Origin of the sequence: Aeromonas sp. S19(2024), assembly GCF_041402625.1 — a bacterium.
In the GTDB taxonomy this organism is placed as follows: domain Bacteria; phylum Pseudomonadota; class Gammaproteobacteria; order Enterobacterales; family Aeromonadaceae; genus Aeromonas; species Aeromonas caviae.
Genome location: NZ_JBGLQU010000001.1, coordinates 115343 through 229109 on the forward strand (window position 1 = coordinate 115343; position 113767 = coordinate 229109).

Here is a 113767-nt window from a genome sequence, read left to right on the forward strand (position 1 = left end):
CAAGGATATCCGCATCCCGGTCTACGTGATGATTATCGCGGCCCTGGTGACCAGCGTGCAGCTGTTGATGAACGCCTACACCTACGGCCTCTATCAGGCGCTCGGCATCTTCATCGCCCTCATCGTCACCAACTGCGTCATCATCGGCCGCGCCGAAGCCTATGCCTCCAAGAACCCGCCCCTGCTTGCCGCCCTCGACGGCTTCATGATGGGGCTGGGCTTTACCCTGGTGCTGCTGGTACTGGGGGGCCTTCGCGAGATCATCGGCATGGGCACCCTGTTTGACGGTGCCGAGCTGCTGCTGGGTGACTGGGCCAAGTCATTGCGCGTCGAGCTGTTCCACGCCGACGCCAGCCTGCTGCTGGCGATCCTGCCCCCCGGCGGCTTCATCGGCCTCGGTTTGATGATCGCCGGCAAAAACGCCATCAACGACTGGATGGGCCGCAAGCAGAGTGCCGAGAAGGCCCACTGCACCGTGCCGGCGGCGGGCGCCCGCACGACCCAGCTCTGAGACAAGAGAGAGCCATGAACAACCAGAAACGCAGGCTGATCCTGGAGCGGTTGCGCGATGACAACCCCCATCCCACCACAGAGCTCAACTTCACCACGCCCTTCGAGCTGCTCATCGCCGTGCTGCTTTCGGCCCAGGCCACCGACGTGAGCGTCAACAAGGCCACCGACAAGCTCTATCCGGTGGCCAACACCCCCCAGGCCATGCTGGATCTGGGGGTGGACGGGGTCAAGGAGTACATCAAGACCATCGGCCTGTTCAACACCAAGGCCGAGAACGTCATCAAGACCTGCGCCATTCTGCTGGAGCGCCACGGCGGCGAGGTGCCGGAGAATCGCGAGGCCCTCGAGGCCCTGCCCGGCGTCGGCCGCAAGACGGCCAACGTGGTGCTCAACACCGCCTTCGGCTGGCCCACCATCGCCGTCGACACCCATATCTTCCGGGTCTCCAACCGCACCGGCTTTGCAGTGGGCAAGAACGTCGATCAGGTGGAGGAGAAGCTGCTCAAGGTGGTCCCCGCGGAGTTCAAGCTGGACGTGCACCACTGGCTCATCCTGCACGGGCGTTACACCTGTCTCGCCCGCAAGCCCCGCTGCGGCTCCTGCATCATCGAAGATTTGTGCGAATACAAAGAGAAGGTCTATCCCGAGAGTTGATCTGCAGGCCTCTGCGGATCCGGTCTCGGGCCATGGATTCAAGGCAGTACCAATCCACCAACCCGGAGAATTGAGCAATGAGAATTCTGCATACCATGTTGCGCGTCGGCGATCTGCAACGTTCCATCGACTTCTACACCCGAGTGCTGGGCATGACACTGCTGCGCAAGAGCGAGAACAGCGAATACAAGTACACCCTGGCCTTCGTCGGCTACGGCGACGAGAAGGATGAAGCCGTCATCGAGCTCACCTACAACTGGGGCGTGAGCGAGTACGAGCTCGGTTCCGCCTATGGTCACATCGCCCTGGAAGCGGACGACATCTATGCCACCTGCGAGGCGCTGCGCGCCGCCGGCGCCAAGATCACCCGCGAACCGGGCCCGGTGAAGGGCGGCACCACCGTCATCGCCTTCGTGGAAGACCCGGACGGCTACAAGATTGAGCTGATTGCCAAGAAAGACGCCGGTACCGGCCTGGGCGCCTGAGCCCACGCCGCCTGGCGGTGAGAAAAACAACGGGGCCCAGGGCCCCGTTTTCATTGGCTGCAACCACCGTCAGGCCAGACGGAAGCGCCCCATGCTCTGGCGCAGACCCGCCGCCAGCTGGCTCAGCTCCAGACAGGCTTTGGCGGTGTGATCCGCGCCGGTCGCGACCTCGTTGGAGGAGTCGTTGATGCGCGCCACGTTGCGGCCCAGCTCATCGGAGACCGCATCCTGCTCGCCACAGGCACTGGCAATCTGGATCGCCATGTCGGCTATCTGGGCCACCGCCTCTTCAATCTGACGAATGCCCGCACTGGTGCGTTCGCTCTGGCTCACGCACTGGCGGATCATCTCGCAGCTCTGGCCGGTCACCGACTTCGCCCGATTGGCACGGGCCTGCAGGGTCTCGATGATGGCGACGATTTCGCCGGTGGAGGCCTGGGTACGCCCCGCCAGGGTGCGCACCTCGTCGGCCACTACCGCAAAGCCGCGCCCCTGCTCACCGGCACGGGCCGCCTCGATGGCGGCATTGAGTGCCAGCAGGTTGGTCTGGTCGGCAATGCCGCGAATGACATCCACCACCAGGTTGATCTGGGCAGACTCTTTCTCCAGTTCACTCACCAGGTTGCCCGCCTGCTCCATCTCACCGGCCACCCGGGTGATGGCATCCAGTGCCCCCTGCACATCCTGACTGCCGCGACGAGCCAGGGCATTGGCGGAGCTTGCCGACTCCGAGGCCACCTCGGTGTTGCCCGCCACATCCGCTACCGTCGCCTTCATCTGGGCCATGGCGGTGGCGACCTGGGCTATCTCCTGCTGCTGGCTCTGGATCCCCTGGGATGATTGCTCGGAGACCGCGCTCACCTCCTCGATGGCGGCCCCCAGCTGGGTCACGGCGGCGGCCACCTCCTCGATGAGCCCACGCAGGTTGTCCTGCATCTTGAGGGAGGCGCTGGCCAGCATCCCCAGTTCGTCCTGCCCGATGTGCTGGCGATCCAGCCGATGGGTCAGATCCCCCAGGGCGATGGCATTGGCCTGGGCCACCACGGCTTGCAGGGGCAGGCAGATCTGGCGGGTGAGGAACCAGGTCATGACCCCCATGAAGATCAGCAGGGTCGCGATGCTCACCACGGCAAAGGTCATCACCATGGTGACGCTGCCAAGCAGGCTGCCACGGTTCTCTTCCACAAAGCCAAGATTCACCTTCACCAGGGCACGCACCGCCAGCTCCAGCTCGGTGTAGAGCCCGTTCGAGCGAAACAGCGCCTCCCTGGCCTCATCCCTGCTGCCCTGGAACAACAGGGCATCCACCTGGTTGACGGCCCCCAGATATTGCAGCCACTGCTGCTTGACGCGGTTGAAGGCCTGGCGTTCATGCTCGGCCCCCACGGTTGCCTCGTAGGCATCCATGACCTGCTGCACCTTGCCCAGGCTCTCCTGGATGCGGGCGCGGCGAACCTGCCTGTCGACGGCATCTTCCACCATCAGCAGGGCAAACTGGGCACGGCGCACATAGGAGACGTCGTAGAGCAAGTTGTCCACCGAGAGCACGCTTGGCAGGGTGGAGTCGGTGAAGTTCAATACCCGATCCCGAATGTCCCGCAGTTCGGTGGCGAGAAATAGGCCGAAGACGGCGTTGATGACAGCAATGACCGCAAAGACGGCGGCAATTTTCTTGCCGATGGAGAGATGCTTGTAAGACATGTTGGCTGGTGATCCTCGACTGCAGATGTGCAGTGACACAATGATCACATCCGTGTAAGCGGTGACCCGAGACTCCTGACGGGAAATGACGATGGGAGCGAAGAGAGGGGATCCCTTGCTTCCCGCTCGCCCCACGCCGGGCCTTGTGCCCGCCACGAGGCTGCCAGCACAGGAGCGACCAGCTCGACGCAAAACTTGAGCCGATTGCCACAATCGGTCCGCCGTCATGGACAAAGCAGGGGCCAGGTTATGTAATGGCCGCTCGTCTCTCCCCATTCCTGTCTTCAGAGGCCCCATGGACAACGTATCGACCCTCTCCCCTTCCTGGTCTGTCCAACTGCGCGAGCAGATAGCGGATCGCCCCCTCATCGCCCTGGGGCTGCTGCTCGCCCTGGTCGCCGTGCTGCTGCTCCTGGTGCAGAGTCTCGTCATGCTGGCCGCAGGGGAGATAACGCCCGGGGTACGCTATGGCCTCATCGGCGGCGCTGCGGGTTTTGCCGCCACGGCGCTGGGCGCCCTGCCTGCCCTGTTCCTGCGCGCCGTTCCCCAACGGGTGGAGGATGCCATGCTGGGGTTCGCCGCCGGCATGATGCTGGCGGCGAGCGCCTTCTCCCTGCTGCTGCCGGGGCTCGAGGCCGCCGAGGGGATCACGGGTGACGGCTTCCTCGCCGCCGCCGTGGTGGTGGCCGGCATGACCCTCGGGGTGCTGCTGATGCTGGGACTGGATCAATTCACCCCTCACGAGCACGACAAGACCGGCCCCTGTGGTCCCGGCCATGAGAGCTGCTCACGGGTCTGGCTGTTCGTCTTCGCCATCGCCCTGCACAACCTGCCCGAAGGCATGGCCATCGGGGTCAGCTTCTCCCAGGGAGACATGACGGTGGGACTGCCCCTCACGACCGCCATTGCCCTGCAGGACATTCCCGAAGGGCTGGCGGTGGCGCTGGCCATGTGCGCAGCCGGTTTTCGCCCGCTGGTGGCCGTGCTGGTCGCCATCGGCAGCGGCCTGCTGGAACCGCTCGGCGCCCTGCTCGGGGTCGGACTCGCCAGCGGCATGGCCATCGCCTACCCCATCGGCCTCGGGCTCGCGGCCGGTGCCATGCTGTTTGTTGTCTCCCACGAGGTGATCCCGGAAACCCATCGCAACGGCCACCAGACCCACGCCACCCTGGGGCTCATGGCAGGCTTCGCCCTGATGATGACGCTGGATACAGCCCTGGGATGAAACGCCGATGCCCCATGCAACCCGTGGTCTCCCACGAAGTGATCCCGGAAACCCACCGCAACGGCCACCAGACCCACGCCACCCTGGGCCTGATGGCAGGCTTCGCTCTGATGATGACCCTCGACACCGCACTCGGCTGATCACCCCCCTCAAGCCCCGTGCGCCTAGTGACGACAGCGCGAACCCCTTGAAATAAGAGGGGGAAATCGCCTAATGTTGAGCCCCCGGCGCCCTTTGACTGGTTGATGTACGGCGCCTGAATCCCATCGGAAGCCTGCCCGGATGACCCTCAGGATAATCCTGCTGCTGTGTCTGCTTGTCCTCACCGCCAGGGCCATTGGCGCCACCGAGGTCTTTCATACGGCTGCGCAGCAGGCGTCGTCCCCCAAGTACGTGACGCTCCCCGACGGGCATGTCGGCGGGATCTGCGTCGATCTCTTCCGGCTCATGGAAGCAAGGGAGCCTGCCCTTCGCATTGAGGGAGATCAGCGCTTCCTGCCGCTGCGACGGCTGGAAAAGAAGGTGCAGCACGGCCAGCTGGACTTCATCTGCGGCGTGGGGGAGAGCCCGGCCAGGCGGGATCACTTCATCGTCCTGACCCCCGCCATCTTCACGGTGCGCTACCACCTGGCGGTGCGCCGTGACGATCCCGTCGAGATACGCAGCTGGCAGGATGTCAGGGCCCTCGGCCAGGCGGGCATCATCCTCATCAACCATGGCAGCGGTGCCATCGCCCGGCTCCAGGACATCGGCGGCCTCATCATCGACAGCGGCGGGATCAGCAACCAGGCCAACTACGAGAAGTTGTTGATGAAGCGCGGCCGTTTCGTCTACTACCGCTCCCCGGGGTTTGAGTCCGACTTGCGCGAACAGGGGCTGGCCGACAAGATCCGCATCCTCCCCACCGTGATGGAAGAGACTCCCTTCTACATCCTGTTCCATCGCCACAGTGCCCCCGAGCGCCTGACCCTGTTCGCCAACACCCTGCAACGGCTCGCAGACAGTGGTGAACTGGCCGCCCTGGCCAGACGCTACCCCTGACCCCCCATCCGCGCCATCGCAATGCTCGGCGCCACCGCCAAGTTTTGCTATCATCCACGCCAACTTTTTCGGCCCAGCGGCCATCGAGACGAGGTAGATGATGAAAGTAGGTATTATCGGCGCCATGGAGCAGGAAGTGGCCCTCCTGCGCAGCCAGCTGAGCGAGCCCACCACCCTGCAACTGGGCGGCTGCGAGTTCTATCAGGGCAAGCTGGCCGGTAAAGAGGTGATCCTGACCCGCTCCGGCATCGGCAAGGTCGCCGCCAGCGTCGCCACCAGCCTGCTGCTGGAGAAGTTCGCTCCCGATTGCGTCATCAACACCGGTTCCGCCGGCGGCTTCGCCCAGGATCTGCACATCGGTGACGTGGTCATCGCGAGCGAGATGCGCTTCCACGACGTGGACGTGACCGCCTTCGGTTACGAAATGGGCCAGATGGCCCAGCAGCCCGCCGCCTTCCCCTGCGACGAAAAACTCATCGCCCTGGCACAGGCCTGCATTGCCGAGCAAGGCAAGCACCAGACCAAGGTCGGGCTCATCTGCACCGGCGATCAGTTCATGTGCAAGCCGGACGCCATCGCGAAAGCCCGTGCCGACTTCCCGCAGATGCTGGCGGTGGAGATGGAAGGGGCCGCCATCGGCCAGGTGTGCCACATGTTCAAGGTGCCCTATCTGGTGGTACGGGCCATGTCGGACATCGCCGGCAAGGAGCAGGTGGAATCCTTCGATGCCTTCATCGAGGTGGCGGGTCAACACTCCGCCGAAGTGATCATCGCGCTGCTCGGCAAGCTGTGATCGACGCCCCCTCCTGGGATGTCCTGATGACCGCCCTCGCCTCCACGATGGCGGCCATCATGGTGGGGGCCGCCCTGCTGGAGGCCCTGCTGCCCTGGCCCGCACGCTTTCGACCCGGCGCAGCAGTGCCTCTGCTCACCCGCCTCGGCCAGAAGGTCTATCGCCCCGACGGCACACCACGCCAGCAGAGCCAGGCCGGGCTCCTTGCCCTGCTGGTGGTCTGGGTGCCCTGCGCTGCCGGTCTCTGGGCGGTGCGCAATCTCTCCCTGTCCGAGCCCCTGTTCGACCTCCTGTTCCTGCTGCTGATGCTCGAATCCCGCCCCTTGCGGGAACTCGCCCGAGGGAGCCGCGCTCTGGCAACCCAGGAGACGCTGGCCGTGGCGAGGCTGCAGGTCGCCCCCTGGCTCAAGCGGGAAACCGGCAAGCTCTCGGTGATGGGGTTGAACAAGGCGGTGAGCGAGACCTGCGTACTGCGCCTCGTCGGTCAGTGGGCCGCCCCCCTGCTGGGTTTTGCTCTGGCCGGGGTACAGGGTGCCCTGCTGGTGCGGCTCGCCCAGTTGACCCATCTGGCGTGGAACCCCAAGCAGAACGCGTTCGTCCACTTCGGCCGCCCGGCTGCGGCGCTCTATCAGGGTTTCTGCGCCCCTGCCATCCTGCTGCTGGCGCTCCCCCTGTGCCTGACCCAGGTGCGCGGGCTGGGCAACAGAGTGCGGCCTGCGCTGCATTGGCCCCATCCCGCCATGGGGGTCCTGCTCGCGCAGCTGGCCCGGGCGACGGGCAGCCGACTCGGCGGCCCCCGCTACTATCAGGGCCAGCTGGTGCGCTTTCCGGTATTTGATGAAGGGAGCGAACCCGATGCCAACCTGCCCCTGCGCCTGCTGCAGCGTCTGCAACTGACCGGCTGGGGCTGGCTCGGGCTCTCGCTGCTCCTGACATGGATGGCGCTAAATCATGGCTGATCGCGTTTCCCTTCGTGCCCTGGGCCTGCTTGTCTGCATGCTGGGCACCTCACTGTGCGCCATGGCCACCCCGCCGCAGCGCATCGTGAGCCTCACTCCCCATCTGACGGAACTGCTGTTCGATATCGGCGCTGGGGATCGCGTGGTCGCCACCGACGATGCCTCCGATTACCCCGCCGAGGTGGCCAACCTCCCCAGGGTGGCCAACTATCGCAGCATCAACCTCGAGGCGCTGCTGGCCCAGAAGCCGGATCTGGTAGTGGCCTGGCGCTCCGCCCAGGCCCGCATGCTGAGCCCGGTCGAGCGCCTCGGCATCCCCGTCTTCTACTCGGAGCCCACCGACTTTGCCTCCCTGGCCACCGAGATGCGCAGCCTGGGGCACCTGCTCGGGCTCACGCCCAGAGCCGACGAGCAAGCCCGCGCCTATCTGACCCGGCTCGACGCCCTGGCTGCGCGCTACGGCGAGCCCAAACCCCTGTCGGTCTTCTATCAGCTCTGGTACCCGCCGCTCACCAGCGTCAATAATTCGACCTGGCCGGGGCAGGCCATCACCCTCTGCGGCGGACGCAACATCATGGCGACGGCGGGAGCAGCCTACCCCCAGGCCGGGCTGGAGCAGGTGATCAAGGCCAATCCCGGGCTTATCCTGGCTGGCGGCCAGGATCCTTCCGTGCTGGATCACTGGCGGCAGTGGCCCATGCTGGACGCCGTCAAACACCAACGGCTCGCCCTCATCAACGCCGATGAACTGCACCGCTTCACCCCCCGCGCCCTCAACGCGGTGGAGCAGATATGCGAGGCGATCGAGATTAAAGGCATCAGAGACCTCCAACAGCATCCCCAAAAAGACCTGATATTTAAACCGCAGGACAGACGCTCTAAAGAAACAGAAACAAAGCACCATCTTGGTCAGTGACAGGTGATTACTGTATTACTAAAGCGGTTTAAACGCTTTTGCAGACGACACTTTATTTTTTGAATAGTACAATAACTTCATTGTCTATCATATCGACACTATCGAGAGCTCTTGGATACATTTTTTTTGCTTCAGCTAAAAACTCTAGCCATAAGTCAATTGCTGGCTTCATAAGATGTAGAGCTTTGTCTTCGTCTTCAATCGAATAAAGAATTGTACTAAGTAAGGTAAACACATAATTCATAGAGCCGATCATGACTTGTGATATGTGCCGCTGATTGGTAGAGGAAATTTGCGAAAGATAATTAAAATTGCGCAACATCAATTGATTTATTTGATTGCGGGACGAGAATACTTCTTGCCACTCCCCCATCATTTTATCTACAAAATAGTTAAAATAGTCAACATCTATAAGAGGTTCAAAATTTTGTTTTGACAACGGGATGGGGGAAAACAATCTAGTTATTTCATCAAGTATGATGTGTTTATTAATAGGATGAAATAATTTCACCTCACTGGCTGGCAATGCTTTAGCCCCTTCAATTTTCACACCGTCACTACAGTTGAAACATTGTACATTTTCATTTGTAGAAAGAACCTGTTCGACAACCCTACGAGAGGTATCAAACATAATATTACTAATTATCTCACCACCAAAATTCCCCTCACGAGACCACTGTTTATCACTATACATTAGATTACCAAGAGCCTTAGCATTATCTTCATTGTTATAGTATGAACTATATCTAGAATGATGATGCCCTTTATTTTTATAACCATTATCTAAACCAAACAGATAAAGGTTTGTAAAACCAAGATAAATTGGCGCACTAACTCCAATATTTCCTACCAGAGGATTCACTCCACCAATTACAGCGTAGTGAGGTAATGTAGGGAAATTGGTTTGATAGACAGAAGACCCGGGCTCACCGGCTTTAAAAATCAAAGCCGATTGCTTAAACAAGGTAGAGCAATCTGGATGAATAACATCAGTACTCAAGAAAATAATATCATGAAGATATTCTGGGTCGTTTAGATTAAGTAAAAAGTCATAAACTATCTTTGTGCGCTCTGTCGCAACATATATATCTGGCTTTATACCTATTTTGTGTAAAGCTGATATTGCACTACCACAAGCGACCAATATGGCATTATCTTTGTGTTCCTTTATTACATCCAATGCCTCATCTAAAGAAGGTCCATTTCCAATAACAAAGACAGGGGCCCTCTGATATTTCGAGGAGATCTTCTCTCCTTTTCGTAAGAAAGGAACCGAACGCTCAATATTGGTAATGCTATGGGATAAGGCTATCAGGTTATCATCAAAAAAACCCCAGCCCATCACCAATAAATAATACTCTTGTTGTACTTTTTCGATCAAAGCCCTTATCTTGTCATTTTGGTAGCCCCACATAATAAAGGAGTTGGCTGCCAAAAATGATCCTCGTCTATGAATCGCTGACGAAAAATCCTTCACTATTGTTTGTTCATCCTGCCCCAATAGAATATGAACACCTAGGTTTTCTTGATGCAGGTAATCAAGTAAAGGCGCCCAATCGAAGCAATATAATGAGGCGTAAAATAGGTCCAGGTCCGGCTCGAAGAGGAACAGAGTCCCAATCTTGCACCTTTCATAGAGATAACCAAGGTGGTATCCGAGACCAACGCCAAACACGAGGGCACTGGGGACCTCACTGGGGACATACCCAAGCAACGTCTCATTTTCACATATCTCGTCAAGATAAATATTCAATTTATTTAGATACTCAACGTGCATAAAGCCAAGAGGATTTGTCTCTTGGCTAAATGACAACTTTGATAGAGCACCCTTTTCTATAAACTCCTTCACCAACGTTTCACAAATAAGATAGGGTTCAGCACCATAAACGGCAACACTCTCATCAACCCACATCAGGTTGGGTTGACCATTTTCAGTACAAAATATTTTGAAAGGACGGGTAGGCTGATAAGCCTCATAGATGTCTGCAATATTGGGGATATATTGACGAAAGGCCCCCATATTCTGTTCAAAGCGCAATGGTAGTGCTATCGCCATGGCAGCTTCCTGCTCAGCTTGCTGTTGCAGTCGCTGCGCATCATGCTCGGCTTTACTCAAAGCTACATCTATATTGAGTGACATCAGTACTCCTTGCTATTCACACGATAGGCTTGGCCAGCTTTACTGGCTCTTCCAAACAGGGCCAATTGTTCGAAAATGGCATGATGATGAGTGGCGGCCAAGTTTCTCATGGCCTCTTCCTGAACGGACAATCTGACGGCCATAACTGCAGCAGCCTGTTGCTGTGCATCATCGCTACTAGCCAGCACAACCAGCTTCTCAATCAAGACAAGCCTGTCATCCATACATTGCAAGGCATCATCATATTGCTGCTGCTGCAACAACATTTCTATGAGACCGGCATTCTCGTTCAGTGCATTTTCGAGCTCGGCAAGCCTAGTGCTCATAGCTCACCCAACTGCTGTCTCATCTGATAGCCTTGGTTTTTTTCGGTCTCAGGCAGTTGATCCCAGCCTGACTTGATGGTCAGCATGAGTGTCATCACCTCTTCAAGAGGCTCCGTATCCCGATTCAAGCTGGCATCCCAGACACGTTCATCCATATAGGCATAAAGCCCATACAGATCCTCCGCCATGCGTCCCTGGCTCATGTCCAACGCATCCTGCAAACCATGAAGCAACCCTTGAGCCTTGGAAATTGCGATGGATTTGGCCTCCATATCGTTGCGCTCTATAGCACCCTTGGCTTGGGCCAAACGTTCCAAGCAGCCCTGCATCATTAGCTGAATAACGCGATGGGGGTCTGCAGTGGCCAGATCGGCCGCCAAATTACCCGCTGTATATGCTTTGATATTGCGCTTGTACATAATTTAACACTCTCGATCTATCAAGACTTCTGATAACTCGTCTGCAATGTTGCCAATGCAGAAGCAGAACTGTTCATCTTGACCAACAAGGCATCTAGACTGCCGTACTGGGCGCGCAATGCCGCTTCATACTTCGTCAACTGGGCATTGGCCGTCGCCGTTTTTTGGGTCAGCGCACGCAAATCCGAATTCAGGACATCTTCTCGTTGCGCAAGCATGCCGCCGCTCTTGGTATATTCTTTCAGGCCGGAATTAAGGGTAGATGCCAGCCCCTTCTCTCCCCCAAACAGGGCCACCACCTGATCGAAGTTCTTGTCGACAGCTTCCCCGAACTTCGTCTTGTCGAGGGACAGTTTTCCCTTGTTGTCCATCTTGATGCCAATCTCAAAGACGGTGGAATAAGTACCGCTGTTCTGAGAAGGGCTGACCAGCAGGTTGCTCATGAAAGACTCGATCGCTCGGGTGGTGGAATCCCCGGCCAGAGCCCCGCCATCGTCCTGCTTCACACCACCCACGAAGGTGTTGCGTTTGCCCAGGGAATTCATCTTGTCTTGCAGAGTGTTGTAACCATCCACGAACTGCTGGACAAGCTCCTGAATGGAGGTCTTATCGGTCGTGATATCGACCTTGTTTGCCTTGAGATCCCCCGCACTGTCTTTATCCGACACGCGAAGTACCGTCACCTTGAGATCCTGAATGGAATCATCAAAGGTGTTTGTATCACTCTTGAGGACGTTGCCATCCACGTTAATCTCGGCACTGCTGGCTGCCCGGGTCTGGCTCATCACACCGCCACCGGCTTCGAAGACCCCTAGCTCGGCGTTATCGCCGGTGATGGTCAAATCCTTGCCGTCTCCCGAGATACCGGAGTCGATCACCAGCTTGGCCTTGCCATCAGCCGTGTTTACGATGTTGACACTCAGGCCGAAGTTATCGCCATTGCTGTTGATGCTTTTACGGATATCTTGCAGGGTGTCCCCAGCCTTCACATCAACCTTGAACGTCTTGTCACCCGCCTTGAAGGTCAGTTGCCCATCCTGAGTCGCCAGAGGGGTGGTCGAACTGTCGAAGATCCCCTCCTGGCGGCTCGTTTCCGCCAACTTATTGACGATGATGTTGTATTGACCGTTGGAAGCACCAGACTTGCCCTCCACCTTCAAAATGGGGTCATCTTTGCTCTGGGTGATGTTGATGGCGCGTTTGTTGAACGCACCTGGCGCACTCAATTTATCAAGAATGTCGGTAAAGGCAGAGATGGAGGATTTCAGCTGACCGATGCCGGACAAGGTGATCTGGGTGCTGTTCTGCTTGGTGATGATCGGCTGTTGCAACTGGGCCTTCTTGGCTGACACACTCGCCGAAATCACACTCTCAAGATCGATTCCAGACCCTGCTCCCGCTGAAGTAATTGCCATCACATCCTCCTGTCTATCGACTTAACATATCAGGTCACACTAGGCCATCGAACAACAACCCGGAGAGACTTGGCAAGTTGTTCCCAGCTTGTTCCATTGCCTGCAACCTCTTGTTCATCAAGAGCATTTCTTCACTCGGGATCTGTCGAATAACCTGCTTGGTATCCACATCAATGACCTTGATGACCGGCTGCTCCAGCTCGGGAACCAAGCTGAAGTTGATCGTCCATCCCTTCATCTTGCTCAGGTTGTCCAATCGTTCTTGCAATTCTTGGGCCTGTTTTTCTATATAGGCCTTATCAATGCTCGGCTCGGCTGCCCTGATGTGTGCTAGTGGTTCCTGCGATGCCTTGGCTGCCGACTCGACGCCTTTCTGTTCGACTACATCATGTCCATCCGCAACGGATACGGATGAAGAAGCAGACATGGCGGCCTGAAGGCCGCCATGTTGAGTTAGCGTCGAAGTAACAGAAGGCATGGCTATCATTTCATTGGCCATCTGCTGCTCCTCATATCAATGATGTTGACGTTAAGGCCCGCTTAACCCAGCAGCTGCAGTGCAGACTGGGGACGCTGGTTGGCCTGGGCCAGGATGCTGGAAGCCGCCTGTTGCAGGATGTTCTGCTTGGTCATGTTGGCGGTTTCTGTCGCAAAGTCTGCATCGCGGATACGGGAACGTGCTGCGCTCACGTTTTCCGAGATATTGGCCTGGTTGCGAATGGTTGAGTCCAGACGGTTCTGCACCGCCCCCAGCTCAGCACGCTTGCCATCAACTACTTCCAACATAGCATCAGCTGCGGCCAGAACGGCTTGGGCCTTGCTCTGAGTACTAATACTGATGCCACCTGCACTACCGCTAACGAAGATTAGAGATATACCAGTCGCAGTTGTCACACTACCTGCAGGGCCAGATACGATATCAATCGTAGTCCCCGCAGCTTTTGCAATCCCAGAAATGCTGAACCCTCCGGCTTGAGACAAGCTAAACCCAATGGTCTGATTGGCATCAGCCCCGACTTGGAATTTACCGCTGTAGTTACCATCCAGCAGCTTGGTGCCGGCGAAGGTGGTGTCCTTGGAGATACGGTTGATTTCGGCCCCGAGCTGGTTTACTTCCTTCTGCAATGCAGCTCTGTCCTTATCAGAGTTGGAACCGTTGGCTGATTGTTGTGCCAAGGTACGCATACGCTGCAGCATACCGGTCACTTCATCCATAGCCCCTTCTGCAGTCTGCGCCAGGGAGATACCGTCGTTGGCGTTGCGGTTGCCCTGGTCCAGACCGTTGATTTGGGAGGTCAGACGGTTGGAGATCTGCAAACCCGCGGCATCATCTTTAGCGCTATTGATACGCAGGCCAGAAGCCAGACGAGTGTAGGAAGTATCCATCGACTTGCTGGTATTCATCAAATTACGCTGAGCGTTCAGTGATGAAGTATTGGTATTGATATACATGGCCATAAAAAATTTCTCCTGATGAACAAGAAACTGCGGGCCCTGCAGATGTCATAGACAACTAGGTTCCCACCGTTCAGATGGACAGCTTGAACGAGTCTGCCTCATCTGGCGGGCCCTCTGTTTGAACAGACACAGGACCCGCAGTTGCGCAAATGCTGGATTTCCGAACACCCCTCAATTTGCTTCATACTCTGTAACGGCATTCCCACCAGAAGCTTTAGGAAATTTATTGCCGCCTTCATAGATAAAGAGGCAAGAGCTCTCCGCTTACAAGAAAGTTGCTATAGAACGAAAGAGCATAGCCTCCTTTATGACACTGTTTAGTGCCGTAGCTATGTGTGAAATACCAAAACTGCAGAAAGTTGGCACAACCTGTGCTAAGTATGAAGTGACGTCGCTTCTCTGACGCCCATAAAAAAGGCCGACAATGTCGGCCAAAGAAGAGCTTACGCTCAGGAGAACAACCTCGAGGGTGACAGAGTGAACGATCTGCGCAACACTCGAGGGGTATACCAATAAGAGAACTTCTCTTTCGATAGAACAAGGCGTAAATCCGAACACCCCATTGTTCCATCTTGTTTACCAGGGCGGCCTGAACAACCGCCCTTTTCTTTTTCTCGGCTTCAGAACCTTAGTTCTGCAGCAGGGAGAGCGCAGACTGCGGACGCTGATTGGCCTGGGCCAGGATGCTGGAAGCGGCCTGTTGCAGGATATTCTGCTTGGTCATATTGGCGGTCTCGGTTGCAAAATCTGCATCGCGGATACGAGAACGGGCTGCGCTTACGTTTTCCGAGATATTGGCCTGGTTGCGAATGGTGGAATCCAGACGGTTCTGCACCGCACCCAGTTCTGCTCGCTTGCTATCTACGACTTCCAACATAGCATCAGCAGCAGCCAAAACGGCTTGGGCCTTACTCTGAGTGCTAATACTGATCCCACCTGCACTGCCGCCAGTGAAAATAAGGGAGATACCGGTCGCTGTTGTTACACTCCCTGCTGGACCAGACACAATATCAATCGTAGTTCCTGCAGCTTTTGCGATCCCAGAGATACTAAACCCCCCTGTTTGCGCCAAACTAAACCCGATTGTTTGGTTGGCATCAGCACCTACTTGGAAAGTACCGCTAAATGAACCATCAAGCAGCTTGGTCCCTGCAAAGGTGGTTGCAGTGGAGATACGGTTGATCTCGGCACCCAGCTGATCCACTTCTTTTTGCAGGGCTTCACGATCCTTGGCGGAGTTGGAACCGTTGGCGGATTGTTGAGCCAGGGTACGCATGCGTTGCAGCATACCGGTCACTTCATCCATCGCCCCTTCAGCAGTCTGAGCAAGGGAGATGCCGTCGTTGGCGTTGCGGTTGCCCTGGTCCAGACCGTTGATCTGGGAGGTCAGACGGTTGGAGATCTGCAGACCTGCCGCATCGTCCTTGGCGCTGTTGATGCGCAGGCCTGAGGCCAGACGGGTGTAGGAGGTATCCAGGGATTTGGTGCTGTTCATCATGTTACGCTGAGCGTTGAGCGATGAAACGTTGGTATTGATATACAGACTCATGATTTTTCTCCTAAGCTATTAAAATTTAACTTTAATTCACTCAGGCTTTATTGTGTTTTGTGCCTGATATGTTTAGTTAACGGCGCCTTTTCACAAGACTTTAATTTCTTTTTTCTGCCTTTCTGGCAGTAATCGCCGCCTAACCTATATATCGGCCTCTATTCCTCACCCTTGAGAAAAAAATTGGGATTTTTTGTCACCTGACAGCCCGCCCCCCGGGCCATAGTGGCCACAGCCCGCATCAGACAAGGCGGGAGCGTGATCTTCACCCAGCCTTCAGAAACCGGCGCTGGCTCCCACTTTTGCACGCCAGCATTGCTCATCCCCACACCTTGCCCCTAAAATCGCCGCCCCATCATCTATTGGACGTGAGTTGTTCTCCATGCAGACACTGGTTGAGCAGATTGTTTACATCAGCGACATGTTTGGTACTGCGGTATTCGCGTTTTCGGGCGTACTGGTGGCCGGCCGTCTCAGGATGGATGGTTTCGGTGTCATGGTGCTGGCGGCGGTTACCGCCATCGGGGGTGGCACCATCCGCGACATGATCCTGGGGGCAACCCCGGTCTTCTGGGTACGCGACCCCCTCTATATCTGGGTGGTCATTACCACGGCGCTCATCGGCATGTGGATGGTCAAACTGCCCCGCCGCATGCCCTGGTATGTGCTGCCGGTGGCAGACGCCTTCGGGTTGGCGCTCTTTACCGTGATCGGGGCACAAAAAGCCCTCAACTTTGGTACATCGGGGCTTATCGCCGTATTGATGGGCACCATGACGGGGGTTGCGGGCGGCATGATCCGTGACGTGCTGGCCCGGGAAGTGCCCATGGTGCTGCAAAAGGAGATCTACGCCACCGCCTGCATTCTGGGCGGCATCCTCTATACCCTGTCGCTGGAGGTCGGGGTAGACAGGGTCAGCGCCATGCTCATCAGCATGCTCGGGGTGTTTGGTCTGCGGGTGGCGGCCATCTACTGGCACCTCTCCCTGCCCACCTTCTCGCTGCAGCGCAACTGAGAAGCCTCAGAGTGGGCGAGATCCCATCCCGGCAGGGACAAGATTGAACCAAGCCGGCTTTTCTGTTGTCATACAGGGGTCGTTTCAAGCCGGAAAACCTCATGCAAAAACTTGGGCTCATTACCACGCTTGTTCTGATGATGGTGGCAGCGGCTCATGCGGGGGCACAGGCCCTGTTCGGGCGTCTGGCATCCACCCCGGTGCAGCAGTTCAACCAGCAGATCCGTCAGGCGAGCAGCAGTCAGCAAGGCTGGGTCAACGACTATCGCGAAGTGGCTCGCCGCTTCGTCGGCCATAAAGATGTACCCACCCGTATCCATGCTCAACAGCTGGACAACGATCTGGTGCTCTCGGTGGCCCTTGATGGCCAGCGTAGCGACATGCTCTACATCCTGACCCTGTTTCGCAGCAACAACCTGTGGCAGATGCGTCAGGCCGAGATGGGCTGGCGCTGTCAGGGTCAGGAAACCTTCACCCCGGTCCCCTGCCCCTGAGCATCTACCTTCATCCGAGTGAAATAAAAAATCCGGCGCCTTGGCCGGATTTTTTATACGCGTCTTGCCGTCACATCACGGACGGTAGACCTTGACGTTGGCAAAGCCCTTCTCTTTCAGGTAAAGCGCCTGCAGCTTGCTCATCACGCCGCGATCGCAATAGAGCAGGTAGGTCTTCTCTTTCGGCAGATCACCAAAGGCGGTGGCCAGCTTGAAGAAGGGGATATGCATGATCTCGCGCCCTTCCACCACCAGCGGCTTGTCGTCATGCTCCTCCATGGAGCGAATGTCCAGGATCACCTCGTCGTCACCGCTCTCGGCGGTGGTCTCCACCTCCTGCACCTCGGCGGCGGTCTCTTCACCGATGCGACGAATGTCGAGGTAACGGGCCTCGGCCACCACCTTGTCCAGAATGGCAAAGTCGAAGTTCTCCTCTTCCGCCTCGATGCGGGAGAGCTCGGCCTTCACGGTCGGCTTCTTGGAAATCACGCCGCAATACTCCGGCATGGTCTCCGCGAACTCCAGGGTGCCGATGCGGCGGGCTTCGCTGATGATGTCCGGCTTGTCCCAGGTGATGAGCGGGCGCAGGATCACCTTGTCGGTCACCCGGTCGATGACGTTCAGATTGGTGAGGGTCTGGCTGGAAACCTGGCCAACGCACTCGCCGGTCACCAGGGCCGGGATCTGGAACTCGTCGGCCACCTTGGCAGCGGCACGCATCATCATCCGCTTGAGCACCACCCCCATCTGGCCGTTGTCGATCTTCTCGAGGATCTCGGCCACCACGGGCTCGAAGTCCACCGCGGTGAAGCGCACCCGGTGGGAGGAGCCGAAACGGTTCCACAGGTGATAGGCCACCTGCTTGACGCCAATCTCGTGAGCCGCCCCACCCAGATTGAAGAAGCAGTAGTGCACCCGGCAGCCGCGCTTGATGAACTGGAAGGAGGCGACACCCGAGTCAAACCCGCCGGAGAGCAAGCTCAGCACATCTTCCTGGGTGGCGATGGGCATGCCGCTCAGCCCCTGGTGGATGGCGCTGACGATGAAAAGCTCCTCGCCATCGATCTCGAGGTTGATCTTCACATCCGGGTTCTTGAGGCGCACGCCGTTGCTCACGCAGTGCTGGTTCAAACCACCGCCCACGTAGCGCTCCACTTCGAGGGAGGAGAACTCGTGCTTGCCGTGGCGCTTGGCACGCACGCAGAAGGTCTTGCCCTCGAGCTGATCACCCCAGACGGCCTTCACCTGCTCGAAGATGTCGTGCAGGTCGGTAAACTTGCTGGCCTGCACCTCGAGGAAAGCCTGAATGCCGGGGATGCAGGCCAGAGCTTCGATGGCCTGCTCGCGGAACTGGTCATTGCGGGAACTCACGATCAGCTTGTCCCAATCCATCCGCACCCGGGCATCGTCGTCGAAGCGGCGCAGGACATTGCGGATATTGCCCTGCAGGATCTTGATGAAGCGCTGGCGAACCGACTTGCTCTTGATGGTGATTTCAGGGAACAGCTTGATAATGAACTTCATGGTAATGACTCGGGTGGCCTTGATTTAAGGGCGCGAATTATATCAGAACTTTGTGACCAGCGCCTACTGCATGAGCGGCCGCTCACATTCCCCCACGCAAAGTTTGCCGCATCCGGGCAATCATGCGTATATTCCCACCCCTGCATCTTGGCAACACAGCATCCATGAAAACCCATATCTACTACCCCGGCATGGAGGTACGCGACGAGCTCTGGCTCAAGTTTGCCCTGCTCTATCTGGAGCGGCTCGCCTTCGTCTTCACCGTCAGTGAGAAGAGCGGTCTCACTGCTCTGCTGGAGACCCTGCGCCAGCAAACCGACCTGCTGGCCGAGCCGCCACAACCCGCCTTCTTCGCCCATATCACGCCACAGGTCGAGAGCCAGATTGCCGGCCTGGTCGCCCCCGATTTTGTCCGCCACAAGGTGTTTGGCAACAGGGAGCTGATCGCCCGCTGGCGTTCAGCCCCCAACCACGACTGCTTCTGCCCGGCCCAGGCGGGACTGGAGCGGCTGCACGGGTTTTGTCTGACCCACGGCTTTGCGACGCAGGATGAAGGGGGGATCAGAATGGCGCGCCGCTTTGCCAACCTGCTTTCCATGCGCCTCGCCCGTGAGTGGGCACTCGCCAATGACGGCGCCCTCATCACGGATCACGACTATCTGGATCGGCTGCTCCACCTGCTTGAATCCCGCTACCACAATCGCGGTGGTCAGGATTGCTTCCACCTCGAGATCCCGCTGCAAGTGCCCACTCACCTGGCCGACATCCCGTTTGCAGAGCTCATTGCCCTGCGGGGGCGAAGCGGCTTTCGTCAGCAGCTCGCCGAGTTCCATCAGTCCCTCGATGCCCTGCTCGCCATGCTGGGCAGCGGCTACGCCGAACCCGCCGTGTTGACCCGCTTCGAGCAGGCCCAGCAGGGGTTCACACCCTTGCTGGGACCCGAGACCGTCACCCTGCCGCTCACCACGCTCGTCAGTACTGGCTTACCGGCCATGGCGATGATCCACCACCTCAAGGGGAGTCACCCACAGAGCAACCTGGTGTTTCATCCCATCAAGAAGAGCCACTTCCACCAGCGCAAGAGCCGGCATTTCTTCACCCGGCTGGGGCAGGTCAAGCCCTGACTCCCCGCCTCAGCCGGGGAATCGACAATCAATTGACGGCATCGGGACCATCCCCGATGCCGTCAATATTTTGGCGCTCACCACGCCCTCAGGAGGGGGTTTCCAGCCGAAACTCGATGCGATCGCTGTTTCCCGCCTCATCCACCACCACCAGCTGATAGCGACCCGCCTTGCTCACTACTTGATCCCCGTCCCAGCGCAGCCGCTGGCCGTTGAGAAACCAGGCCGGCTTGCCGACACCGCCGAGCACCCTGGGCTGCAACCGATAGCGCTGACTGCGGATAAGGTTGCCCTCCCCCAGTGCCAGGATGCGGATGGGGGCCTGCTGCTCGGCGCTCTGCCCCTCCCCCGCGCAGCCCCTAGCAAGCAGCGCCTGACGCCGCTCGCCCGGTGAGCGCCACGGCTCCAGCGACAGCGGCCAGAGCGCTCTAAAAGTGGATTGTGCCGCATCGGGGCAGCGGGTCAGCGTCGGCTTGCCGTCGACAGTGAGCGCAACCTGGCGCAGCGGCGAGGGCCAGTCCATGGGATCCGGCAAGGTGGGAGGATCGCGCCCTTCCAGCAGCCAGGCGCTCTGATGCTGCAAACAGGCCTCAGGCAGGGTCGCGCTCCCCTTGCGCCCCAAGGGCCAGCAGATCTCCGCTTCGCTCACCGTGTTGGGTTGTGCTGGCAGGGGACTGTTGTCCGAGAGCCGCGAATAGACAGAGAGCAGCAGTGGCACTGCCGCACTCTGGCCGTAAAAACCGGGCATGGGGGTGCCATCGGGGCGCCCCAGCCAGACGCCGATGGTCCAGCGACCGGAGACCCCCATGGCCCAGCTGTCGCGATAGCCATAGCTGGTGCCGGTCTTCCAGGCCAGTCGGTTGACCCGGCCGGTCGCCTCACTGGCAAAAGGTTGATCTGCCCGTCCCTGGGCACTCAAGATTTGCCAGATGATCCAGGCGGCCCCCGGGCTCAGCAAGGGGCGCGACACCGCCTGCTGCCCCGCCAGCCAGACCGGCATCGCCACCTGCCCCTGCCGGGTCAGCGAGCTGTAGAGCGCCACCAGCTGCTCAAGCCGAATGCCCGCCGCCCCCAGCGCGATGGCCGGATTGGGCTTGTCGGAGAGGGCCAGCCTCACCCCGGCGTTGTCGAGACGGCTGACCAGTTTGTCGGGCCCCAACGCCTCCAGCACCTGCACCGCCGGCACGTTGAGGGATTGCTGCAGCGCCTGGGCAAGGGTCACCGGCCCCTGAAAGGCACCGGAGAAATTGGCGGGGCGATACTCCGAGCCCAGCCTTGGCGCATCGGAGAGCAGAGAGGCCGAGTGCACCAACCCTTCGTCCATGGCCAGACCGTAGATGAAGGGCTTCAGCGTAGAGCCGGGAGAGCGGATCGCCTGCACCATGTCGAGGTAACCGTGGCGGCGCAAATTGCCATACTCGGCGCTGCCCACATAGGCGCGCACCGCCATGGTTTTGTTGTCTACCAGGAGCAACGCCGCTGAGGTCTGTTCGGGGAAGCGACGGATATAGCTCGCCACCCGCCCCTCCAGCCAGCGCTGCAGATCCCCGTCTATGGTGGTGTGCACCAGGGCCCCTGCCTGATTGTCGGCGGCAAGGCGGGCAAAGAGCGGCGCCTCCATCGGCGTGAAGTGACCGCGGGCCAGCACCGGCTCGATACGCCCCTCCAGCCAAACCTGCTCTGGCCAGACGCCCTGCGCCACCAGCCGCTGCATCACCTTGTCACGGGCGGTGCGGGCCCGCTCGGGATGCCGGTCCGGCCGGTTCCGGCTGGGAGCCTGCGGCAGCACCGCCAAGAGCGCAGCCTCGGCATGGGTCAGCTTGGCTGCACTCTTGCCGAGATAGGCAAAACTTGCGGCCTGCACCCCCTCCAGATTGCCGCCAAACGGTGCCCGGTTGAGGTAGACGGTAAGCAAGGTGCGCTTGTCATAGTGCCACTCCAGCTGTAGCGCGCGCGCCATCTGGCGCAGCTTGCCGGGCACGCTTCTGTGGTAGGGCTCGATAAGGCGTGCCACCTGCATGGTGAGGGTCGAGCCCCCCGACACAGCCCGCCCGTAACGCAGCCACTGCCAGACCCCGCGCACCATGGCCACCGGATTGACCCCGGGATGACGCCAGAAGTAGCGATCCTCGTAGCCCAGCAGCGCCTCGATATAGCGAGGGGAGACCTGCTCCAGGGTCACGGGGTAGCACCACACGCCGCTGGTATCGGCAAAGGCGCGCAGCGGTCGCCCCTTCATGTCGAGCACCACCCGTGCGTAGGCAGGGTCGAGTGGCGGCGGCGGGAAGAGTCTATCCAGCGCCAGCAATGACAGCAGCAGTGCGACAACGCCCAGCACCGAGCAACGCAGCCAGCGTGGCAGGCGACCAAGCCAGCGCCAGCAAGCGTGGCCAGTGCGACCCAATTTCAGCCAGCCACGCTGCCAGAAAGTGAGCGGGCGAACCCGCTCAAGGGAGGGTTTGTTACTCAGAGATGATCACCTCGTGGATATCCTCACCCACAGCCCGGATCTCGGGTCGGTACATATCCTCCACCTGGGTCGGCGGCACCTGATAGCGACCCGGCGTCACCGCCCGCATCAGGTAGACCAGTTGCTGGTTGCTCCCGGCGCTCAGATCCAGCGCCGCCGTGTAGCGGTCATCGCGAAACTCCTGATGCTTGAGATAATCGTTCCACTCGCTCTGCCACGCCGGTTTCCCCTCGATGGAGAGCTCTTCGAGCTTGATGCTGTTGCCAAGGGCCGGATTCTCCAGCTCGAAGCCGGCGGGCACCATCTCCACCAGCAGGGCATCGGGCACCGCCGATTCACTGCTGACATTGAGCCGCACCACCACCAGATCGCCGACCTTCACCTTGGTCGGGTCAAAACGCTGACCGTCGCTGTTGAACCAGCTGCGGGTCACGCTTATCCCCTGACTCAATCTGGTAGGAGCCTGTTCGGGGTAGCCGACCAGGGTGCGCTGCACATAGAGGGATCCCTTGCCCTCGTTGGTGACGGTGCTCGCCGCCAGTGCCTCGGGGGTGCCCTGCTGCAGCGGAGCCGAACCGCTCAGGGATCCACTGCCAAGAGAGGAGGTCACCCTGGCCTGCCAGTCGGCGGCCGGATCGACGCGGGCTAGTCGCAGCAGGGCGAGCCGCTCCTGAGTGCTGAGCCACTGACGATGAGCCAGGGTATCTGCCACCTTGGCACTGAGGGCCGGCCAGCGCTCCACGGCCAGCTTGTGCTGGCGCAGCAGGGAGAGTTCAAGGGCCTGATCGCGCAGCGGCGAGCCGTAATCCCCCAGATAGTCGTCCCCGCGCTCGGTCGCCAATGCCCGGCTGAGGGCCTTGGCGGCGTTCTGCTCATCCCCCATGGCCGAGAGGGCCAGGGATAGGTGCAAGAGCGGCAAACCGGAGCGGGCGTGATCGGCCTGCTGCTCCCAGACAAGGCGCAGGGTAGCGAGTGGGGCCTTGCCCACCCGGGCCAGCACATAGGCGCTGTAGGCCTGATAGGCCAGCCGGCTGTGCTCGGGGGCACTGCTCCAGCGCTCGCCGTACTGACTGTCGGTGAGATAGCTTTGCAGCCGGTTCAAAGCCTGATTGAGCATCGCCTCCGGCACGGCGTCGCCCGCTTCCTTGCGCGCCAGCAGGTAGTCGGCGGCATAGGCGGTGAGCCACTGCTCCTCGTCGGAGCGACCATCCCACAGGCCAAAACCGCCACTGGGCAGTTGCAACCGCTGCAGCCGTTGCAGCAGGGCGCGCTGCACATCCGCCTCGCTCGCCGCTTTCTTGCCCTCTGCGAGTTTACTCCAGGAAGCCCGCTCATCGGCCGTGGTCAGCAAGTAAGGCCAGGCTCGGGACAAGGTCTGCTCCAGACAGGCGTAGGGGTAGTCGGCCAGCGCCTGCCACTGGGCTGCCGGATCCCAGGGGGGAGTACCGGAGAGGCTGAGCAGCCCCTGCAGATTGGCGCGATCCAGCCCGGCCAGCTCACTTTGCGCAAAGCTCATCTGCTGGCCGGGGGCCAGCATCTGGTAGCGCTGGCGAGTCTCGGCCGGCCAGGGGGAACGCAGCGGCAAAGTCCAGTCGCGGCTGATGGCAAAATCCTTGCCGCTGGCCGCCAACTGCAGGCTCGCCACACCGCTCGCCCCGGTCACGGTGAGCGGCAGGGTCAGCCACTGCTCTTCGCCATTTTTAAGGGAAAGAGTGCCGGGCAGCTCACCGTTTGCCTTGAGTCCGCCGTTGAGGGTCCAGACAAGGGAGAGGGTCTGATCCTCGCCGCTCATATTGCGCAGCTGCACCAGCGCCCGGGTCTCATCCCCTCTGGCGCCAAAGCGCGGCCAGCCAATTTCGGCCACCAGCGGTGCCACTACCTTGACGGCGCGCTCGGCCTCCCCGACTTGCTGTTCGTTCCAGGCCAGCGCCATCAGCGCCAGTTCGCCGTTGAAGTTGGGCAGATCGAGCGGGATCACCGCCTTGCCCTGCTCGTCAAAACTCACCTCGCCGCTCCACAGTGCGGCTATCTCGACCCGGCTCTCCAGCGCGCCGCCCTTTTTCAGCGGCGCCCGGTCCCCCCCGTAGTTGAGGCGGGCCAGCTTGCCATCCTGTGGCGGGATCACCTGGCCGTAGTTGTCGAACAAATCCTGGGCGAAGCGCTTGCGACCAAAGAAGATCTCGAACGGGTCGAGGGGCTGGTAGTCGCTGATATTGAGCACGCCCCGATCCACCGCCGCCAGCACCACCCGCCCCTGACTGTTGGGGGTAGAGGTCGCGGTCACTTCCAGCCGGGTAAGCGGCACCGCTTTGTCCGGCGCGCTCAGGGTAAGCGGAAGACGGCGCGCTTCCCGATCCAGGGTGAGCGGCACCAGACCGACCGAGCGCAGGCTCTGCACACTCTTTTGGCTCACCGGCTTTGAGTCACTGTCTGGCGCGGCGATCTGGGCCGAGATATGCAGATCATGACGCAGCCACTCGGGGCTGACCGGGATCTCGAACTCGCCTCGGGCATCCTTGACATCGCCGCCGGCGCCCTTGAGCTCGATACGCTGCCACCAGCGCAGGCCGTCGCCATCTTCCACCATCAGCAACCCCTTGCCGGGGCGCGGGGCCACCAGGGTCACTTTGGCCTTGTCACCCGCCTGATAGGCGCGCTTGTCGAGGGTAATGGCAATCTTGTCGGGCCGCGCCTGCTCCCCACCGCCACCCCAGGCGTAACTGCCTATCTCCACCCGCAGGCTCGATTGACGTCCCTGACTGTTCTCCACCTCCAATCGATACCAGCCCGCCGCCAGTTGCAGCGTGAGCGGGGTCGGCCCCTTGCCATCCAGCTGCAGGGTCTGCTCCTGCTCCAGATAGGGCTGGCTGTTGAACTCGTACTTCCACCCCTCCCCATCGGCGTAGTGCCAGTAGTAGTCGCGGTACTCGTTGATGAGGCGCACCTTCACCGCCCCCGCCACCGGCTGGCCTTGCTCATCGAGGTTGAGGATCTGGAAGGGGAGCGGCTTGCCCCCTTCCACCCGCTCCTCCACAAAGTCGGCCTTGAGCGCCGGCCACTGGCTGCCCGCGGGCCAGCCATACTGGGTGCGGCTGCGATTGACGGCGCGGCCACCGGGCTCGGAGAGCGACACCCGATAAGCCACCTCCAGCGGCCCGAGGGCACGCACCCCGTCGAGCTCATCAGCTAACGAAAAAGTCCCCTGCCCCTGCGCATTTAGGGTGAGATTGAGAGGCTCGAGATCCTTGGCCTGCTCGGCAAGCAGCACGTCACCCAGAGTGAACTCCTGCCACTGGGTAAAGGGCATGGTGGCGCGGCTTAACTTCACCTCCGCCTTGGCCTTGGTGGCACTGGCCGGCGCGCCGTAGAGATAGTCCCCCTGCAGTGGCAGAGTGAGGGCCGCGTCCAAATCAGTGACTTCGCCATCCGGCCCCTTGCCAAGCTGCAGTTTCAGCCGCTCCGGCAAGAACTCCTCCACCAGAAAAGGCCACTCGAAGCGACTACCAGCAGCGGTCTTGAGGTTGATGGTCCAGCGCCCGAGCGGCGCATCATCCGGCAAACGCAGACCGTAGTGGGCCGCGCCCAAATTGTCCGGCAGCAGGCGCTTTTGTTCGAGCAGCTGGCCGTCCGGCTGTTTCACCTCCAGCTCCACCGCCATGCCCGGCAGCAGCTGGCCATCCTGCCCCTTGAGCAGGATCTCGCTGTCGAGCCGCTCGCCGGGGCGATAGAGATCGCGCCCGCTGAACAGATAGAGCTGTTGGGCCTGCCAGGGCTGGGTGCCGAGATCGAAGGTGGAGAGATCGAGGGCCGCCCCATCGAGGCGCAGCACCGCCAGATGCTTGCCCTGCTCGGCCAGCAGCAGGCGAGCCCCCTGCACCTGATCGAAGCGGCGATGACCCTGGGGGTCGGTGGTTTGCACCTGCAGCCGGTTGCCCTTCTGGTCGAGCAGGGAGAGCTGCACATCCTTGAGGGGGTCGGCGCTGGCCAGGGAGCTGACGAACACCTCCAGCTCATCGCGGTAACGGCGGGCACTGAGCCCCATGTCGCTCACCGCAAAGTAGGTGGTCTCCTTGCGCCAGTCGTAGTTGCCAAGGGGCGACATCACCGCAAAGTAGACGCCAGCCTCCGCCAGCTGAGGCTCCTTCACATTGATGAGGCGGGTCTCGCGCCGGTTGGCATCGAGCTCCAGCGCATAGCGGCCGCTGAACACCCGCTTGGCCCGCTTGGTGATCTGCTCAAGCTCCCAGTTGCCCATGCCGGCACCGGGGCGATACTCGGCCAGGAAACGGGGCAGATACTCCGCATCGACCCGGAAGAAGTCGATATTGACCTCGTCCACATTGACCGCGCTGATGGGCAGGCGCAGCTCGTCGCGCAGCGGCAACACCATGCCGCTCGCGGTAAACGACGCCCCTGCCTCCAGCGGCCGGGTCTTGAGGGTCCAGCGCTGGGGGGATGGGCCCAGCCCCGCCTTGAGGCTCACCTCGTAGCGTTTGTCGGGTTGCACGTTCGGGAAATAGAGGGTGCGGCCATCGTCGGCGAGGATCCACTCCCCCTGCACCTGCTTGCCCCCTTCACTCACAGAAAGCCAGCTCTGCCAGTTTGCCTTGGGCGCCAATGGGCCGGAGAAGACCAGGGCCAGCGCCGGGGCATCGCGGTATTGGCGTGCATTTGCCTGCACCACGGAGGCGGGCGCTCCCGCCTCCTGCCGGGCCATCGGTTCTATCGTCGGCACCTGGCTGGCAGGCTTGTCGGGGCCGCAACCAGCCAGCAGCAGCGCCGCCAGCCAGGCCACACGGGGAAGACGAGTCACGGGGCAGGAGAGAGAGAGGTGCATGGTGTTCATCCCGGGTTGGATCGCCGCAGCGCAGGAGCCAATAGAATAAAGCGTCACTCCCGGGAACACCAACTGCCATATCGGGCGGCATCGGCCAACAGAGATGGGCGCATCGCCTCGAACGGGAGCACGGCGCCCCGTGAACCGCGAGGTTTATTCGAGACCCTGCATGCGTTCTCCTGTTCCATGAAAGAGGATTGTCGTGATTTTCTGAACCCAGGCTAAACCGGGCACCACTGTTCACTTGTGCGTGATCGGGCCATTCATTATGCTCGGCCCTGCTCAACGCAGGCCTTCCAATCAACGACATATCAAGCAGATAAATATTTTTTAAGCCTTGAACACCTGTGCCATACATAACGTGCAGGTGCGCTCGATGTATGCCTCAACCATTGAAAACAAACTTATTAATTGTCCATCGACCAGAATGCCGACCTTGAGTTCACACAGGGTCAGCGGGGTCATGCATCCATCCCTCTCTGGAGTCATATCAGCATGGAAAATAACGATCTGTCCCTCGTCGAAAAAAGATTGGTTGCCCGATTCCTGGACATGTTCATCAAATTTGGCCTTATTCTGGCGCTAGGCTCGTTCTGCTTCACCGTGTTCTCCCCCTTCATGAACATGATGCTGTGGGCCCTGATCCTGGCGGTCACCCTTTACCCCCTCCATCAGCGCTTTGCCGCCCGACTCGGGGGAAAACAGGGCCAGTCGTCCACCCTGCTGGTCCTGCTGGGCATCCTGCTCATCGTGGCCCCCACCGTGGCCATGCTCGGCTCCCTGGGTGACAGCGTCAGCGCCCTGATAGACAAGGTGAACAACAACACTCTGGTGATTCCGGCACCTTCCGCCGACATCGCCAGCATCCCGCTGATCGGTGCCAAGCTGCACGCCTTATGGACCAAGGCATCCGTGGATCTGCCGAGCCTCCTCATCAGCTACAAGCCGCAGCTCGGCGACATGGCCAAGCAGACTGTCACCATGCTCGCCAGCATGGGGGGCGGCCTGCTGGGCTTCGTCGCCTCTTTCATCGTGGCTGGCATCATCATGGCCTGGGGGGCACCGGGTGCCATCAGCGCCGAGCGCATCGCCATGCGCATCACCGATGAGCGCAAGGGCCTCGCCCTGACCAAGCTGTGCACCAGCACCATCCGGGCCGTGGCCATGGGGGTCATCGGGGTCGCCTTCATCCAGGCCCTGCTGGCTGGCGTCATCATGTCCCTCGCCGGGATCCCGGCGGTCGGGATCTTCTTCGTCCTGGCGCTGATCCTAGGTATCGCTCAGGTCCCCGTCATCCTGATCACGGGACCGGCCATTGCCTTCATGTGGATGGCGGGGGATCACGGCACCCTGCTCAACGTCATCTACTCAGTGCTGCTGGTCGTGGCCGGCATGGCCGACAACGTGCTCAAGCCGCTGCTGCTGGGGCGTGGCGTCGATGCGCCCATGCCGGTAGTGCTGCTGGGGGCCCTCGGCGGCATGGCCACCAATGGCATCCTCGGCATGTTCATCGGTGCCACCCTGCTCTCCATCGGCTATCGCATCTTCATGGCCTGGGTCAACGACGGTCTGGCCAACGCGGAAAAATAACCCCATGGCCGACGCACTTTCTCTCCTTCGCCCCCTGTTTGCAGGGGGCACCTGCCTGCTGCTCGGTGCCTGTACTCTGCTCGGGCCCGATTATCAGGCCCCCGGTGTCGAGGAGATGGCCAACTGGCACAGCGCCAGCGAGGGTCAGCAGGCGGTGACGGTGACCGACTACCGACGATGGTGGGACAACTTGCACGATCCCGTGCTGAGCGCCCTGGTGGAGGAGGCCTTCCTCAAGAATCCGGACGTGCGGATCGCCGGCCTGCGGATCCTCGAGGCCCAGGCCCAGCTTGGCATCGCCGAGAGCCTGCTCGGCCCCCAGGCGACGGTGGGAACGGCAGAATTTCTCCAGGCAGGTCAGACCCGGGGCGGCCACAGCAGCGCCGGCAGCAGCTACGGCGCCGGCTTCAACCTCGGCTGGGAACTCGACTTCTGGGGCAAGTTCCAGCGCGGAGTCGAGGCGGCGGATGCCAGCTATTTCGCGAGCCTGGCCCAGTATGACGACATCCAGGTGTTGATGGCCGCCCAGGTGGCCCAGCTCTATGTGAGCATCCGTACCCTGGAGGCCAGGCTCCAGATCGCCCGGGAGAATGCCCGCATCCAGCGGCGCAGCCTGGAGATCACCGAGCGACTGTTCAAGAGCGGCAACAGCGCCGAGCTGGACGTGCAGCAAGCCAGGACCCAGTACCTGGGCACCCTGTCCGGCATTCCCCAGCTCGAGACCAGCCTGCGCCAAAGCCAGAACGCCCTCTCCACCCTGCTCGCCCGCGCCCCGGGGCCCCTGCCCGAGATGACCACCAACACCGGCAAGATCCCCCAGGGCGAGCTGGCCCTGGTCACCGAGATGCCCGCGGATCTGCTGCGCCGCCGTCCTGACGTGCGGGTGGCCGAGCGTCAGCTGGCCGCCCAGTCGGCCCTCATCGGTGTGGCCGAGAGCGAGCTCTACCCCTCCATCACCCTGCTCGGCACCCTGGGAGTCAATGCCAGCGGCGGGGAAAGTGGCACCTTCTCCTGGGGCGTCGGGCCGTCGCTGAGCTGGAACCTGCTGGATCAGGGACGGCTCGGCAACCAGATCCTGGTGCAGGACGCCCGCTTCCAGCAGCTTCACGAACGCTATCGCGACAGCGTGTTCAAGGCGGCCCGCGAGGTGGATGACGCGGCCGTGGCCTATGCCAACGGCCAGGAGGAGATCGCCCTGCTGACCCAGACCGGCGAAGCCGCCCGCCGCTCCCTCGAAATCGCCAACACCCAGTACCGCGAGGGGATGGCGGACTTCCAGCGGGTGCTCGACTCCCAGCGTGCCCTGTTCAACCAGCAGGAGCGCCTGGTCAACAGCCGCGGTGCCCGGATGCGCGACCTCATCACCCTCTACAAGGCACTGGGTGGCGGTTGGGAACAGGGGCGCGAACGTCCCCTGGTGACCCCCAAGGTGGAGGCTCAACTGCGCACGCGCGCCGACTGGGCCCCCCTGCTCGACGCAGCCCACTCCCCCATGACACAGAAGGCAAACGCCCATGACTGACACAGCCTCTCCCGGTCAGGCCAGCCGCCGCGCCACCCTCGGGCTGCTGGCCGCGATCCTCCTCCTGCTCACCTGGTATCTGCTGGCGGACAGGTTGACCCCCTACAGCTCCCAGGCCCGGGTGCAGGCCTTCGTGGTTCCCGTCGCCGCCGAGGTGGCAGGCCAGATCAAGCGGGTCTATGTCCACGACAATCAGGACGTGGAAGCTGGCGCCCCCCTGTTCGAGATCGATCCCGAGCCTTATGACATCGCCCTGGCCAAGGCCAGATCCGACTACCAGACGGTGCTGAGCGGCGTCAAGGCGAATACCGAAGGGGTCAAGGCGGCCGAGGCTTCCCTGATGGCCATGCGCGCTGCCTACGACAACGCGGCCAAGGATGCCGAGCGCCAGGAGCGGCTCTATCGGGAAGATCCGGGGGCCATTTCGGTGCGTCGCCTGGAGGTGGCCCAGGCCAGCCGCGAGACCGCCAAGAGCCAGGTGGCGGCGGCCGAAGCCGACGTTCGCCGCGCCATCGAGGCCGCCGGGGCGAGCGGCGATGACAACTCCCAGCTGCTCAGTGCCCGCTCGGCGGTGCACAAGGCCGAGCTGGATCGCCAGAACACCCGGGTGGTGGCGCCGGGCCGGGGGCTCATCACCGACCTCAGCACGGATGCGGGCCAGTTTATCGGGGCCGGCGCCCCGGCCATGACCCTGATCGCCATCCACGACGTCTGGGTATCGGCGGATCTGACGGAGAACAACCTCGGCAACATTCGACCAGGGGACAAGGTCGCCATCCTGCTCGACAGCCTGCCTGGACAGCTATTCGAGGGGGAGATCCGCAGCGTCGGCTACGGGGTGGGCGATGGCAAGAACCAGCCCGCCGGTACCCTGCCCACGGTGGACAACAACCGCGACTGGCTGCGCCAGGCCCAGCGTTTCCCGGTCAAGGTCGCCTTCCAGAGCGACGACTTCCCCCCGGTCGAGGCGCTGCGGATCGGTGGCCAGGCCGACGTGCTGGTCTACACCGGCGAGAGCGGGGTGATGCACCTCCTGGGGGCACTCTATATCCGCCTGATGAGCCTCTTCTCCTTCCTCTATTGAGGTACCAGATGCATAACGCCGACAAGGCTGTACTGCGCATTGGCACGGGCATCGGGCTCGCGACGGGGATCTGTTACGGCCTGGCGCTGCCCATGCCCCACCTCGGGGTCATCATGGCCTGGGTGGTGCTGTGCCGACCCGGCGAGCCGCTCAGCCTTGGCAAAGGGTTGCTGGGTGGCGCTCTGCTGCTGGCCGTGATGGTCGGCGGCGTGCTGCTGGTGCCCCTGCTGACCCACTATGCCCTGGCGGCCGTGCTGCTCGTCGCCCTGCTGCTCTACCTGCTGATGCAGCAGGCGATGGCCGGCAAGGGGGCCGCCGCCATGCTGCTCATCATGGCCATTACGGTGATCCCGGTGGCCGGTCTCATCGAGCAGTCCCTTGCCATCGCCCTTGCCCAGATGATGGGACTGGGGATCCTGATAGGCACCCTGGTCAACCGCCTGGCCCACGCACTCTTCCCTCCCCTGCAGGTGGCGGGAGCGGCGGCAAGACCGGTGCCATTGCCCCCCGAACATCCCGAGCGGCTGGCGCTGCGCGCCGTCGCCATGGTACTGCCGATGTGGCTGCTGGCGCTGGGCAATCCGGCGTTCTACATTCCGGCGGTGATGAAGACGGTGACCCTGGCCCAGCAGAGTACCTCCCTCAACGCCAGACAGGCGGGCCAGGAGCTGGTGCTCTCGACCCTGATGGGCGCCCTGCTGGCGTTCGCACTCTGGCTCGGGCTCAGCCTCTGGCCCTCGCTCCTGATGCTGGTGCTGATGCTGGCCCTGATGACCCTCTGGCTGGCGCGGCGCCTGGTGCGGCTGGTGGCGGGGCGTTTCCCGCCATCCTTCTGGAGCAACGCCTGGATCACGGCGCTCATCCTGTTTGGCCCGGCCATCGAGGACAGCGCCACCGGCAAGGATGTGTGGTTGGCGGCCGCCATGCGTTGCGGCCTCTATCTGGTGGTGGCCGGCTATGGCTGGCTCTGTATCTTGCTGCTCGAACAGTGGTGGCCAGTCGGCCGCCCACTGGCAGAAGCCAAGCTAGGAGATTGATATGTTAACGATTTTTTTGGTCGGCATCCCGGTGATCCTGGTCAACATGCTGCTGCAATCCCTGGTATCCGTCTGGTGCATCCGCTTCTACGTCAAGCGATTCAATCGACGCGAGGGGGCCCTGGCCGGCATGCTGGCTTTGTTTGGCATCATCACTCTGGTGATGCTGGGCAACCTGGCCCAGATCGGCGTCTGGGGCGGGCTCTTCCTGTGGCTCGGGGAGTTCGATACCCTGCAGGAGGCCGTCTATCACTCCGGGGTCAACTTCGCCACTCTGGGCTATGGCGACATCGTCATGAGCCCGCAGTGGAAGCTGCTCGGCCCCCTGGAGGCAGTCAACGGTGCCCTGATGATAGGCCTCTCCGGCGCCTCCATGCTCGCGGTCTTGCAGCACCACATTCGCAATCAGCTCGCTGACAGCCCCCCCTGAGAGCGAGGGGGCCACCTGCGGCAACCCCGTGCGGCAACAAAACGGGCCACTCACTGGAGTGGCCCGTTTGCATACAGAGTGATCAATCGGGCCATTTCAGCCACAGGATCTACTCGGCGATCACCGTCTGCCAGGTCTTGAAACCGCCGGAGAGGTTCTTGACCCGAAAACCGTGCTGGCTCAGCAGGCGGCAGGCCACGTGACCGCGCAAACCCACCTGGCAGCTGATGAGCAGCTCTTTATCCCTGGGCAACTCATCAAGACGGCCACGCAGCTCGTCCAGGGGGATGTGCAGCGCCCCCGGAATGCGCCCCAGCTTGTCGAGTTCGGGGCCATTTCGCACATCCACCACCAGCTGATGGGGGTGGCGAGCCTGCACCTCGGCTGCGTGGCAGAGCAGGGTGTCCCCCTTCAGATGGTTGCTCGCCACGAACCCGGCCATGTTGATCACATCCTTGGCCGAGCCAAAGGGCGGCGCATAGGTGAGCTCCAGATCCTGCAGATCAAACACGGTGAGGCCGGCGCGCTGGGCCACCGCCAGCACGTCGATGCGCTTGTCGATGCCATCCTTGCCGATGGCCTGGGCGCCGTAAATCTTGCCATCGGGGGCAAACAGCAGCTTGAGGCTGACCGGGTGGGCGCCGGGATAATAGCCGGCGTGGCTGCCCGGGTGGACATAGACCTTCTCGAACGGCAGCCCCAGCTGCACCAGCCGCTTCTCGTTCAGCCCCGTGCTCGCCACCGCCAGATCGAACAGCTTGCAGATGGCGGTCCCTTGCGTCTTCTTGTAGGTTTCGCTTCGCCCCAGCATGTTGTCGGCAGCGATGCGCCCCTGCCGGTTGGCGGGGCCCGCCAGCGGGATCAGCACGGACTCGCCGGTGACGAAGTCGGTCTCCTCCACCGCGTCCCCCACCGCGAAGATGCAGGGATCCGAGGTGCGCATGCCCGCATCCACCTTGATGCCGCCCCGCGGTCCCAGCACCAGCCCCGCCTTGGCGGCGAGCAGAGTCTCGGGCTTGACGCCGATGGCGAGGATCAACAGGCCGGTGTCGAGATGAGAGCCGTCATTGAGGGTCAGGCGCAGTCCACCCCGCTGGGCGGTCGCCACGGCGGCGGTCTTCTCGGCAGGCACCTCCAGGCTCTCGATGGCAGCGAGGCCGGTACGCAGGCGAAGATCGACCCCCTCCTCCCGGATGCGGGCGTGGAGCAGGTTGGCCATCTCCTTGTCCACCGGCGCCATCACCTGATCGGAGAGCTCCAGCAGGGTGACATCCAGCTTGCGCTGGTGCAGCGCCTCCATCATCTCCAGCCCGATGAAACCGCCCCCCACCACGGTGACGTGGCGGGGCTTGTCGTGCGCCAGCGCCGCCAGGATGCGATCCATGTCGGGAATGCTCCGCAGGGTGTGTACCCCCGGGCTGTCGATGCCGGGGAAGGGAGGCCGGATGGGCGCCGCCCCCGGGCTCAGCAGCAGCACGTCGTAGGCTTCGCGCCGCTCTTCGCCGGTCAGCAGGTTGCGCACCAGCAGGCTCTTGCCGGCCCTGTCTATCTCGATGACGTCGTGAAACACCCGCACATCCACGTTGAAGCGGCGCTTGAAGCTTTGCGGCGTTTGCAGCAGCAGGGCATCCCGATCCGGGATATCCCCCCCGATGTGATAAGGCAGACCGCAGTTGGCGAAGCTCACGAACTCGCCCCGCTCGAACATCACGATCTCCGCCTCTTCGCTCAAACGGCGGGCACGGGCGGCGGCGGACGCCCCCCCGGCCACACCACCCACAATCAGGATCCGTTTCATCTGCAAGACTCCACTCAACAGGAAATGACCAATAAATTAGACTTATCTAATTTAGAATTCAATGAAATTTTGTTTGCCACGGATTTGCAGTATTCTTGCCCTCCGACAATTGCTCAACAGGATAGTGTCAGTTCATGTCGTCTACCGCGCTCAGCCATCTTCCGACCGCCAGCCAGGCGCCCCTGTTTTTCCGCCTGGATACCCGTAGTCAACGGCTGGTCGCCCTGACCGATGTGATGCAGACGCCGCTCTACTGGCTCGACGAGCCCCGCAGTGCCTGGCCGGCCCAATTGCCGGACGCCCTGCGCCAACCCATCGAGCAGCGGCTGGCCAGCGGCAAGGGGGGCAAGCTGGTGCTGCGCTTTGACGCCCTCCTCTGGCACATTTCCCTCTCCCACGAGCAGGACGCCTTCTGGCTCATCTGCCTGCAGACTCAGTCCCAGGAGAGCGCCGCCAGCCTGTCCCTGCAACTGCCGCGCCTGAGCCAGATGGCCAGCCAGCAGCAGTATGACGCCATGCTGGAGAGCCTCAAGGAGTGCCTTGGGGCCGATCGCCTGATCCTCTGGCACTACCAGGCCCATGGCGCCCTTGGCGGCGAGCAGCTGACCCCGGTGTTCACCCTGGGGGTGGACGCGCTCGGTGCCATTCGCGGAGACAGCCGCTACATCCGGGCCCTGCGCGCCCGGGGCGCCCTGAGCTTCTCGGAGGCGGCCCACCAGCCCATGTTGAGCCAGCACTACTATCTGGCCGATGCCAATGTCTGCTCCCGCCTGGACGGCGCCTTGCTGGAGCAGGAGAAGCTCATCGGCGTGCTCAGCCTGGAGTATGCCGAGAGCACCCTCATCAGCGATGACACCCTGCAACTGGTGCGTCATTGCGCCCGTTTGCTCGGCCACTGGCAGCCGGACCCCGTGGCGACCGACACCCCGGACCTCGCGCCTCCCCCGGGGCTGGCCAACCTGACCGGCAACGATTACTGCCGCGCCCTGCTGCGCTGGGCCATGGGCCTGAGTGGTGCCCACAGGGGCTGGATCGGCGAGTTTCAGCCTCGCGGCCAGGATCTCTGGCTCATTCCCCGCTGCGTGGTGGAGGGGGATGCTTTCGCCGTCGTCAAACCCATGCCCATGGACATCGGCCCGGGCCGGGAGATCTTCCAGCACGGGCAGAGTCTCTACGTGGAAGATCTGGCCCTGCGCTATCCCCAGTCCAGCCAGCTGCTGGCCCTCGACGCCAAGGCCTATGTCGGCATCCCCTTCCCGGGGCCAAACGGTCTCCCCCTGGGGCAGCTCACCCTGCTGCTCGCCACCCCTCTGGCCGATCCCGCTCCACTGCTGGACGTCCTCTACGAACAGCGCGAGCGGGCCGCCAGCGAGTTGCAGCGCCTGGCCAATGACGATGCCCTGCGCCTGGCCGAAGTGGCCTTCAACACCCACGACGGCCTGCTGGTGATGGATCACGGGGGCATCATCCTCAAGGTCAATGCCTCCTTCAGCCGCATCACCGGCTTTGCCAGCGAGGAGATGCTGGGCCTGCACATCGACGCCCTGAGGCCCACCTACTATGGCGACACCCTCAAGGAGGAGGTGATCGCGGCGGTCAACCGGCAGGGATACTGGCTCGGGGAGGAACAATGCCTGCACAGGGAAGGACACCTCTTCCCGGTGCGGCTCATGGTGAGCGGGGTCAAGGACGAGGAGGAGGAGATCAGCCACTTCGTCTGCAGCTTCCACGACATCACCCAGGAGAAAGAGACCGCCCGCCACATTGAGCGCCTCGCCTACTACGACGACCTGTGCGATCTCTACAACAGGCGCAGCCTGACCGACATCATGCAGCGCACCCTGCAGGCCCCGAGTGGTCAGTGGGGGGCCCTGCTGCTGCTGGATCTGGACAACTTCAAATCCATCAACGACTCCCTCGGTCACGCCTGCGGCGATCTGCTGCTCCAGGCCGTGGTGGTGCGACTCAAGTCCCTGCCCCAGGAGAACCTGGTGCTCGCCCGCACCTCGGGTGACGAATTTGCCCTGCTCTTCACGGCGCTGGGCCAGGGCTATATCACCGCCAAGATCCTGGCGGAGCACTTTGCCCGGGAGCTGATGGGGATCTTCCGTGCCCCCTTCGACATCGGCGATCACAAGCTGCACTGCAGCGCCTCCGTGGGGATCAGCCTGTTCAGCGATGACGACAAGGATCACCTTGTCCTGATGCAGCAGGCCGATACCGCCGTCCACATGGCCAAGCGCGCGGGCCAGGGCAACCATATCTTCTTCAGTGAAGCCATGGCGGAAAAAGAGAAGAGCAAGCTTTCTCTCAACAACCAGCTGCGCGATGCCCTGCGCAACAACGAGCTGGTGCTGCACTACCAGCCCCAATACCGGGTCGACAACGGCACGCTCTCGGGCATAGAGGCGCTGCTGCGCTGGCAGAAGGCCGACGGCACCATGGTGCCACCCGGGGAGTTCATCCCCATCGCCGAGGAGACCACCCTGATCCAGGAGATAGGTTACTGGGTGATGAAGACCGCCTGCGCCCAGTACAGCTTCTGGCTCAACAACGGTCTCGCCATCCCCCATCTGTCGGTCAACGTCAGCGCCCGCCAGTTCCACACCGCCGGTTTCGTGCAGCAGGTGGAGTACATTCTGCGGGACACCGGGGTGCCCCCGTCGCGCCTGTTGCTGGAGATCACCGAGTCCGTGGTGCTGGAAAACCGGCTGGAGAGTATCGCCAGGATCCGCCAGCTCAAGGCCCTCGGCCTGCTCATCTCCATCGACGACTTCGGCACGGGCTACTCGTCCCTGGCCTATCTACGGGATCTGCCCGCCGACGAAGTGAAGCTCGACAGAAGCTTCATCCAGACCCTGGTCCACAGCGAACAGGACAAGGCCATCGTCAAGGCCATCCTGGATCTCGCCCGGGTGTTTCGTTTCACCGTCACCGCCGAAGGGGTGGAGGAAGAGGAGCAGCTCGCCGTGCTCAAGGCCCTGGGATGCCAGCATTATCAAGGCTTCCTCACCAGCCGGCCGCTCCCCGTCAAGGCACTGGAGAGCCTGCTGGGTGCCACCCCTGCGGGCTAAACTGGTAGGATTTATAGGGCTTTCTGTCATAAAATAACGACCGCTCGAACCTTGTCCGCACCATTGGAGTCGTCTATGTCAGTCATTAACCGGATCCCCGCCGTTGAATCCAAGGGACCTGCCACCCCCGGCACGCAGCGGATCCCGACCGTTGAAGCCAGCGACACCGGCACTACCGACATCATTGGCCGGATCCATTCCGTCGAGACCTGCGGGACCGTCGACGGCCCCGGCATCCGCTTCATCGTGTTCATGCAGGGCTGCCTGATGCGCTGCAAGTATTGTCACAATCGGGACACCTGGGACACCCAGGGCGGCCGCGAGGTCACCGTGCCCGAGCTGATGAAGGATCTCACCAGCTATCGCCACTTCATGAATGCCTCCGGCGGTGGCGTGACCGCCTCCGGCGGCGAGGCCATGCTGCAGCAGGAGTTCATCGCCGAACTGTTCACCGCCTGCAAGGCCCAGGGGATCCACACCTGCCTGGATACCAACGGTTTCGTGCGTCACTACGACGAGTTGCTCGACCGGGTGCTGGACAACACCGATCTGGTGCTGCTCGACATCAAGCAGATCAACGACGAGAAGCACATTCCCCTCACCCACGTCAGCAACAAGTACACCCTGGAGTTCGCCCGCTACCTGGCCTCCCGCGGTCAGACCATGTGGATCCGCTACGTGGTGGTACCCACCTGGTCCGACGATGACGAAAGCGCAGAAGGACTCGGCCAGTTCATCGCCAAGCTGGGGGAGTGCGTCGAGAAGGTGGAGCTGCTGCCCTACCACGAACTTGGCAAGCACAAGTGGGACGTGCTGGGAGATACCTATGATCTGGTCGGCATCAAGCCCCCCAGCAAGGAGACCATGGACAGGGTCCAGGGCATCCTTGGCAAGTATCACCCCAACGTGAAGTATTGAGACAGGAGGCCGCCCGGCAGAGGGCGGCCTCTTTTCATTGCGCCGGCGTTCGCCACGGCGCCATCACCGACAGCCGCATCCGGGGGAACCGCTCATGAGTGAAGGACAAGTTGCCGCCCTCCTGCTCTGGCTGGTGCTGCTCGCCTTCAGTCTGAACGCCTCCCTGCTGCGCACTCTTGGCGCCCACCCGCTCTATCAGCATCTTTGCCTCGGCGGCGCCATCGTGCTGGTACCGCTGTGGACCTTGCGGGCCGGGTTGCACGAGGGGCTCGAGATCCACTTTCTCGGCCTCACCAGCCTGACCCTGCTGCTGGGCTGGCGCCTCGCCCTGCTCGCCCCCTGCCTCACCCTGCTGCTCCTCGCTTACTTCGGGGTCATCCCCCTGGCCGACATCGGCTGGCAGGCCCTCATCGGCGTCGCCCTGCCGGTGGCAACCAGCTGGCTACTGTTTCTGGGGAGCTGGGCCTGGCTGCCTCGCCACCTCTTCGTCTATCTGTTCGTGGCGGCATTTCTCGGGGGGGCGCTGAGCATTTCGGCCAAGGTGATCGCCAGCGCCCTGCTGATGGGGGTGAGCGGCACCTACTCCTGGCACACCATCAGCGCCGACTACCTCTCCATCTGGCCGCTGCTGCTCTTCCCCGAGGCGCTCCTCAACGGCATGACCATGACCCTGCTCGCCGTCTATCGCCCCCACTGGGTCAACACCTTCTTCGACAGGGAGTACCTGGGGCGCTGAGCCTGCCCGTGGTCCATAAAAGAAGCCCGCAGTTGCGGGCTTTTTCTCTGCTGGCAGTCAGACGCTGCGCGGGCGCAGGTGGGCATGCCAGCGGGCTTCCCACTTCTTGAACAACCAGACGATGACGAAGGTGAGCAGCATGTAGAGCAGACCTGCGGTCAGGAACGCCTCGAACGGGCTGTAGTAGCGGGAGTTGATGATCCGCGCCGCCCCCGTCAGATCGACGATGGTGATGATGCCCGCCACCGCCGACCCCTGCAGCATGAAGATCACCTCGTTGCTGTAGGCCGGCAGCGCACGGCGAAACGAGTTGGGCAGGATGATGCGGGTGAGGGTCTGCCAGCGGGTCATGCCGAAGGCGCTTGCCGCTTCTATCTGCCCCTTGGGCATGTTCATCACGGCGCCACGCACTATCTCGGCGGTGTAGGCACCGGTGTTGAGAGTGAACGCCAGCAGGGCACAGAACCAGGCTTCCGAGAAGAGGGACCAGGCCGCACTGTTCTTGAGCCACTCCCACTGGGCGGCACCGTAGTAGATGATGAAGAGCTGCACCAGAAGCGGGGTGCCACGGAAGAAGTAGATATAGGCCCAGATTGGCCCCTTTATCAACCAGTTGCGGCTGTTGCGCAGTATGCCCATGGGCACCGCCAGCATGAGCCCCAGCATGAGCGAGGCGGCCACCAGCCAGATGGTGGTATAGAGCCCCTCCCAGTAGGTGGGCCACTCCTTGAGAATGATCGAGAAATCCATGGCTTACCTCGTCTTGATGGCGTAGTGACGCTCGGCCCACTTGAGCGCCGAGGTAGAGACTGCGGTGAAGACCAGGAAGATCAGCGCCACCGCCATGTAGAAGGTGAAAGGCTGCTGGGTCGAGCCCGCCGCGAGCGACGCCTTTCGCACCATGTCATCGAGCCCGATGATGGAGACCAGGGCCGTGGTTTTCAGCAGCACCAGCCAGTTGTTGCCAAACCCGGGCAGGGCGTGGCGCATCATCTGGGGAAAGAGGATCCGCACAAAGACCTGGCTTGCCCGCATGCCGAAGGCACGGGCCGCCTCGAGCTCCCCCTTGTCCACCGCCAGGATGGCGCCGCGGAAGGTCTCGGTCATGTAGGCGCCGAAGATGAAGCCGATGGTGGCGACCCCGGCCGCAAACGGGCTGATGTCGATGTAATCGGGCAGCAGGGAGACCCACTCCTGGTTCGGGTTGCTCGCCAGCAGGTGGTTGTTGTAGGCCTCGTTGACCCAGGTACAGATCCCGTTGATGAGCACCTGGCCGCCGAAGAAGAGCAGCATCATCAGCACCAGATCCGGGATGCCGCGAATGACGGTGGTGTAGGCCGCCGCGATGCCGCGTGCCCACTTGTAGGGAGAGAGCTTGGCCAGGGCCCCCAGCATGCCGAGCACCAGGGCCAGCAGCAGGGAGGCAAGCGCCACCTCCAGGGTGATCCAGGCCCCCTCCAGCAGAGAGGTTTCGTATCCTTTCAAATCAAACATATGCAATGCAGCTCCATCGCAATCGGGCCCGTCACTCCCAGCGGAAGGCAACGGGCCCGATGACTACTGACGGGATCAACCTGTCGTTGTTCGCCTGACGTCGGCTTACTCGCCGTACACGTCGAAGTCGAAGTACTTGTCGTTGATTTCCTTGTACTTGCCATTGGCACGCAGGGCCAGGATGGCGGCATTGAATTTCTCTTTCAGATCCTTGTCGGCCTTGCGCACCGCGATGCCGGCACCCTCGCCAAACCACTTGGGATCGGTCAGTTTCGGGCCGATGAACTCGAAGGCATCGCCCCCTTCCTTCTTCAGCAGGCCGTCGCTGATGGCGGCGGAGTCGGCCATCACGTAGTCGACACGGCCGGATTTCAGATCGAGGTAGGCTTCATCCGCAGTGCCGTAGCGCTTGATGGTGGCGTTGGGGAAGTTGTCGGTGATGTAGGTGTCCATGGAGGTGGCACGCTGCACGGCGATGGTCTTGCCGTCCATGAAGGCCTTGTCGAGCTGGATCTCGGTCCCTTTCTTGGCGGCGAAGCGCGCCGGGATGTGCTGGTACTTCTGGGTGAAGTCCACCTTCTTCTTGCGCTCTTCGGTGATGTCCATGGTGGCGATGATGGCGTCATACTTGCGCGACAGCAGCGCCGGAATGATGCCGTCCCAGTCCTGCTTGATCAGGGTGCACTTCACCTTCATCTCTTCGCACAGGGCGTTGGCGATGTCGATGTCGAAGCCTTTCACCTCGCCGCTCGGCTCGGTCCAGGAGAAGGGGGGATAGGCCCCTTCCACCCCGATCCGGACCTCTTTCCACTCCTTGGCCATCAGGCTACCGGAACACAGGGCCGTCATCACGGCAGTCGCCAGCATCAGCTTGTTCATGTATCTCTCCTTGATAAACACGTCGATCGTTGAAAGTACGGATGGTTGAAATTGAATCCCGTCCATCAATAGATGGACGAGATGAATTGCTTGAATCGCTCCGACTTGGGATGGGCGAAGATCTCCTTGGGATTGCCCTCCTCCTCCACGCGCCCCTGGTGCAGGAACATCACCTTGTTCGACACGTCGCGGGCGAAGGACATCTCGTGGGTCACCACCATCATGGTACGCCCCTCTTCCGCCAGCTCGCGCATCAGGCCAAGGACCTCCCCCACCAGTTCAGGGTCGAGGGCCGAAGTAGGCTCGTCAAACAGCATCACCTCGGGTTCCACCGCCAGCGCCCGGGCGATGGCGGCCCGCTGCTGCTGACCGCCGGAGAGGTGACCGGGATAATAGTCGCGACGCTCCCACAGCCCCACCCGGTTGAGCAGGTGCTCCGCCTTGGCGATGGCCTCGGCACGGGGCACCTTGAGTACCTGGATGGGCACTTCGATGATGTTCTGCATGATGGTCATGTGGGACCAGAGATTGAAGCTTTGAAACACCATGGCCAGTCGGCTGCGGATACGCTCCACCTGGCGCATGTCTTCCGGCAGGCGTTCGCCGGAACGGCTGGTTTTCATCCGGATCAGCTCCCCATGGAGGGAGACGCTGCCCGATGAGGGGGTTTCAAGCAGATTGATACAGCGTAGAAAGGTCGACTTCCCCGAACCCGAGGAGCCGATGAGGGAGATCACATCCCCCTTGTGGGCCGTCATATCGATGCCCTTGAGCACTTCGTGGGTGCCAAAATACTTGTGCAGATCACGAACTTCCAGTGCGGCAACGTCGCTCATCCATTACAACCTTGTCTGTCCCTAGACGCCGCTTCGGCGTGACTCCACCATCGTCCATTTAACAAAACGTTAACCGATGGCAACCTTCAGCGAAAATATCATTGAGGTAGTGAAAAAACAATACAGAACCGAGGTATTTGGTGTTTTATCTGTATTTTTATTGGCCTATTGAGTATTTTTCAGCACTTTGTCTGCATAAAATCCATTTTTTGTTGCACCTTCCCTACCGCTCTTTTATACCCGCAGCGCACTGGTAGCAAGCATATTTCACCATATCCGCCAGATGTCACCCAAAAGGACTTTATTCACCCGGGCAGATTCCCCTTCTCTCGTCATTTCATGGGGATGAAATTGATTTTTCAGGTGATGTGGCCCTCTTTCCCCATTTGCGTACAGAGCCGACTGTCATCAAAAAACACAACAATATGATAAAAAAGTCCCGTATGGGCCATGCTGATGCACAGATCCGTGACACAGGTGCAACAAGTCGTGATAAGGTGCCGTTTTTCCACGTTTTGTGATCGAGGCCCCGATGTTGCTCAATGTGTTGCTGATCCTGCTGCCGCTCGTGATCGGCTATCTGGTTCCCCTCTCTTCCGCCCGTCTGATCAAGCTGGTCAACCAGTCCCTGGGCAAGATGGTCTACCTCATCCTGTTCCTGATGGGGCTGGGACTGGCCTATGTGGAGAACCTGGGCAGCAACCTGGCAGTGATCTTCAAGGTGGCAGGGGTGATGCTCGCCGCCATTACCCTCTGCAACCTGCTGGCCCTGTGGTGGCTGGACAAACGCAGCCCCCCCACCCACGAGGCCAGCGACGGCAAGATGCCGAGCAAGCTGCACCTGTTGTGGGAATCCCTCCAGCTCTGTTTCGTGGTGCTGGGGGGCGTCTTGCTGGGGCTGGTGGTGGACCTGCGCGCCCTGCCCATCGACAAGTTGAGCGAGTGGGCCCTGATGCTGCTGCTCTTGCTCATCGGCATCCAGATGCGCAACTCCGGCATGCGCCTGCGCCAGATCCTGCTCAACCCCTGGGGCATGAAGATCGCGCTCACCGTCATCCTCAGCAGCTGGCTCGGCAGCCTGCTGGCCGCCCAGCTGCTCGGCATGCCCTTTGCCCATGGCCTCGCGATGAGCTCCAGTTTTGGCTGGTATTCGCTCTCCGGCATTCTGGTAGCGGACAAGCTGGGCCCGGTGCTGGGCTCCGCCGCCTTCATCAACGATCTGGGGCGCGAGCTTATCGCCATCCTCATCATCCCGGTGCTGATGCGCTGCCACCCCAGCGCCGCCATCGGCTACGGCGGCGCCACGGCGCTGGACTTCACCCTGCCTGTCATCCAGAAATCCGGCGGCATCCAGGTGGTGCCGGTGGCCATCGTCTCCGGCTTTATCCTGAGTCTGCTCGGCCCCATTCTGATCCTGGGGTTCCTGGCTATCTGAGCCCATGGCACGAAAAAGCCCGGCACTGCTGCCGGGCTTTTTGTTGATGAACTGAGCGGGCTGGATGACAGGCGCCGTTATTCAGGTGCGCCACCGACCCCCACTCATCACCCGCTCGATGGCGAACGTATCAGGATCGATCAGCAGCAGATCCGCATCCTGCCCCACCCCCAGGGTACCCTTGCTCGCAAGCCCCAGCGCCCTGGCCGGATTGGCCGTCACTACCGCCAGTGCCGTCTCCAGTGCCAGCCCCTTGCCGCAGGCCGCCACCACCTCCTGCCACAGGCTCCCTATCTGGCCGCAGCGCAGCTCGATGAGGCGCCCCTCGCCGTCAAAGCGCGGCAGACTGGCGTTGGCGTCCGAGCTGAAGCTGATGCGATCCACGGGCACGCCTGCCGCCAGCAACGCCACCAGGGCGTCGGCCGCGAGCCGCTCCCCATCATCCAGCAGATCCGGGAAGCTCGACGTGGTGAGGTCGACCCAGCCACCTGCCCGACCCCACTCGATGGCCTCGGCAAAGAGCCAGGGATTGCGGTTGCAGTGGGTGGGGTAGAGCTGGCGAAGCGGGATGTCGGTGTCATCCCGCAACGCCCGCAGGGGCGCCAGCGCCCCGCGGCCATCTCCCAGGTGAAAGAAGCTGACGCCACTTTTGCCCGACAACAGCCCGGCCACCCGTGCCTCGCTCGCCAGCCGCGCCAGCTCGTCGTGGGTGGGAGCGCTGGATCTGTGATCGCTGATGGCCACCTCCCCCACCCCCAGCACTTCGGAGATCAGCATGATGTCCGACTCCACCGTGCCGGTGAGGGTCTTGACCGGCAGGTGGTAGGAGCCGGTGTACATGAAGGCGCTCACCCCGGCTTCGCGAAACTCGCGCACCTTCCCCAGCACCTGGGCCGGGCTGCGGGTCAGGCTGTCGGTGCCGAGGGCCGCCACGAGCGTGGTGACCCCCGCCGCCAGAGCTTCCCTTGCCGAGAGCTCCGGCGTGCGAAAGCCGAAGCCTCCCTCGCCGCCGCCTCCCGTGATATGGGCGAGCGGGTCCACCAGTCCGGGCACCAGATAGCGGCCGCCAGCGTCCACCCGCGTCAGTGGCCAGTCGACCGGAACCGTCAGCCCCTTGCCCATCCAGGCGATGCGGCCATCCGCCACCAGCAGATCCTGCTGGCCGAGCGGGGCCGGACTATGGATCTGCGCACCCTCGATCAGGGTCAACATGGGGTCTCTCCTTGCTGCATGAAAAAGGAGGGAGCAGGCACCCTCCGACTGTTACCCATCAACCGCCATAGATATCGTACTTGAAGTACTTCCGGTTGATCTCCTGATACTTGCCGTTGGCGCGCAGGGCCTTGATGGCGTCGTTCAGCCTGGCCCTGAGATCCGGATCCCCCTTGCGCACCGCGATCCCCATGCCGTCGCCAAACCATTGACGGTCGGTCAGGGCCGGCCCCACATAGTCGAACTTGTCGCCCCCTTCCTTGCCAAGCAACCCCTGTTCGATGGCCGAGGCGTCGGCCAGCAGGGCCAGCACCCGTCCCGCCTTCAGGTCGAGGTAGGCTTCATCGGCACTGCCGTAACGCACTATGGTGACGCTGGAGCCGAAGTTGTCGGTCAGGTACTTGTCGTGGGTGGTGGCCCGCTGCACGCCGATGCGCTTGCCCGCCATCCCTTCCGGCGTCAGCGTCAGTTCGGTGCCCCTGGCCGCCACGAAGCGGTTGGGAATGTGGGCATATTTCTCGGTGAAGTCGACCTTCTTGCGCCGCTCGTCGGTGATCGACATGGCAGCGATGATGGCGTCGTACTTGCGCGACAGCAGGGCCGGGATCATGCCGTCCCAATCCTGGGCCACCAGTTCGCACCTGACGGCCATCTGCTGGCACAGGGCGTTGGCAAGATCGATGTCAAATCCCTTGATCTCTCCGGACGCATCGGTCCATGAGAAGGGTGGATAGGCCCCCTCCATGCCAAAGCGTACCGTCTTCCACTCCTTGGCGGTGACGGGGGTGGCGAGCAGACAGGCAGCAACAAGGACTGACAGGGTCAGTGTGGTCTTCATCGTAAGTACTCCATTACATAAAATGCGCACAGGCGCGGTCAAGGCATCGCAGGCAGAGGCAAGCGATGGCCAACAAACGGCAAATTGCAGATGAGCGGGATTACGCCGCCATGGGCGTCAATGAACTGCTCCGGGGCCTCGACCTATTCGTCGAACCACTCGGAGAGATAGAAAGGCTTGAAGTAGAAGGCCAGAAAAAAGCCTCTGGCTTTGCGCATCATGGTGATTTGTCGCGTCCTGTGACAAAGATGGCAAGCACCTTACCACGCCTCAAATTTGCCCGGCAAGGGGACTTGGGGATGAAACATCCTGCCCATGGTCAATCCGGCCACGATTCGTTAGGCTCGGATCACCCGTTCACGCCCAGGCACGCGAGCCCCATCCCATGAATTTTCTCGCCCACCTCCATCTGGCGGCCCATACCGGCAGCTCCCTCACCGGCAACCTGCTGGGGGACTTCATCAAGGGCCCGCTGCCGACGGGTCTGGCTGACCACTTCGACGAGGGGATCTGGCTGCACCGCAAGATAGACGCCTTCACCGATGCCCACCCGGCCCATCGGGCCGCCGTGGCGAGCTTCGCCCCCCCTGGCGCCGCTTCGGCGGCATTGTGGTGGACATGCTCTACGATCACTGGCTCAGCCAGCACTGGCAGAGGTTCAGCGCAGCCCCCCTGCCCCGCTTTCTGGCGCAGAGTTATGGTCAACTTCTCCTGGATCATCACAGCCTGCCACAGGGCCTGCCGATGGCCCTGCGGCGCATGGCCGAGCAGGACTGGCTGGCCTCCTACCAGTACCGGGAAGGGGTGGGGGCGGCCCTCAACGGCATCGGTCGTCGGCTGCGCCGCCCCGTGCCGCTCGGGGAGGCGCTCGACGCCCTGGATCAGGCTCGCTGGACCGAGGCCGAGCACGCCTTCCTGCACTTCTACCCGGAGCTGATGCGCTTTTGCGAGGCGCAGATCGCCGCCCACCGCACTGCCACCTCATCCCCACCATAAAAAACGCCCCGAGCGGGGCGTTGTCATCAAAGGAACGCTCAGGCCTTGGGGCTGGCCGGCAGGAAGCGAAACGCCTTGGCCGGGACGAATTTCTCCGCCGTCTCCCCCGCATAGAGCTGCTGCTCGGTCAGGGGCAACTTGCGCACCGGGGCCCCCGCAGTGAGATCCAGCTTGTCCATGCTCACCCAGAAGGTGTTGGGCAGATGGGTCAGCTCGAAGAAATAGCGGCGATGCTGCTGATCCGCCACGCTGCGCCACAGGGTGGTGGAGATGTTGGGCTGATCCGGGGTGCTGATCCCCATGGGTACCGAGACGTTGCGCATCACGCTCATCACCCCGGCTACCGCCTCGTTGGCCTGGTCGGTCTTTGGCAGGGTCTTGATGTAGAAGGAGGCGCGGGCAAAACGGTCCGCCGAGCGGTTGGTGCCGGGCAGCATGGTGAGACCGCCAATCTCCTCCCAGTAGTCGTTGAGGGCCAGTTGCTTGTCAAAGGTCGGCGAGTTGGTCATCACCTGATAGCTGCGGTCGTGGTAGATCTGCAGCTTGCCCCCCACGTACTGGAAGATGGCGGAATCGCCGCTCGCATCGGAGAGGGAGAGGTGCAGCTGGCCCGGCTTGCCATCCGGGGTCAGGGTGGTCACCACATAGAACTCATCTCTGGAGAGGGCCTCGACCGCCTCGGCCACGGTGGCGAAGTTGTCCAGCGCATACTGGGCCCAGAGCGAGATGGAGAGAGTCTTGCGCGGATCCTTGTCGCTCGGGGTCACATACTCGGACTCGGTCAGATAGAGGAGGTTGGCCACCAGCCCCTTCTCGTTCATGCCGTCGGCGGTGCCCGCATCGAAGCCTGCCGCCACCACGGAGCCGTAGCGCGACGTCCACGTCATGGAGTGCGCACCTGCCTCCCCTTCCCGCGCGATGCCACGGGGCAGCGCCCAGAGATTGGTCGGCATGGCGCTGCGCCAGTCCATGGTACGACCGGTCACCACCAGCGCTCCCTCCCCCTGATAGACGGCGCGGGTACAGGCATCGGCGAGGGAACTGACGGAGAGGGAGACGGTCAGGGCCAGCAGGGTCTTGTGCAACAGGAGGGAACGCAGGATTGTCATATGGATCACTCGAGTCTGGTGAAAACACAAGCATACCCCTTTTTGCATAACAGGGGCTGACTGAGGCTGGCAAACCAGATGGCAGATCTGTCAACAGAGGTACTGCCCTGCCAATCAGCGATCAATATTCATAAATTAATCAAAGAGATAAGCAAGCCACTTCGGGGCGATACCGCCAGATGCCATTCGCTGGCTTGCGTCGGTTTCAGACACATACCCTGCCCGCCAGCAGGCGGACAGGGAGGGGCTCAGCCTTCCTTCTTGCGGATACTCAGCCCCAGCTCGCGGCCGCGCAGGCGGGCATAATAGATGGTGCCCACAAACGCCAGGGTGGTGAGCACCAGCTCCACCACCGCCAGCCACCGCTCCCCCTCATCCGTGGTGATCAGGGTCAGGGCGTGCAGGAAGTAGGGCATCAGCACGAAATTGCCCCAGGCGTGGGTGTAGGGATTGCCCTGCACTATGCCCTTGAGGGGGAAGAGCAGCGGCACCGTCCAGATCACCGGCAACAGCCAGGGGTTGAGGTCCGGGTGGGGCGAGAGCCACAGGTGCCAGAGCAGCACCCAGGCCAGCAGGCCGAAAAAACCGGCCAGGGTCAGCAGGCGAGCGAAGCGGGTGCTCACTTGAGGATCTCCAGCACCTGCTCGGGCGGACGACCTATGCGGGCCTGCCCATTCTTGATGACAATGGGGCGCTCGATGAGCTTGGGATGCTGGTGCATGGCACGAATGAGGTCATCGCCGCTCACCTCGCCGAGCCCCAGCTCCTTGTAGAGATCTTCCTTGGTGCGCATCAGCTGTCGGGGATCCGTGAAGCCAAGCTGACTCAGGAGGGTGCGGATCTGTGCCTCACTCGGGGCCTGCTCCAGATAGAGCACCACCTCGGGGGCGACCCCGTGCTGTTCCAGCAAGGCCAGGGTTTCACGGCTCTTGGAGCAGCGCGGATTGTGGTAGATTTGGGTCTCGCTCATGATAACTCCCTGATTAATCGCAAGATGGGACAAGAAATGGCGCTATTGTAGGGGAAACGGATGGTCAGGGTAAGCGGGAAGGCTATGGAAATGAAACGGATCTGTTGGCTGATTGTGGCAACCCTGCTGGGGGCCTGCAGCCCGGCACCCGACTTCACCGACGGCGCGGGAAAGAAGGTCAGCCTCGCGGATCTCGGTGGCAAGCCGCTGCTGGTCAACTACTTCGCCCCCTGGTGCGCCCCCTGCCTGCGGGAGATGCCCCTGCTGGCAACATTGCACCAGGAAGGTCAGATCCGGGTGATCGCCATCAACTATGACCCCGCCTCCCCCGCCGAACTGACCGAGCTGGCACGGCGCCACGCCATCAGGGTTCCCCTGATGATCCCGGATGACGACGCCCGCCTCCCGTTCCCAAGGCCCGGGGCGCTGCCCACCAGCTATCTGCTCGATGCCAGGGGCACGCTGCTGGAGACCCTGCTGGGGGAGCTGGACGAGCAGAAGATAGGCGAGATGAAACGCCGCCTGGTGAGCGCCCCATAGCAGAGCCATCCATCACATTCATTTCTTCATCATCAAGATGCGTTGAAACCGATGAAAGGCCCTATTTTAGCCTGCAAAACAAGGCGGGGTGCCCCCAAAGGAGCACCCCGCCTGCCATCAACCCGCTCCGGACTCAGCCCTTGAGGCTGTCCAGATCCTTCTTGGCCCGCTCCAGCTGGGTGATGCGCGCCTCGATGCGGGCCAGGGTCAGCTTGTCGCTGGTGGTGCCCCGGGCCACGATCAGTTCGTCGATGGCCGCCTGGTAGTCCCCGCGCAGGGAAAGGGTCTCCGCCCGTGCCATGTGCAGGTCCGTCATTCTGCCCGCCTTGCGGTAGGCGTCAGACAGCAGGCTCCAGGCCAGGCTGTTCTCGTCGTGCTCCCGGGCATAAGGGTCCAGGATGGCGATGGACTTCTTGTAGTTCCCCCCCTCCAGATAGGCGTTGCCGAGGTTCACCACCACCACCTCGTTGTCCGGCATCCGGGTGCGGAAGCGCTCCAGTCTGGCGATGGCCTGGGCGCTGCGCCCCTTGGCGAGATCGATGTCGGTCAGGGCATCCACCACGAAGAGATCCTCCGGGTGACGGGTCGCCAGCTCCTGCATCAGGGTGTCGGCCTCATCGGTGCGCTTGAGCTGCAACAGGGCCAGCGCCTTGCCATAGATGGCGGCATCCTTGAGGGGGTAATCCCCCTTCTGCAGGCGGCTGTCGAAGTAGGTGAGCAGCGCCTGGGGCGTCTCGGTGCCATAGCGCACCTGGATGCGCACCTTGGCCAGCCAGAAGTCCAGGCTCGGCGGCAGGGCGCGCGCGCCATAGCTCCCGGCCCGGGCACGGGCTTCGCTGATCCGGGTCTCCGGCAGGGGGTGAGTCAGCAGCATCTCCGGCGGCTTGCTGGCATAGCGGTACTCCGCCGCCAGCTTCTGGAAGAAGTTGGCCATGCCCATGGGATCGAACCCGGCGTCATACAGCGTCTTCATGCCGATGCGATCCGCCTCGTATTCGTTGTCCCGGGTGTAGTTGATGGCCGACTGCATCGACAAACCAAGCGTGGTCTGCAAGGCCGCGATGCCGGCGGTGGGGTTGATCACCGCGAGTGCAATGGAGCCCACCAGGCCGGCCAGGGTCATGGCGGAGCTGCTCGCCTGTGCCTCCATGTAACGGGCGATGTGACGCTGGGTCACGTGGGTGATTTCGTGGGCCAGTACCGAGGCCAGCTCGCTCTCGCTCTCGGCGTAGAGGAAGAGGCCGGTGTGCACCTTGACCCGGCCACCGAGGAAGGCCGCCGCGTTGATGCTGGGATCGTTGATGAGGAAGAAGGTGAACGGGAAGCGCACCCCGTCGGCATTGGTCAGCAGCCGCTGGCCCAGATCGTCGATGTATTCGTTGAGCACGGGGTCATCGATGATGGGCAGGCCCGCCCGGGCAAAACGCATGAAGGCGTTGCCGTAGCGCACCTCCTGCTCGATGGGCAGTGCGGCGACCCCGGCGGTACCGATGTCGGGCAACTGGTTGCTCCCCTGGGCGTGGAAGGTCGCCCCCATCAGGGTGACCAACAGGGGAAGCGATGCTATCAGGGGGGAAAAACGTGCCACGTTATCTCTATCTCCAATCAGACCCCAGCGGGCATCGGCAGAATACCCTTGCCATTCAAGGCCCACAAGCGTTGTTTCATCCTCTCATCACGGCCATAATGACCGCCACGCACGCGATGGAGTTCTCATGGAACAGCTCGACCTGACCCCCTGGCGTTGTCCCGAGCCCCTCATCCGGCTCAAGCTCTGGTTGCGCCAGGCCCGGCCCGGTCAATCCGTGTGCATCCAGCTCGGGGATGCAGGCTCCCGGCAGGACATTCCCGCCTATCTGCGCCGTCAGGGTCACCATGTCCAGACCCGGGAAGAGTCAGCTGCCCGCCTCTCCCTGCTGCTCGTCGTTGCCCGTCCCCCCCGGGACGCCCTGCTCGCCCCCGAGCCCATGCCACCCCGTGAGCCGCCATCAAGGAAGCCTCGATGTTAGATGTATTGAAGCGCTGGTATCAGACCCGTTTTTCCGACCCCGATGCCGTCACCCTCTTCCTGCTGCTGGTCTTCTGCTTTGCCGTGCTCTGGCTGTTTGGGGATCTGCTGGCACCGCTGCTGGTGGCCCTGGTGATGGCCTATCTGCTGGAGTGGCCGGTGAGTCGCCTGCAACGAGGCGGCCTCTCTCGCACCGTCGCTACCAGCCTGGTCCTGCTGCTGTTCATCACGGTGACGACCCTGATGCTGCTGGGCCTCATCCCGACGCTGGTGAGCCAGGGGGTCAACCTGGCCAAGGAGGCCCCCGCCATGCTGGCCCATGCCCAGGACTATGTCCGCACCCTGCCGGAAAAATACCCCGAGATCATCGACGTCAGCCTGGTGGAGACCATCATCGACAACATTCGCCAGCGCATCCTGACCGGCGGCGAACAACTGGTGAGCGCCTCTTTGAGCTCCCTCATCAACGTGGTGGCCATCCTCATCTACGCCATCCTGGTGCCCCTGATGGTCTTCTTCATGCTCAAGGACAAACAGGTGCTGATGGGCGGCCTGCGCCGCTTCCTGCCCCGCAACCGCACCCTGGTGAACCGGGTCTGGGTGGAGATGAACGACCAGATCATCAACTACATCCGCGGCAAGGTGATCGAGATCGTCATCGTCGGCATCGCCACCTATGTGCCCTTCGCCCTGATGGGATTGCGCTACTCCGCCCTGCTGGCGGTCGCGGTGGGCTTCTCCGTGCTCATCCCCTATATCGGTGCCGCCGCGGTGACCGTGCCGGTGGCCATGGTGGCCCTGTTCCAGTGGGGGCTGACCCCCGACTTCGCCTGGCTGATGGTGGCCTATCTCGTGATCCAGGCCCTCGACGGCAACCTGCTGGTCCCCCTGCTCTTCTCCGAGGCGGTCAACCTGCACCCGGTGGCCATCATCATCGCCGTGCTGGTGTTTGGCGGTCTGTGGGGCTTTTGGGGCGTCTTCTTCGCCATTCCCCTCGCCACACTGGTCAAAGCGGTGCTCAACGCCTGGCCCAAGCGGGAAGATCTCCCCCGCCCCGCCCCCTGACCCTGGCAAGGGGCGAGGCCGGGTCTCGCCCCTTCCAGATACCGGCCACCAGCAGCACCTCCGTGACGCTGGCTCATGCTTGCCTTGTCGGGTTTAATTGAAAACCGACATCCGTTTGACTTGCTACGCCGGTCTGATTCGTTCCCACGCCCACCCACCGACAAGGATCTGTCATGTCCCCAGTCCCTGCCCTGCGCCATGCCTCTCTGGGTGCCTTTCTGGCACTGCTGTTCTGTTCTCCCGTCCGGGCAGACCTCGATATCGGGGCCCTCAGCGCCTTCTCCAGCGACAGCCCTGACAGCCCCATTCCCAAGGGGCTGGTGCTGGGCGGGGCCGTCATCGGCGGTCAGGCCCGTTACCAGCACCAGGACGATACCCTGATGCCCATCCCGGGGGCCCTCTATTTTGGTGACAACTTGATGTATCTGGGGGATCGGGCCCGCTACTACCTGAGCCGGGATGGCAACCTCTCGACCTATGCCTTCGGCCGGATGCGCTTTGGCAACCTGGACCCGGACGACGATCCCTTCCTCCATGGCATGGAGAAGCGCAAGGGGCAGTTCGAGGCCGGTGTTGGGGCCGATCTCATCACTCCCTACGCCCTCTGGAGCGTGCGGGCCACCACGGATGTGACCGGCACCAGCGACGGTCAGGAGCTGATGCTGTGGGCCAACTTCCCCATCATCCGCGGCCCCCTGCTGCTGATGCCGGGAGCCGGCGTCATGCTGCGCAGCCACAACCTCGCCAACTACTACTTCGGCGGTGTCTCGCAAGACGAAGCGAGGGCGGACAGGCCGGCGTGGAACACGGGCACCACCCTCTCCCCCATGGTCTCCCTCATCGGCAGCTATCGCTTCAGCGCCAACTGGATTGGCGGCTTTGGCATCAACTACGAGCGCTACGACGACGACATCGCGGACAGCCCCATCGTCCAGCATCAGGGAGAACTCTATGCAGGCTTCGGGGTGGGCTACATCTGGTAGCCCCATCCGGACTGGACAACAAAAAAGGAGCCCATGGCTCCTTTTTTACGGCTATCCGGCGCAGCGTCACCCTGCCACTTCGGCGAGAAATTCGGCGAGCGCCTGGTTGATGAACGCGGGGTTCTCCAAGGTCGAGATGTGACCGGCCCCCGGGATCTCCCTGAACGGGCACCCCAGCACCTCGGCCATCAGATACCCCTCCAGCACAGGGCGAGCCTTGTCCTCGCACCCCGTCATCACCAGTGCGGGCAACCTCATCTCTTCGAGCCAGTCGATGCGATCCTCCCGGGTCACGAAGCTGCGCCCCACCGCCACCAGGCTCGCCACCTTGTCGGCGGGCCATTGGGCCAGCCGGGCCTTGAAACCGGCCATCAGGGCCGCGTCCGGTTGATGGGCAAAGAAGAGCGGCGCCACCTGATCGGCGATGGGCGCAGGCACGGCGCCGACCTGTTCGATCATCGCCAGCATGCCGAGATAGCGCTCGCAGGTGATCTGGGGTTCAAGGCCGACGAAGCTGTCCATCAGCACCACTCCCTTGAGGCGAGCAGGCGCCATGCGCGCCAGCTCCACGCCCCACATCCCACCGATGGAGAGCCCCACCAGCACGCACTCGTCGATGCCAAGGGCATCGAGCAGCGCCAGGTGATCCCGGGCCAGGGTCGCCAGGGTGCAGGGCCCCTCGGGCAGCACATCGGAATCCCCGTGACCCCAAAGCTCGGGCACGATGCAGCGATAATGCTCCTTGAGGGCCTCGATTTGCGGTGCCCACATGGCACTGTCCCACAGGTAGCTGTGGCCAAAGAGCAGTGCCGGACCCTGCCCCTCGTCCAGATAGGCCATGCGGCGGCCCGCTATCTCCATAAACTGCTTCATGTTTTCTCCTGTTGCCAGCGGCTGATGAGGCGGCAGTGTAACACGCCACCCTTGGCAGGGGTGTCCGCCTGGTGCAAGCTGGAGAGACTCACAACGAGGAGTCACCAAGGAGAGGATGATGGCCAAGGAAAAGAGCAAGAAACGCCCGCGTCTGGACAAGAAGACCTACGAACATCACCTCGCCCACCTGCAGGAGGAGCTGGTCAAATTGCAGGAGTGGGTCAAGCAGGAGGGGCTCAAAGTGGTGGTGCTGTTCGAGGGGCGCGACGCCGCGGGCAAGGGGGGCGTCATCAAGGCGATCACCGAGCCCCTCAACCCCCGGGTCTGCCGGGTCACCGCCCTGCCCGCCCCCTCGGATCGGGAACGCACCCAGTGGTACTTCCAGCGCTACGTGGCGCACCTGCCCTCGGCGGGCGAGATGGTGCTGTTTGACCGTTCCTGGTACAACCGGGCCGGGGTCGAACGGGTGATGGGCTTTTGCAGCGACGACGAGTATCGCGAATTCCTGCGCGCCTGCCCCGAATTCGAGCGGATGTTGATCCGCTCCGGCATCACCCTCATCAAATACTGGTTCTCGGTCAGCGACGAAGAGCAGGAGAAACGCTTCAAGGAGCGCATCAACACCCCCATCAAGCGCTGGAAATTCAGCCCCATGGATCTGCAATCCCGCTCCCGCTGGGTCGAGTATTCCCGCGCCAAGGATGACATGTTCACCTACACGGATACCGAGGATTGCCCCTGGTTCGTGGTGGACGCCGATGACAAGCGCCGCGCCCGCCTCAACTGCATCTCCCACCTCCTTGGCAAGGTGCCCTACGAGGCGATCCACTACGAGCCCATCACCCTGCCTCCCATCAAGACCGAAGGGTATGAGCGCCCGCCGCTCACCAGCCAGCACTTCGTGCCGGACGTCACCGCCGCCCTCGAGTCAGACAAGCACGGGCAGTGACGGGTTCCGGCCAGCCGCCCCCGCTGGCCGGAACCCGGGCTTCGGATGACGGGCAATAAAAAGCCGGTCTTGCGACCGGCAAAAGGCATTGAACGTATAGAAAGGAAAACCTGGCACTCTCGCCCTCTCAGGCGCGGATATATTTGGCCGTGCGCGGGAACGCCTGCTCTTTGGCATCGAACAGGTAGCAGGCTTCGGCCGGGATGCCGATGCTGTACTCCTGGCCGGTGGCCACGTCGATGTCGGAGCTCGCCTTGACGGTGAAGTCATGACCATCCACGTCCATGTAGACGAAGGATTCTGCCCCCAGGTGTTCGGCTACCTGCACCACGCCGCTCACGCGGCTGTCTGCATGGGCATGACCCAGCGGCACCAGGTGCTCGGGGCGAATGCCCAGCTCCACCTTGTCGCCCACCGCGCCGCGACGGGCATCCACCCGGGCACGCACGGTATCGCCGGAGGTGAGCTTGACCACGCACTCCTGCTCCCCGATCTCCACCAGCTCGCCCGCCAGGAAGTTCATCTTGGGGGAGCCGATGAAGCCTGCCACGAACTTGTTGTCCGGGTTGTGGTAGAGCTCTAGGGGGGTGCCGAACTGCTCCAGGTTGGTGGCCGCCTCGCCCTTGAGCGGGCTCAGCACCACGATGCGGTTGGCTAGCGTCATGGCCTCCACCTGGTCGTGGGTCACGTAGATGATGGTGGAGTTGAGCTCCTTGTGCAGCTTGGCGATCTCGATGCGCATCTTGACCCGCAGGGCGGCGTCGAGATTCGACAGGGGTTCGTCAAACAGGAACACCTGCGGCTGCTGCACGATGGAGCGGCCGATGGCCACCCGCTGACGCTGACCGCCAGAAAGGGCCTTGGGCTTTCTGTCCAGCAGCGGCTCGAGACCCAGGATCTCGGCGGCGCGCATCACCCGCTTGTGGATGTTCTCCTTGTCCATCTTCTTGAGCTTGAGGCCAAAAGCCATGTTCTCGTAGATGTTCATGTGCGGGTAGAGGGCGTAGGACTGGAACACCATGCCCACGTTGCGCTCCACCGGCGGCACGTCGTTCATGTAGCGCCCGCCGATGGTCAGCTCGCCGCTGGTGATGTCTTCCAGACCCGCGATCATCCGAAGCAGGGTGGACTTGCCGCAGCCGGACGGGCCGACGAAGACGATGAACTCCCCTTCCTTGATGTCGAGGTTGATGCTGCGCAGGGTGTCCTTGTGGACAGCCGGGTCGTAATTTTTGCGAACGTTGTTGAGTACTACTTCAGCCATGTCGAGCTCCGCTCTTGAATCTTTGCAAATCGTGATGACGGGGGGAGCCAGCTCCCCCGGCCATGAACCGTTAACCTTTCACGCCGCCTGCGGTCAGACCGCCCACCAGCCAGCGCTGGGCGAGCAGGAAGACGACCGTGATGGGGAAGCCTGACAGCACGGCGGCTGCGGCGAAGTCACCCCACAGGTAGTTCTGCGGATAGAGGTACTGCTGGGCCCCGACCGCCAGGGTCAGATTGTTCACATCCTGCAACAGGATGGAGGCCATGGGCACCTCGGTGATGGAGCCGATGAAGGCCAGGATGAACACCACCGCCAGAATGGGCACCGACAGGGGCAGCAGGATCAGGCGGAACGCCTGCCACGGAGTAGCGCCATCGATGGCCGCCGCCTCCTCCAGGGAAGAGTCGATGGTCTCGAAGTAGCCCTTGATGGTCCAGACGTGCAGGGCAATGCCCCCCATGTAGGCCAGGATCAGGCCGCCGTGGGTGTTGAGACCCAGCCAGGGGATGTAGTCACCGATCTTGTTGAAGAGCGCGTAGATGGCCACCAGTGCCAGCACCGCCGGGAACATCTGGAAGATCAGCATGCCCTGCAGGATGGTGGACTTGCCACGGAACCGCAGACGGGCGAAGGCGTAGGCACAGGTGGTGGAGAGCACCACTATCATCAGGGCGGTGATGCCCGCCACCTTGATGGAGTTCCACAGCCAGGTCAGCACCGGGAACGGCGGCGGCGTGATGCTGCCATCGGCGTTGGTGATGGACATGCCGAGCGCCAGCTTCCAGTGATCCAGGGTCGGATTGGTGGGGATGATCTCCCCCACCGAGAAGTTGCCGTTACGGAACGAGATGGCGATGACCATGATCAGCGGGAAGATGATCAGTGCCAGGAAGCCCCACATCACCAGGTGGGTTGCCCACACCCGGTATTTGACTGATTTGGGTTGTACGATTGCCATGTTGAAGCCTCCTTACAGTTGCTTGTCGGCTTTGGACAATTTCAGGTTGAGCAAGGCCAGCGCACCCACGATGAGGAAGATGGCGGTGGCGATGGCACTGGCCAGACCGTAGTCCTGACCACCCGAGCCCTGGAACGCGATCCGGTAGGTGTAGCTCACCAGCAAGTCGGTGGTCCCGGCCGGCGTGGTGGCCCCGATGATGTCCGGCGCCCCGTTCGTCAACAACTGGATAAGTACGAAGTTGTTGAAGTTGAAGGCAAAGGATGCAATCAACAGCGGTGTCAGCGGCTTCATCAAGAGCGGTACGGTGATCTTGAAGAAGTTCTGTACCGGCCCCGCCCCGTCCATGGCAGACGCCTCGTAGAGATCTTCCGGAATCGCCTTGAGCAGGCCCATGCAGAGGATCATCATGTAGGGGTAACCGAGCCAGGTGTTGACGATGAGGATCATCACCTTGGCCAGGAAGGGATTGGTGTACCAGTCCGGCTTGATGCCGAAGGCCGCTTCCAGGAACAGGTTGATTTCACCGAAGTTCTGGTTGAACAAGCCCTTGAACACCAGGATGGAGATGAACGCCGGTATCGCATAGGGCAGGATCAGCATGACCCGGTAGAAACCACGCCCCCTGAGTTGCTCCCACTGCACCAGACACGCCAACACCATGCCAATCGCCAGGGTGAACGCCACCGAACAGGCGGAGAAGATCACGGTCCAGACGAAGATCTGCATGAAGGGACTCTGGATACCCGGGTCCGTCATGATGCGCATGAAGTTTTTCCAACCCACGCTCACCACGAAACCGGGGGCAACGCCCTTGCCGACGAAGTGACCTTCCGCATCGATGTACTGGTAGAAGCCGGTATCACCGTTGGGCAGCATCAGCTCGCCGCTCTGGTTGTCACGCAGCAGGTTACTGTCCTTGATCATGACGCCGGACTTGAGTACGGCGCCGTCGACCAGCTGGGTATAGAGCTGTTTCTGGGCGGCGAACTTGCGCAGGCTGCTCAGGGTCAGATGGATATTGCCTTCGGGCAGTACCACATCCAGGGCACTCAGGTGGGTGCGGTGATCGACGATGGCACGAATGGGTGCCGCCTCGCCGACCATGGCCCCGTCCAGAGGCTGCAACTGAACAACCTGGGGCTCGTCACGGACCCGTCCTTCACGGACGGCCAGGGTACGCGCCTTGTTGTTCAGCAAGGTAAGGGGTTGACTGATAAAGGATTGGTCGTCCTGTTTCAGCAACAGCTGAAACTGATTGTTCTCACCACCCAGGAGGGTGAAATCGAATTCACCGCCGGTCACCTTGTAGGTTTTTTTCAGATGGTAATCCCGTGCCTGCTCAAGGGAGAGCAAGTTGGATCCCGAATAGTTGGTGAAGGCGATGCCGATCGTGTAGGCAAGAGGGAAGATGATAAAAACAACCATGCCTGCCACACCGGGGAAAATATAACGGTGGGCATAGGTCTTCTTGTTCATGAAGACATAGAGACCGACGGATACGACCACCAGATCGAGCAGGGCAAATACCCACTCGCCGCTGGCATACATCATCACGGCCGCATAACCATTAAGCACTGCGATCAGTGCCGCCATGGTCCATTTCAGCCAGACGTACTTGTCTTTCTTCGGACCGGCATAGGATTCGATAGAAGGTACTACTTCCATGCCAATTAACCTTTATTGCGCCAAGAGAGATTGAGAGAGTGGGAGGCCCGAAGGCCTCCCGGGTAGTGCATGCTTACTGGACGATACGCTTGGCAGCGGTATCCAGGGCTTCGTCAACACCCTGACGGCCAGAGGTGACGTTCTTGAGGGCGGTTTCGAAGGAGGACCAGAAACGGCTCATCTCGGGCACGGACGGCATCGGTTCGCCGTTCTGGGCGTTCAGCATGGTGGCCTTGATGTTGGGGTCGGCTTCCAGGGTCTTCTGGAAGGACTTCAGGGCCACGGCACCCAGCGGCTTGTCGGCGTTCATCGGCGCCAGACCGGCATCGGTCAGCAGGTAGTTCTCGAGGAACTCGATGGCCAGATCCTTGTTCGGGCTGGCGGCGTTGATGGTGGCACCCAGTACACCAACGAAGGCCTTGGCCGGCTTGCCTTTCAGGGTCGGCAGCTGGGCTACGCCATACTTGATGCCGCTCTTGTCCAGGTTGCTCCAGGCCCAGGGGCCGTTGATCATCATGGCTACTTCGCCCTTGTTGAACTTGGCGTCCATCACACCGTAGTCGATGCCCTTCTCCAGGTGACCGGATTTGATCATCTCGGAGATGTAGCCGACGCCAGCCTTGGCACCTGCGTTGTTCACGCCGGTGTCTTTGACGTCATAGCCGGTGGCGGTCTTCTTGAAGGCATAACCACCGTTGGCAGCCACCAGGGGGTAGCTGAAGTAGGGGGTGTCATAGGCCCACATGATGGCGCGCTTGCCATTTTTCTTCAGGTCTTCGTCGATCTTGGCGATCTCTTCGAAGGTCTTCGGCGGGTTGGGCAACAGATCCTTGTTGTAAATCAGGCTGACGGCTTCTACCGCGACCGGGTAGCCATAGGTCTTGCCATCGACGGTCATGGCATCCCAGGCGAATTGCTCGAACTTGGCCTTGGTGGCGGCATTCGGGGTCACGGGAACCAGCAGACCGGACTTGACCCACTCACCGTAACGGTCGTGAGCCCAGAAGAAGATGTCCGGGCCGTTGCCGGTGGCGGCGGCTTGCTGGAATTTGACTTCAACCTGATCCGGGTGGGCGACGGTGACCTTGATGCCGGTTTCGGCTTCAAACTTCTTGCCGACTTCGGCCAGGCCGTTGTAGCCCTTGTCACCGTTGATCCAGATGGTCAGCTGACCTTCATCAATGGCAGCAGTGGCAGAGCAGGCCACGCCCAGGGTAGCCAGACCGATCAGGGATGACAGCAATTTCTTTTTCATGAGCCTTTCCTTGTATTAGTTCCGCGCTGTAAGAGCATTGTGTGCAGATGAATATTATCCCAAGCAGTCAATGCCTCACATGACACGCCTCGCATTTTTGAAATGCAATTACGTATTTTCTTCCAGAAAGTTATGAAAACATTTTCTTATTTCAGCGACTTAGGAAGGGATATCCCCATATTTTTGCCAAGATATGGAAATTAAATTACAGAAAGGAAATTAATTTACGCCATTGAAAGGGATTTCACCCCACTGAAAACCCTTTCATTCCCGATATTTTGTTCAATGTGTTAACAAAAGTACTGAGGTGGTTTCCATCTACATCACCCCCTTAAATAAAAAGGCACCGGAGCGGACTCCGGTGCCTTTTTGCAAGAAATGACGGCTGGATCACATTACGACTGGCGCAGCAATTGATCCTTGAGATTGGGCGGGACTCCCCTAATGGTCAGGGTGTCGGTCTGGGGATCGTAAAAGACCCGGCTGTTGAGCAACTTCTGCTCGAAGCTCAGGGTCAGGCCGCCACCGGAGCCCACAAACTTGGTCAAGCCCCGCAGGGTGGAGCGGTCCGCCGGGAAGCGCTCCTCCAGCTCGTACTCCTGACCGATGAAGCTGTAAAAATCGAGGTCCCCATCACCGGGCAATTCCGCCGACAGCTCCTTGATCTCGATCTCCTCGCCGGCGCTGGCCTGCTCGGTGCAATATTTGAAGACCTGCTTCTTGTAGTCATTGCGCTCGGCCGGTTCGAGCTGGCGGCTGTCGCAGTAATCGTCCACCGCCTGCAGCAACCCCTTGTTCTGGATCTTGGCATCCATGCCCTCCCGGGCCCCCAGCAGATCCATGAAGAAATCCCCCAGCTTGCGACCGACCCGGCCCTTGCTGAAGGTGATATAACGACGCGAATCCCCCTGGGTTTTCCACTCGGTGAGATCGATGCGGGCCACCAGGTTCAATTTGCCGATATCCAGGTACTGGATGTGGCGCAGCTCCAGCGCCTCGCTCACGGTGACGCTCTCCTTGCCTTCCAGCAGGGCGATCATCAGGTAATCCACCCCCACATAGTTGTACTTGGCAATCAGCAACACCCCTTGCTCGTCCAGGGCATGCTCCACCAGCTGCTTGACCAGCATCTGGGTCAGGTTAACGGAAAAGGGGACGAACTCGGTCTGCTCCGCCAGCAACTGCTCCAGGGCGATGCGAAAGGCGGGGGAAGGCTGCTTGGGGGCGTCTTCCCCCTCCGCCAGCTCGGCGACGGCGGCCTCGGGATCGGCGAAGAAGCCAAAGCCCTTTCCCCCCTTGCCGTTGTAGATGCGATGCAGCTCCGCCATCAGCCCTTGTACCGCCTCGTCGGCAGGCAGGGTCTGGCTGCGGGTATCGGCGTGGGGCTGGCCATCGTTGCCCGCCCGCAGGGAGTGAAGAATGATCTTGTCGATATCGAGACTCATGTCACAAAGCCATAGTGTTAGCCGAAAGGGTGAAGTATTATAAGGCGCTTTGAACCGAGGTGAACCCAAGATTATGCCCATCGTATCAAAGTACAATAACGAGCAGTTTGACGCCCTGATGAACGACCTGATCACCGCCCTGGAGAAACACAAGGCACCGGTGGATCTCAGTCTGATGGTCCTTGGCAACCTGACCACCAACATCATCAACGGCATGGCCCCGGCCCAGCGCCAGGCGATCACCGAGAAGTTCATCCAGGCACTCACCGCCTCGGTGGGCCATCGCCACGATGCGCACTGAGTTTCTTCGCATTCTTTGATGTTTTTCAAGCAGATGGATCATTATGGTCGAAACCGGCAACCCCTATCGCGATAATGTCTCTCGCCTGATCACCTGGGGGCATTGGTTCTCCTTCTTCAACATCATCCTGGCCATGCTGATCTCGACCCGTTACCTGGGCGCCATCAGCTGGCCGTCGACCACGCTCGGCGTGACCTATCTCGTCATCAGCTGGATAGGTCATTTCTCGTTCCTGAGCTTCGTCACCTATCTGCTGACCATCTTCCCCTTGAGCTTCATCCTGCCCAGGGAGAAGCCGCTGCGCTTCATTTCATCCATCATCGCCACCCTGGCACTGGTGCTGCTGCTTATCGACACCCAGGTGTTCCAGCTGTTCAAGTTCCACTTGAATGGCCAGGTGTGGCAACTGCTGCTGGATCAGGCGCAGACCGAAGAGGGCTCTATCTGGAGCATCATCTTCGTGGCGGTGCCCACCATCTTCCTGCTGCAACTGCTGCTGTCGGCCTATGTGTGGCGCAAGATCAACAAGCGCAAACGCCGCCAGTACGGCAATCAGGTGGGACTGGCCCTGCTGGTCTGCTTCATCCTGACCCATCTGGTCAACAGCTGGGCGGATGCGACCCTGTATCAACCCATCACCATGCAGCGGGCCAACTTCCCCCTCTCCTACCCCATGACCGCCAGGAGCTTCCTGGCCAAGCATGGCTGGCTCGACCTCGAGCAGTATGAGAAGAAGGCCGAAGATCAGGGAAGCGCTGAGCACCGTCTGCTCTATCCCTTGCGCCCCCTCAGCGTGAGCGCACCCAGCGATCACAAGAACCTGCTGGTGGTGGTGGTCGACTCCCTGCGAGCCGACATGCTCAACAACATCAACATGCCCAATCTGCAACGCTACGCGGACAACCACTTCAATTTCCGCCAGCACATGAGTGGTGGCAATGATGAAGCCATGGGGATGTTCAGCCTCTTCTACGGGCTGCCCGGCCACTATTACGGGGACATCCGGGCCGACAAGCGCCCCCCTGTGCTGTTCGACGAGATGCTGCGTCAGGACTACCAGTTCGGCCTGTTCGGTGCACTGGAAGATGCCAAGCAGTATCGCCAGAGTCTGCTTGCGGGTCTGCGCAAGCAGGTCTTCGTCTCCCGCCAGACCGATGACCGCAGGCTCATCGACGACTGGCAGCAGTGGCTTGGCACGCGCACCGCGGACAGACCCTGGTTCTCTCTGGTCTATCTCTCTAGCCCGGGGGATTATCAGGTGCCAGCCAGCATCAAGGGCCCCTTCCAGCCCGAGTTGACCCGCTTCAACCCGGCCACTGCCTATCGGCCCGAGAACCTGCAGAAGCTGGAGAACCGCTACAAGAACGCGGTCTTCTATACCGATCAACTGCTGGAGCAGATGCTGACCCAACTGCAATTGCAGGGGCTTGATGATCAGACCATCGTCGTGGTCACCTCCAACCACGGTCAGGAGTTCAACGAGACCCAGAGCAACAGCTGGGGCTATGGCAGCAATTACTCGACCTATCAGGTGCAGGTCCCCCTGGTGCTGGCCTGGCCTGGTGCCGAACCTGCGCCCCAGGCGCAGGCGAGCAGCCACCAGGATCTGGTACCGACCCTGATGAAGAACATGCTGGGTGTACGCAACCCCTATCGTGACTACAGCACGGGGCGCAACCTGTTCGAAGCCAGTACACGCACCTGGCTGCTGGCGGGGGATCAGAATGACTTCGCCATCTATCAGGGCAACACCATCACCCAGTTCAACAAGCAGGGGGACTTCGAGCTGCTGGACCGCGACACCTATCGCCCCATCAAGCACGGCACCCCGGACATGGGCACCCTGATCCAGGTGATGAACGAGCTCAATCGCTTCTATCGCGCCCCCTGATCAGCGCCTGCACACCTCCTTGAGCCCGCCTCTATGGCGGGCTTTTTCTTGCCCGCACCACACCCGTCCTCCTGTTTCCCATGGCGTCACTCGCAAACGTATGCCACCACCTTACTGATTTAACTCTCAAAAAATTCAATTCGATCAATGTCATAAAAACAAAATGATAATGATTGTCATTTATTGATCTGCTTGACTCCCTCTGCAATAATCCGCGCCCTTCAGGCTTAAATAATAATTATTCTCAAATATGAAAATTCGACTTCTTCACTACTGGCCCATGCTGCTGTCCGGTACGGCGCTGGCTGCCAGCGATCCCGCCGGGGTCGACACAACGGACATGCCCCCCGAACTCAAGGGGCGGGAAACCATCGTGGTCAAGGGACAGCGGATCGAACAGAAGCTCTCCGACGTGTCGGGTTCCATCACCGTCATCACGGAGGAGGATCTGGATCGCCAGGTTGCCACCGAGCTCACCGATGTGTTCAAGAACGAACCCGGCGTCTCGGTGACCGGCTCCGCCGGTCGCCCCCAGAACATCATCATCCGCGGCATGGGCGGCAACCGGGTGCTCATCATCAAGGACGGGGTGCGGGTCAGCGATGGTTTTGGCGCCGACGACCTTAACGACAAGGTGGGCCGCTTCAGCTTCGATCTCGACGATGTCAAACAGATAGAGGTGGCCAAGGGAGCCGGATCCTCCCTCCATGGCTCCGATGCCATCGGCGGCACCATCGTCATCAGCACCAAGCAGCCGGAAGATTACCTTCAGGGCCAGGATGCCTATCTCGGCAGCAAGGTGCTGCACGATGGCAACAGTGACAAGCAGAAGCTGAGCGCCACCGGCGCCGCCCGGATACGGGATACCGAACACCTGCTGCGCCTCTCCGGCTGGCAGGGACATGAGACCGCCAACTACGACGAGAGCCGCATCCCGGCGGATCTGGATGGCCTCAGCGCCTCCACCAGCTCTCGCATCCAGCTGAACGAACATCATCTGCTGCGCCTCGAACTCGACTACTTCGAGGACAACGCCGAACGGGATCAGGGGCCGCGCGAAGTGCCCCAGCCCGATGGCAAGTGGCAGGTGCGCCAGTACCACGAGCAGGGCAGCCAACGCACGCAGGGGGGAAAGCTGGCCTGGGAGGCGAGCAACCTCGACACAATACTGGCAGACAGCCTCACCTGGAGTGCCTACGGCAGTCACTCGAAAAACACCGCCAACAAGCGCAGCCTGCTGCAAAACGATCTACTGAGCGGTTATCCGCGCTATCGCAGCGAACGGGAGCTCGCCACCTTCACCGAAGACAGGATCGGTACCGAGCTGGATGTGCGCCGGGATCTCGCCACCGGCCATCTCGCCCATCAACTCAGTTACGGCATCGAGCTGGAGCGCACCACCCACGAGCGGCCGGTGGAGAAGCTGAGTCTGGAGGCCGGCATTCCCCAACCCGGCCAGTCCGCCCCCTTCAGCCGCGCCCGTACCGACAGGGCCGGAGTCTGGCTCGGCGACGTGGCCAGCCTGGGCCAGTGGCAGTTCACCCCCACCCTGCGCATGGATCACCAGTGGCTCACGCCGCTGGACGGCAGCAACGACAGCAACCACAGCTGGCACCTCTCCCCGAGCCTGGCCACCAGCTACCGCTTCAACGACCAGTGGCGCAGCTGGCTCAGCTATGCCAACGGGTTCCGGGCGCCTTCCTACGACAAGGTGTACGGCAACATCCCCCACTACTTCGCCCTGCCGCCCTTCGAGATCATCGCCAACACAGGGCTCAAGGAGGAAACCAGCCACAGCATAGAGTGGGGGCTGAGTGGCGAGGGGGACAACTGGAGCATCAAGCCAGCGCTCTTCTACAACCGCTACTACAACTTCATCGACTGGCGCGAGGTGGGGCTGCGCCTGAGCGATGGTGTCATCCTGCGCCAATATCGCAACGTCGCCAAGGCCGAAACCTGGGGGGCCGAACTCGCCGCCAGCTACTGGCTGACCCAGGAGTGGGAGCTCGCCACCAAGCTCGGCTGGGTCGATGGCGAGGACAACAAAGGTGAAGCGCTGCGCACCCTGACGCCCCTCGAGGGCAACACCCGTCTGAGCTATCAGGCCAATGAGTGGAGTCTGGGCATTCAGGCGGACTATGCCGCCGCCATGAGCCGGGTGCCCACCTGTGGCAACAGCCTGACCGGCCGCCAGGGGGACTGCCTCGAAAGTGCCGGCTGGCTCAGTTTCGCCCTGACGGCCGACTGGCTGGTCACCGACTCCCTCAAGGTCAACCTCAAGCTCGACAACCTGTTCGACACCCGCTACACCCGCTATCAGGATGTGGCCGGGCTGGAAGCCGGGACCGATGCTTCCCTCTTCACCCAGAGCGGCCGCACCCTGAGTGCCAGCCTGCGCTACACCTTCGTGGGGATCTGATGCACAGCCTATTGATCCTGGCCAGCCTGCTGGCCACGCCGGCCCCCGCCTCCCCCCTGCCTGAGGCAACCCTGGAGGCCGCGCCCCTCATCCCCGAGCGCCCGCAACTGATGAAGGGGGAGATAGCCCGTCTCGATCCCTATGGTGGCTGGCGTGACGACAGCCGCCAGGATCCCGCCCTCCTGACGCTGCTGCGCGAGCAGAACCGCTGGACCGAGCAGCAGCTCGCCGGCCAGGCGCCACTGGTGCAGCGCCTGCAGACGGAGTGGCAGGGCCGGGAGCGGGGCGAACCCGTGCCGGACGACTGGTTGAGCCAGGCTGGCAGCCAGTGGCGCATGGAGGCGGACGGCAGCCTGTGGCAACGCAGCGACGCCAATGACGCCCCCCGAAAGCGGCTGGCTCCCCGCCAACCTGCCGAGGGGTATTACGAGCTCGCCGCCTGGGCCCTGCACCCGGACGGGCACCTGCTTGCCCTGGCCGAAGACCGCAGGGGAGATCGGGACTACCGCATCACCCTGCTGGATCTGGCAAGTGGCGAGACACTGGCCTCTTTGCCTCACCGCGCCGGCGATCTGCTCTGGAGTCTGGATGGCAAGACCCTCTACACCCTCGCCAACGAGCGCCAGACCCTGCGCCCCTGGCAACTGCTGGCCTGGCAGGATGGCAAGGAGACCCTGGTGTATGAGGAGCGCGATCCCGCCTGGCTGATCGGCCTCTATCACACCACGGATCGCCGCCACCTGGTGCTGCAAAGCAACAACCACGACAGCTCCGAGCAATACCTGCTGGACGCGGGTCGGGCCGACCTGCTCAAGGGGCGCGAGCGCGGCCTCGAGTACTACCTGGATACCCAGGGGGACAGGGTGCTGCTCAAGAGCAACCGGGACGGCGCCCTCGGCCTCTATCAGGTGGCCGACTTGAGCCTGGTGGCGAAGGGAGAGTGGCAACGGCTCTGGTCCGGCGAGGGCCGGGAACTCGAGAAGTGGCGCCTCTTTGCCCGGCACACCGTGCTGCAATACCGCAAGGAAGGGGATGACTGGCTCGATGTGCTGGATGCCAAGGGTGCGTTGACCCACAGCCTGCCGCTCACCGATGGCGCAGGCACGGCCTGGATCCAGGGCAGCCAGGAACCGGCCAGCGACAAGGTGCTCATTCGCCGCCAGGGGATGGCCGAGCCACCTCACCAGCGCTGGCTGGATCTCGCCTCCGGCACCTGGGAGGGGACACCCGAGAGCAGGGACACCTCCCCCTATCAGAGCGAGCGACGCTGGATCGCGGGCAAGGATGGGGTCAAGGTGCCTGTCTCCCTGGTCTGGCGCAAGGGCATTACCCACCCCAGGGCACTGCTGCTCTACGGCTATGGGGCTTACGGCACCCCCATGCGTCCCTACTACCAGCCCCGGGTGCTGAGCCTGCTGGATCGCGGCTTCGTCTACGCCATCGCCCATGTGCGCGGGGGCGGTCTGCTCGGCGAATCCTGGTACCGGGAGGGTCGTGGCCGTGACAAAAAGCACAGCGTGGATGATTTTCTCGCCGTGGCCGATTCCCTGGCCCAGGATCCCGCCATCGATCCCGCCCGGCTGTTTGCCATGGGCGGCAGCGCCGGCGGCCTGCTGGTGGCTGCGGCACTCAACCAGGCGCCAAACCGATTCGCCGGGGCCGTGCTGCAAGTTCCCTTCGTCGACCTGCTGGGCACCATGCAGGATCCCGAGCTGCCCCTCACCCGGCAGGAGTACGCCGAGTGGGGCAATCCGGCCATCCCGGGTGACTATGCCGCGATGCGCCGCCTGAGCCCCTACGACAACCTGCACAAGGCCCCTTATCCCCCCGTCTATGTGACGGGCGGCCTGCACGACAGTCAGGTGCCCTACTGGGAACCCCTCAAGTGGATAGCCCGCCTGCGATCCCATAGCACGGGAACAGGCCCCTATCTGCTGCGCACCGAACTCGACGGCGGCCACCTGGGCGCCCCCCGAACGGCGGCGCTGCGTGCGGCGCAGGAGTTTGCCTTCCTGCTCACCCTGGCGGGCGTCAACCACTGACCCCTTGCCCTCTTTTTCTGGAGTGAACCATGAAACCCTCTTCCCTGGCCCTCTGGCTGGCGGCAACCCTGATCTCATCGCCGCTGCTGGCGGCCGATCTGCAGTTTGTCGATGAACCACCCCTGACCACGACGCCGAAGCGCTGGCTCGAGCAGCGCCTCGGTGTGCTCCTCGCCCCCGATTACGACAGGGCCAGCCTGCTCGGCCACCATTACAGCTTTCGCCAGCTGGTGAACGGCCTGCCGGTGGCCGCCACCCAGGCCGCCGTCAGTGTCGACGGGGACGGCCGCCCCTGGCGCCTCTACCACAACCTGCGCCCCTTGCAGAGCACAGCGCCCGGCTGCGATGCCAGCGGCACCCTGGATCCCCTGCTCGCCACCCTGCGCACCGACGGCAACCAGATAGAGACGCTGGGGCCGGTCGAAGCCTGGTACTGGCGAGACGGCGATACCCTGGTGCCTGCCCTGCGCCAGCGGGTGCGCGAGCACAAGGCAGGCAATGCCAAGGCCAGCCAGGTGCAGCTGTTTGCCCGTTGCGACGGGGAGCAGGAGCTTGGCCGTCTCGGGGATCAGGCAACTACCCACCCTCTGCATGTCGCCGACGCAGGCGATATGCAGGTTCAGGCCCGGGTGTTCGACCCCGATCCCCGCACCCGCCTGCAGGACGCCAGCCTGGTCTGGCACGATGAGCTGGTACTGGCAGAGGCCGCCTACCAGGATCCGGTTCCCCTGCCGGTGAGCCTGCAAGCCGGGCAGTATCGCCTGAGCGGCCCCCATGCCAGGGTGGTGGATGTCATGGCCCCCGAATCGGCCCCCTACAGCAGCAGTGACGTGCAGGGTTTTCGCCTGACCCGGGACGATCGCGGCTTTGCGGACATCAACGCCTACTACCATCTGGATCTCGCCCAGCGCCACCTCAAGGCGCTCGGCTTCACCGATCTCATCCCCGGGGCGCTCGACATCGACACGGACGCGGGCTATCAGGACAACTCCCTCTACGATCCGTTCGAACGCAGGCTGGAGCTGGGTCGCAGCGGCGTGCCCGATGCCGAGGATCCCATGGTCATCTGGCACGAGTTCGGCCACGGGGTGCAGCACCACATCCTGCCGGATCTCGGGGAAGAGGGTGACTGGGGGGCCATCGGCGAGGGCTTTGGCGACTACCTGGCCGCCAGTCATCGCCAGCGCAGCGAAGCCGGTCGCCAGTTCGAACCCGCCATGGTGTTCAACTGGGATGCCCGCTTCACCGACCGCACCCCACGCCAGCTCGACGATCTGCGCGCCCGCTACCATCCGGACTACCGATACCCCGCCCACCGCACCATCAACGGCAGCAACGGGGATCAGCTCTGGGGCACCCCGCTGTTCCAGGCTCTGCTGACGGCGGTGGCCGAGCACGGCGAGGCGGCCAGGGACGAGTTTGATCGCGTCATCATCGAATCCCACTTCGGCCTGGGGCCGGCCATTCGCATGCCGCAACTGGCCCGGATCACCGTGGATACCGCCGCCCGTCTCTATCCGACGCGAGCCTATGGCCGTCTGCTGGAGCAGGCATTTCGCCAGCACGGGCTGCTGCAAGCTCCCGTCAATATCGCCCTCGCCGAGGGGAGCGCCATCCCGCTGGGGCAGCGCCAGTCGGTGCAGCTGACTCTCAGCAACCCGGGCAAAGGGGAAGTGACCCTCAACGAGCTGGCCCTCACCCTGCCAACCGGGTTGCAGGCCGATCCTGACAACTGGCAACCAGCGACCCTGGCCGCCGGTGCCAGCATGACCACCACCCTGCGCATGCTGGCCCAGAGCCCGCTCGCCTGCGGCGACGAGGCGAGCCTCTCGGTGAATCTCGCCATGAGCGGTACCAGCCCCACCGAGCGCCAGTGGCAGCAATCCCTGACCCTGCCCATCGGCACCCCCGTCATCAGCCGGGCCAGTGGTCGATCGCAGCGACTGAACGATGCCCAGAGCGAGGAGGTGCGCGGCCTGAGCGAAACCAGCCTGCTGCTGGAGAAGAGCGATGCCCGTGTGAGCGACAGGCTGCAACTGAGCCTGGATCTGCAGCACGAGGCGCTGGATGAGCTGGAGATCTGGCTCAGCTCCCCCGCCGGCACCCGGGTCCAGATCTGGGACAAGGGTTACAGCCCCCTGCCGAGCCTGAAAGGGGTCTTCCCGACCGAGTTGCAGTCCCTGCAACCCTTCAGCGCCTTCGAAGGAGAACCCCTGGCCGGTCGCTGGACCCTGGAGGTGGTGGACAGCAAACCGGGCAATCAGGGTTTCCTGAACGGGTGGAGCATCAGTCAGCGTACCGGCGCCCAGTGCGGCAACACCGTGCCCGTGCCGGATGACGGCATCATCCGCTTCGATACCTCGGACAGCAGTGGCGGGGGGGCCTTCCCTCTGCTCTGGCTGCTGCCGCTGGCCCTGTGGCGCCGTCTGCGTCGCCTCTGACTCTCCCTATATAAAGAAGAGAGGGGCCAAGGCCCCTCCAAGGACACACCATGACCATGAGAATGACCCCGATCGTCTGCCTGCTGGCCCCCCTGCTCAGCGCCTGTGGCGGCGGTTCGGACGAGGCTCCCCTGACCGCGCCGGACTATCGCCTGACGGTCAGCCTGCCCGCTGCGGGCACCCTGTGCATCAACCTGAACCAGAACGACGGCTGCGAAGCCAATGAGCCCGCCGTCAGCGGCGAGGCCGGTGCCCACTCCCTGACCCGGCGCCACCCTGATCTGCTCACCACTCCCCTGCTGTTCATTCCGGCGGATCCCGCCGCCCTGCCCCTGGCCCACCCGGCGGCGCACCAGGACAACCAGCACCTCACCCCCAGCCCCCTCAGCACCCTGCTGCAAACGCGTATCTCGGACGGGCTGCCACCGGCTCAGGCCCTGACGGACGTGCTGCTCGCCCTGGCGCCCCTTCACCCCGGCCCAGATCTGGCGGCACTGGCGCAGCTGGGCGACTTCAACCGCGCCCTCGCCGAGCTGGCCCTCACCGCCTTCGATGACGAGGCCACCCTGCCCGCCAGCGAACGCCGCCTGCAGATCTGGCAGGGGCTGGTCACCCTGCTGCCCGAGCTCGCCCGGCACTTTGCCGCCAGCCCCGAGCTCCTGAGCCAGCAGGCCAGACTCGCCGCCGTGCTGCAGCAGCAGCAACCTAGGGCGTTGGTGACCGCCAGCGGCGTCACCACCTACACGGACGGGGTGGATTATCTGCTCGACCAGGAGCCTGCGGATCACCCGGGCCAAGAGGCGAGCCTGGGCCAGGCGCCCCTGCGCTATCGCAAGCTGGACGGCAAGGGGCAACCCCTGGCGGACAATGCCGACGAGTGGGAGTGCGTGGAGGATCTCAATACCGGCCTCGTCTGGGAGAAGAAGCTGGCGGATCCGGACAGTCCGAGGGATCTGCACCGCACCTTCGCCTTGGAGTTCGACGACTATCACCCAACCCAGGAGGAGCGGGATTACGCCTGCCCCGAGGGGGAGGCCATCTGCACTACGGAGCAGTACCGTCAGTGGCTCAATGCACAGCAACTGTGCGGCATCACCCACTGGCGCCTGCCCCACGCCCGTGAGCTGATGAGTTTGCAGCACTACGGCTCCCTTGCCCGCCAGGATGGCCAGCTCGTCACCCTGGATGTGCGCTACTTCCCCGATGTCGGCACCGGACTCAATGGCTTCGATGGCTATTACTGGAGCCAGACCCTGACCCCGTCCCGTCGGCTGGAGAGCGCGCCTCTGAGCGCCATCGCCCACATCTTCCTCGGCGAGGACGCCGGTGCCGACTATCCCACCCCAGTTCAAAACAGCAATGACGCCAACGGTCTGCAACTGCGCCTGGTGGCCGAGGTAACCCGATGAACAAGTATCTTCTGACCCTGCTGCTCACCCTGTGCAGCCCCCTGGCACTGGCCATCGCCATCTGCGACGACGCCCTGCCCCGTACCAGTCCCACCGCCCGTTTCCAAGATCACGGCAACGGCACCGTCACCGACAGGGGCACCGGTCTGACCTGGATGCGCTGCCAGCTCGGCCAGACCTGGCGCAACCAGAGCTGCGAGGGGGAACCCACCCGCCTCTACTGGCAACAGGCACTGCAGACGGCGGAACGGATCCGTACCGAACCGAGCCATGCCCTGTATGGCTTTGGTGGTCATCACGACTGGCGCCTGCCCACCATCAAGGAGCTCGCCAGCATTCTGGAGTCCGCCTGTTACAAACCGGCATTGAACGAAACCATCTTCCCCCGCGCCATGGCCGGGGATGGCAAGGAGGTGAACGACGGCTATGTCTATCTCTGGTCTTCCACCCCGGTGCCGGCCCTTCAGGGCGTCGCTTACCTGGACATCACCAGCGGCTCCGTCGCCCAGCGCGCCCCCCGCTCTTGGGCGAAACAGGTTCTGCTGGTGAGGTGACAGCCTGGCCATGGGGGCCACCCGGCCCCCTGTTTGACACGAGGCAAGAAGCGCCAAGGTGACCCTGGCCGTCAAAAAAGCATCAAATTGCGTCATGTGATGCCTGTTCAGGGCGGTTTTGCACGCCGCAGCGCTGGCATGAAACCGGCAGAGCGGTTAGTCTAGCGGCGTTGAACCAATCCCAAGAGGTACAGATGAAAACCGTGTTGCGTTTTAGCCTGCTGGGCGCCTTGTTATTGGGTGGCCATGCCTTCGCCGCCGAACCGAAAAAATTTGATATCAGCATGTTCCCCGCCGCCGAAGTGAACCAGGAACGTGTCGTGATCCGTCTGCCGGAAGTCGAGAACGAAGCCGACATGATGGTCGAGCTGCAAGTCGGCAAGAAGATGCTGGTCGACTGCAACCTGCCCCGCTTCGCGGGCAATCTGGAACAGCACAGCGTCAAGGGCTGGGGTTACAACTACCTGACTCTGGGCCAGGTCACCGGCCCCGTCAGCACCCTGATGGCCTGCCCGGACGGCCAGAAGAAGGAGAGTTTCGTCCAGATCTACGGTCAGGGCTTCTTCGTGAACTACAACTCCAAGCTGCCCTTCGTCATCTATGTGCCCCAGGAGTACGAGGTGCGCTATCGTCTGTGGCGTGCCGACAACCTGGCACAGCCAGCCATGATTGAGTGAGTGCCGCGCACTCGGGTTCAGCTCAGTCATGATGACAAAAAGGCGCCATACGGCGCCTTATTTTTAGCTTCCGAGCCCGTTTTTGAGCGGTTTTTCCTGTACAAAATCTGACATAACTCCACTATTTTTCAGGCTTTTTTGTGCAGCGCACCGCAAAATGCCCCCTCGGGATGCGACAAACCCTGTTCGATAAAAGATATTTATTAACATAGTAAGAAAATTGATTTTGCACTCTGCGACGGCCTGATGATACTTGCCCGCAAAGGTCAAACTAACCAGAACAAGAGCACTATGAGCTTCGAATCAGACAAGCGTTTCAACGACTTCAAACATTTTCCCCGTGGCCTGCGTCGCAGTGGCGAATTCACCGTGGCCGAAGCGGACAGTCTGGAAAAATATGGCACCGTGATGCTGGCGCTCTATCAGGGCAACCTGGCCCCGCGCGATGACGTAGAAAGTGCCTTTATCGAACAGGTCAAATCCGGCGCAGCCGGCAACAACCCCCACGCCAAGGTGTGGTTCAAATACCTGAAGGTGATTGGTCCCAAGCGCGTGCACCGTCTGTGCACCGTCGCTGGCGGCGCCAATGAAGATGCGGGTGGCAGCTTTGAAGGCGGCGGTGGCGGCAGCGACGAGTCCCTCGATTAATGGATACCGAGCTGCTTCGGACCTTCATCGAGGTCAGCAAGACCCGGCACTTTGGCCGGGCGGCTGAAAATCTCTACCTGACCCAGTCGGCGGTGAGCTTCCGGATCCGCCAGCTCGAGCAGCAACTCGGGGTCAGCCTGTTTGCCCGTCATCGCAACAACATCCGCCTGACTGCCTCCGGTGAGCGTCTGCTGCCCTACGCAGACGCCATTCTGCATACTTTGGGGCGCGCCAAGCAGGACGTGGCCCTCTCCCCCGGTTTCAGCCAGCAGCTTGCCATCGGCGCCCCCGCCGTCTTCTGGGAGCTCGACTTCAACGACTGGCTCAACCATGTCTATGCCCTGGCCCCCGGCCTCGCGGTGCGCCTCGAAACCGCCTCCCGCGAGCACCTCTGTCGCCAGTTGCTGGAGCGCTCCCTCGATCTCGCCCTGCTCTCCGAGCCGACCAAGATCGACGAGATTGCCCTGCACCCCATCGGCGAGCTGGTGTTCGAACTGGTGAGCCGGGAGCCGGCCGCAAACGCCGACAGCCTGATGCAGATGCCCCACATTCATCTCGACTGGGGCACCAGCTTCGAACCGCCATCGAGCCGGTTGCAAAGCCTGCAGAAGACCCCCGTGCTGCATTCGAGCTCCGCCAGCATGGCCCTGCAATTCGTGCTGGCCAACGGCGGCGCCGCCTACCTGCCAAGGCGCATGGTGAGCCCCTTCCTGGAGCAGGGGCAGCTTCATCTGGTGGAAGGGGGCCAATCCCTGAGCCGCCCGCTCTACCTCGCCTATCTGGAGAAATCCGACCGCCGGGAGCTGATCGATCAACTGCTCACCCTGCCGCTGGGCTGGCATGACGCCGACTTGCGTCAACCGCCTGCCGAATGAAACAGGGTGATTTCACGCCCAGACCTGTGTTTTCATCTACCGTGGTTATCGGTGCAGCACAAACAACATGAAAAAGGGGCCATCAGGCCCCTTTTGTATGGATGTCTTTGTGCATCAGCCGTGATGACGACGATCGTTGGCCTGGGCCAGCAGGGTGCGGCTCTCGCGCAGGAACTCGTCGGCATGGTCGCCGAAGAAACCGGAGACTTGCGAGAAGGCGTCGATAAATCCTGCCCTGTCCCCCCGCTCCAACAGCCCCAACGCCTCGCCAAAATTCTGGTAGTAGCGGCGGATCATCGCGAGGTTCTGCGGTGACGACAGAATGATGTCGGCATAGAGGTGGGGATCCTGGGCAAACAGTCGCCCCACCATGGCGAGCTCCAGCCGGTAGATGGGGGAGCTCAAGGCCAGCAGGCGGTCGATGTTGGCCTGCTCCCGGGAGAGGTGCCAGCCGTAGGCGAAGGTGGCGAAGTGGCGCAGCGCCTGAATGAAGGTCATCGCCTCGTCGTGGGCCCTGGCCTCCACCTGCTGCAAACGCGCCCCCCAGATGGTCATCTGCTCCAGCAGCCACTGGCTGGCGGCGGGCTCGCGCCCCTGACAGCAGACGATCACCTGCTTGGCGAGGCTCGCCACGTCCGGCCCGAACATGGGGTGCAGCCCCAGCACCGGCCCCTGGTGTACCGCCAGCATATGGGCAAGCGGTTCACTCTTGACGCTGGTCACGTCCACCAGCAGGCAGTCCGCCGGCAGGTTGCCGAGCCGGTCGATCACCTGGCAGGTGACGTCGATGGGCACCGCCACCATCACCAGCCCGGCGCCGTGCAGGATCTCGTCGGCGCGTGGCCAATCGGCCTGACCCAGGGTTTCGACCCGGTAGCCCGAGAGGCTGAACAGGTTGCCGAACAGGCGGCCAAGCTGCCCCTGGCCACCGATGATCACCACCTTGCCGAGCTCAGGCTTCATGCACTTGAAGTGGTGCTCCTTGTCGCTGGCGGACTCCAGAATATAGGACTCGCGCATCACCCGGCGCAGCACATCCTCGATAAGATCCCCCGGCACCCCCTGTGCCTCAGCCTCGGCGCGGCGGCGGGCCAGCATGCTCGCCTCCCGATCCGGTGCATAGATGGGCAGGCCGTGCCGGCTCTTCACTTCCCCCACTTCCCCCACCAGGGCGAGACGGGCAGCCAGCAGATCAATCAGCTGCTTGTCCACCGCATCTATCTTGTCCCTGAGGGCATTCAACTCTTCCGCCATGTCCAGTCCCTGCTGGCGCCGCCCGCAGCGACGCCCTGTCATTCAAGAGGCAACAAGGTATCACTGCGTGGGCAGTGATACCTCGATGGTTCAATCAGTTACAACAAGATACCACGGCTTATGCCGATGTTCTGGCCAAAAGTGGTGCCGCCAGCTGGCTGTGGCAGCGGGCCAGCAGCGCATCCGTAGTCTCCCAGTCGATGCAGGCATCGGTGATGGAGACGCCGTAGCGCATCTCGCACTTGGGCTGCTCGCTGGACTGGTTGCCTTCGAACAGGTTGGATTCGAGCATCACCCCGATGATGGAGCGGTTGCCCTCCTGGATCTGGTGAATGACGTTGTCGGCCACCTTGGGCTGCAGCCGGTGATCCTTGCTGGAGTTGCCGTGGCTGCAATCCACCACCAGACCGGGCAGCAGGCCCGCTTTCTCCAGCGCCTCTTCCGCCAGCGACACATTGACCGAGTCGTAGTTCGGGTGCTTGCCGCCGCGCAGGATCACGTGACCATCCGGGTTGCCCTGGGTCTGCAGCAGCGCGACCTGACCCTGCTGGTTGATCCCCATGAAGGCGTGGGGGCTGGAAGCGGCCTGCAGTGCATTGATGGCGGTGCCGAGGTTGCCGTCGGTGCCGTTCTTGAAGCCGACCGGCATGGAGAGGCCGGAGGCCATCTCCCTGTGGGTCTGGGATTCGGTGGTGCGGGCACCGATGGCAGACCAGGAGAAGAGCTCCGCCAGGTATTGCGGGCTGATGGGGTCGAGCGCCTCGGTCGCCAGCGGCAACTCCAGCTCGGCCAGCCAGCAGAGCAGCTCGCGGGCGCGGTGCAGACCCAGCTCCACGTCGAAGGTGCCGTCCAGGTTCGGATCGTTGATAAAGCCCTTCCAGCCGACCGTGGTGCGCGGCTTCTCAAAGTAGACCCGCATGACAATGTAGAGAGAGTCCTGATAGGCGTCATGCAGCGCTTTGAGTCTGGTTGCGTACTCTTTGGCAGCGTCCATGTCGTGGATGGAGCAGGGTCCACAGATCACCAGCAAGCGGTGATCGCGACGGTGGATGATGTCGGCGATGGTATTGCGGGCCCCTTGCACGAATGCCAGCGCGCGATCGGAGATGGGCAGTTTCTCCTTGAGCTGGGCAGGCGTGATCATCACTTGTTCGGACTGGATATGGATGTTGTTCAGGGGATCTCTTTGCATCTTCTCATTCTCTCTACTGTTTCAAGCCAAGGGCGCTAACTGTTCATTTTTGTTTACACAAGTCAGCACTTTGTTACGCAACCGCCCCCACCTTACCAAGGAAAAACAAACAATCAAGTGAAACTAGCGTATTTGCACGCTGACAGATGGATAAATGACCAAGAATACAGAGTGAAACAACTCAGAAGTAGCGACTCGCGAGGCCAAACCAGCCTCAAATCGTAAAGATTTAATTACACACATCCATTTCAATATCATCTCTCTACCCCCTCTCATGGCCCCTTATCCGGCCCCTCATCCCGGCGATAATGCCGGGCACAAAAAAGCGGGGCACCTGGCCCCGCTTGCATTCCCGTGTTGCTCTTCTTTTATTATTTACCGTGAGCCTTGATAGCCTCGACCGCCTTGTCGGGGAAGTCGCTGAATACCCCATCCACATCGGCCTGGTAGAGGAAGATGTTGAGCAGGTCGGTGAAGTCTTTCGCATAGGCCGGGATCTGCCCCTCATCCTGACGGAAGGTATAAGGATGCACCTTGAGGCCGGCCGCGTGGGCCTCTTTCACCATGCCGGTGAAGACCGGCTTGCCGGGAGTGCCCGGCTCGGTCACCACCATGGGTTTCCAGGGACCGATTCCCTCGGCATAGGTGGCGATGGTCTTCATGGCCCCCGGCTTGAACATCCAGTCGTAGTCATAGGGGGTTGCCTTGCCCTTGGCATCGTAGACCATGGTCTCGTTCCAGTCGGTCTCGGCCATCAGCTGCACCAGCTTGAGATCCATGCCCATGGCGGGCATCAGCTCGCCGTTGATGCGCTTGAGCTCGTTGGCATCGAAGCACTGCAGATAGACCTTGTCGCTCTTGCTGGTGTAACCGTACTCCTTGAGCACGTTCAGCACCGCCCTGGAGATGTCCTTGCCCTCGTGGCGGAACAGCCAGGGAGCTTTTATCTCCGGGTAGATGCCGATGTGCTTGCCGGTGCTCTTGTTGAGCCCCTGGATCATCTCGATCTCTTCCTGGAAAGTGTGGATCCTGAAGCTCGACTTCCACATCGGGAAGCGCGCCGGATAGACCGGCACCTGCTTGCCGTCCACCAGCTGGAACGGCTCGGTCATGCGCAGGGAGCGCACCTCGTCCAGGGTGAAATCCACCACATAGTAGCGACCGTCCGGGCGGGCCCGGCCGGGGAAGCGCGTCGCCACGTCCGTGATGCCATCAAGGAAGTGATCGTGCATCACCACCAGCTGGTCATCCTTGGTCATCACCAGGTCCTGCTCCAGATAGTCGGCGCCCATGCCATAGGCCAGGGCCTTGGATTCCAGGGTGTGTTCCGGCAGGTAACCGGAGGCACCACGGTGGGCGATCACGATTTTGCCTTCGTCGGCCGCCAGTGCGGGCAGCGCCAGGGCAGCCCCGAGGCCAAGGGCTATCAGGGTACGGTGAGGTTGCTTCATCAAGAGATCTCGTTGTTATGGTGTGTAGGATGCAGGTAATTGTTATAGCAGGGGTTTATTGCAGTTTGACGGCGGACGGCAAAGGCCGCCCGCCGTGGGTCATCAGCTGGCCTTGGGCAGGGCGTGGTGGTGTTCGAGCAGCCAGGCACCGAGCTGCTGCTGTTCGGATTCCGACAGGCGCAGCCCCAGCTTGCTGCGGCGCCACAGGATGTCCTCCAGGGAGTGGGCCCATTCGCGCGCGATGAGATAGCGCACTTCAGATTCATACAGTCCGGCGCCAAAGTGCTGGCCGCGCTCCTCCTTCAGCCAGAGGCGGGCATGAGCGCCATAGGATTCGGCGATGCGCAGGGCGCTGCGATCGTCGAGCCAGTCGAATTCCAGCGCAAAGGCTCGCGCCAGTTCACGCACCGAGCAGTCGAACTCGCCACCGGGCAGCCGGCTGTTGGCGGTCCAGTCCTCTCCCATCTGGCTGAACCAGGGCTTGAGCTTGTTGCAGGCGGCCTGGGCCAGCTTGCGATAGGTGGTGAGCTTGCCGCCAAACACCGACAAGAGCGGCGCGCCGTCGGATTCACCACTGAGCTCGAGCGTGTAGTCCCGGGTCACCGCCTGGGGTGAATCGGACTCGTCGTCACACAGGGGGCGCACCCCGGCATAGGTCCACACCACGTCTGCCGGGCTTATCTGCCTTGTGAAGTGGGCATTGACCACCTTGCACAGGTAGTTGATCTCGGCATCGCTGATCTTGGCTTCGCGCGGGCTGCCTTTGTGCTCCACGTCCGTGGTGCCGATGAGGGAATAGTCCTGCTGGTAGGGGATGACGAAGACGATGCGGTTGTCCTCGTTTTGCAGGATGTAGGCCTCTTCGCGCTCATGGATGCGCGGCACTATCATGTGGCTCCCCTTGATGAGGCGAATGCCGCGGGGGGATTTCTCGCTCAGGCTCTCGTCATAGAAGGTCTTGACCCAGGGGCCCGCCGCATTGACCAGACCACGGCAGCTGACGGTGAATTGCTCGCCCCCTTCCCGCTCCAGCGTCAGGGTCCAGTGCTTGGATCCGCGCACCGCCTTGACGCAGCGGGTACGGGTCTGCACGTCAGCGCCCTTGTCCCGCGCCAGCATGGCATTGAGCACCACCAGCCGGGCGTCGTCGACCCAGGCGTCCGAGTATTCAAAGCCCTTGTTGATGCCGCTCTTGAGACCGTCCTGTGGCAGGAAGCGCAGACCGCAGCTCCCCTTGAGCTTGTCCCGCTTGGCCAGGTTGTCATAAAGGAAGAGACCGGCTCGGATCATCCAGGCCGGACGCAGGTGCGGGCGATGGGGCAGACGAAAACGCATGGGACGGGCGATGTGGGGAGCCATGCCGAGCAGGACCTCCCGCTCCGCCAGCGCCTCTTTCACCAGCCGGAATTCGTAATGTTCGAGGTAGCGCAGGCCGCCGTGGATCAGCTTGCTGGAGTTGGACGAGGTGGCAGAGGCGAGATCGCTCGCCTCGAACAGCGCCACCTTCAGCCCCCGCCCCGCCGCATCTGCCGCGATGCCGACCCCGTTGATGCCGCCGCCGACGACGACCAGATCATAATGTTCGCTCATGTTCACCTACTTTCTTATTTTGTGTTTGCCATGATAGCAATGTTTGATTTCGCTCATATTAGAACATGAAAAAACAATAAACGAACATTTCGTGAGAGAAATGTGATCGCGATTGTTTTCACAATGCTAAAAATGCTGCCAGTCGGTGACGGCCTGGTAAGGCTAAGGTCTGCCGGAAACAGCCATTTCGGGCAGGGAGGAGAACAAAGAGTCCCGGATGGGGGCGCCCATGAAGCAAGGTGATGAACGCGATGGCGTGAATCCCTCACAGGCGCCTAGCGTCGGTGCAAACCTGGCGCCCGAGTGCGGGGGCAACATCAGGGGGTCAAAGAAGGAGTATCAGCGCCAGGAACTGGCCGCTTAGGCGCCGCAAGGGAGACGCCGCAGGCCGGGAGGGGGCAGAAAAAAAAGCGGCCGCCCCGAGGCGGCCTGATGCCTGTGCGGGGAAGCTCAGCAGATATGGCAGGCGATCTGATGCTGGGACATCAGTCGCATCAGCTTCTCCGGCGGCTCCTGATCCGTGAACAGGGCGTGGATCTGGTTGAGGTTGCCGAGGTTGACCATGGCGTTGCGGCCAAACTTGGTGTGGTCGGCGGCCAGGAACACCTGGCGTGAGTGGGCGATGATGGCCTGGGCGATCTTCACCTCGTGATAGTCGAAATCGAGCAGGGAGCCGTCGCTGTCGATGCCCGAGATGCCGATGACGCCGTAGTCCATGCGAAACTGGCCGATGAAGTCGCGGGTCGCCTCCCCGACGATGCCGCCATCCCGGTTGCGAATTTCGCCGCCGGCGATGATGACGGTGAAGTCATCCTTGGCGGTCAGGATGCTGGCGACGTTCAGGTTGTTGGTGACCACGCGCAGCTCCCGGTGGTCGAGCAGGGCACGGGCGATGGCCTCGGTGGTGGTGCCGATGTCGATAAAGAGCGACGAGCCGTCGGGGATGTTGGCGGCCACTTCCCGGGCGATGCGCTCCTTCTCCTTGAGCTGCATCACCTTGCGGGCGCTGTAGGCGGTGTTGACGGTGCTCGAATGCAGTGAGGCCCCGCCGTGATGGCGCCGGATCTTGTTCTGTTCGGCGAGATCGTTGAGATCCCGGCGAATGGTCTGGGGGCTGACGTCAAAATGGGTCACCAGATCGTCGGTCGAGACGAAACCCTGCCGGGTCAGGACGTCCAGGATCTCCAGATGTCGTTGGGTTTGCTTCACGCTTGCACTCCGCAGATGAGACGAAAAAAGGCCCCGGCAGGTGCGGGGCCTTTGGCAGTGTACCTGATCCCTTTTCCAATCGATAAGGGCAGGATCACGTTTTATGCCTTATGGGCAGCCGCCTTGGCGGCAATCGACTCGTTCTCGTGCTTGAGGGTCATGGCCAGCAGGATGATGGAGAGCACGCAGGAGACGGTGAGCACCATGAAGCCGCCGTCCCAGCCGAAGTGGTCAACGGTGTAGCCCAGCATGGCGTTGGCCGCGACCGCGCCACCCAGATAACCGAACAGGCCGGTGAAGCCCGCCGCGGTACCGGCCGCCTTCTTGGGCGCCAGCTCCAGGGCGTAGAGGCCGATCAGCATGACGGGGCCATAGATGAGGAAGCCGATGGCAACCAGGGCCATCATGTCGATGGTCGGGTTGCCCGCCGGGTTGAACCAGTAGACCAGCACGGAGAGGGTCACCAGCACCATGAACAGGATACCTGCCGGGGCACGGCGGCCGTTGAACATCTTGTCGGAGATCCAGCCGCACAGCAGGGTGCCCGGGATCCCCGCCCACTCATAGAGGAAATAGGCCCAAGAGGAGTGATCCACGCTGAAGTCCTTGGCCTCTTTCAGATAGGTGGGCGCCCAGTCCAGCACGCCGTAACGGATGAGGTAGACGAAGGCGTTGGCGATGGCGATGTACCAGAGCAGCTTGTTGTGCAGCACGTACTTCATGAAGATCTCCTTGGCGGAGAACTCCTGCTCGTGGCTTTCGTTGTAATCCTTCGGGTAGTCGTTCTTGTACTCCTCGATGGGGGGCAGACCGACCGATTGCGGGGTATCGCGCATCACGAAGAAGGCGATCACCGCGATGGCCGCCGCCGCCGCCGCAGGCACATAGAAGGCGCTGCGCCAGTCGTTGAACCAGCCCATGCCGAGGATGAACAGGGGGCCTATCATGCCGCCGCCCACGTTGTGGGCCACGTTCCAGACCGAGACGATCTCACCCCGCTCCTTCTGCGACCACCAGTGCACCATGGTGCGACCGCAGGGGGGCCAGCCCATGCCCTGTGCCCAGCCGTTCAGGAACAGGAGCACGAACATGATACCAATGCTGGAGGTAGCCCAGTGCATGGTCCCCATCATGAACATGATGCCTGCCGAGAGCAGCAGACCGGCGGAGAGGAAGTAGCGCGCGTTGGATCTGTCCGACACGTTCCCCATCAGGAATTTGGAGAGACCGTAGGCGATGGAGACGCCGGAGAGGGCCAGACCCAGATCCCCGCGGGAGAAGCCCTGCTCGATGAGGTAGGGCATCGCCAGACTGAAGTTTTTCCGTACCAGGTAGTAACCCGCATACCCGAAGAAGATCCCGAAGAACACCTGCCAACGCATGCGTTTGTAGAAGGGATCCACCTTGTCGGCCGGCAGCCGGTCGATATGGGGTGCAGGCCTGAAGAGACTAAGCATGTTCTGCTTCCTTTTATTGTTGTTCTGGGCGGTTGAGGACGCCCCGCTCATGCCGGCGATCAGACGCGTCTTGATTCGCAAGCGAGCCTATTGTGCTCATTTGTGAACATTTAATCTGTGATGAGCGCTAAATTATTGCAGTTTTATTACAAAAATTGTGACGCTGTGAGTGAACGCGCATCCAGGGTCAGCCCACGCATGGCGTGGCCTTTGGCTACTCACTAAGGAGTAATATGGCCGACAACTGTTGCTTTTCGTCACATTTTCTTAGCAATGAATGGGATCTTGCCCACATTTCCGGTGGCGGGGGTATGGTGAATTGACGCAGAAGGTTTATTTTCTCTCTCGTCCAAGAACGAGCGCAAACGAGCATAACGTTTGCGCAAGCTCAAAAAACAAGAAGAAACGTTTTCGGGCGCAATGAATGGGAATGAAAGATAACAAAACGGAACATCAAACCTACTGTGGGTGGATATAAGGAATAACAACTATGAGCATACAAAGACCCAATACCCTGCTTGGCGAGTGCCTCGCCGAGTTTATCGGCACCGGCCTGCTGATCTTCTTCGGCGTCGGCTGTGTGGCCGCCCTGGTGCTGGCTGGCGCCAACTTCGGGCAATGGGAAATCTCCATTACCTGGGGCCTGGGTGTCGCCATCGCCATCTATGTCACCGGTGGCATCTCCGGTGCCCACCTCAACCCTGCCGTGACCCTGGCGCTGATGACCTTCTGCGGCTTTGACAAGCGCAAGGTGGTGCCCTTCATCATCGCCCAGATAGCCGGGGCATTCGCCTCCGCCGCCCTGGTCTACGCCCTCTACAGCAACCTGTTCACCCAGTGGGAGCTGACCCACAACGTGGTGCGCGGCAGCGTCGAGAGCCTCGGCACCGCAGGCATCTTCTCCACCTACCCCAATGCCCTGCTCTCCAACATGCAGGCTTTCGCGGTCGAGATGGTGATCACCGCCGTCCTGATGCTGGGCATCATGGCACTGGGTGACAACAACAACGGCGCCCCCAAAGGCTTCGCCGCCGCCCTGCTCATCGGCATCCTGATCGCGGTGATCGGCGCCTCACTCGGCCCGTTAACCGGCTTTGCCATGAACCCGGCCCGTGATTTCGGCCCCAAACTGTTCGCCTTCGTGGCTGGCTGGGGTGACGTGGCCCTGACCGGTGGTCGTGACAACCCCTACTTCTGGGTCCCCATCCTTGGCCCCATCGTCGGCGCCCAGATCGGTACCGCCCTGTATGTGAAAGTGCTGGCTCCCTGCGTCCCGGGCAACCGCGTCGCCACCGAAGAAGCCGCCAAGCTGTCTAACAAAGAAGAGGCCGCCGCCTGAGAGCGGCCCTCCCCAACGTGTAACAACGTGGAAAATAAAAACGTGGAGAACATCATGTCTGCTGAAAAGAAATTTGTCGTTGCGCTGGACCAGGGCACCACCTCCTCCCGTGCCATTGTCTTCGATCAGGACGCCAACATCGTCGCGACCTCCCAGCGCGAATTCACCCAGCACTACCCGAAAGCGGGCTGGGTCGAGCACGACCCCATGGAGATCTGGGCGACCCAGTCATCCGTCTTCACCGAAGTGCTGGCCAAGAGCGGCCTGCACAGCGAGCAGATCGCCGCCATCGGCATCACCAACCAGCGTGAAACCACCGTCGTCTGGGAAAAGGCCACCGGCAAGCCCATCTACAACGCCATCGTCTGGCAGTGCCGCCGCACCGCCGCCATCTGTGAAGAGCTCAAGGCCCGCGGCCTTGAAGAGTACGTGCGCGAAAACACCGGCCTGGTGCTGGATGCCTACTTCTCCGGTACCAAGGTGAAGTGGATCCTGGACAACGTGGAAGGGGCCCGGGAGAAGGCAATGAACGGCGAGCTGCTGTTCGGCACCATCGACACCTGGCTGGTGTGGAAGATGACCAACGGCGAGGTGCACGTCACCGACCCGACCAACGCCTCGCGCACCATGCTCTACAACATCCGCGAGCTGAAGTGGGATGAGCGCATGCTGGACGAGCTGGGCATCCCCGCCTCCATGCTGCCGCAAGTCAAACCCTCCTCCGAGGTCTATGGCTACACCACCCGTGGCGGCGGCGCCCGCATCCCCATCGCCGGTATCGCCGGTGACCAGCAGTCCGCCCTGTTCGGCCAGCTTTGCTTCGAAAAAGGGATGGCCAAGAACACCTACGGTACCGGCTGCTTCATGCTGATGAACACCGGCACCGAGCCGGTTCGCTCCAGCAACGGCCTGCTGACCACGGTCGCCATCGGCCCGAAAGGGGAAGTGAATTATGCCCTCGAGGGTGCGGTATTTATGGGTGGCGCCACCATCCAGTGGCTGCGCGATGAGCTCAAGATCATCCACGATGCCCGCGATACCGACTACTTCGCGAGCAAGGTAGGCGACACCAACGGCGTCTACCTGGTGCCGGCCTTCGTGGGCCTGGGCGCCCCCTACTGGGATCCATATGCTCGCGGCACCATGGTCGGCCTGACCCGTGGCGCCAACCGCAACCACATCATCCGCGCTGCGCTCGAATCCATCGCCTACCAGAGCCGCGACGTGCTGGATGCCATGCAGCAGGACTCCGGCATCAAGCTGGCAGCTCTCAAGGTAGACGGCGGCGCCGTAGCGAACGACTTCCTGATGCAGTTCCAGGCTGACATGATGCACACCCCGGTGGTACGTCCGACCCGCATCGAGACCACCGCCATGGGCGCCGCCTTCCTGGCAGGTCTGGCAGTCGGCTTCTGGAAGAGCTCGGACGAGCTGGAAGACAAGTTCAGCGTGGACCGCGAGTTCATTCCGCAGATGGACCGTGACGATCGCGCCAAGCGCTACAGCGGCTGGAAGAAGGCGGTGGAACGCTCACGCCGCTGGGCCGAAGAGGAGTGATGGGGTAACCGACGCATCCTTGAGATGAAAAAAGCAAAGAGGCCGACAGCGATGTCGGCCTCTTTTTATTGGCGAGCACGACTGTTCTGACCGCCCCCGACCCCAGGCCTCCCCTTGCCAAGGGGTGGGAGAAAATGCCCCCTCCCCCTCATGGAGGGGGAGGCCGGGTGGGGGTTGGAACTGTCGGCATACCCTCTACAACGCTTCAGCGCCGAGCTGCTCTTTCAGGAAATCGAGCCAGACCCGCAGCCGGATGTCCCGCTGGGCATCGGAGTAGAAGACCGCATGGATGGGGCGCGAGGCGCCGCTGTTGCTGCGGGCCAGCACCTCCACCAGGGCGCCGCTCGCCCTGTCATCTCCCGTCATGAAGTCCGACAGGCAGACGATCCCCTGCCCCGCCAGCGCCAGCTGACGCAAGGTTTCCCCGCTGCTGGCCCGCAGGGTCGGGGTGATGGCGAACCTGTCCCCCTGCTCCTCACTCAATAGGGGCCAATGATTGAGGTGATCGGGGTGCAAAAAACCGAGCAGCTCGTGGCCAGCCAGCAAGTCAGCCGGCTGGCGCGGGGTACCGCGTGCCTTCAGATAGTCGGGGGAGGCCAGCAGCCGCAGCCTGGAGCGGCCCAGCGGCAGGGCCCGCAGGGAGGAGTCCGTCAGCTCGCCGATGCGAATGGCCATGTCCACCCGCCGCTCCATCAGGTTGATGAAGCCCTCGGAGCTGTGCAGTTGCAGCTCGATGGCGGGGTAGCGGCGGCGAAACTCACCGATGATGGGCACCAATCTATGCAGGATGAAGGGGGTGGCGGCGTCCACCCGCAATATGCCCTCCGGCTGCTCCCGGCGCATCAGCAGCAACCCTTCCGCCTCGCTCATCTCGGCCAGGATCTTCACCGCCCGCTGATAGAACCAGCTCCCCTCCTCGGTCAGGCTGACCCGGCGGGTGGTGCGGTTGAGGAGCACGGTGGCGAGCTTCTCTTCGAGACGCTTGATGCCGCGGCTCACCACGGAATTATCCATGCCGAGATTCTCCGCCGCCTGGCGAAAGCTGCCCGCCTCCACCACCGCCACAAACAGGGTCAATTCATCGGAATGGGTCTTCATTGCTGTCATCCTGGCAAGAGTAATGGGTCTTTATAGGTGCAATGGCCGGGAGTTGGCAAGACAGGCGTCGCTTCGTATCGTGACGCACCACCTGTTTTATCTGCGCCCTTGCCAGTACAATGCCGCCAACCGGCACCGTATGGCGCCACACTATGACAGGGACGATCCATGACATTCGACAACAGGCTGGCCGCCGCCCATCGGGAGCTGGCCGAGAAGGGCGTGCAAACGCTCAACTACAACCCGCCGATCATCTGGCTGCTGCGAAAGGCGGGGTTCACCATCAGGCCGCCCCACTACGAACGCTTTCTGATCAACGTTCTTGCCCTGGGACTCCCCATCGGCGCTATCTGGGGGGTGTTGATGTGGTGCCTCGGCTGGCAGGATGAGGTGAGCCCGGGGTTTGCCCTGCGCCAGAGCCTGCTGTTTGGCATCGGGCTCGGTCTGCTGATGGGGACCTGGTTCTGGTTTCGGCGCAAGCAGCTCAAGCTGACCCCCTGGGACGCCTTGCCCCACTCCACAAGCCCCACGCAAAAGCGCTGGCAACCGAAATAACCACCGATGTCGACAAGGAAACCCTTATGACCAGGGCCCATGAAAAACTGAACTATGTGGAATTTGCGGCCAGGGATCTTGCCGCCACCAAAGCCTTCTTCACCGCCGCCTTTGGCTGGCAGTTTGCCGACTACGGCCCCGATTATTGCGCCTTCGAAGGGGAAGGGCTGGATGGCGGCTTCTACCGCGCCGATCTGTGCAGCCAGAGTGCTCAGGGCGGGGCGCTCCTGGTGTTCTACAGCGCCGATATCGAGGCGACCCAGAGCAAGGTAGCCGGCGCAGGGGGCACCATAGTGCGCCCCCTGTTCGATTTTCCCGGTGGCCGCCGCTTTCACTTTGTCGAGCCCAGCGGCAATGAATTTGCGGTCTGGTCCGAACCGGCCAGCGCCTGATAATACTCCGCCCTCCCCTGGCCCACCTGCACCACGACCAGCCATGGGGAGGCCACATTGCTGCACTCACCTCAATAGTGTTTTGCGACTGCAGCCCTGTATCCCCCAGTCTGGGGCGGGCATACTGACTCCCGTCTTAACGAGGAGGTTCAGATGCCATCCCCCCTGATTGTGATTGCCCAGCTTGACGCCAAACCCGAATTCGCCGCCCAGTTCCGCGCTGCCCTCGAGCCGCTGATCGCCGCTACCCTGCAAGAGCCGGGGTGCCTTCGCTACCAGTTGCACCAGAGCCTGGAGAGCCCCCACGGCTGGATGCTGTACGAGGAGTGGGAGAGTGAAGCAGCCCTCAGCGCCCACCAGCAGCAGCCCCATTTTCTCGCCTTCGTGGCCGACACCCAGGAGTGGTTTGCCAGCAGCCTGGTGCGCCGCTATCACAGGGTCTGAGGCTGCCGGCGCCCTCCCCGCCGGATCTACACCGCAGGCCCGGCAAACAGACAAAGCATTGAGCGTAGAAACAATAACCTGAGGAATTTGATGATGAAGATGCCCAATCTGGGTCTTGGAACCTTCCGCCTGAAAGATCAGCCCCTTCGCGACTCCCTGCTCCAGGGGCTGGAACTTGGCTACCGCCATATCGATACCGCCCAGATCTATGACAACGAGGCCGAAGTCGGCCAGTTGATGAGCGAGAGTGGCGTGCCCCGCCAGGAGATCTACCTGACCACCAAGGTGTGGACCAGCGAGTTCGGTCCGGGCAAGGTGATCCCGAGCCTGGAAGTGAGCCTGGAAAAACTCGGCACCGACTATCTGGACCTGGCGCTCATTCACTGGCCCTCCCCCCAGGATGAGGTGCCGATGGCGGTCTATCTGGAGCAGCTCGCCGAGGCCAAAGCCCGGGGCCTGACCCGGGAGATCGGGGTCTCCAACTTCACCGTGGCCCAGCTTAAACAGGCCATCGACATTCTGGGACCGGGCGCCATCGCCCACCAGCAGGTGGAGATCCACCCCCTGCTGCAAAACCGCAAGGTGGTCGAATTCTGCCAGGAGCACGGTATCGCCATCACCGCCTACATGCCGCTCGCCTATGGCAAGGTGCTCGCCGAGCCGCTCTTGATGGAGATCGGCAAGCGCCACGGCGTCTCGGCGGCCCAGGTGTCGCTGGCCTGGCTGCTGGCCCAGGGCATGACGGTGATCCCGAGCTCTACCAAACGGGAGAATCTGGCCGCCAACCTGGCCGCGCTGAAGGTACAACTCAGTCGCGATGAGATAGCCGCCATTGCCACCCTGGATCGGGGTGAGCGCTGCGCCAACCCGGACTTTGCGCCGGATTGGGATTGATCCCCCTCATCCCCAGCCCTTCTCCCGCCAGGGGAGAAGGGAGCAAATAAGGCTCAATGACATTCTTCAGCACCAGCGGGAGGCACAATGCCTCCCGCTTTTTTTGTCCCCAATACCGCGCGTCACCGCCGCCCGAGTCCTCCTCCAACACCTTCCCTCAATCCTTTACCTCTTACCTCATTTCTCTTTCCTCTTTTCTCTCTGTCCCGGCTCGCTCTGCACGGGTTGCCGCCGTGCGCGTTGTCTCTGCACCCACCTCGCGCGCTACGGCCGCTCTTGCCGCAGTTGCCTCGGCCACTCCCACTTCCACGGCCCCATTGCTGCTGATTTGGCAAAAGTAATTTGACGTTGCCGTCATTTTTACCAACAAACACCCTCGGCATACTGGCGCCATTCTCCCGTCGGGAGTCCCAATCCAAGGAGTTGTTATGCCACTGGCGTTATTTGCCCTCACTTTAAGTGCCTTTGCCATAGGCACCACCGAATTCGTGATCGTGGGGCTCATCCCCACCATCGCCGAGCAGCTCAATGTCTCGCTCCCCTCGGCGGGCCTCCTGGTCAGCCTCTATGCCCTTGGGGTGGCCATCGGCGCCCCCGTGCTCACGGCGCTCACCGGCAAGCTGCCGCGCAAGTGGCTGCTGGTGGGGCTGATGGCCCTCTTCACCGTCGGCAACCTGCTGGCCTGGCAGGCCCCCGGGTACGAGAGCCTGATTGTGGCCCGCATCCTCACCGGGCTGGCCCACGGGGTCTTCTTCTCGGTAGGCAGCACCATCGCCACGGGTCTCGTGGCCAAAGAGAAGGCGGCCAGCGCCATCGCCATCATGTTCAGCGGCCTCACGGTAGCCCTGGTGACCGGCGTCCCGCTTGGCACCTGGATTGGTCAGGTCTTCGGCTGGCGCGAAACCTTCCTGGTGGTGAGCCTGCTCGGCCTCGTCGCCATGGTGGGCAGCATGCTGCTGGTACCGGGGAACCTGCCGAAGGGGGCCACCTCCAGCGTTCGCGAGCAGCTCTCGGTGCTCACCAGGAAGCCCTTGCTGCTGGTCTACGCCAAGACGGCGCTCGGTTACGGCGGTGCCTTCACGGCATTTACCTTCCTCGCCCCCATCCTGCAACAGGTGAGCGGCTTTAGCGCCAGCGCGGTGAGCCTCATTCTGCTGGTGTACGGGGTATCGGTCGCCGTCGGCAATATCTGGGGCGGCAAGCTCGCCGACCGGATGGGCCCATTGCCTGCGCTGAAGCTGCTGTTTGCCGGGCTCGCCGTGGTGCTGCTGGTGCTCACCTTCACCGCGCCGCACCCGGTGCTGGCGGTACTGACCGTGCTGGTGTGGGGCGCCTTCGCCTTTGGCAACGTACCGGGTCTTCAGGTACTGGTGGTGAAACAGGCCGAGCGCCACACCCCCAATGCCGTGGATGTGGCCTCCGGTCTCAACATCGCCGCCTTCAACGTCGGCATTGCGCTGGGCTCCGTGGTCGGCGGTTTCGTGGTGGAGCACCTCGGCCTGATGCACACCCCCTGGATTGGTGCCCTCATCGTGCTGCTGGCCTACGGCCTCACCCATGTCAGCGAAGCGGGCGAGCGCCGCGCCGCCCTTGCCTGACCCCCGGGCAAGCAAAAGGCCGACATCCTGTGTCGGCCTTTTTTCATGGGCAAGATGCGAGGCTCAGGGCTCCTTGAGATCCTCATCGGCGGCCCAGCGCGCCTCCAGCCAGAGCAGATTGACCAGCCCGCAGAGCAGGGCAAACCCCAGCCCCAGCAACCAGGTGAAATACCACATATCGCATTGATCCTTGTTTTGAAGCGGATTAGTAGAGGCTGTGGCCGTTCTGGCGCACCTGCTCGGCGCTGACCCTGCCGCGCACCACCCGGTAGACCCAGAGGGTGTAGCCGATGTTGACCGGCATCAGTACCCCGACGATCCCCAGCATGATAAGCAGGGTGCGCTCGCTGGAGGTGCTGTCCCACAGGGTCAGGCTGCTGGCCGGATCCAGGGACGAGGGCAGCACAAAGGGGAAGAGCGCGATGGCCACGGTCAGCATCATGGCGGCGCAGGCACCACCGCTGGCAACGAGCGCCAGCCCGGACTTGCCGAAGCGGCTTGCCAGCGCGCACACCAGGGGCAGCAGGAGCCCGAGCACAGGCACGGCCCAGAGCACCGGATGAGCGACAAAGTTGCCAAGCCAGCCCGCCGGCACCGCCACCACCTCTTTCATCAGCGGAGTGAGGGCGCCGTTGAGATCTCCGATGGCCGTGATGCGATACCCCGCCATCTCTCCAAGCCAGACGCCGCCAAGGGCAAAGAGGACGCTCGCCAGGGGGCCGAGCCAGAGGGCGAGGCGGGCGCTGCGCGCCGCTATGGCCCCCTGGGTCTTGCACTGCAGGAAGCTGGCACCGTGCAGCAAGAGCAGCGCCAGCGCCGTCCCCATGGCGGTCAACAGCAGCGGCCAGTGGAACGCAAAGGCGCCATAGTGGATGCGAAGGGCCGCATCGAAGCGAAACGGCAGCCCTTGCAGCACCAGGCCAAGGGTGGCACCAAACACCAGGGTCGGCAGCAGACCACCCACCACCAGGGCGCGGTCCCACCAGCGGCGCCAGACCGGGTCCGGCAGCTTGCTGCGATAGTCAAAGCCCACCGGGCGCAAAAAGAGGCCGAACAGCAGGAACATGAAGGGCACGTAAAGCGCCGAGAAGGCGGCGGCATAGACCAGGGGCCAGGCGGCAAACAGGGTGCCGGCACCGGCGATGAGCCACACCTGGTTGCCCTCCCACACCGGCCCCACGCTGTTGAGCAGCACCCGCCGCTCGTCATCCGTCTTGCCGACCACGGGCAGCAACATGCCGACCCCGAGATCGAAGCCATCCATCACCACGAAGCCGACCAGCAGGAAGAGCACCAGCCCCCACCAGATCACTTTCAGGGTTTCGTAATCCATCAGGCAGGACTCCCGTTTTTCAACACTTCACCTTGATAACGACCCGTCTGCAGGCTGGCGGGCCCTTTGCGGATCACGTGACGCAACAAGAACAGCTCCACCACCAGCAGGCTGCTGTAGATGAGGAATATGGAGATGAGGCTGAACCAGAGTTGCCCAGGTTGCAGCAAGGAGACGGATGCCGACACCGGCAGCACGTCGCTGATGGTCCAGGGCTGGCGACCGAACTCGGCCACGAACCAGCCCGCCTCGATGGCAATCCAGGGCAGCGGAATAGACCAGAACAGCGCCTTGAGCAGCCGCGGGGATTGCACCAGCCTGCCCCGGCACAGTTGCAGGAAGGCGGCGGCAATGAGCGCCAGCAGCACCACGCCTATGCCCACCATCAGCCGAAAGCTCCAGAACAGCGGTGCCACCTGGGGAATGGAGTCCTCCACCGCCTTGGCGATGGCAGCCTCGTCCGCCTTGCCAATCTCCTTGGCATGGGGGGTGAGCAAGAGGCCATAGCCCAGATCCTGGCGGTGGCGCTCGAAGGTGACCCTGGCCTCGGCGTTGCTACCGTCTGAGCGCAGCGCCTCCAGGGCGTCGTACGCCTGCATGCCGCTGCGAATGCGCACCTCGTGCTGCGCCTTCAGATCTTTGAGGCCAGTCACCTGCTCATCCAGGGAGCGGGTGGCGATGATGCCCATCAGGTAGGGAATTTTGATGGCCGCGTGGGTGGTCTCTGCACTCTGATCCGGCAGGCCGAACAGGGTGAAGGAGGCCGGTGCAGCTTCCGTCTCCCACTCCGCCTCGATGGCGGCGAGCTTGACCTTCTGCACCTCCCCGGAGCGATAGCCCGACTCGTCCCCGAGCACGATGACCGAGAGGATGGCGGCCAGACCAAAGCCCGAGGCGATGGCGAAGGAGCGCAGGGCGAAGCGCACCTCCATTTGGCGCAGCAGATACCAGCTGCTCACCCCCATCACGAACAGGGAGGCGGCCACGTAGCCCGCCGCCACCGTGTGCACGAACTTGACCTGGGCCACCGGGTTGAAGATCACCGCCGCCACATCCACCAGCTCCATGCGCATCGTCATGGGGTTGAACTCGGCGCCGACCGGGTTCTGCATCCAGCCGTTGGCGATGAGGATCCAGAGCGCGGAGAGGTTGGAGCCGAGCGCCACCAGCGCGGTCACCAGCAGGTGCTGGCCGCGGGAGAGCTTGTCCCAGCCGAAGAAGAAGAGGCCCACCAAAGTGGATTCCAGGAAGAAGGCCATCAGCCCCTCCACCGCCAGCGGGGTGCCGAAGATGTCGCCGACGTAGTGGGAGTAGTAGGCCCAGTTGGTACCGAACTGGAACTCCAACGTGATCCCGGTGGTGACCCCCATGACGAAGTTGATGCCAAACAGCTTGCCCCAGAAGCGGGTGATGTCCTTGTAGATCACCTTGCCGGTCATCACGTAGGCCGACTCGGCGATCACCAGGATCCAGGACAGCCCCAGGGTGAGGGGCACAAACAGAAAGTGGAACATCGCCGTCGCGCCGAACTGTATTCGGGAGAGGCTGACCACATCATCCAGGCTTATCATGCATGACTCTCTATGTTGCATTTAACAGACAGGTTTTCGCCCGTTCAGTACAACACGTGCCATGACACCTATAACAGATGCAGTTATAGTGAAATCCACCTATAACAGTTAGGACACACCATGTCCCGTTACGGTCAGCTGGCTGCCTTGTTGCAGCAGCAGATAGAGAGCGGCCTCTGGCAGCCGGGGGAGCGCATCCCCTCCATCCGCCAGAGCTGCAAGACCCACGGCCTCAGCCCCATGACGGTGCTGCAGGCCTACCAGTTGCTCGAGAGCCGCGGCCTCATCCTGGCCAGGCCCCAGTCCGGTTACTACGTCAAGGCCGCCACCTCTCCCCAGCGCATCAGCGCCCCCCAACAGGCGCACTACAGCGGCTCGGTGGACATCAACGATCTGGTGTTCGAGGTGCTGCAGGCGAGCAAGTCACGGGAGCTGGTGCCCCTTGGCATGGCGGTGGCGGACCCGACCCTCTTCCCCCACCCCCAGCTCGGTCGGGCCCTCGGCAGTTGCATGCGCCGCCTCGACCCCTTCAGCACGGTGGCCGATCTCCCCCCAGGCAACGAGGCGCTGCGCCGCGCCATCGCCCAGCGTTACGCCAGCGACGGCCTGGCGGTAGACCCCCAGCAGATCATCATCACCACAGGCGCCATGGAGGCGCTCTCCCTCAGCCTGCAGGTGCTGACCGAACCCGGGGACTGGGTGGTGGTGGAGTCCCCCACCTTCTACGGCGCCCTGCAGGCCATAGAGCGCCTGCAGCTCAAGGTGGTGGAGATCCCGGTGATCCCCGGGGTGGGCATCGATCTTGCCCTGCTCACCGAGGCCCTGGCCCAGCGTCCCATCAAGGCGTGCTGGCTGATGGGCAACGTCCAGCACCCCCTGGGCCACACCATGCCGGATGGCCACAAGCAGGGGCTGATGGCGCTGCTCAACCGCCATCAGGTCCCCCTGGTGGAGGATGACGTCTACGCGGAGCTCTATGTCGGGCGCGAGCGGCCAAGGCCCATCACCCATTGGGATGCGCGGGGAGAGAGCCTGCTGTGCGGCTCCTGGACCAAGTGTCTGGCGCCGGGCTTTCGGGTCGGCTGGGTGGTGGCCAAGCGCCACGCCGAGCGCATCCAGCGGCTGCAACTGATGTCGACCCTGTCGACCAATGTGCCCAGTCAGCTGGCGCTGGCCGACATGCTGCGCCAGGGCGGGGTGGACGCCCACTTTCGCCGCCTGCGCCACACCCTGGCCCAGCGCCAGCAGCAGATGCGGGCGGCCCTGATGCGCCTCTTCCCCGAGGCGCGTATCTCCTCCCCCGACGGGGGCTACTTTCTCTGGCTCGAATTTGACGCCCGCCTCGATGGCCGGGCGCTCTATGCCAGCGCCATCGAACAGGGGGTCTCCATCGCCCCCGGGGCCCTCTTCTCCAGCCAGGGCCAGCACAACCACTGCCTGCGCCTCAACAGCTCCCATCCCTGGAGCCCGCAGCTGGACGCGGCGCTCAACCGGCTTGCGGGTCTCATCGCCCGGCAACGGGAAACCTGGCAGAGCCCCCCTGACGCCTCACACGACAAAGGCCCGTAACGGGCCCTTTTGCAAGCGAATGCGCCTTATCTGGCCATGGTCTGTGACTGGGCCTTGAAACCCAGTCGCTCGTAGAGGGCCCTGGCCCGCTCGTTGAAAGCCATCACCTCCAGGCGCAACTGGCTTGCGCCCCGCGCCTTGCCCCACTGGTCCCCGTGGGCGATCAGCGCCCGGCCGATGCCCCGGGAGCGCTGCCCCTCATCCACCACCACGGTCGTGATGCGGCAGACGGGCAGCTTGCTGAGAAAGGGGACGCTCTCGTTGAGGTCGATGCGGGCAGTGAGAAAACCCGCCACCTCCCCCGCCACCACCGCCACGCAGAAAAGACGCGCCTCGTCGGCAATGGCGCCGAGCAAGAAGGCCCTGTCCTCCGGGGACGGGGGGCAGAACACCTCGGGCACCTGCTCGAAGTGGAGCTGACCTATCTGCCGGTTCAGGGCCAGAATGGCGTCGATATCCTGTTCAGTTGCCGTGCGAATGTCCACCTGATGCTCCTTGCAGTGAGGGTCGCCAGCGAGGAAAGAGGCTCGGCGGTCACCCTTTGGAACCCGCATCTTATCGGCTCGTCACGGCAATCAACAGCCCCCGGCAACGACAAGGCCCCATGACGGGGCCTTGTGGACAATCCTGATGGCAATGCGGGCTCAGCCCGGCGCCCCCAGCTGGGCCACCTGGCGCTCTATGCTCCCCTTGAGGTTGTCATCCAGCTTCAAGGCCCGCGCCAGCTCGTCCAGATAGCCGCGCTCCATGAAGTGATCCACCTCAATGGTGAGCAGGGAGGCGAGGTAGACCTCGGTCGCCAGCTCCATGTCGGTCACTTCCCGCGCCAGGACATGGGGGTCGAGGGGGCGGGAGAGCTCGGCGTCAATCCAGCGGGCCGCATCCCGCTCCCCCTGTTCGGTCAGGTACTCCTGGATCTTCTGGCGCTCGGCGGCATCGATGTGGCCGTCGGCCCGGGCCGCCGCCACCATGGCGCGCACCAGCAGGTTGGCGCGGGCATCCAGGGCCTTGCCCTCCAGGGTGTCCAGGGGCTGGGTCGGCTGGGCCGGGGTGGACTGCTGGGTCTGCCAGTCCTGATAGAGCTTGTAGGCCAGCCCCCCGAGGGCTGCCGCCCCCCCCACCGCCGCCACCTTGGTGCCATATTTGCGCATCTTCTTGTTGCCAAGCAGCAGCGCCATGGCCCCTGCGGCCAATCCCCCCTGCGCCATGCCCTTCATCTGGGCCTTGCGCGTGTCACCACCGTCGTTGAGCCAGCCCTTGCCAGCTCCCATCAATTGCTCCAGCATCTGTTTCATGGGGCCTCCTCGCTCACGTGATGAGTCATGCTGGGCCGCCTGCGCTGAACTCAAGGTGAATGACGACGCAGACAAGAGGAGGCGCTGGTTGGATCAGTGCCGGCCCCGACCGCTGCTATTGTCCCCGGGGGACAGCCAAGGAGTCCCCCCTTGCCTCGACATAAGGAAGTACCATGAGCGCCCGTGAACTGACCCTGCAATTTCTCGCCGAACCCGCCGATGTCAACTTTGGCGGCAAAGTCCATGGCGGCATGGTGATGAAGTGGATTGACCAGGCCGGCTACGCCTGCGCCGCCGGCTGGTGTGGCGGCTATGCCGTCACCGTCTATGTGGGGGGCATCCGCTTCTTGCGCCCCATCCAGATAGGCCAGCTGGTGGAGGTGCACGCCAAGGTGATCCACACCGGTACCACCAGCATGCACCTGGCGGTGGATGTCTACAGCCGCCACCCCACCGACCCGGAGCGGCGCAAGACCACCCACTGCATCATCATCTTCGTGGCCATGGACGAGCATGGCAAACCCACCCCGGTGCCCCAGTGGCAGCCGGTGAGCGAGAGCGATCTGCAGTTGCAGCAGTACGCCAAAAAGCTGATGGCCCTGCGCGAGGAGCTGGACAAGGAGATGCGCCAGCACATGTGACCCGTCCCGCCCCGGGCAGCCGGGGCGTGTCTTCGCGCCGCCGGGCGCTATAATGGCGACCACCCTTGCCCTTGAGAACCCAAGATGTCCCTGGAAAATGCCCCCCCCGAGGTCCAGCTCGCGGTGGATCTGATTGAACTGCTGGAAACCAACCACATCGCCCCCGCGCTGGCCCTGGCGGCACTCGCCATCGTTCGCCGGGATTATGAGCGCAAGCTCGAGGAAGGTCGGGAGGCCTGAGCGCCCCCGCAGGAGGCACCATGTCAGCCCCCATTCGCATCGAACAAGGCCGCGCCATGCTCCTCGGGGGGCTGCGCCGTCACCACCCCTTCGAGCAGGGGGACTTCGCCGGCCAGTGGCGCGACCTCAGCGCCCTGCTTCCCCTGCCGGGGCAGCTCGGTGAGCACGCCTACGGCGTCATCTGCGCCGCCACCGACACCCACTGCGAATACCTCTGCGGGGTGGAGGTTGCCGCCCTGGAGGTGCTGCCTCCCGGGCTTGGCCGCATGCGCATCGCCCCCCAGACCTACGCCATCTTCTTGCATCAGGGGCATGTCGCGACCCTGCCGCACACCTGGCGCCAGGCCCTGGCGTGGCTCGCGCAGTCGGACTATCAATCTGCCCAGCAGCCGGATTTCGAGCGCTACGGCGCCCGCTTTGACGCCGCCACCGGCAGCGGCGAAGTGGAAATCTGGCTCGCCGTGGTGCCGAAACAGGCCCTGGCCTGACCCCTGCCCCCCCGGGCTACCTCGGCCCCATCACCTCGTCACAGAGCGCGATCAGCGCCTCCCCCAGGCGGGCGAGGGGCTCGCTCGTGCCCGGCCCCTGGTGCAGGGCCAGCTCCACCGAGCGTACAGCAGGCCAGTGAGCCAGCACCACCTGATCCGGTTGCAGCAGGCGCGCCGGCAGCAGACTGACCCCGATCCCCGCGCTCACCGCCCCTTGCAGGCTGGCGAGACTGCCGCTCACATAGGCGATGCGCCAGGGGATCCCCTCGGCATCCAGGGCGTCGGTCATCTGGCGCCGGTAGAGCCCCTCGCTTGGAAACACCACCAGAGGCAGGGGGTCGCGCCCGGCGGCGGGCCACTCCCGGCTGTCAACCCAGGCCAGGGGCTCGCGCCATCGGGCGATGGGCTCCCCCTGGCCGCGCCCCTGCTTGATGAGGGCCAGATCCAGCTCTCCCCCTTCGAACGCCTGCCACAGGGCATGGCTGAGATCGCTTTGCACCTCCAGCCGCACCTGCGGGTGCGCGCGGGCGAAGGCGGCCAGCACCGGGGTCATGGCCCCTGCGGCAAAATCCTCCGGCACCCCGAGGCGCAGGGGGTGGCTCGCCTCGCTCACCCGCTCCCCCGCCCGGGCCAGCAGCCCCAGGATGCGGCGCGCCAGCCCGAGCAGGGTCTCCCCCTGGGCCGTGGTCACCACCTGGCGGCCGGATCGGTCGAGCAGGGTGCAGCCCAGCTGCTGCTCCAGGCGGCGCATCTGCTGGCTCAGGGTGGACTGGGTGAGGTGGATACGCTCGGCGGCGCGGGTAAAGCTGCCGGTTTCGACGATGGCGACGAAGCTCTGCAGCAATTGGGGGTCCAGCAGGGGGCGCTCCATGGGCAATCTCCATTTATAAAACCACTGGAAGTCATTTTATCATTTAATTTCCAAATGATGCGGCGACCCTCTAGGCTGCTGTCCTCCCCCTTTTTTGTCAGGATATGACCATGCCACCCCCTTCCCAGTCCGGTGCCCGCCTCCTCAACTCCCTCACCGCCGCCTCGGCCCCCAGCCATCAGGAGTGGCTGGAGCAGGCCCTGCACCTGGCCCTGACCCATCGCCAGCAAGGGGGGCGACCCTTCGCCGCCCTGCTGGTGAGGGAGAACCGGCTGGTGGCGAGCGCCGTCAACCGCATGCTGGAGGCGGGGGACCCCACCCGTCACGCGGAGCTGGAAGCGCTGCGGGAAGGGAGTCGCCAGGGGCCGCTGGCCGGGGCCATCGTCTATGCCAGCGGGCACCCCTGCCCCATGTGCCTGTCGGCCTTGGTGATGAACGGCATCCAGGCGGTCTACTACGCCTTTGACAACGACGATGCCGCCCCCTTCGGCTATGACAGCCGCGCGGCCTACGCGGCCCTGCGACTGCCCCTGTGCCCGCCGCCCCTGCCCCTCATCAAGCTGGCGAGCCCCATCGCGGCCGAAACCCTCTACGGTCCCCTGCCCCATGCATAAGCGCCTCCTCCCCCCGGGCAGCGGCGCCTTGCTGGTGCTGGTGATCCTCATCGCCCTCAACCTGCGCCCCTTCCTCACCGCCATCGGCCCCCTGGCCCCTCGCATCGACGCGAGGCTGGCCCTGGGGGTGGATACCCTGGCCTGGGTCACCCTGCTGCCCCTCTGGCTTATCGGGGTCGGCGTGCTGCTCACCCCGGCGCTCCTGGGTCGCACGGGCCCGCGCCCCCTGCTCGGGACGGCCCTGCTGCTGCTCGCCCTTGGCAGCGCCCTGCGCCTCGATCTCGCGAGCGGCGCCCTGCTCATCGCCAGCGCCGCCCTGTGCGGGCTGGGCTCGGCCCTGGTGCAGGGGGTGCTGCCCGGCCTCATCAAGGAGGGGTTCGCCCAAAAGGTGCCCCTGGTGATGGGGATCTTCTCCGCCTGCATGATGGGGGGCGGGGCGCTCGGGGCCGTGCTCACCCCGCGCCTTGCCGAGTATCTGGACTGGTCTCGGGCGCTGGCGCTCTGGGGCCTGCCGGTGCTGCTGGCCCTCGGCTGGTTGGCCTGGCGGGTGCCCCTGCCCGCCCCGGCCTGCACGCCCGCCCCCACCGGGGAGCTGCGGCTGCTCCCCCTGCCCCGCACCTGGCTGCTCATCGCCTGTTTTGGCATCATCAACAGCGGCTACGGCATCGTCGTGGCCTGGCTGGCCCCGGCCTACATGGCGGCGGGCTGGAGCGCCCAGCAAGGGGGCGAGCTGGTGGCCTGGCTCGCCCTGGCCCAGACCGCGAGCGGCCTTGGCCTGCCCCTGCTGGCAGCCGGTCGGCTGGACCGCCGCCCCTGGATGGCGCTGGCCATCGCCATGCAGATGGCGGGCTTTGGCGGCCTCTGGCTCGCTCCCCAGACCGCCCCCCTGCTCTGGTGCTTGCTGTGCGGCGCCGGGCTTGGGGGGAGCTTCTCCCTCATCATGGTGATTGCGCTGGATCACCTGCCCGACCCGCGCCGGGCGGGCGCCCTCTGCGCCCTGATGCAGGGGGTCGGCTTCATGGTGGCGGCTACCGGCCCCTGGGTGGCGGCCCGCCTGCACCATGCAAGCGGTGACTTCGCCGCCGCCTGGCAGTGGCAGCTCGGCGCCCTGGTCCTGATGAGCCTGCTGGTGGTGCGTCTCAACCCGCGCCACTACCCAGGGGCCATGGGCCTGCCCCCGGAGCAGGCCATGGCTGTGCAGACGGCAGGCCACAAGCCTGCCTGATCCGGCGAGCACCGGCCTTGGGGGCCAGAAAGCACAACACCGGCCTTGGCCGGTGTTGTTCATCAGGGTGCGGGAAGGCCCGGCGCTCAGCGCCCCTTCTTCTGGCGCCCGCCCTGCCCTGGCCGCGGTTTGCCCGGGGCGGGTTTGCCCCCCTTGCCGGGCGCGCTTTTACCTGCTGCCCCTTTGCCCGCCCCGCCCTTGCCTGCGGGGCTCTTCTTCTCGAAGGCCTCGGGGCCCGGCACATTGGGCCGCCCGCCAATCTCGTGATCGTCGCTGCGCCGCGGCTTCTTGCCCTGGGCCGGGGTGCCGACCGCAGCCGCCTTGGGCTTGGCAACCTGAGCCCCCTTGGCCGGTTTGGCCTCGGAGGAGGAGTCCTCAATCAGCTTGAACAGCTCGATCAGCTCGTCGTCGGTGAGATCGCGCCACTCCCCCACCGGCAGCCCCTTGAGGCTGACGTTCATGATGCGGATGCGCTCGAGCTTGGTCACCTCGAAGCCGAAGTGCTCGCACATGCGGCGGATCTGGCGGTTGAGCCCCTGCACCAGGGTGATGCGAAACACGAAGGGCGCCTCTCGCTTCACCTTGCACTTCTTGGTGACGGTGCCGAGGATGGGCACCCCGGCCGCCATGCCCCGGACGAACTCGTCGGTCACCGGCTTGTCCACGGTCACCAGGTACTCTTTCTCGTGATCGTTGCCCGCCCGCAGGATCTTGTTCACCAGATCCCCGTGGTTGGTGAGGAAGATGAGCCCCTGGGAGTCCTTGTCGAGGCGCCCTATGGGGAAGATGCGAGTGCTGTGGTTGACGAAGTCGACGATGTTGTCCTTCTCCCCCGCCTCCGTGGTGCTGACGATGCCCACCGGCTTGTTGAGGGCGATGAAGACCAGGCTGTCGGCTTCGCGCGGCTCGATCACCTGGCCGTTGACCTTGACCAGATCCCCGGCAAACACCTGATCCCCCACCCCGGCCCGCTTGCCGTTGATGAAGACGTTGCCCTGCTCGATGAAACGATCGGCCTCACGACGGGAGCAGATGCCGCTCTCGCTGATGTATTTGTTCAGGCGCATGGATTCATCGGCCAGCATGGGTCACCTCCCCGGTCGGATGGGCCTTGAGAATGGCTGGCTGGATCAGCCGCGCTGTGGTCGGGTTCGTCTGCATACAACTCCATGAAATAAGGGCCTGCGCCCTGCATGTTCGGCAAAAAACGCCGCTACAGTAGCACATTGCACGCGCACGCGCCCGGCCCCGTCGCACCCTGGCTGCTGGCTCACAGGGGGTGCTGCCCCTGATGCAGCAGCAGGCCCCCCATTATCCAGCGTGCGGTGACGCCGCGGCCCTGATTGGGCTGCACCGCGCACTCCCCGCCTCTTTTCACTTCATGGTGCTCACTTCATGGGCCGGGCCCCACCGCCGAAGATAGGGTGCGGCCTTTGACAGATAGCCAGATGATCTAACGCTTGATATTTATCCAGCAAAAATGCATAAAAAGATTTTGGTCATCGCGAATTATCTGCTCTGACCCGCCGACGACGGGAAATGACACCCCCATCGGGACGCAACAACGGGCCCCTTGAGCCCCGCGAACCCTGAAGACGGGCATGATCCCCTCTCTGGCAGGACGCCACTTTCATCATTCACGACAGGAGTTAAAGATGAGTCATTCCCTCTCCCAGGAGGCCTTCCTGGCCCAGGTCGCCAGCCGCAACCCTCACCAGCCCGAGTTTATCCAGGCCGTGAGCGAGGTGATCGCCTCCATCTGGCCCTATGTGGAGCGCCACCCCCGCTACCTGCAACACGGCCTGCTGGAACGGCTGGTGGAGCCCGAGCGCCTCGTGCAGTTTCGGGTGAGCTGGGTGGATGACCAGGGCCAGGTGCAGGTGAATCGCGGCTACCGGGTGCAGCACAGCTCCGCCATCGGCCCCTTCAAGGGCGGCATGCGCTTCCACCCCTCAGTGGATCTCTCTGTGCTGAAATTCCTCGCCTTCGAGCAGACCTTCAAGAACGCCCTCACCACCCTGCCCATGGGCGGCGGCAAAGGGGGCAGCGATTTCGATCCCAAGGGCAAGAGCGAAGGAGAAGTGATGCGCTTCTGCCAGGCCCTGATGCTGGAGCTCTATCGCCACCTGGGGGCCAACACCGACGTGCCGGCGGGCGACATCGGGGTGGGCGGGCGCGAGGTGAGCTACATGGCGGGCATGATGAAGAAGCTCACCAACAGCGCCGAGTGCGTCTTCACCGGCAAGGGACTCTCCTTTGGCGGCAGCCTCATTCGTCCGGAAGCCACCGGCTACGGCCTGCTCTACTTTGTCGAAGCCATGCTGGCCCATCGCGGCCAGTCCCTCGATGGCCTGCGGGTCTCGGTGTCGGGCTCGGGCAACGTGGCCCAATACGCCATCGAGAAGGCGATGGCCCTCGGCGCCCGGGTCATCACCGCCTCCGACTCCGGCGGCACCGTCTATGATCCGGACGGCTTCACCCCCGAGAAGCTGGCCCGCCTGATGGCGCTTAAAAACGAGCAGCGCAAGCGGGTGGCGGATTACGCCCATGAACTCGGGCTCGAGTTCTTCAGCGGCCGTACCCCCTGGCACCTGGCGACCGACGTCGCCCTCCCCTGCGCCACCCAGAACGAGCTGGATGCCGAAGATGCGGTGCGGCTTATTGCCAACGGCGTGCAGTTGGTGGCCGAGGGGGCCAACATGCCCTCCAGCGCCGCCGCCATCCGCCTCTTCCACGAAGCAAAGGTGCTGTTCGCCCCGGGCAAGGCGGCCAACGCCGGCGGGGTTGCCACCTCGGGCCTCGAGATGAGCCAGAATGCCCAGCGCCTCTCCTGGACCCGGGAGGAGGTGGACGCCCGCCTCAAGGGGATCATGACCAGCATCCATGCCACCTGTGTCCGTTACGGTCAGGATGATGACCATGTGAACTACGAAAGCGGCGCCAATATCGCCGGCTTCGTCAAGGTGGCCGACGCCATGCTGGCGCAAGGGGTCTGCTGAGCGCCTTGGCCCGGGGCTTCCCCCTCAACACAACGGCAGCCCTCGGGCTGCCGTTGTGTTTTGTGCCTGGCGCGACTTCACACTCTCTTCACCCAGGCATGAAAGTCTCCCATCCGTTCCATCTCGCTGACGAGGATAACAAGATGACGATGAAAATAGGTGCCCTGCTGAACCTGGCCGGGCTCGGCTGCTTTGTGGCCTTCAACCTGCTGGACTCCACCCTCGATGCCCAGGGCTTCCTGCACGAGCCCTTTGCCCTGCTGCCCCTGGGCTATCTGCTGCTCTTCACCGGCATGGTGCTCACCGTGATCCCTCTGCTGCGCAAGGGGCGCACCAGGGAGCAGTGACACAAACCGCAAGGTGCCAGGAGCTCAGCAATAACGGCTGATCTCGATGAGGTTCCGATCCGGGTCCAGACAATAGACCGATTCGATGGGGCCACAGGCACCGCTTTTCATCACAGGCCCCTCCACTATCTCGACTCCTTGGCTCGCCAGTTGGGCCATCACCTGATCCAGGGGCCAGCGGGTGATGAGGCAGAGATCCCCCGACCCCACCTGCGCCCGGTTGCGCACCTCCTCCCCCAGCAACTGCAAATTGATCTTCTGGTTGCCAAAGCGCAGCGCCCGGCGCCCCGCCCCGAAGGTGATGGGCTCCATCTTGAAGGCGCTGCTGTAAAACGCCACCGCCCGCTCAATGTCGCTGACCGTCAATACCAGATGGTCGATATGGCTGATCATGCTTGCTCCCTGTCATGGTGATTGCCGCACCATCATACCCAGTTCCCTTGGCAGAGACTGTGCCTTGGCCCGCAAAGCCTTTCGTCCTGATTGCCCAACTGAAAGAAGCCAAGAAGACCCAACTACTGCTTGGCATCATCAATGTATTGATAATATGAGGGTTTATTAACCTTTCTACTGAATTTCGGCTTCGATTGAGTTAACCTTCTTGCAATGAAATACAACTCGGACGAGTCGGCTTTGCGCAACATATGGACAGAAGAAGAGTTAAGGGCGACGGTGACCGCCTATCTGGAGATGTACAAGAAGGAGTTGGAAGGCACTACCTTTGTCAAAAAGCACTATTACGCAGAGTTAGCGGCTCGATTCCAACGGTCCGATAAGTCGTTTGAATATCGGATGCAAAATATCTCTTACGTCTGCGTCTTGATGGGCAGAGCCTGGGTCTCTGGGCTAAAACCGGCCAAGAATGTAGGGGCGCAGAATGCGTCTATTATTGAACGCCTGATCTGTGAGTTAGACGGACAACCGTTTAGCGGACAAGCAGAATTCGAACATCAGGTCATCCAATACAAGGAGAAACCCATCTCTCCTCATCCCCCAGGTATAGAAGAGCCATCCCTGCGCTACCTGACCACAACAAGTTATGTGAGGGATCCCCAGGTCAAAGCCTGGGTGCTGGTGGCCGCAGCCGCGAAATGTGAGGGTTGTGATGCACAAGCCCCCTTTACCACGGCAACCGGAGAACCTTTTCTCGAGGTGCATCACCTGCGCACCTTGGCTGACGGAGGCTCGGATACCATCAACAATACGGTGGCGCTCTGCCCTAACTGCCATCGCGAGCTTCACTATGGCGCCAATCAGGTAGAGAAACGCGATGCACTCTATCGAAAGCTACCCAGGCTGAAGAGAGAATAATCCCCAGCCCTCAAAGCGGCCCCCATTGCGGGCCGCCTTCGTGTGGTCAGCAGGCAATCCGCTCTATGCGGCCACCGCTCAGTTTGAAGAAGGCATCCTGCGGCAGCTCCTGAAGCCAGGTGGTGGTGTAGTCCAGATCCACATAGGCGCCGCGCAACATGGCGCCAAAGAGACCGTGAGAAACCACGATGGCCTGCTCGGCAATGTGCTCGTCCTCAAGCCATTGCCGGGCCCGGCGCTGAATGCTCTCAAAACTCTCACCATGGGGAGCCCGCAGATACCAGTCCGGCTCCTCCAGATCCAGCTCGGGGTGGGCCGCCAGCAGCTCGGGCACCCGGCGACTCTCCCACTCCCCCATCCCTAGCTCCACCAGCCGCTCGTCCCAAATGATGCGCTCCTGGTCCAAGCCAAGCTGCTGACACACCCGCTCCGCCGTCTGCCGTGCCCGGCCGAGGGGGCTGGCGTAGATCGTCCAGTCGGTGGGCTCGGTCAGGAGCTTGGCCAGACGGGCCCCCATGGCGAGGGCCTGGGCTTCTCCCCTGGGGGTCAGCTCGGAGTTGCAACGCCCCTGCAACCGCAATTCGGCGTTGTAACGGGTCTGGCCATGGCGCAGCAAATAGAGGGTTCGAGACATGGTTTCTCCAGCAGAGTCAACGAGATAAGAAAACAGGGGGAAGATGATAACAGATGTACCGGGTCAACCAAGACCCGGAGGATGCAGGCTTGTGCTGACTCCTTGAGCGCATGGCCTGCGGCTATCGTGAAAGGACGACAGGGGCTGCGCGCCTTTATCGCACAGGCGCCTTGTGCGCATACCACACGCCTTCGCCACGGGCCCGCCAGCACCGTGGCAAGCGCCCCATGCTCCCCTATCTTGTTGTTCAGACGGAATAAAATGGGGATGTGCCGGTTTATCGGTCACAGGATGGCGGCCAAAGCCAGAAAAGACAGAGTTTTTGCTCTGATCCGGGGGCCATTTTGGTACGTATCTCTGGCTCACGACAGGGACGCCTGGTGTACAATCTGCCACCCGATTTCCCCTGACCCGGCCCAGGCTCAGGCCCTGATGTACCCCAGAGTAAATGAACGTGACCCCAACCCACCCCATGCTCGACAGTTATTACAGCCAGGACCTGGTGTTCTTCTCCATCCTGGTGGCGGTGCTCGCCTCCTACACGGCGCTGACCATGACCAGCCGGGTGAGCCAGAGCCGGGGACGGGCCGCCGTGCTCTGGCTAGCGGGGGGAGCCTTCGCCATGGGGATCGGCATCTGGTCCATGCATTTTATCGGCATGCTCGCCTTCAACCTGCCCATCGCGCTGGGATACGATCTGACCCTCACCGGTCTCTCCCTGGTGGCGGCCATCGGCTCCTCGGCTTTTGCGCTCTGGCTGGTGAGTCGCCCCCAGCTCCCCTGGCACCAGATCCTGTTCGGGGCCGTGCTGATGGGGGCCGGCATCGCCACCATGCACTACATCGGCATGGCGGCCATGAAGATAACGCCCGGCATCCACTACCTGCCTGGGCTCTTCATCCTCTCCATCCTCATCGCGGTATTCGCCTCGGGTGCCGCACTCTGGATAGCGTTTCGCCTGCGCAACAGCTCGCCCCGCGCCTTCTTCAGCAAGGCCCTCGCCTCCCTGGTGATGGGGGCTGCCATCATCGGCATGCACTACACCGGCATGGCGGCGGCCCAGTTCCCCGCAGAGAGCCTGTGCGGGGCCCTCTACACCGGTCTCAATACCCAGTGGCTGGCAACCGTGGTCATCATCGTGACCCTGGCGGTGTTCGCCATCGCCTTCGTGCTCTCCATGCTGGATGCCCACGCCGCCAAGCTCTCCACCTCCCTGCATCAGGCCCACGACGAGCTGCTAAAGCTGGCGCTCCATGACAGCCTGACCCGGCTGCCGAACCGGCTGCTGTTTGCCGACCGGCTGGAGCAGCGCATTCAGGAGTGTCAGCACAGCCAGCGCAGCTTCTCTCTGCTGTTTCTCGATCTCGACGGCTTCAAGATCATCAACGATGCCCACGGCCACCACACCGGGGATCTGCTGCTGGCCGAGGTGGCCCAGCGCATCACCGGCCTGCTCGGTGCCAGCGACACCGCCTCGCGCTTTGGCGGGGACGAGTTCGTGCTGGCACTGGCGCCGGGGGATGTGAGCCAGACCACGGCCTTCGCCGAGCGGCTGCTGACCACCCTGGCCCAGCCCTATGAGTGGGAGCACCACAGCCTGCACATCACCGCCAGTATCGGCATTGCCGTCTATCCCCAGGATGGCACCAGCCTGCACGAGCTGACCCTCAACGCCGATGCCGCCATGTATTACGCCAAGGAGCAGGGGCGCAACGACTACTACTACTTCGACAGCGCCATGAACGCCAACGCCCACCAGCAGTTCCTGCTGCACAAGGAGCTGCAACACGCCCTGGAGCGGGGGGAGCTGGCCCTGCACTACCAGCCCAAATACTGTGCCCGCAGCGGCCAGGTGGTCGGCGCCGAGGCCCTGCTGCGCTGGCAGCACCCGGAGCATGGTGCCGTCTCGCCGGCCAGCTTCCTGCCGCTGGCGGAGAAGAGCCGGCTCATCATCCCCATCGGCAACTGGGTCATCGACGAGGCGTGCCGCCAGATGAGCGCCTGGCGGGCGGCGGGTCATCACGACTGGAGCGTGGCGGTCAATCTCTCCACCATCCAGCTCGCCAGCCCCGGGTTGCTGGAGGAGGTGCAGGGCGCCCTCGCCCGCCATCGGCTCGAGGCCCGTCACCTGACCCTGGAGATCACCGAATCCACCGCCATGCAGAAGGCCGAGGAGAGCCTCGCCATCCTCAACCGTCTGGCCGAGCTCGGCCTTGGCATCTCCATCGACGACTTCGGCACCGGCTACTCCAGCCTGCTCTACCTCAAGCGCTTCCCCGCCAACGAGCTCAAGATTGACCGGGGCTTTGTCACTACCCTGGAGCGGGGAGGCGACGATGCCACCATCATCGCCGCCATCATCGCCCTGGGTCAGGCCCTGGAGATGCGCATCGTGGCAGAGGGGGTGGAAACCCCGGAGCAGCGGGACCTGCTGACCGAGCTGGGCTGCGACACCTTGCAGGGCTACCTGCTCGGGCGCCCCATGACCGGGGAGCAACTGCTTGTCCACTGCGCTCCCGAGACTCCCCAACGGGTGCTGGAAGATGTGCTTGTCTGACAAGCAGGTGAGGCGCTGCGCCCATGTCGCCAGGGTCATCACCAGCCCGATTGCGTCCCTTCACGACTCAAGGTAGTCTGCTGCAAGACTCGAATGCTCCTTTATCTTGCCGAGTGCATCGAGCGCCCCCCCATGGCAGATCACCTATTCAAAGGAGCCACATCCATGGCCAGATACCAGTTCTTCAGCGTCCCCGCCTCCCGCCGTCAGCAATATACCTATGTCGACATGGCCTCCCCCACCTTCCTCACGGAGAAGGAGGCGCTGCTGACACAAGGGTTCGAGGTGGAAGAGGATTTCATCGACGCGGCCACTCCCCGCGAGGCGGTGGAGAAGTACAGATCCGGCTTTCTCTACGTGGCGGACGAGATAGGCAAGTCAGACGAGACCTATGCGGCGGCAACGGCCTTGCTGGAGATGGGCAAGAAGATCCTGGGCCGCAAGGCGGGCTGAACAAGGCGGGCCGCCGGGACGATACCCCCGATGGCCCGCAGGCAGTCAGCGTTGGGGGTGCTGGCGGAGCATCTCCACCAGCTCCTCTTCACTGCCGGGTTCATGGGCAAGCTGCAGGCTGGGGGCGGCGCCCCCCATCAGCATATAAACGTGAGTGCTGCAGTGATCGTAGTGATACCACTTACCGTCGATACAGACGTCGGTATAGCATCTCGGGTCCTTCTTGAGTTCCATACGCACATCCTTATGTGTCATTCACCAACATCACTCTTGACCGTAAAATAAGCGGCCCGAGTCCCCCTTGACCTGGATCAAGGGTGGTGGCGGGCAGAAGCGGGCAGTGGCCGGATCTGGCCGGGGCCGGATGCCCCCAGCCAGGGTGACCGAGCCCACCAACCGGCCCCAGCCAGGCAACAGCACAACAAAAACGGCGCCCGAAGGCGCCGTTTTTCATGTCCGTCATTTGACCGACGGGGAACAAGCCGCTGGCTTATTCGTCTTCCAGGTAGGCGTAGCCTTGCAGACCCAGCTCCAGCTCGTCGAGCAGGGCCTTGCGGGTCTCGTCGTCCAGCGCCGGGTGGGAGACGATGCGCTGGTAGTTCTCGCGGATCACGGACGGGTCGATGTTGACGTAACGCAGCAGCTGGTCGACGGTGTCGCCACGCACCACGTTGCGGATGTCCATCTTGCCTTCTTCATCCAGCCACACTTCCGCGCAGTGGGTGTCACCAAACAGGTTGTGCAGATCCCCCAGGATCTCCTGATAGGCACCCACCAGGAAGAAGCCGACGTGGCACTCTTCGTCTTCACCGTAGACCGGCATCGGCAGGGTGCTTTCCACCCCCAGACCGTCGACGTAGTGCTCCACCTGACCGTCGGAGTCGCAGGTGATGTCCATCAGGATGCCGCGGCGGGTGAGCGGACGCTCGAGGCCGGCCAGCGGCATCACCGGGAACACCTGACCGATACCCCAGGCATCCGGCAGGGACTGGAACAGGGAGAAGTTGGCAAAGCACTTGTCCGCCAGTTTCTCGGAGAGCTCGTCGGCCAGGGCGCGGTGGTTGCGGTTGACCGGGTTGAGCAGCTCCTTGAGCGCCAGACAGGTGTTCTGGTGCAGCATCTCGGCCCAGGCACGTTGCTCCAGGTTCAAGAGGCCCATGGTGTACTGGGCGTTGACGTCACCGAGATCCGCCACGGAGTCGTGGAAGATCTCCAGCAGGGAGGGGTCTTCCCCGCGCAGGTCCAGCCAGCCTTTCCACATGTTCTGCAAGATGGTGGGCGCGTCTTCGTCCGGGGCGCTGATGTCGTTCACCTCCACCCCTTCGGCACCAATGATGTTGGTGACCAGCACGGCGTGGTGCGCAGTCAGGGCACGGCCGGACTCGCTGATGATGGTCGGGTGCGGCAGGTCGAACTCGCGGCACACATCGCCGATGCCCCAGACCACGTTGTTGGCGTACTCGGAGAGGCTGTAGTTCGCGGAGCAGTGGCTCTGGGAACGGGTGCCCTCGTAGTCCACACCCAGGCCGCCGCCCACGTCCACCACCTCGACCTTGGCGCCAAGACGGCACAGCTCGGCGTAGAAGCGGCCGCACTCGCGGATGCCGCCCTGGATGTCGCGGATGTTGGCGATCTGGGAGCCCAGGTGGAAGTGCAGCAGTTGCAGGCAATCCAGCTTGCCGAGGCTGCGCAGACGCTCCACCAGCGCCAGGATCTGGGAGGCGGAGAGGCCGAACTTGGACATGGAACCGCCGCTCGATTCCCACATGCCGGAGCCGGTGGACGCCAGACGGGCGCGTACCCCGATGTTGGGCTTGATGTTGAGACGAGCTGACTCGTCGAGCACCATTTCCAGCTCGGAGGGCTTCTCCACCACGATGTAGACCTTGTGGCCCATCAGGTTGCCCAGGAGGGCGTGGCGGATGTATTCGCGGTCCTTGTAACCGTTGCAGACGATCACGGACCCTTGCTCATGATGATGGGACAGCACGGCCAGCAACTCGGGCTTGGAGCCCGCTTCCAGCCCAAGCCGGGGCTTGTCGCTGTAGGACTGACTGATGGTCTCGATGACGCGGCGCTGCTGGTTTACCTTGATCGGGTAAACGCACAGGTAATCCCCTTCATAGCCTGACTTTTCGATGGCCTGACCGAAGGCGTTGAACAGCGCATCGACCCGGCTCTTGAGGATGTCGGGGAAACGCAGCAACACCGGCGTGGTCAGCCCGGACTGGCGCAGTTGCTCGATGGCCTCGGACAGCACGATCTGAGCCTCGGGGCGAGACTTGTCGGGAGAGACGGTCACATGACCGGCGTCATTGATATTGAAAAAACCCGCCCCCCAGTAGGGAACGTTGTAGACCTTCAAGGAGTCCTTGCTGGACCAGTTAGTCATGGGCTATGCCTCGCAAATGAGCGGCCGTGGGCCGCCTTCGTTACCCTCAATCACATCCAGACCATTGATTGCAAAATGCGGCAAGCCAGAGCGGCCTGCTGACGTTGGACCCGCAACGGAGCATGCTCCGCCACATCCTGTTCATTGCACATCGCGGCAAGCCAAGGCTGCCTGGTGGATCTTGGGAAGTAACGAGTCTTGATGTGGGGCTGGTGGCTTTACATCAAGCTCAACGGTATGCGGTAACACCTTGCCGGCGTACCGCGGTACTTTGATGACAATCGGCATCAGCCACGCCGTTTGTTCATCATTCGGCAGCCATCCCGACGGACAGGAGAGGGTTTCAAGGAAGAGAAGGGAAGACGTCAGCACGCATCGTGTTGATGGACGACAACCACTACGACCCGCTCAACGCCAGTGACCGCCCATGACAAGGGAGATGATGAGCCCGAAGCCCACTCGGTCAGCTGAAAGATGAGAGTCCGTTGTTCTCCCTGATACCGGAGCCTAACCGGTATTAAAGAAACCATTCCCCAGCAGTGTCTGTCGTTTCTGCGTGCCTCGCCCTATAGGCGTCATGATCCTGCGGGTCTGGCGGACGCGGCCTGCGCAGGGTTGCCCTTGGATCGGCGCGGAGTGTACACACTTACCGCAGCCAGTGACAATAAAAAATCGTGTTAAAAAACGGGTTTTCATCGGGGGGCAAAATCTCGCTGCCAGCAAGGCGGGCTCTGGGATGGCGGGGGATGGGAGTGCGTGGGCGAGGCGATGAAAATAACCAACACGTCACGCATTTCGGGTCACCCCTTGCCAGCGCTGGGCCGAGGGGAAATTCAGCTTTTTCGCAATTGCTTAACCAGTTTTTATTTTGGAATTTTTATGCAAACTGCCGAGCGATGATCCCTGCCCCTCCCCCTCGATGGCCCTCCCCTCCCCCACAAAGTCATCAAAAACTGCGCTGACGCAATAAGCGGCGCCGCCGTCTTGGCCACAATGACTCCTCTTTCGTGACCCGAGGCTTGCCCATGAACACCCTGCTTTCGCGCTTTCTCCACTACCTCACCTTTCATACCCGTTCCGATGCGACCAATCCTGCCTGCCCCAGCAGCGAGGGACAGCGCCTCTTCGCCCGGGCCCTGCGCGATGAAATGACGCAGATGGGGCTGAGCCAGGTCACCCTGGACGAGCATGGCTACCTCACCGCCTGCCTGCCGGGCAACCAGCCGGATGCCCCCGCCATCGGGCTCATCGCCCACATGGACACCGCCGATTACGAGGCCGAGTGCGTCGTTCCCCAGATAGTCGAGAACTATCAGGGGGGCGATATCTGCCTTGGCAAAGGGGACGAGGTGCTGGCCATCCGCCAGTACCGCTTCCTGAAAAACTACCTGGGGCAGGATCTCATCACCACCGACGGCACCACCCTGCTGGGGGCCGACGACAAGGCGGGCATCGCCGAGATCCTCACCGCCGTGGAATACCTGCAGGCTCACCCCGAGATCCCCCGTGGCGATGTCTGGGTCGGCTTTACCCCGGACGAGGAGATAGGGCGCGGTGCCGACCGCTTCCCGCTGGACCGCTTCCCGGCCAAGTGGGCCTACACGGTGGATGGCGGCGAGCTCGGCGAGCTCGAATGCGAGAACTTCAACGCCGCCAGCGCCACGGTGCGCATCACAGGCAACAACGTCCACCCCGGCACCGCCAAAGGCAGCATGATCAACAGCCAGACCCTGGCCGCCCGCTTCCATGCCGCCATGCCCGCCGAGCAGACCCCGGAGTGCACCCAGGGGTATGAAGGCTTCTTCCACCTGGCCCGGATGGAGGGCACGGTGGAGGAGACCACCCTGCACTACCTCATCCGCGACTTCGACGATGACTGCTTCGCCGCCCGCAAGGCCCAGCTCAAGGAGCGG

General features: G+C 62.4%; 103 protein-coding genes and 1 pseudogene (2 of these 104 cut by a window edge). 57 read left to right on the forward strand and 47 right to left on the reverse strand.

What is annotated here, in order from left to right:
• The 3 genes from ACB037_RS00495 to gloA all read left to right on the forward strand — a co-directional run.
• Nucleotides 1-511 carry the 3' portion of an electron transport complex subunit E gene (locus ACB037_RS00495; protein ID WP_010674312.1) on the forward strand. The gene continues 248 nt to the left of window position 1, outside the view, so 511 of the gene's 759 nt are visible here — the last part of the coding sequence; the start codon falls outside the window, past its left edge; it ends in the stop codon at nt 509-511.
• 14 nt (nt 512-525) lie between these two features.
• Nucleotides 526-1167 (forward strand): endonuclease III, encoded by a 642-nt coding sequence (gene nth, locus ACB037_RS00500; RefSeq protein WP_005302279.1) that lies wholly within the window; start codon nt 526-528, stop codon nt 1165-1167.
• 77 nt (nt 1168-1244) lie between these two features.
• Entirely contained in the window at nt 1245-1652 is a 408-nt protein-coding gene (gene gloA / locus ACB037_RS00505; RefSeq protein WP_010674310.1) for a lactoylglutathione lyase, read from the forward strand.
• A 69-nt stretch (nt 1653-1721) separates the two neighbouring features.
• Here gloA and ACB037_RS00510 read toward each other — a convergent pair whose 3' ends face one another.
• Entirely contained in the window at nt 1722-3353 is a 1632-nt protein-coding gene (locus ACB037_RS00510) for a methyl-accepting chemotaxis protein (protein WP_010674309.1), read from the reverse strand.
• Between the two features lie 295 nt (nt 3354-3648).
• On the opposite strand from ACB037_RS00510, the gene ACB037_RS00515 reads away from it, so the two are divergent.
• From ACB037_RS00515 to ACB037_RS00540, 6 genes are all read left to right on the forward strand, one after another.
• The gene (locus tag ACB037_RS00515) at nt 3649-4578 is read left to right on the forward strand and encodes a ZIP family metal transporter (protein ID WP_336578567.1); all 930 of its coding nucleotides are present in this window, start codon (nt 3649-3651) and stop codon (nt 4576-4578) included.
• Entirely contained in the window at nt 4575-4718 is a 144-nt protein-coding gene (locus tag ACB037_RS00520; protein WP_371174757.1) for a hypothetical protein, read from the forward strand. The genes ACB037_RS00515 and ACB037_RS00520 overlap by 4 nt, the downstream gene beginning before the upstream one ends.
• Nucleotides 4719-4860: 142 nt before the next feature.
• Nucleotides 4861-5619, forward strand: a complete 759-nt coding sequence (locus ACB037_RS00525; protein WP_010674307.1) for an ABC transporter substrate-binding protein — start codon at nt 4861-4863, stop codon at nt 5617-5619.
• Between the two features lie 100 nt (nt 5620-5719).
• Entirely contained in the window at nt 5720-6412 is a 693-nt protein-coding gene (gene mtnN, locus ACB037_RS00530) for a 5'-methylthioadenosine/S-adenosylhomocysteine nucleosidase (RefSeq protein WP_010674306.1), read from the forward strand.
• A 26-nt stretch (nt 6413-6438) separates the two neighbouring features.
• Nucleotides 6439-7371, forward strand: a complete 933-nt coding sequence (locus ACB037_RS00535; protein WP_371174758.1) for a cobalamin biosynthesis protein — start codon at nt 6439-6441, stop codon at nt 7369-7371.
• Nucleotides 7364-8287 (forward strand): cobalamin-binding protein, encoded by a 924-nt coding sequence (locus ACB037_RS00540; RefSeq protein ID WP_371174759.1) that lies wholly within the window; start codon nt 7364-7366, stop codon nt 8285-8287. The genes ACB037_RS00535 and ACB037_RS00540 overlap by 8 nt, the downstream gene beginning before the upstream one ends.
• A gap of 52 nt (nt 8288-8339) precedes the next feature.
• On the opposite strand, the gene ACB037_RS00545 is transcribed toward ACB037_RS00540, so the two are convergent.
• The 7 genes from ACB037_RS00545 to ACB037_RS00575 form a co-directional block, all read right to left on the reverse strand.
• Nucleotides 8340-10427: a 6-hydroxymethylpterin diphosphokinase MptE-like protein gene (locus ACB037_RS00545; RefSeq protein ID WP_371174760.1), complete on the reverse strand. Its 2088-nt coding sequence runs from the start codon at nt 10425-10427 to the stop codon at nt 8340-8342.
• Entirely contained in the window at nt 10427-10753 is a 327-nt protein-coding gene (locus tag ACB037_RS00550) for a hypothetical protein (protein ID WP_233462864.1), read from the reverse strand. The genes ACB037_RS00545 and ACB037_RS00550 overlap by 1 nt, the downstream gene beginning before the upstream one ends.
• On the reverse strand, nt 10750-11172 hold the full coding sequence (gene fliS / locus ACB037_RS00555) for a flagellar export chaperone FliS (protein ID WP_139736563.1): 423 nt from the start codon (nt 11170-11172) through the stop codon (nt 10750-10752). Before fliS ends, ACB037_RS00550 begins: the two co-directional genes overlap by 4 nt.
• Nucleotides 11173-11192: 20 nt before the next feature.
• Nucleotides 11193-12587 carry a flagellar filament capping protein FliD gene (gene fliD / locus ACB037_RS00560; RefSeq protein WP_139736564.1) on the reverse strand — a complete coding sequence of 465 codons (1395 nt, stop codon included), beginning with the start codon at nt 12585-12587 and terminating at the stop codon, nt 11193-11195.
• Between the two features lie 34 nt (nt 12588-12621).
• Nucleotides 12622-13086, reverse strand: coding sequence for a flagellar protein FlaG (locus ACB037_RS00565; protein WP_233462862.1), 465 nt, complete (start codon nt 13084-13086; stop codon nt 12622-12624).
• 41 nt (nt 13087-13127) lie between these two features.
• A complete protein-coding gene (locus tag ACB037_RS00570; protein ID WP_139736565.1) occupies nt 13128-14045 on the reverse strand; it encodes a flagellin in 918 nt (305 codons plus the stop codon).
• 628 nt (nt 14046-14673) lie between these two features.
• The gene (locus tag ACB037_RS00575) at nt 14674-15594 is read right to left on the reverse strand and encodes a flagellin (RefSeq protein WP_139736566.1); all 921 of its coding nucleotides are present in this window, start codon (nt 15592-15594) and stop codon (nt 14674-14676) included.
• A gap of 382 nt (nt 15595-15976) precedes the next feature.
• Between ACB037_RS00575 and ACB037_RS00580 the strand changes: the two genes are divergently transcribed.
• Both ACB037_RS00580 and ACB037_RS00585 read left to right on the forward strand, forming a co-directional pair.
• On the forward strand, nt 15977-16609 hold the full coding sequence (locus ACB037_RS00580; RefSeq protein WP_010674287.1) for a trimeric intracellular cation channel family protein: 633 nt from the start codon (nt 15977-15979) through the stop codon (nt 16607-16609).
• Nucleotides 16610-16710: 101 nt separating this feature from the next.
• Nucleotides 16711-17103 (forward strand): hypothetical protein, encoded by a 393-nt coding sequence (locus tag ACB037_RS00585; RefSeq protein ID WP_039038657.1) that lies wholly within the window; start codon nt 16711-16713, stop codon nt 17101-17103.
• Between the two features lie 75 nt (nt 17104-17178).
• Here the strand turns inward: ACB037_RS00585 and thiI are convergent, their stop codons facing one another.
• Entirely contained in the window at nt 17179-18627 is a 1449-nt protein-coding gene (gene thiI, locus ACB037_RS00590; protein ID WP_010674285.1) for a tRNA uracil 4-sulfurtransferase ThiI, read from the reverse strand.
• Nucleotides 18628-18791: 164 nt separating this feature from the next.
• Here thiI and ACB037_RS00595 point away from each other — a divergent pair, with 164 nt between their 5' ends.
• Nucleotides 18792-19751, forward strand: a complete 960-nt coding sequence (locus tag ACB037_RS00595; protein WP_371174761.1) for a hypothetical protein — start codon at nt 18792-18794, stop codon at nt 19749-19751.
• A gap of 88 nt (nt 19752-19839) precedes the next feature.
• Here ACB037_RS00595 and pbpC read toward each other — a convergent pair whose 3' ends face one another.
• From pbpC to ACB037_RS00610, 3 genes are all read right to left on the reverse strand, one after another.
• Entirely contained in the window at nt 19840-22161 is a 2322-nt protein-coding gene (gene pbpC / locus ACB037_RS00600; RefSeq protein WP_371174931.1) for a penicillin-binding protein 1C, read from the reverse strand.
• Between the two features lie 52 nt (nt 22162-22213).
• Nucleotides 22214-27058, reverse strand: coding sequence for an alpha-2-macroglobulin (locus tag ACB037_RS00605; protein WP_371174762.1), 4845 nt, complete (start codon nt 27056-27058; stop codon nt 22214-22216).
• A gap of 330 nt (nt 27059-27388) precedes the next feature.
• Nucleotides 27389-27523, reverse strand: a complete 135-nt coding sequence (locus ACB037_RS00610) for a hypothetical protein (RefSeq protein ID WP_010674281.1) — start codon at nt 27521-27523, stop codon at nt 27389-27391.
• Between the two features lie 87 nt (nt 27524-27610).
• Between ACB037_RS00610 and ACB037_RS00615 the strand changes: the two genes are divergently transcribed.
• From ACB037_RS00615 to ACB037_RS00635, 5 genes are read left to right on the forward strand one after another with little or no spacing between them, the layout of a single operon-like run.
• A complete protein-coding gene (locus ACB037_RS00615) occupies nt 27611-28648 on the forward strand; it encodes an AI-2E family transporter (protein WP_239053311.1) in 1038 nt (345 codons plus the stop codon).
• Between the two features lie 4 nt (nt 28649-28652).
• Entirely contained in the window at nt 28653-30170 is a 1518-nt protein-coding gene (locus ACB037_RS00620) for an efflux transporter outer membrane subunit (RefSeq protein WP_371174763.1), read from the forward strand.
• Entirely contained in the window at nt 30163-31254 is a 1092-nt protein-coding gene (locus ACB037_RS00625) for an HlyD family secretion protein (protein WP_323899845.1), read from the forward strand. Before ACB037_RS00620 ends, ACB037_RS00625 begins: the two co-directional genes overlap by 8 nt.
• Before the next feature lie 8 nt (nt 31255-31262).
• Complete coding sequence (locus ACB037_RS00630; protein WP_151027600.1) at nt 31263-32291, forward strand: DUF2955 domain-containing protein; 1029 nt, start codon at nt 31263-31265, stop codon at nt 32289-32291.
• A 1-nt stretch (nt 32292) separates the two neighbouring features.
• A complete protein-coding gene (locus tag ACB037_RS00635) occupies nt 32293-32721 on the forward strand; it encodes an ion channel (RefSeq protein ID WP_029314329.1) in 429 nt (142 codons plus the stop codon).
• 109 nt (nt 32722-32830) lie between these two features.
• Here the strand turns inward: ACB037_RS00635 and ACB037_RS00640 are convergent, their stop codons facing one another.
• Nucleotides 32831-34519, reverse strand: coding sequence for an FAD-dependent oxidoreductase (locus ACB037_RS00640; RefSeq protein ID WP_371174764.1), 1689 nt, complete (start codon nt 34517-34519; stop codon nt 32831-32833).
• Between the two features lie 134 nt (nt 34520-34653).
• Between ACB037_RS00640 and ACB037_RS00645 the strand changes: the two genes are divergently transcribed.
• The 3 genes from ACB037_RS00645 to ACB037_RS00655 all read left to right on the forward strand — a co-directional run bounded on the left by ACB037_RS00645 (nt 34654) and on the right by ACB037_RS00655 (nt 39247).
• On the forward strand, nt 34654-37593 hold the full coding sequence (locus ACB037_RS00645) for an EAL domain-containing protein (RefSeq protein ID WP_319884410.1): 2940 nt from the start codon (nt 34654-34656) through the stop codon (nt 37591-37593).
• A 75-nt stretch (nt 37594-37668) separates the two neighbouring features.
• Nucleotides 37669-38511 (forward strand): pyruvate formate lyase 1-activating protein, encoded by an 843-nt coding sequence (pflA, locus tag ACB037_RS00650; RefSeq protein WP_319891747.1) that lies wholly within the window; start codon nt 37669-37671, stop codon nt 38509-38511.
• Between the two features lie 94 nt (nt 38512-38605).
• Complete coding sequence (locus ACB037_RS00655) at nt 38606-39247, forward strand: energy-coupling factor ABC transporter permease (RefSeq protein ID WP_041215455.1); 642 nt, start codon at nt 38606-38608, stop codon at nt 39245-39247.
• 57 nt (nt 39248-39304) lie between these two features.
• On the opposite strand, the gene ACB037_RS00660 is transcribed toward ACB037_RS00655, so the two are convergent.
• From ACB037_RS00660 to ACB037_RS00675, 4 genes are all read right to left on the reverse strand, one after another.
• The gene (locus tag ACB037_RS00660; RefSeq protein WP_010674270.1) at nt 39305-39997 is read right to left on the reverse strand and encodes an ABC transporter permease; all 693 of its coding nucleotides are present in this window, start codon (nt 39995-39997) and stop codon (nt 39305-39307) included.
• 3 nt (nt 39998-40000) lie between these two features.
• Nucleotides 40001-40741: an ABC transporter permease gene (locus ACB037_RS00665; protein WP_010674269.1), complete on the reverse strand. Its 741-nt coding sequence runs from the start codon at nt 40739-40741 to the stop codon at nt 40001-40003.
• 105 nt (nt 40742-40846) lie between these two features.
• Nucleotides 40847-41620, reverse strand: coding sequence for an ABC transporter substrate-binding protein (locus ACB037_RS00670; RefSeq protein ID WP_010674268.1), 774 nt, complete (start codon nt 41618-41620; stop codon nt 40847-40849).
• Between the two features lie 65 nt (nt 41621-41685).
• Nucleotides 41686-42456 (reverse strand): ABC transporter ATP-binding protein, encoded by a 771-nt coding sequence (locus ACB037_RS00675; RefSeq protein ID WP_010674267.1) that lies wholly within the window; start codon nt 42454-42456, stop codon nt 41686-41688.
• A gap of 532 nt (nt 42457-42988) precedes the next feature.
• Between ACB037_RS00675 and ACB037_RS00680 the strand changes: the two genes are divergently transcribed.
• Nucleotides 42989-43891, forward strand: coding sequence for a lysine exporter LysO family protein (locus ACB037_RS00680; protein ID WP_371174765.1), 903 nt, complete (start codon nt 42989-42991; stop codon nt 43889-43891).
• Nucleotides 43892-43972: 81 nt separating this feature from the next.
• Here the strand turns inward: ACB037_RS00680 and iadA are convergent, their stop codons facing one another.
• Together iadA and ACB037_RS00690 are read right to left on the reverse strand one after the other, a co-directional pair.
• Complete coding sequence (iadA, locus tag ACB037_RS00685; RefSeq protein WP_371174766.1) at nt 43973-45103, reverse strand: beta-aspartyl-peptidase; 1131 nt, start codon at nt 45101-45103, stop codon at nt 43973-43975.
• Between the two features lie 58 nt (nt 45104-45161).
• Nucleotides 45162-45941 (reverse strand): ABC transporter substrate-binding protein, encoded by a 780-nt coding sequence (locus ACB037_RS00690; RefSeq protein ID WP_319873304.1) that lies wholly within the window; start codon nt 45939-45941, stop codon nt 45162-45164.
• Between the two features lie 65 nt (nt 45942-46006).
• Between ACB037_RS00690 and ACB037_RS00695 the strand changes: the two genes are divergently transcribed.
• Nucleotides 46007-46330 carry a hypothetical protein gene (locus ACB037_RS00695; protein ID WP_029314324.1) on the forward strand — a complete coding sequence of 108 codons (324 nt, stop codon included), beginning with the start codon at nt 46007-46009 and terminating at the stop codon, nt 46328-46330.
• Nucleotides 46327-46937: pseudogene (locus ACB037_RS00700) on the forward strand (ACP phosphodiesterase). Before ACB037_RS00695 ends, ACB037_RS00700 begins: the two are co-directional and overlap by 4 nt.
• A gap of 38 nt (nt 46938-46975) precedes the next feature.
• Here ACB037_RS00700 and ACB037_RS00705 read toward each other — a convergent pair.
• The 3 genes from ACB037_RS00705 to arsC form a co-directional block, all read right to left on the reverse strand.
• On the reverse strand, nt 46976-48046 hold the full coding sequence (locus ACB037_RS00705) for a linear amide C-N hydrolase (RefSeq protein ID WP_371174767.1): 1071 nt from the start codon (nt 48044-48046) through the stop codon (nt 46976-46978).
• 248 nt (nt 48047-48294) lie between these two features.
• Nucleotides 48295-48669, reverse strand: coding sequence for a DUF2069 domain-containing protein (locus tag ACB037_RS00710; protein ID WP_010674261.1), 375 nt, complete (start codon nt 48667-48669; stop codon nt 48295-48297).
• Nucleotides 48666-49016 (reverse strand): arsenate reductase (glutaredoxin), encoded by a 351-nt coding sequence (arsC, locus tag ACB037_RS00715; protein WP_010674260.1) that lies wholly within the window; start codon nt 49014-49016, stop codon nt 48666-48668. Before arsC ends, ACB037_RS00710 begins: the two co-directional genes overlap by 4 nt.
• A 60-nt stretch (nt 49017-49076) precedes the next feature.
• Here arsC and ACB037_RS00720 point away from each other — a divergent pair, with 60 nt between their 5' ends.
• Nucleotides 49077-49556 (forward strand): TlpA disulfide reductase family protein, encoded by a 480-nt coding sequence (locus tag ACB037_RS00720; RefSeq protein ID WP_371174768.1) that lies wholly within the window; start codon nt 49077-49079, stop codon nt 49554-49556.
• Between the two features lie 133 nt (nt 49557-49689).
• On the opposite strand, the gene ACB037_RS00725 is transcribed toward ACB037_RS00720, so the two are convergent.
• Entirely contained in the window at nt 49690-51144 is a 1455-nt protein-coding gene (locus ACB037_RS00725; RefSeq protein WP_223918331.1) for a M48 family metalloprotease, read from the reverse strand.
• Nucleotides 51145-51271: 127 nt separating this feature from the next.
• On the opposite strand from ACB037_RS00725, the gene ACB037_RS00730 reads away from it, so the two are divergent.
• From ACB037_RS00730 to ACB037_RS00740, 3 genes are all read left to right on the forward strand, one after another.
• Nucleotides 51272-51565 (forward strand): sulfurtransferase TusA family protein, encoded by a 294-nt coding sequence (locus ACB037_RS00730; protein ID WP_201956446.1) that lies wholly within the window; start codon nt 51272-51274, stop codon nt 51563-51565.
• Nucleotides 51559-52629 carry an AI-2E family transporter gene (locus tag ACB037_RS00735; protein WP_039038634.1) on the forward strand — a complete coding sequence of 357 codons (1071 nt, stop codon included), beginning with the start codon at nt 51559-51561 and terminating at the stop codon, nt 52627-52629. The genes ACB037_RS00730 and ACB037_RS00735 overlap by 7 nt, the downstream gene beginning before the upstream one ends.
• A 173-nt stretch (nt 52630-52802) precedes the next feature.
• Nucleotides 52803-53612, forward strand: a complete 810-nt coding sequence (locus ACB037_RS00740; protein ID WP_371174769.1) for a MipA/OmpV family protein — start codon at nt 52803-52805, stop codon at nt 53610-53612.
• A 66-nt stretch (nt 53613-53678) separates the two neighbouring features.
• Here ACB037_RS00740 and ACB037_RS00745 read toward each other — a convergent pair whose 3' ends face one another.
• Nucleotides 53679-54485, reverse strand: a complete 807-nt coding sequence (locus tag ACB037_RS00745) for an alpha/beta fold hydrolase (RefSeq protein WP_371174770.1) — start codon at nt 54483-54485, stop codon at nt 53679-53681.
• Nucleotides 54486-54603: 118 nt separating this feature from the next.
• Between ACB037_RS00745 and ppk2 the strand changes: the two genes are divergently transcribed.
• Nucleotides 54604-55434, forward strand: coding sequence for a polyphosphate kinase 2 (gene ppk2 / locus ACB037_RS00750; RefSeq protein ID WP_010674253.1), 831 nt, complete (start codon nt 54604-54606; stop codon nt 55432-55434).
• A 127-nt stretch (nt 55435-55561) separates the two neighbouring features.
• On the opposite strand, the gene ACB037_RS00755 is transcribed toward ppk2, so the two are convergent.
• From ACB037_RS00755 to yejK, 5 genes are all read right to left on the reverse strand, one after another.
• Nucleotides 55562-56698: an ABC transporter ATP-binding protein gene (locus tag ACB037_RS00755; protein WP_041212788.1), complete on the reverse strand. Its 1137-nt coding sequence runs from the start codon at nt 56696-56698 to the stop codon at nt 55562-55564.
• 70 nt (nt 56699-56768) lie between these two features.
• On the reverse strand, nt 56769-57659 hold the full coding sequence (gene malG, locus ACB037_RS00760) for a maltose ABC transporter permease MalG (RefSeq protein ID WP_010674251.1): 891 nt from the start codon (nt 57657-57659) through the stop codon (nt 56769-56771).
• Nucleotides 57660-57671: 12 nt separating this feature from the next.
• A complete protein-coding gene (malF, locus tag ACB037_RS00765; protein WP_039038629.1) occupies nt 57672-59327 on the reverse strand; it encodes a maltose ABC transporter permease MalF in 1656 nt (551 codons plus the stop codon).
• 73 nt (nt 59328-59400) lie between these two features.
• Entirely contained in the window at nt 59401-60582 is a 1182-nt protein-coding gene (malE, locus tag ACB037_RS00770; RefSeq protein WP_010674249.1) for a maltose/maltodextrin ABC transporter substrate-binding protein MalE, read from the reverse strand.
• A gap of 395 nt (nt 60583-60977) precedes the next feature.
• On the reverse strand, nt 60978-62027 hold the full coding sequence (gene yejK / locus ACB037_RS00775) for a nucleoid-associated protein YejK (RefSeq protein ID WP_039038628.1): 1050 nt from the start codon (nt 62025-62027) through the stop codon (nt 60978-60980).
• Nucleotides 62028-62100: 73 nt separating this feature from the next.
• Between yejK and ACB037_RS00780 the strand changes: the two genes are divergently transcribed.
• The 10 genes from ACB037_RS00780 (at nt 62101) to hdfR (ending at nt 75284) form a co-directional block, all read left to right on the forward strand.
• Nucleotides 62101-62328, forward strand: a complete 228-nt coding sequence (locus ACB037_RS00780) for a YejL family protein (protein WP_039038627.1) — start codon at nt 62101-62103, stop codon at nt 62326-62328.
• 43 nt (nt 62329-62371) lie between these two features.
• A complete protein-coding gene (locus tag ACB037_RS00785) occupies nt 62372-64219 on the forward strand; it encodes a DUF3413 domain-containing protein (protein WP_371174771.1) in 1848 nt (615 codons plus the stop codon).
• A gap of 280 nt (nt 64220-64499) precedes the next feature.
• Nucleotides 64500-66638 carry a TonB-dependent hemoglobin/transferrin/lactoferrin family receptor gene (locus ACB037_RS00790; protein ID WP_371174932.1) on the forward strand — a complete coding sequence of 713 codons (2139 nt, stop codon included), beginning with the start codon at nt 64500-64502 and terminating at the stop codon, nt 66636-66638.
• On the forward strand, nt 66638-68680 hold the full coding sequence (locus ACB037_RS00795; protein WP_371174772.1) for a prolyl oligopeptidase family serine peptidase: 2043 nt from the start codon (nt 66638-66640) through the stop codon (nt 68678-68680). The genes ACB037_RS00790 and ACB037_RS00795 overlap by 1 nt, the downstream gene beginning before the upstream one ends.
• Before the next feature lie 29 nt (nt 68681-68709).
• Nucleotides 68710-71121, forward strand: a complete 2412-nt coding sequence (locus tag ACB037_RS00800; protein WP_371174773.1) for a proprotein convertase P-domain-containing protein — start codon at nt 68710-68712, stop codon at nt 71119-71121.
• Between the two features lie 50 nt (nt 71122-71171).
• Nucleotides 71172-72530, forward strand: a complete 1359-nt coding sequence (locus ACB037_RS00805; RefSeq protein WP_371174774.1) for a DUF1566 domain-containing protein — start codon at nt 71172-71174, stop codon at nt 72528-72530.
• Nucleotides 72527-73084 carry a DUF1566 domain-containing protein gene (locus ACB037_RS00810; protein ID WP_010674241.1) on the forward strand — a complete coding sequence of 186 codons (558 nt, stop codon included), beginning with the start codon at nt 72527-72529 and terminating at the stop codon, nt 73082-73084. The genes ACB037_RS00805 and ACB037_RS00810 overlap by 4 nt, the downstream gene beginning before the upstream one ends.
• Nucleotides 73085-73278: 194 nt before the next feature.
• The gene (eco, locus tag ACB037_RS00815; protein ID WP_010674240.1) at nt 73279-73761 is read left to right on the forward strand and encodes a serine protease inhibitor ecotin; all 483 of its coding nucleotides are present in this window, start codon (nt 73279-73281) and stop codon (nt 73759-73761) included.
• A 291-nt stretch (nt 73762-74052) separates the two neighbouring features.
• The gene (locus tag ACB037_RS00820; RefSeq protein ID WP_010674239.1) at nt 74053-74409 is read left to right on the forward strand and encodes a DUF413 domain-containing protein; all 357 of its coding nucleotides are present in this window, start codon (nt 74053-74055) and stop codon (nt 74407-74409) included.
• Nucleotides 74409-75284 (forward strand): HTH-type transcriptional regulator HdfR, encoded by an 876-nt coding sequence (hdfR, locus tag ACB037_RS00825; protein WP_039038620.1) that lies wholly within the window; start codon nt 74409-74411, stop codon nt 75282-75284. Before ACB037_RS00820 ends, hdfR begins: the two co-directional genes overlap by 1 nt.
• A gap of 114 nt (nt 75285-75398) precedes the next feature.
• Here hdfR and tyrA read toward each other — a convergent pair whose 3' ends face one another.
• The 6 genes from tyrA to glpT form a co-directional block, all read right to left on the reverse strand.
• Complete coding sequence (tyrA, locus tag ACB037_RS00830) at nt 75399-76538, reverse strand: bifunctional chorismate mutase/prephenate dehydrogenase (RefSeq protein WP_371174775.1); 1140 nt, start codon at nt 76536-76538, stop codon at nt 75399-75401.
• A 118-nt stretch (nt 76539-76656) separates the two neighbouring features.
• Entirely contained in the window at nt 76657-77730 is a 1074-nt protein-coding gene (locus tag ACB037_RS00835) for a 3-deoxy-7-phosphoheptulonate synthase (protein ID WP_010674236.1), read from the reverse strand.
• Between the two features lie 371 nt (nt 77731-78101).
• The gene (gene glpQ, locus ACB037_RS00840) at nt 78102-79181 is read right to left on the reverse strand and encodes a glycerophosphodiester phosphodiesterase (RefSeq protein ID WP_045525386.1); all 1080 of its coding nucleotides are present in this window, start codon (nt 79179-79181) and stop codon (nt 78102-78104) included.
• A 102-nt stretch (nt 79182-79283) separates the two neighbouring features.
• Nucleotides 79284-80771, reverse strand: a complete 1488-nt coding sequence (gene glpD / locus ACB037_RS00845) for a glycerol-3-phosphate dehydrogenase (RefSeq protein ID WP_045525385.1) — start codon at nt 80769-80771, stop codon at nt 79284-79286.
• A 450-nt stretch (nt 80772-81221) separates the two neighbouring features.
• Complete coding sequence (locus ACB037_RS00850) at nt 81222-81980, reverse strand: DeoR/GlpR family transcriptional regulator (protein ID WP_010674233.1); 759 nt, start codon at nt 81978-81980, stop codon at nt 81222-81224.
• Between the two features lie 101 nt (nt 81981-82081).
• Nucleotides 82082-83437: a glycerol-3-phosphate transporter gene (gene glpT, locus ACB037_RS00855; protein WP_010674232.1), complete on the reverse strand. Its 1356-nt coding sequence runs from the start codon at nt 83435-83437 to the stop codon at nt 82082-82084.
• Nucleotides 83438-83927: 490 nt separating this feature from the next.
• Between glpT and ACB037_RS00860 the strand changes: the two genes are divergently transcribed.
• Both ACB037_RS00860 and glpK read left to right on the forward strand, forming a co-directional pair.
• Nucleotides 83928-84776, forward strand: coding sequence for an MIP/aquaporin family protein (locus tag ACB037_RS00860; RefSeq protein WP_039038615.1), 849 nt, complete (start codon nt 83928-83930; stop codon nt 84774-84776).
• 54 nt (nt 84777-84830) lie between these two features.
• The gene (gene glpK, locus ACB037_RS00865; protein WP_371174776.1) at nt 84831-86333 is read left to right on the forward strand and encodes a glycerol kinase GlpK; all 1503 of its coding nucleotides are present in this window, start codon (nt 84831-84833) and stop codon (nt 86331-86333) included.
• A 195-nt stretch (nt 86334-86528) separates the two neighbouring features.
• On the opposite strand, the gene ACB037_RS00870 is transcribed toward glpK, so the two are convergent.
• Nucleotides 86529-87431, reverse strand: a complete 903-nt coding sequence (locus ACB037_RS00870) for a LysR family transcriptional regulator (protein ID WP_102948237.1) — start codon at nt 87429-87431, stop codon at nt 86529-86531.
• 168 nt (nt 87432-87599) lie between these two features.
• On the opposite strand from ACB037_RS00870, the gene ACB037_RS00875 reads away from it, so the two are divergent.
• The 5 genes from ACB037_RS00875 (at nt 87600) to ACB037_RS00895 (ending at nt 91314) form a co-directional block, all read left to right on the forward strand.
• Nucleotides 87600-87986, forward strand: coding sequence for a DUF6404 family protein (locus tag ACB037_RS00875; RefSeq protein WP_010674227.1), 387 nt, complete (start codon nt 87600-87602; stop codon nt 87984-87986).
• Between the two features lie 26 nt (nt 87987-88012).
• Entirely contained in the window at nt 88013-88378 is a 366-nt protein-coding gene (locus ACB037_RS00880) for a VOC family protein (RefSeq protein ID WP_324033352.1), read from the forward strand.
• 153 nt (nt 88379-88531) lie between these two features.
• Nucleotides 88532-88822, forward strand: coding sequence for a putative quinol monooxygenase (locus ACB037_RS00885; protein WP_041215478.1), 291 nt, complete (start codon nt 88532-88534; stop codon nt 88820-88822).
• Nucleotides 88823-88912: 90 nt separating this feature from the next.
• Nucleotides 88913-89716 carry a 2,5-didehydrogluconate reductase DkgB gene (dkgB, locus tag ACB037_RS00890; protein ID WP_371174777.1) on the forward strand — a complete coding sequence of 268 codons (804 nt, stop codon included), beginning with the start codon at nt 88913-88915 and terminating at the stop codon, nt 89714-89716.
• Between the two features lie 428 nt (nt 89717-90144).
• Complete coding sequence (locus ACB037_RS00895; RefSeq protein WP_368224224.1) at nt 90145-91314, forward strand: MFS transporter; 1170 nt, start codon at nt 90145-90147, stop codon at nt 91312-91314.
• A 63-nt stretch (nt 91315-91377) separates the two neighbouring features.
• Here ACB037_RS00895 and ACB037_RS00900 read toward each other — a convergent pair whose 3' ends face one another.
• The 3 genes from ACB037_RS00900 to ACB037_RS00910 are packed head-to-tail and all read right to left on the reverse strand — an operon-like array spanning nt 91378 to nt 94218.
• Entirely contained in the window at nt 91378-91491 is a 114-nt protein-coding gene (locus tag ACB037_RS00900; protein ID WP_010674207.1) for a CydX/CbdX family cytochrome bd oxidase small subunit, read from the reverse strand.
• A gap of 28 nt (nt 91492-91519) precedes the next feature.
• Nucleotides 91520-92647 (reverse strand): cytochrome d ubiquinol oxidase subunit II, encoded by a 1128-nt coding sequence (cydB, locus tag ACB037_RS00905; RefSeq protein ID WP_371174778.1) that lies wholly within the window; start codon nt 92645-92647, stop codon nt 91520-91522.
• Nucleotides 92647-94218, reverse strand: coding sequence for a cytochrome ubiquinol oxidase subunit I (locus ACB037_RS00910; protein WP_371174779.1), 1572 nt, complete (start codon nt 94216-94218; stop codon nt 92647-92649). The genes cydB and ACB037_RS00910 overlap by 1 nt, the downstream gene beginning before the upstream one ends.
• 120 nt (nt 94219-94338) lie before the next feature.
• Here ACB037_RS00910 and ACB037_RS00915 point away from each other — a divergent pair, with 120 nt between their 5' ends.
• On the forward strand, nt 94339-95787 hold the full coding sequence (locus ACB037_RS00915) for a PLP-dependent aminotransferase family protein (RefSeq protein WP_371174780.1): 1449 nt from the start codon (nt 94339-94341) through the stop codon (nt 95785-95787).
• A 26-nt stretch (nt 95788-95813) separates the two neighbouring features.
• Here ACB037_RS00915 and ACB037_RS00920 read toward each other — a convergent pair whose 3' ends face one another.
• Both ACB037_RS00920 and ACB037_RS00925 read right to left on the reverse strand, forming a co-directional pair.
• On the reverse strand, nt 95814-96272 hold the full coding sequence (locus ACB037_RS00920; protein WP_191967307.1) for a GNAT family N-acetyltransferase: 459 nt from the start codon (nt 96270-96272) through the stop codon (nt 95814-95816).
• A gap of 159 nt (nt 96273-96431) precedes the next feature.
• The gene (locus ACB037_RS00925; protein WP_042015902.1) at nt 96432-97082 is read right to left on the reverse strand and encodes a tellurite resistance TerB family protein; all 651 of its coding nucleotides are present in this window, start codon (nt 97080-97082) and stop codon (nt 96432-96434) included.
• A 173-nt stretch (nt 97083-97255) separates the two neighbouring features.
• Between ACB037_RS00925 and ACB037_RS00930 the strand changes: the two genes are divergently transcribed.
• The 3 genes from ACB037_RS00930 (at nt 97256) to ACB037_RS00940 (ending at nt 98451) form a co-directional block, all read left to right on the forward strand.
• Complete coding sequence (locus ACB037_RS00930; RefSeq protein ID WP_010674201.1) at nt 97256-97723, forward strand: acyl-CoA thioesterase; 468 nt, start codon at nt 97256-97258, stop codon at nt 97721-97723.
• A gap of 84 nt (nt 97724-97807) precedes the next feature.
• On the forward strand, nt 97808-97963 hold the full coding sequence (gene rsmS / locus ACB037_RS00935; protein ID WP_010674200.1) for a pleiotropic regulatory protein RsmS: 156 nt from the start codon (nt 97808-97810) through the stop codon (nt 97961-97963).
• A 20-nt stretch (nt 97964-97983) separates the two neighbouring features.
• Complete coding sequence (locus tag ACB037_RS00940; RefSeq protein WP_039038603.1) at nt 97984-98451, forward strand: GyrI-like domain-containing protein; 468 nt, start codon at nt 97984-97986, stop codon at nt 98449-98451.
• Between the two features lie 16 nt (nt 98452-98467).
• Here ACB037_RS00940 and ACB037_RS00945 read toward each other — a convergent pair whose 3' ends face one another.
• On the reverse strand, nt 98468-99310 hold the full coding sequence (locus ACB037_RS00945) for a LysR family transcriptional regulator (RefSeq protein WP_029314296.1): 843 nt from the start codon (nt 99308-99310) through the stop codon (nt 98468-98470).
• A 116-nt stretch (nt 99311-99426) separates the two neighbouring features.
• Here ACB037_RS00945 and ACB037_RS00950 point away from each other — a divergent pair, with 116 nt between their 5' ends.
• Nucleotides 99427-99936 (forward strand): nucleoside deaminase, encoded by a 510-nt coding sequence (locus tag ACB037_RS00950; RefSeq protein ID WP_041212766.1) that lies wholly within the window; start codon nt 99427-99429, stop codon nt 99934-99936.
• Entirely contained in the window at nt 99929-101161 is a 1233-nt protein-coding gene (locus ACB037_RS00955; protein WP_371174781.1) for an MFS transporter, read from the forward strand. The genes ACB037_RS00950 and ACB037_RS00955 overlap by 8 nt, the downstream gene beginning before the upstream one ends.
• Before the next feature lie 86 nt (nt 101162-101247).
• Here ACB037_RS00955 and rluF read toward each other — a convergent pair whose 3' ends face one another.
• Nucleotides 101248-102246, reverse strand: a complete 999-nt coding sequence (gene rluF, locus ACB037_RS00960; RefSeq protein ID WP_371174782.1) for a 23S rRNA pseudouridine(2604) synthase RluF — start codon at nt 102244-102246, stop codon at nt 101248-101250.
• Between the two features lie 570 nt (nt 102247-102816).
• Between rluF and gdhA the strand changes: the two genes are divergently transcribed.
• Nucleotides 102817-104160, forward strand: coding sequence for an NADP-specific glutamate dehydrogenase (gene gdhA / locus ACB037_RS00965; RefSeq protein ID WP_371174783.1), 1344 nt, complete (start codon nt 102817-102819; stop codon nt 104158-104160).
• 143 nt (nt 104161-104303) lie between these two features.
• A complete protein-coding gene (locus ACB037_RS00970; RefSeq protein WP_323923290.1) occupies nt 104304-104507 on the forward strand; it encodes a DUF3955 domain-containing protein in 204 nt (67 codons plus the stop codon).
• Between the two features lie 24 nt (nt 104508-104531).
• Here the strand turns inward: ACB037_RS00970 and ACB037_RS00975 are convergent, their stop codons facing one another.
• Nucleotides 104532-104900 (reverse strand): VOC family protein, encoded by a 369-nt coding sequence (locus tag ACB037_RS00975; RefSeq protein WP_371174784.1) that lies wholly within the window; start codon nt 104898-104900, stop codon nt 104532-104534.
• A gap of 213 nt (nt 104901-105113) precedes the next feature.
• On the opposite strand from ACB037_RS00975, the gene ACB037_RS00980 reads away from it, so the two are divergent.
• Nucleotides 105114-105818 carry an HNH endonuclease gene (locus tag ACB037_RS00980; RefSeq protein WP_109113302.1) on the forward strand — a complete coding sequence of 235 codons (705 nt, stop codon included), beginning with the start codon at nt 105114-105116 and terminating at the stop codon, nt 105816-105818.
• Nucleotides 105819-105864: 46 nt separating this feature from the next.
• On the opposite strand, the gene ACB037_RS00985 is transcribed toward ACB037_RS00980, so the two are convergent.
• Nucleotides 105865-106452, reverse strand: coding sequence for a histidine phosphatase family protein (locus ACB037_RS00985; protein WP_069784867.1), 588 nt, complete (start codon nt 106450-106452; stop codon nt 105865-105867).
• Between the two features lie 448 nt (nt 106453-106900).
• Here ACB037_RS00985 and ACB037_RS00990 point away from each other — a divergent pair, with 448 nt between their 5' ends.
• Nucleotides 106901-109009 (forward strand): putative bifunctional diguanylate cyclase/phosphodiesterase, encoded by a 2109-nt coding sequence (locus ACB037_RS00990; RefSeq protein ID WP_371174785.1) that lies wholly within the window; start codon nt 106901-106903, stop codon nt 109007-109009.
• Nucleotides 109010-109174: 165 nt separating this feature from the next.
• Nucleotides 109175-109462 carry a hypothetical protein gene (locus ACB037_RS00995; protein WP_042882535.1) on the forward strand — a complete coding sequence of 96 codons (288 nt, stop codon included), beginning with the start codon at nt 109175-109177 and terminating at the stop codon, nt 109460-109462.
• 45 nt (nt 109463-109507) lie between these two features.
• On the opposite strand, the gene ACB037_RS01000 is transcribed toward ACB037_RS00995, so the two are convergent.
• Nucleotides 109508-109696, reverse strand: coding sequence for a hypothetical protein (locus ACB037_RS01000; protein ID WP_043154249.1), 189 nt, complete (start codon nt 109694-109696; stop codon nt 109508-109510).
• A gap of 256 nt (nt 109697-109952) precedes the next feature.
• Nucleotides 109953-111854: a biosynthetic arginine decarboxylase gene (gene speA, locus ACB037_RS01005; protein ID WP_041212753.1), complete on the reverse strand. Its 1902-nt coding sequence runs from the start codon at nt 111852-111854 to the stop codon at nt 109953-109955.
• Between the two features lie 1025 nt (nt 111855-112879).
• Here speA and pepT point away from each other — a divergent pair.
• Nucleotides 112880-113767, forward strand: partial view of a peptidase T gene (gene pepT / locus ACB037_RS01010; protein ID WP_323943514.1) — the 5' portion only. It continues 339 nt past the right edge of the window; the window shows 888 of its 1227 coding nt (coding positions 1-888); the start codon lies at nt 112880-112882; its stop codon lies beyond the right edge, outside the window.

Coding starts and splice junctions, on each gene's coding strand:
- nth (WP_005302279.1), top strand. CDS start 526: ATGAACAACCAGAAACGCAGGCTGATCCTGGAGCGGTTGCGCGATGAC.
- gloA (WP_010674310.1), top strand. CDS start 1,245: ATGAGAATTCTGCATACCATGTTGCGCGTCGGCGATCTGCAACGTTCC.
- ACB037_RS00510 (WP_010674309.1), bottom strand. CDS start 3,353: ATGTCTTACAAGCATCTCTCCATCGGCAAGAAAATTGCCGCCGTCTTT.
- ACB037_RS00515 (WP_336578567.1), top strand. CDS start 3,649: ATGGACAACGTATCGACCCTCTCCCCTTCCTGGTCTGTCCAACTGCGC.
- ACB037_RS00520 (WP_371174757.1), top strand. CDS start 4,575: ATGAAACGCCGATGCCCCATGCAACCCGTGGTCTCCCACGAAGTGATC.
- ACB037_RS00525 (WP_010674307.1), top strand. CDS start 4,861: ATGACCCTCAGGATAATCCTGCTGCTGTGTCTGCTTGTCCTCACCGCC.
- mtnN (WP_010674306.1), top strand. CDS start 5,720: ATGAAAGTAGGTATTATCGGCGCCATGGAGCAGGAAGTGGCCCTCCTG.
- ACB037_RS00535 (WP_371174758.1), top strand. CDS start 6,439: ATGACCGCCCTCGCCTCCACGATGGCGGCCATCATGGTGGGGGCCGCC.
- ACB037_RS00540 (WP_371174759.1), top strand. CDS start 7,364: ATGGCTGATCGCGTTTCCCTTCGTGCCCTGGGCCTGCTTGTCTGCATG.
- ACB037_RS00545 (WP_371174760.1), bottom strand. CDS start 10,427: ATGTCACTCAATATAGATGTAGCTTTGAGTAAAGCCGAGCATGATGCG.
- ACB037_RS00550 (WP_233462864.1), bottom strand. CDS start 10,753: ATGAGCACTAGGCTTGCCGAGCTCGAAAATGCACTGAACGAGAATGCC.
- fliS (WP_139736563.1), bottom strand. CDS start 11,172: ATGTACAAGCGCAATATCAAAGCATATACAGCGGGTAATTTGGCGGCC.
- fliD (WP_139736564.1), bottom strand. CDS start 12,587: ATGGCAATTACTTCAGCGGGAGCAGGGTCTGGAATCGATCTTGAGAGT.
- ACB037_RS00565 (WP_233462862.1), bottom strand. CDS start 13,086: ATGGCCAATGAAATGATAGCCATGCCTTCTGTTACTTCGACGCTAACT.
- ACB037_RS00570 (WP_139736565.1), bottom strand. CDS start 14,045: ATGGCCATGTATATCAATACCAATACTTCATCACTGAACGCTCAGCGT.
- ACB037_RS00575 (WP_139736566.1), bottom strand. CDS start 15,594: ATGAGTCTGTATATCAATACCAACGTTTCATCGCTCAACGCTCAGCGT.
- ACB037_RS00580 (WP_010674287.1), top strand. CDS start 15,977: ATGCAGACACTGGTTGAGCAGATTGTTTACATCAGCGACATGTTTGGT.
- ACB037_RS00585 (WP_039038657.1), top strand. CDS start 16,711: ATGCAAAAACTTGGGCTCATTACCACGCTTGTTCTGATGATGGTGGCA.
- thiI (WP_010674285.1), bottom strand. CDS start 18,627: ATGAAGTTCATTATCAAGCTGTTCCCTGAAATCACCATCAAGAGCAAG.
- ACB037_RS00595 (WP_371174761.1), top strand. CDS start 18,792: ATGAAAACCCATATCTACTACCCCGGCATGGAGGTACGCGACGAGCTC.
- ACB037_RS00605 (WP_371174762.1), bottom strand. CDS start 27,058: ATGCACCTCTCTCTCTCCTGCCCCGTGACTCGTCTTCCCCGTGTGGCC.
- ACB037_RS00610 (WP_010674281.1), bottom strand. CDS start 27,523: ATGACCCCGCTGACCCTGTGTGAACTCAAGGTCGGCATTCTGGTCGAT.
- ACB037_RS00615 (WP_239053311.1), top strand. CDS start 27,611: ATGTTCATCAAATTTGGCCTTATTCTGGCGCTAGGCTCGTTCTGCTTC.
- ACB037_RS00620 (WP_371174763.1), top strand. CDS start 28,653: ATGGCCGACGCACTTTCTCTCCTTCGCCCCCTGTTTGCAGGGGGCACC.
- ACB037_RS00625 (WP_323899845.1), top strand. CDS start 30,163: ATGACTGACACAGCCTCTCCCGGTCAGGCCAGCCGCCGCGCCACCCTC.
- ACB037_RS00630 (WP_151027600.1), top strand. CDS start 31,263: ATGCATAACGCCGACAAGGCTGTACTGCGCATTGGCACGGGCATCGGG.
- ACB037_RS00635 (WP_029314329.1), top strand. CDS start 32,293: ATGTTAACGATTTTTTTGGTCGGCATCCCGGTGATCCTGGTCAACATG.
- ACB037_RS00640 (WP_371174764.1), bottom strand. CDS start 34,519: ATGAAACGGATCCTGATTGTGGGTGGTGTGGCCGGGGGGGCGTCCGCC.
- ACB037_RS00645 (WP_319884410.1), top strand. CDS start 34,654: ATGTCGTCTACCGCGCTCAGCCATCTTCCGACCGCCAGCCAGGCGCCC.
- pflA (WP_319891747.1), top strand. CDS start 37,669: ATGTCAGTCATTAACCGGATCCCCGCCGTTGAATCCAAGGGACCTGCC.
- ACB037_RS00655 (WP_041215455.1), top strand. CDS start 38,606: ATGAGTGAAGGACAAGTTGCCGCCCTCCTGCTCTGGCTGGTGCTGCTC.
- ACB037_RS00660 (WP_010674270.1), bottom strand. CDS start 39,997: ATGGATTTCTCGATCATTCTCAAGGAGTGGCCCACCTACTGGGAGGGG.
- ACB037_RS00665 (WP_010674269.1), bottom strand. CDS start 40,741: ATGTTTGATTTGAAAGGATACGAAACCTCTCTGCTGGAGGGGGCCTGG.
- ACB037_RS00670 (WP_010674268.1), bottom strand. CDS start 41,620: ATGAACAAGCTGATGCTGGCGACTGCCGTGATGACGGCCCTGTGTTCC.
- ACB037_RS00675 (WP_010674267.1), bottom strand. CDS start 42,456: ATGAGCGACGTTGCCGCACTGGAAGTTCGTGATCTGCACAAGTATTTT.
- ACB037_RS00680 (WP_371174765.1), top strand. CDS start 42,989: ATGTTGCTCAATGTGTTGCTGATCCTGCTGCCGCTCGTGATCGGCTAT.
- iadA (WP_371174766.1), bottom strand. CDS start 45,103: ATGTTGACCCTGATCGAGGGTGCGCAGATCCATAGTCCGGCCCCGCTC.
- ACB037_RS00690 (WP_319873304.1), bottom strand. CDS start 45,941: ATGAAGACCACACTGACCCTGTCAGTCCTTGTTGCTGCCTGTCTGCTC.
- ACB037_RS00695 (WP_029314324.1), top strand. CDS start 46,007: ATGGCCAACAAACGGCAAATTGCAGATGAGCGGGATTACGCCGCCATG.
- ACB037_RS00705 (WP_371174767.1), bottom strand. CDS start 48,046: ATGACAATCCTGCGTTCCCTCCTGTTGCACAAGACCCTGCTGGCCCTG.
- arsC (WP_010674260.1), bottom strand. CDS start 49,016: ATGAGCGAGACCCAAATCTACCACAATCCGCGCTGCTCCAAGAGCCGT.
- ACB037_RS00720 (WP_371174768.1), top strand. CDS start 49,077: ATGGTCAGGGTAAGCGGGAAGGCTATGGAAATGAAACGGATCTGTTGG.
- ACB037_RS00730 (WP_201956446.1), top strand. CDS start 51,272: ATGGAACAGCTCGACCTGACCCCCTGGCGTTGTCCCGAGCCCCTCATC.
- ACB037_RS00735 (WP_039038634.1), top strand. CDS start 51,559: ATGTTAGATGTATTGAAGCGCTGGTATCAGACCCGTTTTTCCGACCCC.
- ACB037_RS00740 (WP_371174769.1), top strand. CDS start 52,803: ATGTCCCCAGTCCCTGCCCTGCGCCATGCCTCTCTGGGTGCCTTTCTG.
- ACB037_RS00745 (WP_371174770.1), bottom strand. CDS start 54,485: ATGAAGCAGTTTATGGAGATAGCGGGCCGCCGCATGGCCTATCTGGAC.
- ppk2 (WP_010674253.1), top strand. CDS start 54,604: ATGGCCAAGGAAAAGAGCAAGAAACGCCCGCGTCTGGACAAGAAGACC.
- ACB037_RS00755 (WP_041212788.1), bottom strand. CDS start 56,698: ATGGCTGAAGTAGTACTCAACAACGTTCGCAAAAATTACGACCCGGCT.
- malG (WP_010674251.1), bottom strand. CDS start 57,659: ATGGCAATCGTACAACCCAAATCAGTCAAATACCGGGTGTGGGCAACC.
- malF (WP_039038629.1), bottom strand. CDS start 59,327: ATGGAAGTAGTACCTTCTATCGAATCCTATGCCGGTCCGAAGAAAGAC.
- malE (WP_010674249.1), bottom strand. CDS start 60,582: ATGAAAAAGAAATTGCTGTCATCCCTGATCGGTCTGGCTACCCTGGGC.
- yejK (WP_039038628.1), bottom strand. CDS start 62,027: ATGAGTCTCGATATCGACAAGATCATTCTTCACTCCCTGCGGGCGGGC.
- ACB037_RS00780 (WP_039038627.1), top strand. CDS start 62,101: ATGCCCATCGTATCAAAGTACAATAACGAGCAGTTTGACGCCCTGATG.
- ACB037_RS00785 (WP_371174771.1), top strand. CDS start 62,372: ATGGTCGAAACCGGCAACCCCTATCGCGATAATGTCTCTCGCCTGATC.
- ACB037_RS00790 (WP_371174932.1), top strand. CDS start 64,500: ATGCTGCTGTCCGGTACGGCGCTGGCTGCCAGCGATCCCGCCGGGGTC.
- ACB037_RS00795 (WP_371174772.1), top strand. CDS start 66,638: ATGCACAGCCTATTGATCCTGGCCAGCCTGCTGGCCACGCCGGCCCCC.
- ACB037_RS00800 (WP_371174773.1), top strand. CDS start 68,710: ATGAAACCCTCTTCCCTGGCCCTCTGGCTGGCGGCAACCCTGATCTCA.
- ACB037_RS00805 (WP_371174774.1), top strand. CDS start 71,172: ATGACCATGAGAATGACCCCGATCGTCTGCCTGCTGGCCCCCCTGCTC.
- ACB037_RS00810 (WP_010674241.1), top strand. CDS start 72,527: ATGAACAAGTATCTTCTGACCCTGCTGCTCACCCTGTGCAGCCCCCTG.
- eco (WP_010674240.1), top strand. CDS start 73,279: ATGAAAACCGTGTTGCGTTTTAGCCTGCTGGGCGCCTTGTTATTGGGT.
- ACB037_RS00820 (WP_010674239.1), top strand. CDS start 74,053: ATGAGCTTCGAATCAGACAAGCGTTTCAACGACTTCAAACATTTTCCC.
- hdfR (WP_039038620.1), top strand. CDS start 74,409: ATGGATACCGAGCTGCTTCGGACCTTCATCGAGGTCAGCAAGACCCGG.
- tyrA (WP_371174775.1), bottom strand. CDS start 76,538: ATGGCGGAAGAGTTGAATGCCCTCAGGGACAAGATAGATGCGGTGGAC.
- ACB037_RS00835 (WP_010674236.1), bottom strand. CDS start 77,730: ATGCAAAGAGATCCCCTGAACAACATCCATATCCAGTCCGAACAAGTG.
- glpQ (WP_045525386.1), bottom strand. CDS start 79,181: ATGAAGCAACCTCACCGTACCCTGATAGCCCTTGGCCTCGGGGCTGCC.
- glpD (WP_045525385.1), bottom strand. CDS start 80,771: ATGAGCGAACATTATGATCTGGTCGTCGTCGGCGGCGGCATCAACGGG.
- glpT (WP_010674232.1), bottom strand. CDS start 83,437: ATGCTTAGTCTCTTCAGGCCTGCACCCCATATCGACCGGCTGCCGGCC.
- ACB037_RS00860 (WP_039038615.1), top strand. CDS start 83,928: ATGAGCATACAAAGACCCAATACCCTGCTTGGCGAGTGCCTCGCCGAG.
- glpK (WP_371174776.1), top strand. CDS start 84,831: ATGTCTGCTGAAAAGAAATTTGTCGTTGCGCTGGACCAGGGCACCACC.
- ACB037_RS00870 (WP_102948237.1), bottom strand. CDS start 87,431: ATGAAGACCCATTCCGATGAATTGACCCTGTTTGTGGCGGTGGTGGAG.
- ACB037_RS00875 (WP_010674227.1), top strand. CDS start 87,600: ATGACATTCGACAACAGGCTGGCCGCCGCCCATCGGGAGCTGGCCGAG.
- ACB037_RS00880 (WP_324033352.1), top strand. CDS start 88,013: ATGACCAGGGCCCATGAAAAACTGAACTATGTGGAATTTGCGGCCAGG.
- ACB037_RS00885 (WP_041215478.1), top strand. CDS start 88,532: ATGCCATCCCCCCTGATTGTGATTGCCCAGCTTGACGCCAAACCCGAA.
- dkgB (WP_371174777.1), top strand. CDS start 88,913: ATGATGAAGATGCCCAATCTGGGTCTTGGAACCTTCCGCCTGAAAGAT.
- ACB037_RS00895 (WP_368224224.1), top strand. CDS start 90,145: ATGCCACTGGCGTTATTTGCCCTCACTTTAAGTGCCTTTGCCATAGGC.
- ACB037_RS00900 (WP_010674207.1), bottom strand. CDS start 91,491: ATGTGGTATTTCACCTGGTTGCTGGGGCTGGGGTTTGCCCTGCTCTGC.
- cydB (WP_371174778.1), bottom strand. CDS start 92,647: ATGGATTACGAAACCCTGAAAGTGATCTGGTGGGGGCTGGTGCTCTTC.
- ACB037_RS00910 (WP_371174779.1), bottom strand. CDS start 94,218: ATGATAAGCCTGGATGATGTGGTCAGCCTCTCCCGAATACAGTTCGGC.
- ACB037_RS00915 (WP_371174780.1), top strand. CDS start 94,339: ATGTCCCGTTACGGTCAGCTGGCTGCCTTGTTGCAGCAGCAGATAGAG.
- ACB037_RS00925 (WP_042015902.1), bottom strand. CDS start 97,082: ATGAAACAGATGCTGGAGCAATTGATGGGAGCTGGCAAGGGCTGGCTC.
- ACB037_RS00930 (WP_010674201.1), top strand. CDS start 97,256: ATGAGCGCCCGTGAACTGACCCTGCAATTTCTCGCCGAACCCGCCGAT.
- rsmS (WP_010674200.1), top strand. CDS start 97,808: ATGTCCCTGGAAAATGCCCCCCCCGAGGTCCAGCTCGCGGTGGATCTG.
- ACB037_RS00940 (WP_039038603.1), top strand. CDS start 97,984: ATGTCAGCCCCCATTCGCATCGAACAAGGCCGCGCCATGCTCCTCGGG.
- ACB037_RS00950 (WP_041212766.1), top strand. CDS start 99,427: ATGACCATGCCACCCCCTTCCCAGTCCGGTGCCCGCCTCCTCAACTCC.
- ACB037_RS00955 (WP_371174781.1), top strand. CDS start 99,929: ATGCATAAGCGCCTCCTCCCCCCGGGCAGCGGCGCCTTGCTGGTGCTG.
- rluF (WP_371174782.1), bottom strand. CDS start 102,246: ATGCTGGCCGATGAATCCATGCGCCTGAACAAATACATCAGCGAGAGC.
- gdhA (WP_371174783.1), top strand. CDS start 102,817: ATGAGTCATTCCCTCTCCCAGGAGGCCTTCCTGGCCCAGGTCGCCAGC.
- ACB037_RS00970 (WP_323923290.1), top strand. CDS start 104,304: ATGACGATGAAAATAGGTGCCCTGCTGAACCTGGCCGGGCTCGGCTGC.
- ACB037_RS00975 (WP_371174784.1), bottom strand. CDS start 104,900: ATGATCAGCCATATCGACCATCTGGTATTGACGGTCAGCGACATTGAG.
- ACB037_RS00980 (WP_109113302.1), top strand. CDS start 105,114: ATGAAATACAACTCGGACGAGTCGGCTTTGCGCAACATATGGACAGAA.
- ACB037_RS00985 (WP_069784867.1), bottom strand. CDS start 106,452: ATGTCTCGAACCCTCTATTTGCTGCGCCATGGCCAGACCCGTTACAAC.
- ACB037_RS00990 (WP_371174785.1), top strand. CDS start 106,901: ATGAACGTGACCCCAACCCACCCCATGCTCGACAGTTATTACAGCCAG.
- ACB037_RS00995 (WP_042882535.1), top strand. CDS start 109,175: ATGGCCAGATACCAGTTCTTCAGCGTCCCCGCCTCCCGCCGTCAGCAA.
- ACB037_RS01000 (WP_043154249.1), bottom strand. CDS start 109,696: ATGGAACTCAAGAAGGACCCGAGATGCTATACCGACGTCTGTATCGAC.
- speA (WP_041212753.1), bottom strand. CDS start 111,854: ATGACTAACTGGTCCAGCAAGGACTCCTTGAAGGTCTACAACGTTCCC.